The sequence below is a fragment of the Flavobacterium denitrificans DSM 15936 genome (genome assembly GCF_000425445.1).
GTDB classification, from domain to species: domain Bacteria; phylum Bacteroidota; class Bacteroidia; order Flavobacteriales; family Flavobacteriaceae; genus Flavobacterium; species Flavobacterium denitrificans.
Genome location: NZ_AUDL01000004.1, coordinates 576,713 through 692,055, shown reverse-complemented (window position 1 = coordinate 692,055; position 115,343 = coordinate 576,713). Strand labels below are relative to the sequence as shown.

Sequence of the window (115,343 nt, the reverse complement as noted above, 5' to 3'; positions counted from 1 at the left end):
CGTGTAAATTTTCAAACCATCTTTGTAGATATCATAGTCTGAACCGTCCGGCTTTTTGTTTTCAGCAACCCATTTTTTCATGTAATCACGAAGGTATTCTCTGAAATAAGTCGCCATTCCTTCACGGTGGCTCTCCAATTTGAATTTTAGTGTAATTGGCAAAGCTTGTAATCTTAACTTTTCAGCAGTTGAAATCATCTTTGCTTTTTCCATTTGCGAAAGCACCACATTACGACGATTCTTTACACCTTGCGGATTACGAACTGGATTGTATAATCCTGAGTTTTTAAACATTCCGACTAAAATAGCCGATTCGTCCATTGTCAAATCTTTTGGGTCTTTAGAGAAATAAGTCTGTGCAGCGGAACTCACCCCAACCGAATAATTCCCGAAATCATAGACATTACAATACATTGCTATAATTTCATTTTTGGTATATTGTCTTTCCAAACGAATAGCAATAATCCACTCTTTTATTTTTTGAACAATCCTGAAAGGAAGGAATTTAGATCCTTCGCCATGAAACAATTGTTTTGCAAGCTGTTGCGTTAACGTACTCGCTCCACCGTTTGTTCCCAAGGTAAAAATTGCTCTTAAAGTTCCACGTCCGTCAATTCCTGAGTGTTCATAAAAACGTGCATCTTCAGTTGCAACCAAGGCCTCAACCAAACTTTTTGGCAAATCTGAATATTTTAGTTGTGATCTATTAGTTTTGAAATATTTACCGATGACAACCCCATCAGAAGAAATAATTTCAGTAGCTAAATTCGAATCTGGATTTTCAAGATCTTCGAAAGAAGGCATTGAACCGAATAATCCCCAAGAGGCAAATAAAAAGAAGGCCAAAATACCCAGCAAACTGTAAGCAAAAATTCGCCAAAACTTCTTTTTATAGTAATTAATATCTTTAACGCTATTTGATTGATTGTTTTTCTTAGCTGCCATACTATTTCTAATCTTTTTGTTCTATTCTAAAACCTACGTCTGTAATACCTTCTAAAGCTTCAACACCAGGGATTTTACCTGATTCTCTAACAGCTTGTTTGATATGAACTTTGTATTTTCCTTTAAATTTCACATCTTCTTTATAATACAGCTTACTTTCTTTTATGTCTGTAAAACCGTTTCCTAATAAAGTTCCGTCTGGATTTGCCATTTGATATTCTAAGGTATCTACTTTTGTAAAACCACTTGGTGTTTCAATAGCAACAATCAAAAACAAATTATTGAAAGGGTAATTGTTGTTGTCTCTCAAATTTACAAATAAATTGTATTTTTTGGTCGAATCTAAAACCGGCAAATCAAAAGTAACAACGCTGTCTTTGTGCCAAGCGCGTCCAACCGATTTGTACTCGTCAAACACTCTTTTCTTATCACAAGAGAAAAGAAGTATTGCGGCCAGCAAAAGAATTCCGCTATTTTTTATTCTCATTTTTAGTAATAATTATTGGTTTTCTAGGCTCAGCAGATTTGTTATCACTTGAATTTTGTGGATTCGGATTATTTGATTTATTCGAATTCTTGTGCTTATTCTTATGATTTTGTTTATTTGGATTATTAGGTTTTCCCTGCTGATTTGGATTTGCATTCTGGTTGTTATTTCCTGCAGGTTTTATATTATTGTTTTTCTCCTGCTGTGGTTTTGCCGGAGTTGCAACGCCCGAGGCCTCAGCATTTTGCTTGCGTTTGCGGTTCGGTTTTTTCTTTCTTTTTGGTTGGTCAAAACGAGTTAAGCTCTCTTGACCCATTGCATTATTGAAGTCTTTTTCAGGCTCTGATGTTACTTCGATTGCAAAATCTTCTAAAGAAGAAACTTTGTTTTTCTGTTTATTCTCAGCAATAATTTCTTTTACCTGGTCAATTTTTAAAACATGCCAGTTCGCAAAATTGTTCGTGTATGCAAACCACATCAATCCTTTGAAAATATCCTGTTTTTGACAAACAGCATCTCCTTTTTCAGTAATTAATTTGGTATCGTAATCAGGAAAATCTTTTAAGGCATCCATGTACGTGTCTAGCTCATAATTCAAACAACATTTTAATTTACCGCATTGTCCTGCTAATTTCTGAGGATTTAATGACAACTGCTGATAACGCGCCGCAGAAGTGTTAACACTTCTAAAATCAGTCAACCAAGTCGAACAGCAAAGCTCACGCCCGCAAGAACCAACTCCTCCTAAACGAGCCGCTTCCTGACGGAAACCAACTTGTTTCATTTCGACTCTCGTACTGAATTCTTTAGCAAAATCCTTAATCAGCATTCTAAAATCGACACGATCATTTGCTGTGTAATAGAAAGTTGCTTTTGATCCATCACCTTGAAATTCGATATCCGAAATTTTCATTTCTAATTTATGCTGAATTGCCAATTCACGCGCACGAACCTTCATTGGCTCCTCGCGATCACGTGCTACAGACCAAATGTCGATATCTTTTTGAGATGCTTTTCTGTAAATTTTTGGAACATCATTACTTTCATGATTTACTCCTTTTTTCTTCATTTGAATTTTTACCAATTCGCCTGTAAGAGTCACAATTCCAATATCATGTCCTGGCGAAGCAACAGTTGCTACAATGTCGCCAATACTTAAAGTCAATTTCTCAGAATTTCTAAAAAATTCCTTACGACCGTTTTTAAAACGAACCTCAACACAATCAAAAATCGCCTCTCCATTAGACGGACTCATGTTTGAAAGCCAGTCAAAAACCGTCAATTTATTGCAGCTATCGGTGCCGCAAGTCCCATTATTTTTACAACCCTTTGGTGCGCCACCATCTGAGGTTGAACAACTTGTACATGCCATAATATATATGTAGTGCCATTAAACATGGCTTAAGTTCATAAACGTTTAATCGGTAAAGATAGTATTTTTTTTATTTTGCTCTATATGGATTAAAACTAATGGTTTGTTAAATAAAAAAAGATGTTTACTATCCCGAAATAATTCTGAATGGAAAACAAAATTTGTTAAGTTTACTTGTACAAAACCATTAATCAAACCCAAAAACGAAACTTAACCAATCATGAACACTGAAACAGTACTAGACCACCAAAAAGATGAGTCGAATTATTTTAATGATTTTAATTTTTCCAAATTCAAAAAGATTCTTTTGCCTTTGGCATTTATTGCCCTCCTTTTTATTATCAAGCAATTTATCACAAACCATTTCAACACTTCAAAATTAGGAGGTCCTGGATTACTTGGGATGTTTGAACCTTTTACTGAACTTCCATTTTGGGTAAAGACCGTAAATTTGCTTTTTGACATCTTGATTACGTTCACAATACTCTGCTGGGAAGCTATCTATTTAAAAAAATACGACAAGATTAAATTTATTGTTTTGCTTGCTCTACCATCAATTGGGATAGATACTGTTATTGCCTATTCAGATCTTTATGAATCTGTCCTCAAGAGCCCTTTTTTCTTACCCTTTATAATTTTGAGTTATTTTCATTGCTATGTTTTGTATGGAGCATTAAGAGGCAAAATTCTCTTCGGTGAAAAAATAAATTTTATGGGATTTTTAATCGGAATGATTGGTTTAGTTAGCATAAATCAGCTCTATCAAAAAGTGGGAAGTGTTGTATTCTTGTCTAGCGATTTTCTGGCTCCTCTTTATTCATACGGAATGATACTTACACGAGTTTTTGTTCCGCTCTCTTTTTTCTATTTTTTATTTCTGGCAGATGCTGGGCTTTCTTTCAAAAACTTTAAAAGAATGCCTTCTGCGATTTTATTGACAAAGAAAAAATTTACTATTCATTTTATATTTTTATTTACTAGCCTACTTTCAGTATATATCTATTCCACAGAATACTTTTCACCATCTTCATTTGAATTTATGCCTTCGAGCGCCCAAAGTATTATTGGTAATCTTTATAATCTTTTCCGTACTATCACTCAAATTACATTTGCATATTTATTATTTTCTCAACTATTGCTTTTACAATTGACAGCACTACGAAGAAGACCTTTATGGATCTATCTCTTAAGTTTTGCTCCAGTAATTAATCTATTTACGTTATTGTTTTATTTTCGAAAAAGAACTCCTTTAACTGATTCTGAATTTTTAGAGATAGAAGATATCGAGCAACAGAACAGATCTTATCTCCAGATATTTATTTTATTGCTGTCAAGTGCTTATGCAATTAAAAGGTTTATTGAATTAGGCCTTAGTCGTGAAAACTTAATTTATGTGATTGCAATATTTGCAGCACTTTATATTTTAATATTATATGTCAGAATTGGGATTCGAATTGTTTTAGCATTATTGGGTTTTATCGCGTTATTCACTTTATATCTAGATTTGACTAACGGTCTCTATTATACTTGCTTAATAACTTATGCGGCTATCGGTTTATACAATCTTCATATTGCCTTATTTTGGACAGCCGAAGAATGGAACGAAATTGAAGAAAATAGCATACCCTAAAACACTCAAAATGTTTAAATACGAAAAGAGTCGTCGCGTAAAAAAACGAGACGGCTCTTTTATTTTATATGAATAATGAACTTCTAAGTTTCTTTCACCGTAATAATCTTAACCGGACAAGCTTTTGCGGCCAATTCACAGCTTTCTACAATTACATGATTTGGGGATTTAAGTGTAAAAAATCCTTTTGCATTCTGCGAATGAAGCAATACTGATTTTCCGTCTTTTTTTGACATCTGAAAATGTGCCGGATCCATTTCGACACAATAATTACAGCCAATGCATTTGTCTCTTTGTAAAGTAATAATAACCATTATGCATCAACAATTTTATACAACTTATCCGACATTCTGATTCTAAAAGGCAGTTTGAAGGTACAATCGTCTCCTTTGGTTGCTTTTTCTGCCGAAAGATCGTTTACAAACATTTCGTCGATAATCATTTCCTGAGCGCCTGTACTTGGTCCGGTAACTAAGATTTTATCTCCAATTTTAATATCGTAAGCTTCAATTTTGAATTGTCCAATTTCGGCTTTTGGGAAATAATGCGTTCCTTTTCCAACATAAACCTTTTTCTGCGTTGCTGCTGAGCCCGGAATATCACTCCATTCACCTAGTTCTTGTCCCAAATAATATCCAGACCAGAAACCACGATTGTAAACTGTCTTTAAAGCCTCCATCCAAACTGCGGTTTTCTCTTTTGAGAAAGTTCCCTCGTAGTATGCATCAATTGCTTGACGATACGTTTTTATAACCGTTGCCACATATTCCGGCGCACGGCCTCGTCCTTCGATTTTTAATACCTGAATTCCGGAATCAATTACCTGATCTAAGAAATCAAGCGTACACAAATCCTTCGGCGACATCATGTATTCGTTATCCAATTCGATTTCGAAACCTGTTTCCTGATCGATTACGGTATATTTTTTTCGACAGTTTTGTTTGCAAGCACCACGATTTGCAGATGAATTATGCGAATGCAAACTCAAATAACATTTTCCTGAAACTGCCATACATAAAGCTCCGTGGCCAAAAATTTCTATCTCTACTAAATTTCCGTTTGGCCCTTTGATCTGTTCTTTTTCAATTTGTTCTGTGATTTTCTTTACTTGACGTAAACTCAACTCGCGACTTAAAACCATTGTATCTGCAAATAAACTGTAGAATTTAATGGTTTCGATATTAGTCACATTCAATTGAGTCGAAATATGAACTTCCATTCCAATCGATCTTGCCATTGCAATTACGGCTTGATCTGATGCAATTACTGCTGTAATATTTGCTTCTTTGGCTTTGGTCAATAATGTTTTCACAACCGATAAATCGTGATCATAAATAATCGTATTTAATGTAAGATAGCTGCGAACATTTTTGGCTTCGCATCGATTGGCAATTTCTTTTAAATCTTCGATAGTAAAATTTACCGTTGAACGTGCACGCATGTTAAGTTGTTCAACTCCAAAATATACGGAATCTGCACCATTATCTAGCGCAGCCTGAAGTGATTCAAAATCTCCGGCTGGAGACATGAGTTCGATTTTGTTTGTAATAGTCATTTTTGATTCTATTATTTCGATGAAATGTTTTTTAATCAGTCATCTAACAATTGACAAAAATAATATGGGGTAGATCTGATTCCTATGATTTATATCATAGTTTTTATTTTAAAAGTTATTCGCAGATGTATTAATAATCTTTGTAGATATCCGTTGCGTCCCTGCGGTTGAAACCGCAGGCTATGTTCTTCTTTGCATATGTTTTGTCAAATATAGCCCGTGGTTTCAACCACGGGAAACATATCGTTGTCAACATTCCTTGCGTCCCTGCGGTTGAAACCGCAGACTATGTTCTTCTTTGCGTATATTTTTCAAATATAGCCCGTGGTTTTAACCACGGGGAACGTATTGTAAAGTCCAGCAAATCATTTATTTCCCAATCCATGTAGCTTTACAAATCCATCAAATTCATCTTGTCCATTTTTCGCAAGATGATGTTCCTTTTGATTTTTAATGTAATTGTAAACAACATTTAACTGAGATTCGCTGACAGAAAAAGCGCCAAAGCCTGTCTGCCACGCAAATTTTTCAAGGATAAATTCCCCTCTATTCATAAAATGAGAAGAACTTCCTTTTATTTGCTTTACAATGTCTGTAATAGTTTTTTGCGGATTTTGTAAAAATAAAACATGCACATGATCTGGCATTCCATTAATGATTCTAACGGAACATCCAAGTTCAGTTAGGTCTTGCCAAATGAAATCGTACAAATTTTTCTCAATTGAATAATCAATTAATTCCTTACGATTTTTGGTTGCCCAAATAGCATGAATCCATAATTTGGTAAATGATTGTGACATAAATAAATTAGCATAAAAATTTATGCTAATTTATAATTTTATACAATTTATCTGACAAACGAATACGAAAAGGAACCTCAAAAGTAACTTTATCACCAACTTTAGCAGATTGAGTTTCTGCTCCATTAACAATGATCTTATCCAAAACCAATTCCTGATCTCCTGTTGTTGGACCCGAAATAAGGATTTTATCACCAACGTTTAATTCATGATTTTCAACAGTAAATTGTCCAACTTGTGCTTTTACATAGTAATGTTCCGCTTTTCCAAGGAGTACTTTTTTTACTTTTATTTTCTGACGGATATCAGCCTGTTTTTGTGCAGTTGCCAAAGCAGTTTCTGGCAAGTCGCCCGAATGTTTGAATTTTAGATTCTCCGATTTTCCTTTTCTAAACACTTTGTTTCCAACTTGTTTTCCGGTTCTTAAACGAACTTGGTCAACTAGAGGCATGTGGATGATTTCTAAACATTCTGTAGAACAACAGTTTTCCATTGCCGCTTTACATTCATCACATTGAATGAACAATAAATGGCATCCGTCATTTTCGCAGTTTGTGTGATTATCGCAAGGTTTTCCACATTGATGGCATTGCGAAACAATATCATCTGTAATTCTTTCCCCTAGACGATTATCAAATACGAAGTTTTTACCAATGAATTTACTTTCTAAACCTTCTTCTTTCAATTGTTTAGCGTAATTAATAATACCACCTTCTAATTGATAAACGTTTTTAAAGCCTTGGTGTTTGAAATAAGCACTCGCTTTCTCGCAACGAATACCTCCAGTACAATACATTACCAGATTTTTATCGTCTTTGTGATCTTTAAGTTGCTCATTGATAATAGGAAGGCTTTCTCTAAATGTCTCAACATCTGGAGTTATAGCTCCTTTAAAATGCCCAACTTCACTTTCATAGTGATTTCTAAAATCAACAACAATCGTATTTGGATCATCAAGAATCTCGTTGAATTCTTTGGCTTTCAAGTGAACGCCTATATTGGTTACATCAAAAGTATCATCATTTAAACCGTCGGCAACGATTTTGTGACGCACTTTGATAGTTAATTTTAAAAAGGAATGGTCATCATGCTCTACAGCTTCATTCAAACGAATGCCTTTCATGAAATCATAAACTTCAAGAGTTGCTCTAAAAGCCTCCAAATTTTCTTCAGGAATACTCATTTGCGCATTTATTCCTTCAGAAGCAACATAAATTCGGCCTAATGCATCTAAGGCATTCCAGGCAATAAATAAATCGTTACGAAATTTTTGTGGATCTTGAATTTTGGCATACGCATAGAAAGACAACGTTAGTCGTTGTTGTCCTGCATCATCAATCATGATGGCTCTTTCTTCTGCGCTCAAAGTGTTATACAGTTGCATGCTATAAACAGTTTTAAGTTTAAGAATATATGTTATTTTAGATTTTTCTGAAAATCTGCTGCAAAAATAGGGTTTATTTTGAGATTAAAAATCCTATTGCCCTAATTATCTGATTTTTTTAACATCTTTTAAAAATCCAAACAATCAGCACCAACATTTTCAAATAAAATCAGGATTTATTCTCTGCTTCAGAAGCACGAGCAACCAAGTCATCAACTGAAACAGAACGGCTTATGTGGCCCATAAAAGATTCCAAATTCTCTGCTCTTAGACTATCACGAACCTCTGAACGTGCTTCAGCTATTTTGAGCACAATATTTTTGGCATCTAAATCAAAAAATAAGTTTTTTAAGAAACGTGTTCCAGCAATATCAACGCGAGGAGACGAATTAAGATCTAATATTACCGTTTTTAATGAATGTGGTTCGCTATATATTTTCTCCCAGATTTTTTCTTTGATATATTCGGCATTAAAATAAAATATTGACGATTCAATCCTCACGATCAATATGTTTTCAATTTTTTCGTTATCCGGATGTCTTTCTAAATCGGTATAAAGTTTTGTCCCTGGGACTCTGCCTAAAAAAGCTACATTCGGCTTTGAGGCCGCTTTCAGCAAAAGCAACAAAGTAAACATTGCGGCCAGCAATACACCTGTCAAAATTCCCCAAATAAGTACTCCTAACAGTGCAATCATTGCTACGATGAATTCCTGCTTGTCTCTTTTGTAGAGGTATTTTATCTCTTTAAAATCAACAAGACCTCGAATAGCCACCAAAACTATTGAGGCCAAAATTACAGTTGGCAGGTTTTGGAGATATCCTGTTAAAAACAAAAGGCAGATTGCAATTGTAGCCGAACAAAATAAAAGAGATATTGGACTTTTTGCGCCAGCAGTATCATTTACCGCCGATTGTGATAATCCGCCAGCAACAGGATAACCTTGTCCAAAAGCGACGGCCGCATTTGCAATTCCAAGGGCTAAAAGTTCTTGGCGCGGATCAATAACATATCCATTTTTTTGTGCCAATGTTCTTCCGGCAGAAACACTTTCAATATAAGACAATAAAAAACAGGCCATGGCAAGAAGCAAAACTCCATCAACATCCCGAATCATTATAGACGGCATATGAAATTCTGGAAGCCCTGTCGGAATAGTACCAACTGTTTTAAAACCACTATTTTTTAATGATGTTGTCGAAACAAGTACAATAGACAAAACAACAATTAAAATTGCAACTGGTCGGCCGGGTGCTAATTTCTCACCAATGATTAATAATATTATAGCAAAAATACCAAAAATCAAAACGGCACTATTAAGATCTGGAATTTGCCGAAATAGAACAGTAATACGCTCCAGGAAATTGTCGCCCCCGCCCACTACTCCAAATAATTTAGGCAACTGGGTCATACCAATCGTTATGGCAGCACCAGCTTTGAATCCAACCAAAACCGTTTCGCTAATAAAATTTATAATGCCACTCAATCTTAAAATGTAGGCAATGATAGCCATTACGGCAAAAACTAATGCTGTAAGCGAAGCAATTTCAGACCATCGTTGTACATCGCCGTTAGCCATTGTCGCAATTGTGGTTCCAATCAATAAGGAAATTGCCGATGTTGGCCCAATAGCAAGCTGTTTGCTAGTTCCTAAAAAAGCATAAAATATTCCTCCTAGAAGATAGCCATAAATACCAAATTGTGGTGGTAATCCAGCTAGTGTCGCATAAGCTAATGAAACCGGAATTCCATATGCGGCAAGTGTTACTCCTGCTACAAAATCATTTTTAAGATTTTTTGATTTATATTCCTTAACCCAACCCTTAATGGGCAAAAGTTTCGAAGTCATCATTCAAAATGATAATTAAGAATTAATCTTTTTCTGCTAATAAGGCTTTTTTAACCTCGTTAAGTTCTGCAATTTTATCTTCACTTACTTTTGGATACTCTAAATCCATTTCATCTAGAGCGTGAATAATGGCAGATGCAATTGCAATTCGAGCATAGTATTTATTATCGGCAGGAATGACATACCACGGCGATTTTTTGGTTGATGTATTTTTAATCAACTCTTCATAAGCAAACATATAATCATCCCAATAACCTCTTTCTTTAGCATCTGACGCGCTGAATTTCCAATTTTTATCTGGATTGTCAACACGTTCAATGAATCTGTTTTTTTGCTCTTCTTTTGAAACATTTAGAAAAAACTTAATTACAATTGTTCCGTTTCTGTTTAAGTATCTTTCAAAATTCCGAATATCTTCAAAACGGTTCTCCCAAATATTTTCTTTTATCAATTTTTCTGGAATTTTTTGCCCTTTCAATATCTGCTCGTGCACACGAACCACTAAAACTTCTTCATAGTACGAACGGTTAAAAATTCCTATTCGACCTCTTTCTGGCAAATGTTTTTGGCAACGCCATAAATAATCATGATCTAGATCCTCAGAACTTGGGGCTTTGAAAGAAGATACTTGACAGCCTTGAGGATTTATTCCAGACATTACATGCTTGATTGCGCCATCTTTTCCTGCAGCATCCATTGCCTGAAAAATAACCAAAACCGACCATTTATCTTGTGCATAAAGGGTTTCCTGCATAGCAGCCAATGCTTTTACGCCCATTTTCAAAGTGTCTTTTATGGCAGATTTTTTTTCATCGCCAAAATAATTCGTTGGCTTATCTTTTAGTGTAAAATCTTTATCATCTCCAACACAAAATTGCTCTGAAAACTTCTTGGCACGATGTAGCAATTCTTTCTTACTTAATGTTTTTAAATTTTCGGGAACGGCATCTACATTGTCCTGATTTTTTTTATTTTTTTTTGACATAACTACAAATATTTAAGATTTTGAATTTTGAGCACAAAACGATATTCTTACAAAAAGTGCTTTTTAACGACAATTTACGTCTTTTTATCGGTTTTTTAGATTCTGGATATCAATTAAATATAAATTTAAAAAAAAATCAAAATGAAAATAATATTTAAAATTTTAATTAAAAAAATGTTAACTTAGCTTAGGATTTATTTGGTTTTTAATTAGTTGAGTTTTAATAGAATTTCAAAAAATTTCAAAAAAATGAACAAATTTTACTTCCCATCGATTTTCTTACTTTTTTTATTGCTATCCTGCAAAAAAGAAGCCCCGCCACAACCCAAGCCTTTAGAAATTTCCGTAACTACCGTATTACAGCAGGACGTTAAAATTGAATCTGAATACACGGGACAAACTTTTGGTCAATCAGACATTCAAATTAATCCTCGAGTCGATGGCGTTATTGAAAGCGTAAATTTTAAAGAAGGAAGTTTTGTCACAAAAGGGCAACTCCTATACACAATTGATCCTTTACCCTATAAAGCAAAACTTAATCAAGCCGAAGGAAATGCTGCCGAATCACAGGCACTTTTATCAAAAACCAAATCCGATCTTGATATGATAACTCCTCTGGCAAAAATGAATGCTGTCAGCCAGAGAGAACTCGTTTCGGCCAAATCAGCATACACTGCTTCTATTGCTCAAATCAAAGCATCTGATGCCTCTGTACAAAACGCAAAAATTGAATTAGGCTACTGCCGAATTGTAGCGCCAATTTCCGGATTAATCGGAATCTCTAAAGTGAGAGTTGGCGATTATGTGCGTCCTGGCGCTGTTTCAATTTTGAATACCATTTCTGATTTAGGAGATGTGAGAGTTCGTTTTACAATGAGCGAGCAAGAGTTTTTGCGTCTTTATAGAGAATTCAAAAAATCAGACTCACCTTTAAAAGGTTCTGGAGCATCTGTTACTTTGAAATTGTCTGATGGTTCAACTTATCCTCAAACAGGAACTGTAAGCTTCAGCGACCGACAAATAGATCCTGCAACTGGAGCTATAACATTTGAAGCCGCGTTCCCAAATCCAGATAAATTGCTTCGTCCGGGACAATACGCAAAAATCGCACTTCTTACAGACATCCGAAAAGATGCTATTGTAATTCCACAACGCGCTGTTATAGAAGTGCAAGGAATTTATCAAGTGTACGTATTAGGGAATGATAATAAAGTCCAAATGCAAATTGTAAAACCTGGCCCTGCCATTAAAAATGGATATATTATCGAAGAAGGTTTAAAACCTGGCGACAAGATAGCCATGGGGGGTACTTCATTATTGAAAAACGGAAGCATTATAACACCAAAAATTGTTCAATGGCAATTAGGTGAGACTGAATCTGCAGCTATTAAATAATAATCTATATACATAGTATTATGGGAGAATTTTTCGTTCGAAGACCAATCGTTGCTATTGTAATCAGTATTATTATTGTAATACTTGGATTACTGGCTTTACAAAAAACGCCTATTTCACAATATCCAGATATTAATCCTCCTGTAGTAAAAATTACCACATCATTTACAGGAGCAAATGCCCTGAATGTTGAACAAGCCGTTGCTACTCCTATTGAGCAAAAAGTAAATGGTGTTGAAAACATGTTGTACATGAAATCTATCAACACTTCTGATGGAGCTTGTACCATTGAGGTAACTTTTGATGTTGGAACCAATTTGGATAATGCTAATATGCTTACCCAAAATAGGCAAAACCAATCGGCTCCTTTTATGCCTTCGAGTGTAAAACAACAAGGTGTGGTAGTAAAAAAATCATTATCATTCCCGATGATGTTATTTACTGTAACATCAACAAATCCGAAATATGATGCCAAATTTCTGAACAATTATGCGAGTATAAACATCGTTGATCAATTGGCACGTATTAAAGGAGTTGGGGAAGTTACCCTTTTTGGAGGAAGTGACTACTCAATGCGTATTTGGTTAAAAGCTGACATGATGAGCAAACTTGGCGTTACGGTAGAGGATGTCAAAAATGCACTGAATTCGCAAAACATGATTAGTCCGGGAGGAAAATTTGGAGCAGAACCGGCACCAGCAAACACCGAATTCACTTATGGTGTAACCCTTCAAGACCGATTAGTTACAGAAAAAGAATTTGGAAATATAGTCGTTCGAAGCAAACAAGACGGAGCTCAAGTTTTAATGGGTGATATTGCCCGAATTGAACTTGGGACAGAAAACTATAGTTCAACAGCACGTAGAAACAGTTCACCAAGTGCCGTTGTTGCTTTGTATCAAATGCCTGGAAGTAATGCTCTTGATGTAGCTGAAACAGCAAAAAGCACAATGAAGCAATTATCTGAAAAATTTCCAAATGATATTGTTTATCAAGAATCTTTAGATACAACTTTGGCAATCACCGCCGGGGTCGACGATATCGTTCATACTCTTTTTGAGGCAATTATATTAGTAATTTTGGTGGTTTTCATTTTCCTTCAAAACTGGCGCGCGACCTTAATTCCTTTAATAACTGTTCCAGTTTCGCTTATCGGAACTATTGCGGTTTTTCCAATGTTAGGATTCTCTATCAATACCCTTTCACTTCTTGGATTAGTATTAGCAATTGGTATTGTGGTCGATGATGCGATTGTGGTTGTTGAAGCCGTTATTCATCATATAGAACATGGAAAAACTCCGAAGGAAGCCACCGTTCAGGCGATGCGTGAGGTATCTGGCCCTGTAATCGCCATTGCATTAATTTTATGTGCCGTATTTATTCCTGTTGCAATGACGCCCGGAATCACAGGTCGTTTTTATCAACAGTTTGCCATAACCATTGCCGTCTCGGTCGCCTTCTCGGCATTTAGCGCATTATCTTTAAGTCCCGCGCTCTGCGCCATGTTGCTAAAACCCACTAAACCTCTTGATGAGCAAACAGGCTGGCTCGCAAAATTCTTTTCAGGATTTAATAGAATCTTTGAAAAAGTAACCGGAAAATACATCAATGGAGCAACATTTTTTGCAAAAAAAGCAATACGAATCATTGTACTGCTTGCAGTCATATTGGCCGCTACAGCTTTCTTAGGAAAGAAAATCCCATTAGGATTTATTCCTGAAGAAGATCAAGGATATGTACTGGTAAACATTGCATTGCCACCGGCATCATCATTACAGCGTACAGATGAAATTTCGAAAAAGGTCGATAGCTTCTTAAAAGAAGAAAAGTCTATTTTATCTTATACAACGATAAACGGATTTAGTATGCTTACCAATTCTTATCAACCAAATAATGCATTCATTTTCATCTCTTTAAAACCTTGGGAAGATCGAGAAGAAACGGCAAAACAATTTGTAGATCGATTCAACAAAAAACTCGCTACACAAATTACAACAGCGACTGCCTTTTCTTTTGGCCCACCAGCGATTCAAGGTTTAGGAGCCTCTGCTGGTTTCAGCTTAATGCTACAAGACAGAGGAGGAAATACACCACAATATTTGGCCGAACAAACTCAAGCCTTTATTGCTGCCGCACAACAGCGCCCAGAAATAAAACGAATTTATACCACTTTCAATGCTGGTACACCGCAGATAAAATTAGAAATTGATAACGATAAAGCGATGAAATTGGGTATTCCAGTTTCTAAAGTTACCGAAGCGTTAGGAGCTTTCCTTGGTGGAAGTTATGTAAATGACTTCAACCGTTTTGGACGTCAATATAAAGTTTATCTTCAAGGTGAAGCCGTTGATCGTGTGAGACCTGAAGACTTGAACCTCATTTATGTAAAAAATAATACAGGTGATATGTTACCGGTTTCAACTTTGGTTACAGCTACAAAAGTTACGGGTCCTGACTTTACGAATCGTCTAAATTTATTTAGATCTGCTGAGATTGGTGGAAGTCCGAATGATGGCTATAGTAGTGCACAAGCCCTAACTGCTCTCGAAGAAGTTGCCAAACAGACTTTGCCTGCTGATATGAGTTTTGATTACATCAACTTATCTTATCAGGAAAAACATTCGCCTGGAGGAAGTTCCGTTTTCATAATGGCATTAGTGTTTGTATTCTTGATTTTGGCCGCACAGTACGAAAGTTGGAAACTGCCTTTTAGTGTATTGCTTGGAGCTCCTTTCGCCGTTTTTGGTGCGTTTTTAGGATTGCTTCTGGCAAGATTTGGAAGTGATGCTTATGTGAATAATGTATTTGCACAAATCGGACTTGTACTACTCATTGGGCTAGTCGCCAAAAATGCGATTCTTATTGTGGAATTTGCCAAAGAAGAATACGAAAAAGGCAAACCACTATATGAATCAGCAATGGTTGCGGCAAGACTTCGTTTCCGACCAATTTTGATGACCGCATTTGCGTTTATTCTTGGAGTTGTTCCGTTATTGACTGCTACCGGTGCCGGTTCTCAAGCTCGTATTGTAATGGGAATGGCAGTATTCAGCGGTATGTTAATTGCCACTATTTTAGGTGTATTAATTGTACCAGGTCTATTTGTAATGATTGAAAACATCGGAAAAAAGAAAGATGACGCAATCGTATCTGAAGGAAATAATGTGGAATCAAATACTGCAGACCATGATTAAGAGACATAAAATACTCGTCGTTATATTTATCCTCGTACTATTTCCTGTGGGTTGTATGGTGGGGCCAAAATATAGCAGACCAGAACAGCAAAAGTCTGATTCTTATAAAAATGAAAGAAACTTAGACAGCTTGGCATCGGTAACCAATTTAAAATGGTTTGATTTATTTAATGATGATGTTTTAAAAGACCTCATTAAAAAAGGATTGGAAAACAACTACGATCTAAAAATCGCAGTTTCGAGAATCGATCAACTTCGTGCCGAATTGGGTTATGCCAAAGCGGACTTGTTTCCAACTTTTCAATATGGAGCAACGATAAATAGTAACGAGAAAAACTTCACTCCTTCAAATGCTGGAGCAAGCATGTCTTGGGAGCTTGATTTTTGGGGGAAATATCGTCATGAAAACAATGCTGTTCAAGCCGAACTTTTAGCTACTGAAGAAGCGCGTAAAGTTGTACTTTCAGAAATTGTAACCAATATTGCTGTTGCTTATTTTCAAATGCGAAATCTAGACCAACAGCTGGAAATTACAAAGTCAACACTTGAAACCAGAGAGAAATACTATGAAATCATAAACCAAAGATTTAAAAATGGTTATATTTCTGAAGTTGACAAAGTACAAATCGAACAACAAGTTGCAATTGCCGAAGCTGCTATTCCAAACATTCAGCGACAAATTACATTTCAAGAAAATGCAATTGCTTTGCTAACTGGTCAGCTTCCTACTGAAATTCCAAGAGGAAAAAGCAATACCGAATTGCAGATTGTCAGCGAAATTCCGTTATCACTTCCTTCAGCTTTGTTAGAAAACAGACCGGACGTGAAAGCTGCCGAATTAAGATATAAAGCAGCAAATGAAAGAATTGGCGTTGCTCAAGCTATGCGTTTTCCATCATTGAATTTAGCAGCAATTGCTGGATTTGCAAGTGCAGATTTAAGCAATTTATTTTTGGGAAGTTCGTATGCACAAAATGCATCAGCAGGAATTGCTGGTCCAATATTCGCCTTTGGAAAAAACAAAAGAAGAGTTGAAATCAACAGACAACAAGCAGAGCAATTCAAATTCATTTATCAAAAAACCTATATCGGAGCCGTTTCTGAAGTAGAACAATCGATTCAAAACATCAGAACCTATAAAGAAGAATGGAAAGCCCGTGACAGACAAGTTAAAGCTGCCTTGATAAACTTTAATCTTTCCCGCGAAAGATATGACAGCGGTTATGTTTCGTACTTAGAAGTTTTAGATGTTGAAACCAACTTGTTTAACGCGCAATTAAGCCTTGCTCAATTATCTGAAAGACAATTAAGCTCAATGGTTGAATTGTATAAAGCACTTGGAGGGGGATGGAATTTATAAGTCTCTAAGTTGCTGAGATTCTAAGATTCTGAGTTTTTTACTAAACACATAAAACAACAAAAAGCACTATTTTCATAGTGCTTTTTGTTTTAAATCTTTATACTGCGAATCTTTGTTTCTTAAAAAAAACTTAGACTCTCAGCATCTTAGAATCTTAGCATCTTCAAAAATTAACAAAACTCGTTAAACGCGTCTTGCAAATTCTCAGCGATCATTTCAGCTGGGCGTCCTTCAATGTGGTGACGCTCTAACATGTGAACCAATTCTCCGTTTTTGAACAAAGCCATAGATGGCGATGATGGAGGAAAAGGAAACATATGTTGTCTCGCAGCATCAACAGCTTCTTTATCAACACCTGCAAAAACAGTGATTAAATGATCTGGTTTTTTAGCATTATCTAAACTCATTTTTGCTCCTGGACGTGCATTTCTTGCAGCGCACCCGCAAACAGAGTTTACAACAACTAAAGTGGTACCTTCAGCTTTGATAGCATTTTCTACAGCTTCAGCACTATGTAAATCTTGAAAACCTGCAGAAGTTAATTCAGCTTCCATTGGTTTTACCATTTCTTGTGGATACATATTCTTGTCTTTTAAATTTTACTTTTAAGTTGCAAAGTTACAAAGTTTACTCGCAACTCCTTAATTTCAAGTATAAAGTTTTGTTATAGTTCGATTGATTTAGTCGAAAGTTGAAAAGTCATAAACTTGAAAGTCTAAATTCTGTCTGTTTTTATTTAAAAACGACTCTAAATAAAGCTTTTATAAACAGTACTTTCGGGCATTTCATAATCACTCGAAGATCTTCAAACAGATTCGTTTCTTCATCTAAAAACTTAAAAATGAGCTTCGTATTTCCTTTTTTGAACAATGAAGAAAAAATAGAACTTCCCAATTCATTATTGCGATAGAGAATATCCAAAAGCAATAAATCATAAAACCAAAAACGGTTTTTTTTATGAAAATCCTTCATTTTCAGATTTTCGTTTTGAAGAAACTCAACCAATTTTGTAGATTTTTTATCCGAATTTTTAAAAGTATAACCCGTACTCGCTTTTGTCCAACCGCCGGCAGTACCAATGCTTAAAACTCTTTTGGTATTTTTTTTCCAAAAAGGATAACAAGTCATCGGGATACTTCCCTGCTCTTTTTCGATTATTTCGAATTGATTTACTCCGAGTTTTTCCAAATAAATTTGAATTTCATTTTCATATTCTTCTTTCTGAAGTAATTTTTCTGAAAACAACGTATATTCGACCAAAGCTTCGATTTTAGAAATTGGCAAAACATACATAAATCTTGTATTGCCTTTTTGTTCAACCGAAAAATCCATGAAAGTTACTTTTTCAGGATTAAAAACTTCTTTTTCTGTTTTTACAAACCAGCCCACAAAATGCTGTTGCAAAACAGGATATTTCGTTTGTCCTTCGGCGAAAGCCTTAGTATAAATGCTGTTGAATAAATAATCGCAGGTATATCTGTTTTCTTCTGTTCCAACAAAGACATGGGTTTCTAGTTCGTTGATATCCGTTACTTTTTCATTCAAAAAAGTAATATTTGACTGATTTGAAATCGTCTCGAAAACGAAATTATAGAAATCTAAACCATTGATTTTATTGTATGAATACGGTTTAAGATCTAAATCACGTTTGAAATTTTCATTGGCAAACAAAGCCAAATCCCATTTTTTGGAGATAATCGAATTCCAAATGGATTCTTCTTTTTCCCAGAAACACCAAGTTCTATCATTTGTTTTCTTAGCATCTTTATCAAGCAATAATATTGATTTATCTGAGAATTTGCCAGACAAAACCATTTTATAAACGGTCATCAAAGATGCCAGTCCAGTTCCGGTAAAAATGTAATCGAAATGTTTGATTTGCGAAGAATTCATTCTCAAAAATAAGGAATTTTATTTTTCCAGTTTTCCTAAAAGAATTTTAAAATCATTTGGACTCAAATAGATATTATATTGAAAAATGATTTCGTTTTTCTCATTCAAAACACACAAAGTCGGATATGCAATCTGATTATTTATTGTTCCGAGTTGCAAAGCCAGTTCATGAACGCCGACATTATTTCCTGAAGGCTGAAATTTAAAAACGTGATTATTAAACGAAATATCTCGTTTTTCCTCGGCATTAAAATCAATGAAATAGAAATCGGAGTTTAGTTTTTCGATAATTTCCTGATTTTTGAATGTGGTCGCTTTCATTCTTTGGCAAAACTGACACCAATCGGTATGAATAAAAACAATTATTTTTCGTTTTTGAATTTGCTGTAAGCTGTCAATTTCTTCAAAAGAATAGCTTTTCAGCTGACAAAAACCTGTCGCTGAAATTCCGAAGAAGAAGATTAATAGAAAAAGCTTTTTCATTTTATTTTGTTTGAACTAAACTGGACTGAAGTCCAGCCCTACAACATAAATCGAGCCTCTGGCTCTTTAAGTTCCAACGGAACGAACTATTTTGTAGGGCTGGACTTCAGTCCAGTTTAATTATGAATTACATTATTTCATTTACTTCAAAGTATATCGCAATCCCAAAAATCCACGAATAGTTTGGTTTTGCCCATAAACATAAGTCGTATCAAAAGTCAAACCATAAGGATTATCGGGCGTTACCAAAACTTTTCCGGCCGAATCGTATTGCACATTTTTATCAAAAGGATCATTTGTTCTCGAAATCAAAAACGGATTCTTTTGCATTGGCGTAAAATTCAGCAAATTTTTGATTCCGCCATAAAGCTCAAAATTTTTCCAGCCTGTAAAGGTAAACTGAATATTCTGAATACTGTACCAAGGCGAATTTGGACTTCGCGGATCGGTTTCGCTCAGCAAAGGCAATTTCATCGGACTGTAAACATTTCCTGTATAATCAAGTAGTAAATTCAAAGGTTGTATTTTGTATGAAATGCTCCAAGTTGCTGTAAAATTTTCCGTTAAAAAAGGTCTTTCAGAAACTCCGTTTTGAACATTTTTATTATCTAAAACCGTTGCCCCGACAATAAATTTTAATCCCGACGGAAAGTTAAGATCAACATTCGTGCTTATTCCCTGACTCAAAGCATACCCGTCGATATTATCGTAAATAATCTTGTTTGGATCACTTTCGTAGTCAGAAATGATTTTATTGCTAAAACGGGTATAAAAAGCGGTTGTTTCGATGCCCATAAACGTTCCGTTGCCAAAATTAATTTTCTGAATATAATTCAAATTCACATTTACAGATTGTTCCGGTTTCAAATCATTCGCAATCACAACATCTCTTGAACCTGTTAGTGCGGCGTGATCTTCGGTAAATAAATTCACCACTCTAAAACCTGTTCCCGCATTTAAACGGAAAATCGTGTTTTCATTGGCTTTGAATCGATACGCGAATCTTGGTGTAAAAATAGAACCGTGAATAGAATTATAATCATATCGCATTCCCACCAAAACTTGGCTTTTTGGCGAAAATGTAATTTCATCCTGAACAAAAATTCCCGGAAGCCAAGTACTTTCCGCTTCTTTGGTTGCTGTTGTGTTATCATCATAATACGAATATCGGCTTGCAATTCCGGCCAATAAATCATTTCTTCCGATTTTTTTATCCCAAGTCAATTGCAAAAAACCAATTTTCTGATTCGCGATATACGAAGTCGTGCCGTAACGGCTATCCTGATAATGAACGTTTCCAGAAAACGAAAGCATCAATTTTTCTTCAAATGGCAATTGATAACTTCCTATTAATTCGGCTCTTTTGGTGTAAATACTTTCTCCGTAAATTTCATCGCCTCCACGGAATTTCTTTTCCCAACGCACATCTCCGCCCCAGCGATCTTCATACATTCCGCGCACCGCAACTGTAAAAAGTCGATTGTTATTTCGCAGAAAACTCCATTTATTAAAAACCGAAATTCGGTCGGAAAGCGTCACATCCGTAAAATTGTCTTTGTCTTTGTCGACAACCTGATTGTAATTGAAATAATTCAGTCCCAAAAGCGCATTAGCTTTTTTTCCGACATTAAACTTCATTCCGAGATCAAGATTGTTTTCGAAATAAGTCGTCGTAAAATAATCCGCAGAAAACATTGGAGCGTTTGTTGGATTTTTGGTAATAATATTGATTAAACCGCCAACCGCTTCACTTCCGTAAAGAGACGAAGCCGGGCCTTTTACAATTTCAATTCTTTCGACCAAAGAATTCGGAATTCCGGATAAACCATAAACCGTCGAAAGACTGCTCACAATTGGCATTCCGTCAATCAAAACTAAAGTATAAGGTCCTTCCAAACCATTTATATGAATATCGCCCGTGTTGCAGACACCGCAATTCAACTGTGGCCGAACGCCATTTACATTTTGAAGCGCATCGTAAATACTTGGTGTCGGATTTTTTTTGAAAAAAACCGGCGAATAAACCTCAACTGGAACAGCACTTTCTAATCGTTTTACGGGTTTTAAAGTTCCCGAAACTACAACTTCGTCAAGTTCATTTTGATCTTCGTTCAATTCAAAATCAAGATTTAGGTTTTGATTTTCTAAAACCGAAATTTTCTGATTTATCGTTTTGAATCCAGTCGAGCTCACATGTATTTTATAATTTCCTTTGGGAACATTTTCTAATTTATAAAATCCAACTGAATCGGTTTGTGTTTTAAAGTTTGTATTTAATAAACTGATATTAATTTCCTGTCCAGGAGGAATTAGTCCGTCAATTTTTCCCGAGATATTTTGTGAATAAAGGCGTGTAGCAGAAATTATTAATATTGTCAAAAATAAATATTTCATTCTTATAAAATTAAATTTAGACAAAACTAAAAATTAAATTTGACAAATATTGTTTCTAGTTGCAATAATTTTAAACGGATTGGATTCAATGTGTTAGATTTTTGTTTTTATCACACAAAACAAAGTCGCAAAGTTGTTTTTATTAAATGCTTGATTATTTAATCTCGCAAAGACGCAGAGACGCAAAGTTGTTTTTTCTAAGCCATATAAGTCATGTAAGATAATTTAAGCCTAGTTTTAAATGAACTTACATGACTTATATGGTTTAATTCACTTTGCGTTTTAGCGACTTTGCGAGAGATTTTCAGTGCATTGCTAAAAATCTTCATCAATAAAATCTTTATTAATAACCGCTCCGGCGAAAGATCCTGTTGAAACCGCAATAGCCACAGATCGCATTTGAGTCGTGCAATCTCCGCTGGCATAAATTCCTGGAACATTTGTTTTTTGCATAGCATCGACTTTTAACAAACCTTGTTCGTTTATATCACAGCCCAAATCCGCTGGCAACGAACAATGTTGTTCAAATGGAGGTCTTGCGTAAATGGCTTTCACTTCAACTTTTTCCTGATTTTTGAAAACGATATTCGAAACATATCCATCATTGTGTTCAAACGAATCTATTTCATCTTCAAAAATTGAAATGCCTTTTTTCTTCAGAATTTGAGTTTGTTCCAAAGTCAAAGTCGATTTTCCATTCGTGCATAATCGAAGGTCTTTTGTCCAGTTTGAGATTAGTTTTGCGTATTCAAAAGCCATTTCGCCATTGGCAATAATCGCTGTTTTTTCGTTTTTGACTTCATAACCATGACAATACGGACAATGTAAAACCGAAATTCCCCAGCAATCTGCAAAACCTTTTATTTCTGGAAGCAAATCTTTAACGCCACTTGCAAACAAGATTTTTCTGGAATTGAAAACTTCCCCAGATTCAGTTGAAACTTCAAATCCATTTTCTTTTTTAATCGCTTTTATAGCAAGTCCGTTATAAAAATGAACTGTTTTATAAAGATCAACCTGTAATTTGGCTTTCGCAGAAATAACAGCAGGCTTTTCACCATCTTGCGTAATGAAATTATGTGAATACGGTGTTTGTCTGTTGCAAGGCAAACCACTGTCGATAACCAAAACCTGACGCAGTGAACGCCCTAAACTCATAGAAGCTGAAAGTCCGCTGTAGCTTCCGCCAATGATAATCACATCAAAATTTTTCTGATTCATAATGCTATTTTTAATGATTTTGTTTTTTGTGCAATTTATAATTTAGCAAATGACCAACGATCATTCCGAATCCTCCGAAATAAATCAAGTCTAAATGAATTTCAAAAAATATTTCACTCGAAATACTGACCCAAATCAAACTCATCGAAACAACCAAAATGGAAGACACCAAAAGAGAGGATTTTTTTATAATTTTGATAATCGCAAATAAACCAAAAGAAGCAAAAATCAAATCGATAACTGGGTTATGAATTAGACCCAAAGGGAGAATCGTCAGGATTGGAAAAATCAAACAATGAACGAGGCAAAATGCCGCGCTTGAAATCCCTAAAATATCGTAAAAAGATGTCGTTATTTTCTTCATTTTATTTTAAATTTGCTTAATGCAATTTTGTTGCAAATATACATGATTTTACACAATCGCAACAATGTTGCGATAATTTTTTTTAAAACAAAAAATGAAAGCTACACGTAACACTACAGCAAAGACAGCCGTTTTAGAGGTTTTTGAAAAATCTAAAACCGCACTATCGCACACCGAAATCCAGAAGCAATTGAATGATATATGTGATCGTGTCACCATTTATAGAATTCTAGACAGGTTATTAAACGATGATATTATTCACAAAATTTCGAACCAAGACGGAACAGTAAAATATGCAAAATGTAATCATTCTCATCAACGAGTTCACATTCATAATCACGCACATTTTAGCTGTGAAAATTGCCATGAAATTACATGCCTAGAAAATGTAAAGCCGAGTTACATTATGCCACATAATTATAAAGTAAAAGAGATCAATTTTACATTGTCGGGCTTATGCCCGAAATGTTTAAATTCTAACATTTAAGTTTTAGGCTTGTCTAAAAATATTGTTTAGCAAACATAATTTTTACATATATTTGTGAAAACAATACTTTTACAATGACCAAATCTTTAGAAGAAGTAAACCAATCCGTTGCTACGGAGCATAAAAAAACAGGATTCAGGAAAATACTCGCGTTTTTAGGTCCAGCGTATTTAGTGAGCGTTGGCTACATGGATCCAGGTAACTGGGCAACAGATATTGCTGGCGGAAGTCAGTTTGGCTATACGCTTGTATGGGTTTTATTAATGAGCAATTTAATGGCTTTGCTTTTGCAGAGCTTAAGCGCACGCCTTGGAATTGTCACACAACGTGACCTCGCACAAGCTTCTCGCGAAACCTATTCAAAATACATCAACTACATTTTATACTTTTTAGCAGAAATTGCCATCGCTGCTTGTGATTTGGCAGAAGTTCTCGGAATGGCAATCGGGATTAATCTTTTATTCGGAATTCCGTTGCTTGAAGGCGTTTTGATTACTGTTTTAGATACTTTTATCTTGCTTTTCCTGATTAATAAAGGAATTCGAAAAATGGAAGCCTTTATTATTGCTTTGGTTGCCATAATTGGATTTTCTTTTATTTTTGAAATGATCTTCGCCGAGCCTGAAATCCACAAAATCATTGGCGGTCTTGTCCCTTCAATTCCAAATTCGGCCGCTTTGTATATTGCAATTGGAATTATTGGCGCAACAGTAATGCCACACAATTTGTATTTACATTCTTCTTTAGTACAAACCAGAAAATTCGATCGAACTCCGGCCGGAATTAAACAAGCCTTAAAATACAACCTCATCGATTCGACAATTGCTTTGAATTTAGCTTTTTTCGTTAATGCCGCAATTTTAATTCTTGCAGCTGCAACATTTCATAAAAATGGAATGTTTGAAGTTGCTGAAATTCAGGACGCGCATCAATTTCTTGAACCTTTGCTAGGAACAAAATGGGCACCAATATTATTTGCTGTCGCTTTAATTGCCGCTGGACAGAGCTCGACCGTTACTGGGACTTTAGCAGGGCAAATTGTTATGGAAGGTTATTTGCATTTGCGCATTCAACCGTGGGTTCGCCGAATTATTACGCGCTTAATTGCCATTGTTCCCGCTTTAATCGTAATTTATATTTATGGCGAAAGTGTAACAGGCAAATTATTGATTTTAAGCCAAGTTATTCTGAGCCTGCAATTGGGATTTGCTATTATTCCGTTAATTCATTTTGTGAGTGATAAATCAAAAATGAATGGTTTTCATATTTCTAAAACCACTCAGGTTGTTTCTTGGATTATTGCTTCAATCATTGTTTCATTAAATGCAAAATTAGTTTACGACGAAATCACTTCATGGCTTGAAAACTCAAATAACCCAACAGTACTTTGGTTTACTGTGATTCCTCTTGCTTTTGCATTTGCGGGATTATTGCTATATATTGTTTTCAAACCTTTTATTGCAAAAGCCAAATCTAAAGCCATAAATCATTCGCCACATAATCTAAAACTTAAATTCACACCACGAGAAAGCCAGAGTATCAAAAACATAGCAGTTTCTGTAGATTTCTCAAAAGCTGATGAAGCCGCTTTAAACAAAGCCTTTGAATTGGGAGGTATTGACACTGAATATACACTCATTCACATTGTAGAAACCGTTGGTGCATTAATGTATGGAGTTCACGTTCATGATCATGAAACTACGATTGACGAGAAATTATTACTGAAATATAAAGAAATGCTTTCAGAAAAAGGCTTCAAAATAAAAACAGAACTTGGTTTTGGAAAACCAAACAAAGTAATTCCGAAAATCATTAACGAAGGCAATTTTGACATCTTGGTAATGGGAACCCACGGCCACACTGGACTAAAAGATATCCTTTTCGGCACGACCGTAGACAAATTGAGACATAAAATTTCAATACCTTTGTTGATTGTTAAATAAAAAGATGCTGAGACTCTAAGATACTAAGGTTTTTAATTAAGCCTCAAAAGAAAAACTTAGAACCTCAGCAACTTAGAATCTTAGAACCTTAAAAGAAATGACCTTTTCAGAAGAAAATTACCTAAAATCGATCTATCACCTAACTGCTGCTTTAGAAACTGAAGTGAGCACTAATGCTATTGCTGAAATCATGGAAACGAAAGCTTCCTCGGTTACTGATATGCTTAAAAAACTGGCAGAAAAAGATTTGGTGAATTATAAAAAATATCAAGGAGTTTCTTTGACTGAAAATGGAAAATTGGCTGCAAAAATGATTGTGAGAAAACACCGTTTATGGGAGGTGTTTTTGGTTGAAAAACTTAATTTCAGCTGGGATGAGGTTCATGATATTGCAGAACAATTAGAACACATCAAATCGGAACAATTGATTAATCGTTTGGATGATTTTCTAGGAAATCCGACTGAAGATCCGCATGGCGATCCGATTCCAGATGCTAACGGCCGAATAATTAAGATTGAAAAACAGCTTTTGTCTGAGTTATCAGAAAATCAAACCGGAGTATGTGTAGGCGTAAAAGATACTTCATCCGAATTCTTGAAATATCTGGACAAACAAGGAATTGCTCTAGGTTCTAAAATTGAGTTTATTTCTAAAGAATCTTTTGATTTATCAGTAAAAATTAAGGTGAATGAAAGAGAATTATCTATTTCGAATAAAATTGCTTCCAATTTGTTTGTGAAGCTGGTTTAAGAGAATTATTACGCAAAGTTGCGCAAAGTAGTTTCACAGAGACACGCGAAGATCTATTCTTTTGTCAGGCTGAGCGAAGTCGAAGCCTCCGCTTGCTGAATCACTCTGTAAGGGCTTCGACTTCGCTCAGCCTGACAAATATTGCTTTATTACTTACAGAATCCCTTTCTCGATTATTTTCTTTTGTCAATTAGCTTCACAACTGTCTTGCTATTTGTCATCATTAAATAGCCTACGAGTGCTTTTAGAAAATAAAATATCAACCAAGAAGCTCCTGAATAATCTCTAAACAATTCTTTCTGCTTTAAAAACTCATAAATCGTTGAACATAGTTTGGGAATAGCTTCAACAAAAGCAAGAGCCCCAATAACAATTACTGCAATAGAAAGAACATTATTGTACGGAAAATTTATGTCTATCCTGTTCTCTGTAAAATTTTTATCTAGCCTTAATACATTAACTATCCATTCGGTTTTAAACAAAAAAACACCTACTATTAAAAGATAAAAAATAAGCGTTCCAAATGTTATAAGCCAAACTGCTATTAAATTTCCCCAATCCAATTGATCATGAATAAAAGAAAAAGATGAAGCAAATTGTGGAACAACATATATACTATTTATCAAAAGCCATAAACCAATTCCTTTAATAATAATTCTCCAGAAAGTCTTAATTTCCATATAGTCTATTTAAGCGACAAGATTAAACAATCCCTTTCTCAATCATTTCCAACATAACCGGAGAAGCATTTTTAAACGTTGGTGGCTGTTCTATAATACTTCCTGCGTTCTTTTTATTGACTTTAAATGTAACATCATCATTAGTTGTAAATAAAAGTGCTGTCAAGAAAGGTTTTTTGATGTGTGACCCCAAAATCAGCAAAGCTTCATCTAAAGTGTGAATGCTCTCGAGTTCTTCAGTTTTATATCTAAAAGTAAGCGAAATAGAGAATGTATTATCTTCATTGAGAACCAATCGGAAATACACGTTTTTAAGTTCTGTATCTCCCATTGTTTTGGCCAAAGTAAGTTTTGCGAAAGTTCCGCTTTGGATGCTTTCTGTAACTCGTTCACAAAAAAGGGCAAATATTGGTTCGTACATTTTTTTTAAAGGTGCTAAGGTTCTGAGATGCTATCCCGATAGCTATCGTGACTAAGTTTTTTTTAGATACTAAGACACTAAGATTCTAAGTTTCTTTGCGAAGCTCTTAAAATTTTAGTGCCTTTTGTGGTATGATTTTATTTCCCTGTAAATTCAGCTTTACGTTTTTCTAAGAATGCTGTGGTGCCTTCTTTAAAATCTTGCGTTCCGAAACATTTTCCGAATGATTTTATTTCGACATCAAAACCATTTTTGCCGTCAGTATAATTTGCATTTATTGCTTTTATCGCTTTTGCAATAGCAAACGGCGCATTTTTAATGATTTTGTGAGCGATTACCGTTGTAAATGACAAAAGTTCTGCTTGTGGCACTACGTGATTTACTAAACCGTATTGTTTTCCTTCTTCTGCAGAAATCATTGCTGCGGTCATAATCATTTCCATTGCTCGTCCTTTTCCAACTAATTGCGGCAAACGTTGTGTTCCTCCATAACCCGGAATCAATCCTAAAGTAACTTCTGGAAGTCCCATTTTTGCATTGTCTGATGCTACTCTAAAATGACAAGCCATTGCCAATTCTAATCCGCCTCCTAATGCAAATCCGTTGACTGCAGCAATAACAGGTTTTTTAAGCCCCTCGATTAAATCAAAAAGTGATTCTTGTCCTTCAGCGGCCAATTGCGCTCCTTCAACAATAGTATAATTTGCAAATTCAGAAATATCAGCTCCAGCAACAAAGGCTTTTTCTCCGCTTCCCGTTAAAATTATAGCGCGAACCTCTTCATTCTTGCTTAATAATTTGATCGCTTTACTCAAATCGCTTATTGTTTCCTTGTTTAAGGCATTCAATTTTGCAGGTCTATTAATCGTAATGGTTGCAACGCTCTCCTCTATTGCAATTAAAATATTTTCGTAGTTCATGACGCTGATTTTATGAATTTGTAATTGGTAATGAAACTCTAAATGTAGTTCCCTTTCCGTATGTTGACTCAAAGGTAATTGTTCCTTTGTAATTTTCGATAATGTTTTTGATAATTCCGAGTCCAAGTCCCATACCACTGGTTTTAGTAGTAAACTTTGGTTCAAAAATTCGGCCAATATCTTGTTTCTGGATTCCAATTCCGTTGTCTTTTACCGCGATTTCAACATTGTTGTTTCGTCTTTTTACCGTAACAACAATGGATTTTTGAAACTGACTTTCCGGAATAGCCTGAGTGGCATTTTTAACCAAATTGGTAATCACACGGATTAATTGCGTTCGATCCATTTTGGAAATGATTTCTTCTTCTTCTTTTTCGAAAGAAATATAATCTTCGTTGAAAATGTCCAAAGCCAATTCGACTACCTCAACCACATTTAAGGTTTCATTTTGCTGTGCCGGCATGGAAGCAAAATTCGAAAACGCTGAAGCAACCGCGGTCATGGTATCAATTTGCTGAATTAAAGTTTCCGAATAATCATTCATTTTCTGTTTTACATCTGGAGCAGAAGGATCAAACTTTCTCTGAAAACTCTGAACCGTCAAACGCATCGGCGTTAGCGGATTTTTAATTTCGTGTGCTACTTGTTTTGCCATTTCGCGCCAAGCTTCTTCACGTTCGCTTTGCGCTAATTTAATGGCACTCGTTTCGAGTTTATCTACCATTCCGTTGTACGCTTTGATCAAAAAGTTGACTTCTTTGCTGTTTGCTTCTAACACAATTTTCTCGTTTTTCTGATCCAGATTGGTTTCTTCTAAACGATCTGAAATTGTTTTTAGCGATTTTGTAATATAAGTTGAAAGAAAATACGCCAATCCAAAAGCTACAATAAGCATAAAAGAATATACTTGGCTTAAACGAATCAAGAACGTATTCAGCTCATTATCGTAGTAACCATCATCTTCTAAATACGGAAGATTCAGGATTCCGAGTGGTTTGAATTTTTCGTCTTTAATTAAACTATATGAAGAACGGTTTTTGACTCCATCAATCGTTTTAATATCTACAAATCGTTTTTCTATAGAGGAACGAACCAATTTCAAAATATATTCCGGAATTGGCGGCGGCGCTTTATCAACAGCAAAGGATTCTTTTGAAGATTTCAACAATTTACCGTCAATACTGTAAATATTGATTTCGATTTTATGAATTTGTGCTAACTCGTGAATTTTATCTTTAAAAATTAAATCTAAATTCTGAGTTTTTAGTGGATATGTGGTCGTCGCCAGAACGTAATTGATATGTTCTTTTACCGCATTTTCTTTTCGTTCTAAACGTTCTTGATGATATTCCTTCGCTTCCGTTTTAAACTGAATAATTGAAATTGAAGCCAATAAAAAAGATGCTACAACAATCAATACAATCATCGACAGGAAAATCCTGGTACGAAGGGAAAGCATTGTCATTTTGAAGTTGTTAAACATTTGTTTTATTTGTTTCAGGTTTCAAGTTTCAAGTTTAGTTACGTTGCGTTTGGCAACTTGAAACTTGAAACCTGAAACTAAAAAAACTATTTTCTCTCTCTAATTCTTTTATAAAAACGGAATCCCAGCATAATTAAAACCGAGAATAATATAATTCCGATTACGCCGAAAATCCAGTTGATGGCACTTTTTAAAACTACTAAAAATACAACGGCAAACAAAATAATCGTGGCGCCTTCATTCCATAAACGCATGAAATTATTGGAATATTTTACCTCATCATTTTGCAATTGTTTGAAAATTTGATGGCATTTTCCGTGATATAAATATAAAAGGAAAACGAAACATAATTTTACGTGCATCCATGATTGTGTAAGCCAAATATGACCTGCATCTGTAAAAAACAGCATCCAAAAAGCAAAAACACTTGCCAAAACCGCCGAAGGCCATGTAATAATGTACCACAAACGGTAGGCCATTATTTTGTATTGCGCCTGCAAAATCTCTTTTTCTGGCGAAGATTTTTCACTGGCTTCAATTTGGTAAACAAACAAACGCACAATATAAAACAAACCCGCAAACCAAGTGATCACAAAAATAAGATGCAGTGATTTTAAATAATTATAATATTCCATAAAGTCTATTGTCTTTACTCTTGCTTCTAAAGTCTTTGTTCTTTATTCTTTATTCTTTATTCTTTACTCTTTCTTCTATTTTCTATTTTCTATTTAGCCCAATCATTAATCCAGTTAGAAACCGTCTGGCACCATTCATCATCATCATTCAAACATGGAATTGCCAAGAATTCTTCTCCTCCATTGGCTTCAAAATCTTCTTTGGCACGCATTGCGATTTCTTCCAAAGTTTCTAAACAATCTGAAACGAAAGCTGGAGTTACAACTGCCAATTTTTTAATTCCTCTTGCTGGCATGTTATCAATTTCAACATCTGTATAAGGTTCTAACCATTTATCACCCGCTAAACGAGATTGGAAAGTCAAACTGTATTTGTCTTCTGGAAGCCCTAATAATTTAATGACTTGTTTTGTTGTTTCGTAACATTGGTGACGGTAACAAAATTCGTGCGCTGGAGATGGCGTGTTACAACATGAACCATCAATTTTACAATGTGATTTTGTTACATCCGTTTTGCGAATGTGACGTTCTGGAATTCCATGATACGAAAACAATAAATGGTCATATTCAAATCCAACCAAGTGTTTTTTGATAGAATCGGCTAAGTTTTTGATGTAATCTGGTTTGTTATAAAATGCCGGAACATCAGTAAATTTCATGTGAGGAAATTTCTTCTTGCGAATTTCTTCGGCTTTAACCAAAATAGTCAAAGTCGATGCCATTGCATATTGCGGATATAAAGGAAAAAGCATTACATCTGTAACTCCTTTATCGTTTAATTCCTGAAGTCCTTTTTCGATTGTCATAGTTCCGTAGCGCATCGCTAATGAAACTGGAACATTTACTAAAGGCTGTACTTTTTTCTGCATTCTTTCTGAAAGAACCACTAATGGAGACCCTTCTTCCCACCAGATTTTCGAATAAGCATGTGCCGATTCTTCTGGTCTTTTTCTTAAAATAATTCCGCGAACCAATAATGCTCTCAATAAATACGGAACGTCGATCACGTATTTATCCATTAAAAATTCATCTAAATAGGGTTTTACATCTTTTGGTGTTGGACTGTCTGGTGATCCTAAGTTTACTAATAATACGCCTTTCATTATGTTTTTTGCTTTAAGCTTTTATTTGTTTTAAAAAATTTCGGCAAAAGTATTTAAGGATACTTTATCGAAATATGATATTTATTACTTTTTAATTATTGTTTAATATTTAAAATTGATTTATTAGATCTTTCCATTCAGAAATTCCGTTCTTATAAATTCAATAGACTGTTTATAATAATCATTATTATTCCAATCGCTAATTTCAATGTGAATTTCACGATTATATAAACAGATTACTTCGCACTCAGGTTCTAATTGGATAGCAAACAGAATATCTCCATCATTATAAGTTGCGTAACTATCTTCAAGCTGACCTATGTTTCCATACTTTATTGTCCTATAGTATTTTAAATATTTGAATACATCTGGCAATTCCTCTTTAATTACATTATAAAGGTCTTTGCCAAATCGATTATAACGTACCAAAACTTCTTCAAATTTTTCTTCTATATAATCCTTATGATCTCCTAATATTCCAATTTCCATTATTTTAATAAAACTTGAAATTAAACATTCGCATTAATCGACATTAAATATTTTTTGGGTGTTGTTCCAAATTTCTTTTTGAACGCCGCGATAAAATGACTTCCTGTGCTATAGCCAATTTTCAATCCCACTTCGTTTACGTTATAAGAACCGCTGTCTAAAAGTTTTCTTGCGAAATCCATTTTATAATCGAAAAGGAAACCGTAAACTGTGTCACCGTAAATTTGTTTGAAGCCCATTTTGAGTTTTTTCAAATTCAAACCAATTTCATCTGCCAATTCTTGCAATCCTGGCGGTTCGGCCATATTCGCTATTACAATTTCTTTTGCTTTTCTGATTTTCAAAACATTATCTTCGTCAATCAAAAACGGACATTGTTCTGCATTTGGGTCTTCTGTTCTATTGAAGTACAAACTCAGCAATTCGTATCCTTTTCCTTTATAATAAAGGTTTTTGATCGATGGATGAAGATTGTAATGAAACAACTGACTAAGTACAATTGCCATCGACGGGCTAATATTTCCTTCGTTATAATACTTTTTATCCTTATTATCAGGACTTAAAAAAGTAATATAATTGGCTTCGGCAGAAAATAAGGCGTGAAATTTCTTGATCGAAACAATTACTGAAATCACCCAAGAGTTTGGAGCTAATTCTAAATTCAACGGTAATTCTTTCTGAGGATTGTATAAAAGCAATGATTTTTCTTCTTTCAGCTCTAAAGCATAAGTGCCTTGATTGAACAAGAATTTTGCATTCCCCTTTATCCCGAAGTGAAACTGTATCAGACCAGTACCTACAATTTCATGTTGCGCAAAAAATGGCTCGGTGCCGTCATTCTGAAAACGGATCAGCGTAAAGTCATCTTCAATTTTTATAATTTCTTGAGAACCCATAGCGATATTTTTTTGAAACGAAAATCAAAACAAAGTTCAAATGTTATTTAGAACGACTCTAAACTAATCACTTCAAATGAGTTGATTTTGCTACAAAAGTAGTCCTTTTTACTCAAAAACACCTATTTAGGTTCAAAAAAACATACAGCGACATAAAAAGTACTTTTAGCGTTATTTTTATCGATGGTATAGTAATAATTTTGTTGCACTTTTATGAAAGTGAATTTATGGAAAACAATAACGTACCGAAACATCTTTATTTTTACTCAGTTGGTCTGAGTTATAAAAAAGCTGATGCTGAGGTCAGAGGTCAATTTAGTTTGGATGCAGTTGCGAAGACGCGCCTGTTGGAACAAGCTAAAAACGAAGGAATAGAAAGTTTACTAGTAACTTCAACCTGCAACAGAACCGAAATTTATGGTTTTGCAGAACACCCATTTCAATTAATAAAACTAATCTGCGATAACAGCAATGGTTCTGTTGATGCTTTTCAAAGAGTTGGCTTCGTTTACAAAAATCAAGAAGCAATCAATCACTTATTTCGTGTAGGAACTGGTTTAGATAGCCAGATCTTAGGTGATTTCGAAATTATATCTCAAATCAAAACTTCTTTCATTCACTCTAAATCTTTAGGTTTAGCGAATGCTTTCATGGAAAGATTGGTGAATGCGGTTATCCAAGCAAGCAAAAGAATTAAGAACGAAACTGAGATTAGCTCTGGCGCTACTTCGGTTTCTTTTGCATCGGTACAATACATTTTGAAGAATGTAGAAGACATCAGCAATAAAAACATTTTGCTTTTCGGAACTGGAAAAATCGGAAGAAATACGTGCGAGAATTTAGTAAAACATACTAAAAACGAGCATATCACTTTAATCAACCGTACTAAAGATAAAGCTGAGAAATTGGCTGGAAAACTAAATTTGATTGTTAAAGATTATTCTGAATTGCATTTAGAACTTCAAAAAGCCGATGTTGTGGTTGTAGCAACAGGTGCTCAAAATCCAACGGTTGACAAAGCGATTTTAAATCTAAAAAAACCTTTATTGATTTTGGATTTGTCGATTCCGAAAAACGTTCATGAAAATGTTGAGGAATTAGAAGGCGTAACGTTGATTCACATGGATTATTTGTCTCAATTGACAGATGAAACTTTGGAAAACAGAAAATTACACATTCCAGCTGCAGAAGCGATCATCGAAGAAATCAAAGAAGAATTTGTGACTTGGATGAAAGGCAGAAAATTTGCTCCAACAATTAATGCTTTAAAAGAAAAATTAAACGCTATTAAAGCTTCAGAACTAGATTTTCAAAGCAAAAAAATTGCCGATTTTAATGAAGAGCAAGCTGAAATAATCAGCAACCGAATCATTCAAAAAATCACTACTCATTTTGCAAATCATTTAAAAGACGACGATACCATGGTCGATGAAAGCATTGAATGGATCGAGAAAGTCTTCAAAATAAAAGCATCTTAAATAAATTTTTAAACCATATAAGTCATATAAGTTCATTTAACAAACTGCTGTTTTACCCAAACTGCTTAAATTTACTTATATGACTTATATGGTAAAATTCAATAAAATGGCTGAAAAAACAATCAGAATTGGAACGCGTGACAGCGAATTAGCACTTTGGCAAGCACATACTGTCGAGAAAAAACTAAACGATTTAGGTTATAAAACTTCAATTGTTGCCGTTAAATCTCAAGGCGATATTATTCTGGACAAACCGCTTTATGAACTTGGCATTACGGGAATCTTCACCAAAACTTTAGACATTGCCATGATTAATGGCGATATTGATATTGCCGTACATTCTATGAAAGATGTTCCGACAGCTTTGCCAAAAGGTATCGTCCAAGGTGCTGTTTTACCAAGAGCAAATGTTTTAGATATTTTAGTCCACAAAGGAAATCCTGATTTTGCAAATCCAAGCACCATTGCAACCGGAAGTCTGCGTCGCCAGGCACAATGGTTCAACAAATATCCAAATCATACTGTGGTTGATTTACGCGGAAACGTAAATACGCGTATGCAGAAGTTACAAGATAATGATTGGGACGGAGCTGTTTTTGCAGCTGCAGGTCTAGAGCGCATCAACTTAAAACCCGAAAATTATATCAATTTAGATTGGATGATTCCAGCGCCGGCTCAAGGAGCAATGTTGGTTGTTGCAATGGAAAACGACAATTATACTTTGGATGCACTTTCTCAATTAAATGATATCGAAACTGAAATTTGTACCTACATCGAACGTCAGTTTTTAAGAACGCTTGAAGGCGGATGTACTGCGCCAATCGGAGCTTTGGTTACGTATAACGAAGACGAAGACACTCTGCATTTTCAAGGCGTTTTACTTTCTATTGACGGAAAACAAAAACTGGAAGTCAACAAAACGGTTGATATTTCAGAATGGAAGAAATTAGGTTTCAATTCTGCTCAGGAGATTTTGAATAATGGAGGAACGGAATTAATGCAGAAAATTAAAGAATCTCTAAAGAAATAATGGCAAACTCTGTTCAAATACTATCCACTAAAATATTATCTCCTCTTCATAAGCAAGAACTAATGAAATATGGCGTTGAATTAATTGAAGCTGATTTCATTAAAACCGAAAACAAACCTTTCGAATTAAAAGACCTTAACGAAAGTCTGATTTTTACAAGTCAGAATGCTGTTCACAGTGTTTTATCAAATCCAAAATCAGAAGAACTGAAAAAGAAAAACGTGTACTGCGTTGGCCTTAAAACCAAAAGTCTTTTAGAAGAAAACGGTTTTAATGTTGTGGCTTACACAGGTTATGCTTCTGATTTAGCTGAAATTATCACTTTGATTTATAGAAATGAAAGCTATACTTTCTTTAGTGGAAATTTAAGAAGAGATACTTTGCCAGAAGCTTTGAAAGAAAACGGAATTAAATTCAACGAAATTCAAGTTTACGAAACTACGCTTCAGCCACAAAAAATAAAAGCAAATCCCGAAGCGATTTTGTTTTTTAGTCCGTCCGGAGTTAAAAGTTATCTGAAACATAATACCATCAATAAACAAATCTGTTTCTGCATTGGTGATACGACCGCAGAAGCTTTATCAAAAATTACAAAGAATATCATCGTCGCAGATCAGCCTACAATCGAGGACGTAATCGAAGATGTAATTCACGAATATAAATAATGTTCACGACGTCCTGCAAGGTTTTCAAAACCTTGTAGGTTTAAATATAAATCAACAAACAATACCTACAAGGTTTCGAAAACCTTGCAGGAAAAACAAATACGAAATGTTAAAAAACGACTTATTCTTAAAAGCATTAAAAGGAGAAACTGTTCAACGTCCGCCTGTGTGGATGATGCGTCAGGCTGGAAGATATTTACCAGAATTCAGAGAACTTCGTGATAAATATGATTTCTTTACGCGTTGCGAAACTCCAGAATTAGCTGCTGAAATCACAGTACAGCCAATTCGCAGAATTGCTCCTGATGCTGCCATTTTATTCTCAGATATTTTAGTTGTGCCACGCGCAATGGGAATTCATGTAGAATTGAAAGACAATTTGGGTCCGATTATTCCAGATCCAATCCGTACAATGGAACACGTAAATCAAGTTTATGTTCCAGATGTAAATGAAACATTAGGCTACGTTTTTGACGCGGTAAAATTGACCAAAGAAATGTTGAATGATGAAGTTCCATTAATTGGTTTCGCTGGTTCGCCTTGGACAATTTTCTGCTATGCTGTTGAAGGAAAAGGTTCTAAAAGTTTTGATACTGCAAAAGGATTCTGTTTTTCAAACCCAGTTGCGGCACATACTTTATTGCAAAAAATTACCGATACGACTATTTTATACTTAAAAGAAAAAGTGAAATCGGGTGTAAATGCCGTTCAGATTTTTGATTCTTGGGGAGGAATGCTTTCTCCAGTTGATTATCAGGAATTTTCATGGAAATACATCAACCAGATTGTTGACGCTTTAGCAGATATTACTCCCGTTATTGTTTTCGGAAAAGGATGTTGGTTTGCTCTTGGCGAAATGGGTAAAAGTAAAGCTTCAGGTATTGGAGTAGATTGGACTTGTTCTGCAAGAAATGCACGTTATTTATCTGGAGGACAAAAAACATTACAAGGAAATTTCGATCCATCAAGATTGCTTTCTCCAATTCCGACAATCAAGAAAATGGTTCACGAAATGATCGACGAGTTCGGAAAAGATAAATATATCGTAAATTTAGGTCACGGAATTTTACCAAATATCCCTGTAGATCACGCAAAAGCGTTTATTGATGCGGTGAAGGAATACGGGAATTAGTATTTAGTCTCGATTTTGATTTCCTGCAAGGTTTTCAAAACCTTGTAGGTTTAAAAGTTGTTTTTATATTTACAGTAAAAACTTACAGTAAATTAAAAATGAAATTTGAAGTATTGGAAAAAGATTGCTACTATCATATTTATAATAGGGGAATTAACGGAATAACTATTTTTGAAAATGAAGCAAACAAACTTTATTTTTTAAAGCAATTAGCGAAGTATTTAGAGAAGAAAATTTCCATTTTTGCTTATTGCCTAATGAACAATCACTTTCATTTGGTTATTCGCTTGGACATTGAAGAAAAGGAAGTTACACAAGCATTTTCAAACTTATTTAATTCTTATGCTAAGGCATTTAATAAGCAAACCAATAGAACTGGAAGTTTATTCGAAAAACATTTTAAAAGAATAAGGTTAAAAGACGAAAATTATTTGAGACATCTGATTGTGTATGTTCATTTAAATCCTAAACATCATTTTAATTTAGACTTTACAAATTTTAGATTTTCGTCTTATCAATCTTTTTTATCAAATAAAGTAACAAAAATAGAACGAAATGAGGTTTTACATCTCTTTGGAGATTATGAAAACTTTACCTTTTGCCATAATCAAAAGAATGAGTTTTTAAACGAAACTTACACTTTTGAATAATTTAAATTTGTCCTGCAAGGTTTTCAAAACCTTGTAGGTTTACAATTTATTTAAAAATAAAACGTATAAATAGAAGAATACCTACAAGGTTTTGGAAACCTTGCAGGAGAGTCAAAGAAATGCTAAATAAAGGACTTAGAGACGAAGAAAAAATAAGAATTGATAACGTTCTGAAAACGTTACGAACTCTTGTTTATGTTCCTTATCCTTTGAACAATCTTGAAAAAGAAAATATTGAAAATCAGCTAAAGGAAATTGGGCTGAACCTCGAAATTTTATCCAGCCAAACAAATGAAGATTTAATAGTATTATTAATGCAACTTCATTTTGATTGGGAACATTTAGAGCAATTCGGAGATATTTTAATCGAATTCTCTAAAGAAGAAAATTATAATTTTACTGATAAAGCTTTAGCTATTTATCAATATATTCAACAGGAAAGCAAAGTTTTTTCGTTTGGAATTAATACTAAAATCTCTTCTTTAAAAAACAAATAGCAATGAGTTTTACAGATTGGAAAACAGACCGAATCGAAGATATTCTTTCTGAAGAGTTTTATAAACTCATTGACAAGAATAGAAATCACATTTCGCAAACTTTTCCGGTAACGCTCGTCAACTCTGATTCGCTGAAAAAAGCAAAAGATTTTATCTCATTTGCGATTGACAAAGAGAAAAACAAAGAAGGATATTATTTCTACGCAAGAGATTTAAAAACCAATAGTTTAATTGGTTACTTATGCATCAAAAGCATCGATTTCCGTATTTCGAAATGCGAATTGGGTTATTTTATTGACGAAGATTTCCAAGGAAAAGGAATAACATCAAAAATGGTTTCAGATACACTTGATTTCTGTTTCAATGAATTACTAATGAATAAGGTTTTTATCTGTACATCAGAAATCAATTTGGCAAGTCAACGAATTGCATTAAAACATAATTTTAAACAAGAAGGAATTTTAAGAGACGAATTTAGAAATGGCGACGGTCAATTGCAAAACACTGTTTATTTCGGACTTCTTAAATCAGAATACAATCAACATGAAAGATAAATTTTACGCATACATACAAAATTTACAAGACCAAATCTGCGCTGGATTAGAAGCCGTTGACGGAACGACAAAATTCCGTGAAGACTTATGGAAACGTCCGGAAGGCGGTGGGGGAAGAACACGCGTTATTGAAAACGGAAATGTTTTCGAAAAAGGCGGTGTCAATATTTCAGCCGTTCATGGAAAATTGCCGGAAACGATGCAAAAAATGTTTAATGTTGGTGAAGCCGATTTCTTCGCTTGCGGATTAAGTTTGGTTTTACATCCAAAAAATCCAATGACACCAACGGTTCATGCCAATTGGCGTTATTTTGAAATGTATGACGAATCTGGAAAAGTGATCGAACAATGGTTTGGTGGCGGACAGGATTTAACGCCTTATTATTTGTTTGAAGAAGATGCAAAACACTTTCATCAAACATGTAAAACCGCTTGCGATAAACACAATCCTGAGTTTTATCCAAAATACAAAAAACAATGCGATTCATATTTCTGGAATGCACATAGAAACGAAGCTCGAGGAATTGGCGGTTTATTTTTTGATTATTGCAAAGCAAATGAAGCAATGTCAATGGAAAATTGGTATAACTTTGTAACTGAGGTTGGTAATAGTTTCCTTGAAGCTTATGTTCCGATTGTGGAAAGAAGAAAAAATTTAGAATATACGCCTGAAAACAGAAACTGGCAAGAAATCCGTCGTGGCCGTTATGTTGAATTTAATTTGGTTCATGATAAAGGCACATTATTCGGTTTAAAAACGAATGGAAGAATTGAAAGTATTTTAATGAGTTTGCCTCCACATGTGCAATGGGTTTATGATCATCATGCAGAAGCCGGAAGCGAAGAAGAAAAATTGGTAAATGTGTTAGAAAATCCGGTTGATTGGGTTTAAAGTTTTATTGGAAATTCACATTTTGGAATAATTATGTCGCTCCGCTGGAGCTTTCGAACAATGTCACATAATTATTTCTATAAATATTTTGCTCCGCTGGAGCTTTTTCAAGAAATATAAAATAATCTAAAGCAGTCCCAGAGGGACGAAATATTTATAGCAAAATATAAATAGTACGATATAAAGCCCCAGCGGGGCGAAATATTGATTCACAAACAAAAAATAGGCATTTATCCTACAAAATTAATTTATTGATTAGATTTACTTCTCAATAATTTTAATTAAAATATGGCAAACACCTATTCGCAATTATATATTCATATTGTTTTCGCAGTTAAAGGCAGAGAAAATTTAATTTCCAAAAACTGGAAAGATGAGATTTATAAATACATCACTGGGATTGTAACTAATAAAGGACAAAAGCTAATTGCAATTAACGGAATGCCAGATCACATTCATATATTAATTGGTTTAAAACCTGACAAATCCATTTCAGATTTAGTTAGAGATATTAAAGCAAATTCATCTAAATTTATAAATGCCAAAAGGTGGATTAATGGAAAATTTGAATGGCAAAATGGATTTGGAGCTTTTACATATGGTCATTCTCAATTAACAAATATTATTAAATATATTGAAAATCAAGAAGAACATCATAAAACAAGAACATTCAAAGATGAGTATATAGAATTTTTGAAGTTATTTAATATTGGTTTCAAAAATGAATATCTTTTTGATGAGATTTGATTGCCTAGAGAATATCGCTCCGCTGGAGCTCAAATTCTGAACTCGATAAAATAATACTATAAATATAATGCTCCGCTGGAGCTTTTGTATGAAACAAATTAATTTTCTATAGATATTTTGCTCCGCTGGAGCTTTCAAACAAATCCCAGAAAGACGCAATATTTATAGAACTTTTTAAATGTATTTCATTCAACCTCGTAGAGGTGACATATTATATACATAACCAAAATTATTTGAATAAAATCAATGAAATTTAAACTGATTTACATAGCGTTTTTTACAAGTGTTTTTGGGGGGTTCGCCCAAAACGACACTTTGCAGAACCCTTATTTTAAATCATATAATGACAAAATCACCGCAAGCGTTTATTATTTAGACACTTCAAATAGTTTTGAGATCGCTTCAGATAATACAGATCCGAAAATATATGTCAATCTTATTCCGAATAGAAGAGAACAAATTGGTTTTAGTTTGAATTATAAAATCATTGACATTACTATTGGTTTCGCTCCAAAATTCCTTGGCGGAAACAAAGGAGATTCTCATTCTAAAAACTTTAATTTCAATACCCGTTTTTATTATAAAAAATGGATGCAGTCTTTCACTTTCATAAATCAAAAAGGCTTTTATATTAGCGAAGATAATTTTACCGCTCAACTGCCACAGATGCGGACTACAAAAATTGGCGGATCGACATCGTACATTTTTAATGATAAATTCTCTTTTAAAACACTAGTTAACCAAAACGAATGGCAAACTAAAAGTTCCGGAAGTTTTATTCCAACTTTTTCTTTTTATTACACGAATATAGACTTTAACACACCCGATTCATCTCCTGGTGACATTTATGTATTTACTTTAATGCCTTCTTATTTTTATAATTTTGTAATTAGTGATCGTGTATTAATTGGAGCAGGAATTGGCTTAGGAGCAGGAATGAATGATATTGACGGCGACACCTCAGCGTTATATCAAGCTGATTTAAATTTAAAATTAGCCTATAATAAAGATCGTTTTTTCGGTTTTGCCACACTAAATACGGTAAGTTTTGCGCAAGATGACAAAGTTGATCCAAGATTGAATGACAATATAGCAACCGTAAAACTTTCAATAGGTTATCGATTTGATCCGCCTAAAAAAGTAAAAGAAGTTTATGATGATGTAAATAAAAAAATAGGCCTTTAAAACATTTAAAAAAATAAACCAGCCCCAATAACAGACTCAAACTAACGGAATATTTATAAATAATAAATTTAATTATTATGGAAAATAGGAATGAAGCACAGTTGAAAAAAATGCATTCGGGAAAAGGATTTATTGCCGCTTTGGATCAAAGTGGCGGCAGTACGCCAAAAGCTTTGGCTCAATACGGCGTTACTGAAAACAGTTATTCAAACGAAGAAGAGATGTACACGCTTGTTCATGAAATGCGAACAAGAATCATCAAAAGTCCAGCGTTTGACAGTAATTATATTTTGGGCGCTATTTTGTTTGAAAACACAATGGACCGCAAAATCGACGGACAATGGACGGCCGATTATTTGTGGGAAAAGAAAAATATCGTTCCGTTTTTGAAAGTCGACAAAGGTCTTGCTGATCTTTCAAATGGAGTTCAAATCATGAAACCGATTTCAAATCTAGATGATTTGCTAGATCGTGCTGTGGCGCGAAATATCTTTGGAACAAAAATGCGTTCGGTAATTAAAGAAGCAAATGCGAAAGGAATTCAGGAAGTTGTTAAACAACAATTTGAAGTTGGTTTACAGATTTTTCAAAAAGGATTAATTCCGATTATTGAACCAGAAGTTGATATTAACAGCGCAGACAAAGCAAAATCAGAAGAAATTCTGAAAGAGGAAATTAAGAAACAGCTGAATTTATTAGATAAAGATGTAAAAGTAATGCTGAAGCTTTCGATTCCAACTGTAAATGATTTTTATAGCGATTTAATGACGGATCCACATGTTGTGCGCGTTGTGGCATTATCTGGTGGCTATTCTCGAGAAGAAGCAAATGATAAACTGTCACAAAATCACGGATTGATTGCCAGTTTCTCCAGAGCATTATCGGAAGGGCTTTCAGCAGGACAATCAGATACAGATTTTAATTCTGAGTTAAGCAGCACAATTAAAGAGATTTACAAAGCCTCAATTACATAAATAAGTCAAAAGATTAAAGTCGTAAAGTCAAAAGTCTTTAAATCAATCAATAAAAATTTAAAAATAAGATTGTAGAAAAATCTAAAATCTGTCCCGAAGCTTCGGGACTAAAATCTAAAATTCAATTAAAATGTTCCCATTACAAAGAAACCGTCGTTTAAGAACCAATGAATCAATTCGATCTTTAGTTCGTGAAACAAGCTTAAGTCCACAGGATTTTATGCTTCCAATGTTTGTTGCTGAAGGAAAAGATATAAAATCAGCTATCCCTTCAATGCCTGGAATTTATCGTCATTCGTTAGATAACACTATCAAAGAAGTAAAAGAAGCTTGGGATTTAGGAATCAAAGCGGTAAATATTTATGTGAAAGTAAGCGATAATTTAAAAGATAATAAAGGTACCGAAGCCTGGAATAAAGATGGTTTGATGCAACAAACGATCCGCGCCATAAAAAATGCGGTTCCGGAAATGATTGTAATGCCGGATGTGGCTCTTGATCCGTATTCAATTTATGGCCATGACGGAATTATCGAAAATGGCCAATTAATTAACGACGCAACTGTAGACGCTTTAACACGAATGAGTTTAAGTCACGCTGAAGCCGGAGCCGATTTTGTAGCGCCAAGCGACATGATGGACGGAAGAGTTTTAGCAATCAGAAAAGCATTGGAAGAAAATGGTCACCATAACGTGGGGATAATGAGCTATAGCGCCAAGTATGCTTCCGCTTTTTATGGTCCATTCCGCGATGCGTTAGATTCTGCTCCGGTAGATTCTCAAAATATCCCAAAAGACAAGAAAACATATCAGATGGATTATGCCAACAGAATTGAAGGAATTCGCGAAGCTTTATTGGACGTTGAAGAAGGCGCAGACATTGTAATGGTAAAACCAGGAATGGCTTATCTAGACATTGTTCGTGAAGTAAAAAATGCTGTTCATGTGCCAGTTGCGGTTTATCAAGTATCTGGTGAGTACGCAATGGTAAAGGCCGCAGCAGAAAAAGGATGGCTCGATCATGACAAAATTATGATAGAGCAACTTTATTGCATTAAGCGCGCAGGTGCTAGTATTATCTCTACTTATTTTGCAAAAGAAGCTTCAGTAATTTTAAATAGATAAGATGAAAAAAGCACTATTCTTAGCGACTGTTTTAGCCTTAGTTTCATGCAAAAAAGAAAGCCAAGAACCTTTTGGAAAATCAACACAAAGTACCGAATCAGTTTCTGAAGGAGAATCGGCGAAAGCCAAAACACCTGAAGATTTGGGAAAAGAAATTTTTGAAGGAAAAGGAAATTGTGCTTCTTGCCATCAGGTGGGGGAAAAAGTAATTGGGCCAAGTATTCAAGAAATCGCAAAAATCTACAAAGATAAAAAAGGCGACATTCCAACCTTCTTAAAAGGAAATGCTGAACCAATCGTTGATCCGAGTCAGTTTGCAGTAATGAAAACGAATTTCGCGATAACGCAGGCAATGTCTGATGAAGAATTAAAAGCAATTGAAAGTTATATTTATAGCAATTTGAAATAAACAAAACCTTTCAAAACAAAAAAACGGCGCTGCAATCAGCGCCGTTTTTATATTGATCAAATTGAAGATTACCAGATTTTAACTCTCTTTTCTGGTTCAACATACATTGCATCACCTTTTTTGATTCCAAAAGCTTGGTAGAAAGAATCTAAGTTTTGGATTGGCACAACTGCTCTGTACATTCCTGGAGAGTGAGGATCCGTTTTAACTTGGCTTTTAATTGCTTCATCTCTAGCTTTTGTTCTCCAAACTGTTGCCCAAGAAATAAAGAAACGTTGCTCTGGAGTAAATCCGTCGATTAAACCTGGATTTCCATGAGATTTCAAGTATAATTGCAAACCGTCGTAAGCAGCATTCGTTCCTCCTAAATCACCAATATTTTCACCTAAAGTAAATTTACCATCAACGTGAATTCCTGGCAATGGCTCTAAAGCGCTGTATTGATCAGCTAATTTACCTCCAAGTTCAGTAAATTGTTTTAAATCATCAGCTGTCCACCAGTCAACTAAGTTTCCGTCAGCATTGTAACGAGCACCAGAATCATCAAATCCGTGAGATATTTCGTGACCAATTACAGCTCCGATTCCACCATAATTTACAGCTTCGTCAGCTTGGTAATTGTAGAAAGGTGGTTGCAAAATCGCTGCTGGGAAAACAATCTCATTGTAAGATGGGTTGAAATAAGCATTAACCGTCTGCGGAGACATTCCCCATCTTGTTTTATCTACAGGCTTTGAAAGATCAGCAAGATTGTCAGCATAAGCCCATTTTGAAATATTTTTCATATTGTCAAAATAAGTTCCACCTTCATTAACGTTTTTAATCACTAAAGCTGAATAATCTTTCCATTTGTCAGGATATCCAATTTTAACGGTTAATTTTCTTAATTTTTCAATTGCTTTCGCTTTAGTTTCTTTTGACATCCAAGGCAAAGCATTGATTCTGTTTTCATAAGCAAGCATTACATTCGAAATCATATCTTTTGCTTTCGCTTTTGCTTCAGCTGGGAATAATTTCTCTACGTAAAGTTTACCTAAAGCTTCTCCAGTTACTCCATTGATAACTTGCAAAGCAACCTCTTCACGCGGACGTTGTTTCAAAGCTCCAGTTAATGTTTTTCCATAAAAATCAAAGTTTGCATTTTCGATTTCTGTAGTCAAACTTGAAGCAGCTCTGTTTAAAAGAGACCATTTCAAATACTCTTTCCAAGCTTCTACTTTTTTCTCTGTAAAAGTTTTTTCAAGAGCGATCATGTAACGAGGCTGTGCTACGTTTACAGTATCTAATTTTGTCATTCCAATTCCTGCGAAATATTTTTCCCACTGAATTGAAGGTGTATTCTTTTTCAAATCAGCAACAGCTGTTGGATTGTATTGTTTTCTTCTATCTCTTCTTTCAACACGATCCAATCTTGGCGAAGACATTTCTACCTCTAAAGCTAAAATTTGTTTTGCACTTTCTTTTGCTTTTGCAGGAGATTCACCAATGAATTGCATCATACGAGCAACGTGAAGTTCATATTTTTCACGTTTTTCTTTTGAATCTTTATCTTCTGAATTGTAATAATCTTTATCAGATAATCCAAGAGTTCCAGGGCTTAACGTTACAGCGTTTTTGTTACTGTTTTTAGCATCTGCTCCAACATAAACTCCAAAAAATCCTGAACCACCTACAAGCTGCATTTCAGTCATGTAAGCTTGAAGATCAGCAACATTTTTAATAGCATCGATTTTCTTCAAATAAGGCTGAAGTTGTGTAACTCCTCTTTTATTTCTTCCAACCGTATCCATGATCGTGTTGAATAAAGCAATTGCTTTACCTTGATCTGTGTTTGATTTATACTTCGGATCTTTCGAAGCCTCTTTTAAGATCGCAAGTGAATTCTCGTCTGTTTTTTGACGTAATTCATTAAAACTTCCCCAAGCGTTTCTATCGCTAGGAATTTCAGTCCTGTCTAACCAAGCTCCGTTTACATAACGAAAGAAGTCCTGACCTGGACTTACTTTTGTGTCCATATTAGCAACATTGATACCTGGTTCTTTTGGTTTTGCACTCTGAGCTTGAACTGCAGTTAATGAAAACATTGCAGAAACTACACAAAACACTGGTTTAGTAAGCTTTTTAATCATTATAATTTATTGTTTTAGTATATATACAAACATATTGTTATTATTTTGAATGTTATGTTAAATTCATCAAATAATTAACAGACTATTTTTGAAGGCATCCTTTTGAACGGCTTCAGTTAAACATTTGTCTACACAACTATCATTTTGTTACAAAAATGTTTGACAAATATTTCCAACCGAAAAAACAGATTTCAATTAGAGTTTTCATTCTGTTAAAAAGCCGTTATAATTAAAACTTTAAAATGCTCTTTTTGTATTTTTGCGCCAAATTATATTTATGAAATCGCTTTTGTATAAATACCGCAAATTCTTTATCGTTTTAATTGTATTTTCGGTTGTCACCATATCGTTATTTTATTCGGCTTTAAAACCACAAAAAACACTTCCGATTTATAATCCTGCTGATGTCAATCCAGAATTAGTCGATAGTACGATTCAATACAAAAGCAAATACCACACAATTGCCGATTTTTCGTTTGTAAACCAAAACGGAGATACTATTACCCAGAAAAATTACGAGGGAAAAATTTACGTTGCAGATTTCTTCTTCACAACGTGCGGGTCTATTTGTCCGAAAATGTCAACCAACCTTGTTGACGTTCAAAAAGCTGTTTTAAACAATCCAAAGGTAATGTTACTTTCTCACACTGTTTTTCCTGAAGTCGACAGTGTATCTGTTTTAAAGGCTTATGCCATAAAATATGGTGTTGTTGACAGCAAATGGAATTTGGTTACCGGCGATAAAAAAGAAATTTACACTATGGCTAGAAAATCGTATCTAGCGGTGAAATTGGGTCGCCCAGATCAGCTTTATGATATGGTTCATACAGAGAATTTTGTTTTGGTAGATCAAAAACGACGTGTTCGTGGATTTTATGATGGAACAAACAAAGAAGAAATCAAACGTCTTTTAGAAGACATTGATTTCTTGTCAAAAGAGTAAAATCCCTTATTTTTAGAAAGATTTAGCATAATCAAGAGTGTTAAATGCCTTGAAATAAAGAATAATTGCCTACTTTTGCAATCTAAATTCAATCTAAATAAGCTTGCAAAATACAATTCACACTCTGAAAAAAGGCGAAAAAGCCATTATCAAAGATTTTGATATCGATCTTGTTCCTCTAAAATTATTAGAAATGGGTTGTTTGCCTGGCAGCTTGGTCGAATTAATTCAAATTGCTCCTTTTGGAGATCCTCTTTATTTAGACATAAACGGTTCGCATGTCGCGATTCGTATTGAAACTGCTCGTGAAATTGAAGTTGAACTTATCCAAAACAATTTGTAATGAGCGTTCAAAATATTAATGTTGCCCTTATCGGGAATCCAAATACCGGAAAAACTTCCGTTTTTAATCAGCTTACAGGTTTAAATCAACAGGTTGGGAATTATCCCGGAATTACGGTTGAGAAAAAAATGGGTTTTTGCAAACTTCCCCATAACATCAAAGCCAATATTCTGGATTTGCCTGGAACGTATAGCTTGAACGCTAGTTCAATGGACGAAAGTGTTGTAATTGAACTTTTGCTGAACAAAAACGACAAATTATATCCAGATGTTGCGGTTGTTGTGACTGATGTTGAAAATCTGAAAAGAAATTTACTGATTTACACGCAAATAAAAGACCTTCAAATTCCAACGATTTTAGTGATTAACATGTCGGATCGTATGGAACGCAAAGGAATTTCGCTTGATATTCCGCTTTTGGAAGAAAAACTAAAAACTAAAATTGCTTTAGTCAGTTCAAGAAAAGGATTAGGAATTGAAGAATTAAAAGAATTAATTGTTTCTTATAAAACTATTCCGCACGAACCTTGTTTAAACGCTTCAGTAATTGACGAAGAATATTTCAAAAAACTGCAACATGCTTTTCCGAATCAATTGTTGTATAAATTGTGGCTTGTAATTACGCAAGATGTCAATTTTTCTAATTTAGACCGAAATGAAATCCGAAGTACTTTCACAAAATCACATTCTGAATTAAAACGTTTACAGCAAAAAGAAACCATCAAACGCTATCAATTTATAAATGATGTTCTAAAAGAAGGCTTAAAAGTTGACGCCTCGATGGCGAAAGACATTCGCGCAAAACTAGATCGCGTATTAACGCATAAAGTTTGGGGTTATGCTATTTTCTTTGCCATTTTATTTTTGATTTTTCAATCGATTTTCAGTTGGTCAACCATTCCAATGGATTTTATCGACAGCACATTTGCTTCATTAAGCGCTTGGACAGCTGCCGAATTACCGAGCGGTATATTGACCGATTTACTTTCTCAGGGAATTATTCCGGGAATTGGCGGCGTCATTATCTTTATTCCGCAAATTGCCTTTTTGTTTCTGTTTATTTCCATTTTGGAAGAAAGCGGTTATATGAGCCGAGTTGTTTTTCTGATGGATAAAATCATGCGTAAATTTGGTCTTTCAGGCAAAAGCGTTGTGCCTTTAATTTCGGGAACGGCGTGTGCCATTCCGGCAATTATGGCAACTCGAAATATTGAAAACTGGAAAGAACGCCTTATTACGATCTTGGTAACGCCATTCACGACTTGTTCAGCGAGATTACCTGTTTATGCAATCATCATTTCGTTAGTCATTCCGAGCACACGAGTTTTTGGAATACTGAATCTTCAAGGATTAACGCTGATGTTTCTATATGTTTTAGGCTTTGGAACAGCTATTTTATCAGCTTATATTTTAAATAAAGTTTTAAAATTAGAGTCAAAAACGTATTTCGTAGTCGAAATGCCGAGTTATAAAATGCCTCTTTTCAAAAATGTCGGAATCAATGTTGTCGAAAAAACCAAAGCCTTTATTGTTGGAGCTGGTAAAATCATCTTGGCAATATCTGTTATTTTATGGTTCTTAGCTTCTTATGGCCCAGGAAAAGATTTCAACGAAGCTGAGACTATCGTTAAAGAAAGATTTGCTGATAAAACATTGACTGAAATTCAGTTTGAAAATGAAGTAGCTTCTCAAAAATTAGAGAACTCATATATCGGGTTAATGGGAAGAGCAATCGAGCCGGCAATTGAGCCATTAGGTTACGACTGGAAAATCGGAATCGCATTAATCAGCTCATTTGCAGCACGTGAAGTTTTTGTTGGTACACTTGCTACCATTTACAGCGTTGGCGATACCGATAACGAATCGACTATAAAAAGCAAAATGCAAGCTGAAATCCGACCTGAAACCGGACAAAAAGTATTCAACTTTGCAACCGGAGTTTCCTTATTGCTCTTTTATGCCTTTGCAATGCAATGCGCCAGTACATTAGCAATTACCAAAAAAGAAACCAATTCTTGGAAATGGCCAGCGATGCAACTAGTACTTATGAGCGGACTTGCCTATTTTACTGCTTTAATCGCTTATCAATTATTAAAATAAAAAGTCATGATTCAAGAAATTATAGCTTTTGCCATATTAGGAATCGCAGTTGGATTTCTAGTGAAGAAATTCTTCTGGAAATCTAAAAAGAAAAAAGATTGTGGTGACGGGAATTGTGGTTGCAGTTAAATCAAAAATAAAAAGTCTTTTATTGTTATTTTAAAAGCTTAAAAAGGTTTTAGCAATCGCTGTTTTTAGATAATTTTATCGAATTAAATCCAGCGAAAATGACAAAATATGAAAGAGAAGAAATTATAAGAGACAATAGAGTTGCCAGATTATTATGGTTTGCACTAGGTTTTTTATGCGCGTTTGCCATAATGTGTCTTTTAAAATAAAAAAACAGCTTCAAGGGAATCTTGAAGGTGTTTTTTTTAATCTTTTTTGAAAATCTACTTCACTCCTTCCCATTCTGCATAAAACTGCGCAAGAAAATATTCCATAAAATGATGTCTTTCAGAAGCAATTTGTTTTCCTCTTTCTGTATTCATTTTATCTTTCAAAAGCAAAAGCTTCTCATAAAAATGATTTATGGTTGGCGCATTGTTCTTTTTGTATTCTTCTTTCGTCATGTTTGTAACGGGAGCGATTTCCGGATCATACAAGGCTCTGTTTTTAAATCCGCCGTAATTAAATGCTCTTGCAACACCAATTGCGCCTATTGCATCCAAACGATCTGCGTCTTGAACAATATCCAACTCAACGGATGAGAATTTTTTTTCGAAATTTCCGCCTTTATAAGAGATATTTTCAATGATATCGACAACATGTTGAATAATCTCCTCAGAAACATTTTCGGCTTCTAAAAACGCTCTCGCTGTTTTTGGACCAATACTTTCATCTCCATTATGAAATTTACTATCGGCAATATCATGAAGCAAAGCTCCTAATTGTACAATCTCAAGATTACAATTGGTATCTTTTGCAATCAAAAGCGCATTTTTGTAAACCCGTTCAATATGAAACCAATCGTGGCCCCCTTCGGCGTTGTTCAATTTCTCTTTTACAAAAGTGATTGTTTTATGAATTAATTCAGAAGTATTCATAGTGGCATTTTTAACATTAAGTGAGCAATTTTGTTAGCTCAAGGATTTAGCTGATTAAAAAAATTTGACAGATAAAGATTTATGTTTTATAAAAAATGTTGATTGCCAAAAAGCTGGTAAAGCCATGACAATCAACATAAAAGTATTTAAAATTTTTAAACGCAACCTTGTTGCGATTTAAAATTTAAACTATATTTTTTTGAATTTATAATCGCGCTGGTTCAACCCATTTGAAAATGTGAGATTCTTTTGGAATCACAATTCTTTCTGAGATTTTAGCCATACGAGCCGGTAATTTCATTAAATAATCACGAGCTTTTTCAGCTTCGTCAGTTAAATTAGAAATTTTGTCAATTTCCCATTTATTCATCAATTTCTGCATGATATCAACATAATCATTAGCCGTATAAACTCCGATACGTTGTGCTGAATCTGAAAATTGCTCAAAAGCAGAACTGATTTTTTGACCTGATTCTCTCAAAAAGTGAGCTGGCATAACGATTTTCTGCTTCATCATATATTGAAAAGCCAACATCATTTCACTTGGATCAACTTGAAAAATTCTCGTTACAAATTCGCTGTATGCATGGTGGTGACGCATTTCGTCTCCCGCAATCATCTTACACATTTTAGACAACTTGTTATCGCCAAATTTCTTTGCAATTTGTGAAACCCTATTGTGCGAAACATAAGTTGCTAATTCCTGAAAACTAGTATATACAAAGTTTTTGTATGGGTCAGTTCCAGTTCCAATATCAAAACCGTCGTTGATCAAATGCTGTGTAGTCATTTCGATTTCACGCATGTTCACACGACCAGACAAATACAAGTATTTATTTAGAAGATCTCCGTGGCGGTTTTCTTCACCAGTCCATTGCCTGATCCATTTTGACCAGCCATTTCCGCCGTTCTCCACCTGATCTACACCTTCTACATCCATTAACCAAGATTCATATGTAGGCAAAGCTTCTTCAGTGATCGTGTCACCAACAAGCGTAACCCAAAAATCGTATGGAAGTTCTTTCGCAATTTCACGCAACTCTTTTACCTCCTCAAAGAAATTTTCTCCTTCAGAATTAGGCAAAAAGTCTGACGGCTGCCAAATTTTTTCCACTGGAATTAAATACTGTTCAACGAAGCTATCCACGTTTTTTTCCAAAAACTGCATTACTTCTAATCTAATGTTTTTTATAGACATTACTTATTTTTGATTTGGGATTTAAGTTTCCGCATTTTCGCTGAAAAACAAAAATCTATTTATACTCGTTTACTCCTTCTACAACTGCCTTTTCAGTCAAAGCCATTAATTCGGCAAAATCATAATCTTTTACAGCCATTGCTTTGTGAGCGGTAAAAGTGAGATGATTTCCTAAACCAACAGGAAACATTCCGTAACGGACCATTTTCCAAGAATTGTTGATGCTAACCGGAACAACATATGCTGATGGCGCATATTTGCATAAGATTTTTAAACCGCTTTGCGCAAATTCTTTTGGTTTTCCTGTTTTGCTGCGTGTTCCCTCTGGAAAAATCACTGCAGATCTGGTGTTTTTTTCAATATATTCAGACAAGCCTTTGATTACAGGAATCGCTTGTTTAGGGTCTTTTCGGTCAATAAGCACTGATCCGCCGTATTTCAAATTGAAAGAAACACTTGGGATTCCGCTTCCTAACTCTTTCTTACTTACAAATTTACAATGAAAACGTCTAAAGTACCAAATCATTGTCACGATATCGTACATACTTTGATGATTGGCTACAAAAATAATCGGAGCTCCCTTCGGAATATCCTCTACACCTGTCACTTTATACGTTGTTCCAACAAGATTTGTGCATCTTAAAAGGCAAAAGTTCAAATAATCAACACTTTTTTTGTGTGCCTGATATCCAAAAACATTTAAGCAAATCCATTGTATTGGGTGAAAAACCACCAAACACAAACCAAAACATAAGTAGTAAATAACAGAGATTGGGTACGAAATTATCTTTTGCATGCCTGAAAAATTAATTGCCAAAAGTAGTAAATATATTTTTAGCCTTATAAAAATTGAAAACAATAACTGTTTTTCTCGTTTAATTGTACCTTTGCCATAAAATTTGCAAATTTTTTCTGAACTAAATGAGCTTTACTTACCCTAAAAACGAACGCTTAAAAAGCAAAACAACGATTGGATTACTGTTTTCTGAAGGAAAATCGGTCTCAAAATATCCGCTTCGTTTGGTTTATCGTCAAGCGGAAGAAAATTCAGAAGAAAAAATCAAGCTTGGTGTATCAGTTTCAAAGAAATATTTCAAGAAAGCAGTTGACCGAAACTATTTCAAAAGAGTTTTGAGAGAAACGTATCGCTTGAACAAACATTTGCTTTTAGAAAATCTGAACCAACCCTATTCAATCATGTTTTTTTATCAGACTAAAGACAAATTATCGTATCAGGAAATCAGTGAAAAGACGATTCAATTGTTTGAGAAATTCCTGCAACAAGTCAACAAAACTTCGGATTCTGAAAATAAAACAGAATTGTAAATTTCAAAACGTAAGATTATTAATCAACTTAGACAAAAAAATCGTAGTTTTAGCTCTAAATTGAAATTTTATGCGATATATTTTCTTTTTTCTCTTTGCCATTTTGACCTTTTCCAGCTGTGAAAAACAAACTACAAAAGCTGATGTTGTTTATGATTCTGCAATAACGCTTGCAAAAGTATCATCTCCGAGCCAATCTGCTTCCGGCGAAATTATTATTCCCGAAAAGATTATCAAACAAGCTAGTCTTAAATTTGAAACTAATGATTTAGAAGCTACTTTTGATCAAATTAACGCGGCGATTATAGCAAATAAAGGAAATGTTCAAAATGATTATCAGGAAAAGAGCAATAACCGAATAAGCAGGACTCTAAATGTTCGTGTTCCGAGTGAGAAATTTGATTCCTTCTTGGGAGCGATATCGAAAGGAGTATCTTATTTTGATGAGAAAAATATCTCTTCAGATAATGTTACGGAACAATATATTGACTTAAATTCTAGACTGAGTACAAAACGTAAACTAGAAAAACGTTACTTAGAAATATTACAAAAAGCCACTAAAATAAGTGAGATTTTAGAAATCGAAAAACAGATTTCAACGATTCGTGAAGAAATTGAAGCCAAAGAAAGTCAGCTAAAATATTTAGAAAGCCGCGTTTCAGAAAGCACTATTAGTATTGAATTTTATAAAACAATAGCCCAAAAAGAGAATGTCAAAGTATCATATGGATCCAAAATCCTAACAGCGATTAAAACCGGATTTTTTAGTTTATCCGATTTTTTACTTTCTATTGTGAGTGTTTGGCCATTTCTTATCCTTTTTGGCGCAATTGTATATTTTATTAGAAGAAGATTTAAAAGAAGAAAAAAAGCATAAATCATGTATCCTTATTTAAAAAAGAAGTTCGTTATACCAGCCGTTGCAGCAGGATTTTTGTTTGTTGGAACTAGTTTCAAAGAAGATTTTTTTGAAATTGCCAAACAAATCGAAATCTTCACAACTTTATTCAAAGCCGTAAATACAAATTATGTTGACGAAACCAATCCAGGTGATTTGATGGATAAAGCCATCAAAAGCATGCTTGGAAGTTTGGATCCCTACACTGTTTACTTCAATGAGCAAGATGTTGTTAATTTTAAAATCAACAATACAGGTGAATATACAGGGATTGGTGCTTTGATCGCAAGAAAAAAAGATCGCTTAATTGTTCGTGAACCTTACAAAGGTTATCCAGCCGATAAAGCCGGACTTAAAGCCGGCGACGAAATTATTCAGATTGGTGATGTTTTGATTGCCGATTATAAAGATGACGCTTCACAATTAATGAAGGGAACTAAAAACACCAAAATCCAAATCAAATACCTTCGTCAAGGAAAAACCAATACAACCGAATTGATTTTGGATGAAGTTGATATTAAATCGGTTCCTTTTTATGGAAAAATAGATGATAAAACGGGTTATATTGTTCTTTCACACTTTAGCAGAAAAGCTTCAGCTGAAGTTAAAGACGCTCTAGAAAAGTTAAAAACTGACGGAGCGACTCAAATTGTATTGGATTTAAGAGGAAACCCAGGCGGGCTTTTAAATGAAGCCATCGACATCTGCAATTTGTTTGTTCCTAAAAATGAAGTGATTGTGACGACAAAATCAAGAATCGAAAAACACAACAACACCTACAAAACAACCAAAGAACCTGTCGATACTCAAATACCATTGGCTATTTTAGTAAATGGACGAAGTGCATCAGCCTCTGAAATTGTTTCTGGCGCTTTGCAGGATCTAGACCGTGCGGTTATTTTAGGAAGCAGAAGTTTCGGAAAAGGCTTAGTGCAACGCTCAGTTGATCTTACTTACGGAACACAATTGAAAGTTACTATTTCACGCTATTACACTCCTTCTGGACGTTGTATCCAGGCACTTGATTATGCGCATAAAGACAAAAACGGAGTTGCTCAAAAAACTGATGCTAAAAACTATAATGCTTTTAAAACCAGAAAAGGAAGAACGGTTTATGATGGCGGAGGCGTTTTGCCAGATATTGAATTAGACGAAACCAAAATGAGCCCGATTACAACGGCTTTACTAAAAAACGATGGCATTTTTGATTACGCAACAAGCTATTACTACAAGAATCCAAATCTTGGTGATAAAATTCCGGTAATTACAGATGCTGATTACACGAGTTTTAAGCAATATCTGAAAACCAATAAAATCAGTTTTGATACTGAAACTGAAGTTGCACTGAGAAATACTTTGACTGCAGCCAAAAATGAAAAAATCGAAGAAACAATTGCGCCAGAATACCAGCAATTATTAGTTGCTTTAGAAAAAAGCGAAACTACTTTGCTGGATAAAAACCAAAAAGAAATCAGAGGCTTAATTCAGGAAGAGCTTATCAAAAGATACCAATATCAAGAAGGTTTATATCAATTTTATTTAAAAAATAATTCAGAAATTAAAAAAGCGGTGAGCGTTTTAAATAATCAAACTGAGTACAAAACGATTTTAAAAATGTAAAAATGAAATGAAACTTTGTTTAGCCCTATTTCTGTTTATTATTTACAATTTATCGGCACAGCAAAAACCTATCGAAACCATTTATTTTGAGTTTGACAAATATGATCTTACTCCTCTACAAACCGAAGTTGTAACTAATTTTATTAAAAGTATTGATACATCAAAAGTTGAATCAATACAAATTTATGGATACTGCGATGATCGTGGTAATGACGAGTATAATTTTAGATTATCGAGCAATCGTGCCAATACGATTCAGAACTTATTGATAACTTCAGGATTTAACCAAAGCAAGATTGTTATTCTAGAAGGAAAAGGGCGAATTGTTCTACGTCCCGATACTATTGAAAACCTGCACGAAACGCGGTCACGGAATCGGCGGGTTGATTTGATTGTAGTAAAAAAGAATAGTTTTGGGAAAGGAGTTTATACTTCTTTTAAAGACAATCTAAAAGTGGGCGACAAAATATATTTAGAAAATATTCTGTTTGATATTGGAAGTTCAAAATTAACCTCATCGTCACAAAAAGAACTCGACAAAATCGCCGAAACACTCTTAAAGCAAAGAAACCTGCAATTCGAAATAAGAGGTCATGTTTGCTGTACGCCCGACATATACAGCGACGGAATTGACAAAGTTACCAAGGAAAGAAGACTTTCTTGGAACCGAGCCAAAACGGTTTTCAATTATTTAAGCTCTAAAAAAGTTTCAAAAAACAGAATGACCTATCAAGGATGTGGCAATAAATATCCCCTAGGAAAAGGCGATAAATACGACCGAAGAGTGGAATTTTTGATTACTAAGATCTGATTGTTTTTTGTTTTAAACATATCAATACACAAAGCATTTACTTAAAGTAATACTTCAAAAAAAACTGTTATTAAATTGTTTTAAAGATAATTACAAAAAAAATTAAAACCGAAATCACATTAACGCACCTTGTTTGCATTAATGTTTTTTACCCACGAATCATCTCAATATGCTCAATATCATCTTCTAAATACATTTCACTAGTTTGGACAAAACCGTGACTTTCGTAGAACTTTTTTAAATACAATTGCGCACCAATTGTGATTTTATCTTTTCCGAAATTAGACTTTATTTCAGCAATGGCTTTTCGCATTAAATCGTGTCCTAATTTTTTATCTCTATAATTAGCATCAACAATCACTCTTCCGATAGAAGCATTATCAAAACTGATTCCGGCTTCGAATAAACGAGAATAAGCGACAATTTTGCCATCAAGTTCGCCCATAAGGTGCAACGCTTTTTTATCTTTCCCATCGAGATCCAAATAAACGCAATTTTGCTCCACTACAAAGATCTCACTTCTTAATTTAAGCAAATCATATAGCTCGTTAACCGTTAATGCCTCAAAAGGCTTTATTTTCCATTTTAGTTCCATTCTGATAAAATTTTGCCACAAAGGCACAAAGTCGCAAAGTTAGCTTTATATTTTTTGCTAATAATATTGATTTCAATAAAAAGCCCGATTACAAATTTTGAATCGGGCAATTTACTTTATAGAAATTCTAGTTTTAACCTTTCAAACTGTCAGGAAAACTTTTTTACTTTGTTACTCTGCAACTTTGTAACTCTTTAAAAACTATTTCTTCTTCGAAATAATTTCCATGCTTTTATATTCAACACCGTTTTTCATATCATACATTTCAAACTTTCTAGTTGTTGGATCAACTATAGTATAAACTTCACGATAAGGCGTTTTTTTCCCCTTTACTGGATCTACAGTTTCTCCTTTTAATTCGATTGTTTTTGAGCTTTCGTCATATTTACCATAACCCACCATCATGCCAGTTCCCATATTGTCAATAAAGGTATTCGTAAATTCTTTAGTGGCATTATTATATGCTAACGTTCCTTTTCCTTCAAAAGGAGCTCCCATAATAGTACCTTTATAATCAGTTTCTTGATAACGCCCATCGAAAAGCATTTTTACGGTTGCTATTGAAGTTGCTTTTTCTGGTTTACCGTTTGGCTCATACCAAAAAGTCATGTCGCAAGTCCACGTTCCAACTTCTTCAGCCATTATTTTATGTGGCTCGCCCGGAGTAGCATATGCCTGCCAAGCCTTTGTTGCAGTTGCAGAATCTACAGGTGCTTCAGCTTCGGCAACTGGTTCTTCGGTTTTAATACTATCTATATCTTTTGCTTCAACAGTTTCGGTTTTGACTTCTTTTTTACAAGAAATAAAACTCAACAACAATACTACTAATATTCCGGTTGCATTTTTCATAAGTATTTGTTTTTACGTTTGTTACAAACAAATTTAAGAAAAATGTTTGAAGTTTCTTGTTTTTGGTTTCAAGTTTCAGGTTTCAAGTTTCAGGTTTCAAGTTTCATGTTCTATGACCGCAACTTAAAACTTGAAATAAAAATTTTTACTTCTTATCAATCTTAACTGATTTTATAATCGCCTCAAGATCAAGCATCAAATCACGTTCTTGATTTGAAGGCGAATAACAAAAACCTTCGATCACTAAAATTCGGCTGTACTCCTCATCGATAATTGCGTAGTTAATAAAGGGCCCTGCCATAAAATCATTTTTCATTTCCCAGCTACCTTTTGTTTCGTATGTTTTTTTTCCATACAAATTTGTGATAGAAAAATAAGGTGCATAAGCTTCACCTGTAATCATTCGAGTTTTGGGTTCTCTGCCTTTGATATATTCTCCAACAGAATCTCTCATTTTAACAATATCTGCCACTACATTTGATTTTTTAAATGAGCTAATTGGAATCTGATAAATAAGCAAACTAGTATTCCCGCTTATAATATTCTTTTTCAGCCAAATAAAATTCTTTTTATGCAATACGTATTCATATCCAACCGGAATTTGAAGTTCGGCATGAAATTTATTTTTGATGACAGCTTGATTCATCAGTGCTTTGCTGTTATCCTGCTGAATTTTATCAATCTCGGCATCGTGAATGATTTTAATCATTTGAGCCGAATTAAGTTCGATGCTACAAATGATATCATCGACAGATTTTCCGTAAATGCGAAAAGTATTGTGTGGAAGTTTTTTACTACGAATGATTTCGAATTTATCTGTCGTTGCTTTTTTCACGACAATAATGCTTCTGCTGTCTGTCACAAAACCTTCTAACAAACGTGCAGGATATTGATTGATTGTAAAAAGAGGCTCTTCTTGAGTAAGTCCCCACACGGGAGAAGCAAATTTATTTCTGATTGTATCACCAACTTCTCCGTACCATAATTGATCGTCAATGATAACAGAAATCGTATTGGTTTTTCCGGATACAGGCTGAGATTGCTTTTCGTTTTTTAAACACGAAATCAGCAAAAAAGGTACTATTAGAAATAAAAAAAGGGTTTTATTCATTTTTTTAATTTATGAAATAAAACCCAAATTTAGATGATTTTTTTATTATCCGTTTATTTTAAGTTTCATTCCGGGTTTAATATCTCCATCTTTAATGCCATTCCATTTTTTAATATCTGAAATCGTAACACCAGGATATTTTTTAGAAATGCTATAAAGTGAATCTCCTTTTTTAACGTAATAATCTTCGCTGATTTTCTTAGAAACTGAACCTTTTTTGAATGAATCTACAGAAGCATTTGAAGCTATAGCAGTATTCGTATTTGCCGTTTCTTCAATTGCAGGAACTTCTTTAGAAATTACTAAAGTTTTTCCTAAACCAATATTGTTTGAAGTTATACCATTAAGTTCTTTTAACTCTGCAATAGTCATACCGAATTTCTTAGCGATATTGCCTAAATTATCACCAGCCACTACAACATACTCCTGAGGAAGTGCTGTTTTTTCTTTATCATCTGCGGCTGCGATAGCTTCTTCAGATTTTTTCTCTACAGCAGGAATTGCTTTTGCATCTTTAGAAATTTTAGAAACATCAACATCAGATTTGATTTTTAACTTTCTTCCTAATGCAACATTATTTGATTTTAAACCATTCCATTTCTTTAAATCGACTAGATTAACATCGTATTTCTCTGCAATTGCGCCAAGGTTATCTCCTTTCTGAACTTCATAAAATTGAAAATTCGAGTTCATTTTCTCTGGTTGCAATTTTGCTTTTGGCGCGACTTTCATCGCTAATTTTGCAGGTATTGTATGTCTTGTAGATTGATAATCAACGTAAGCATAAATTTGTTTTTCATTAGAAACAAAAGTTGCTATTTTATCTTTTGGAAGACGCAAGCAATGTTGTTCTCCTTGATAATACGGCACAACATTTAATTTATACGAAGGATTTAAAAGCTGGATTTGAGATTGAGGCATATCAAGCAAATCGGCGATTTGTTTGAAAGTCATCTCTTTTTTAATATTTATAGTATCCGTTTCAAAGTTTTTGACAACGGCTCTTTCTGGATTGATTCCGTGTTCTTTGTGATATTCAAAAAGATACATTGTTGCTAAAAAAGCAGGAACGTACCCTTGAGTTTCTTTTGGAAGATAATTGCGGATGTCCCAATATTTAGTCAAGCCACCAGAACGGCGAATTGCTTTGGTAACATTTCCAGGACCCGAATTATACGATGCTAAAACAAGTTCCCAATCACCAAAAACCTCAAACATTTTGGTCATGTATTCACTTGCTGCTGCTGTGGCTTTCATGGGATCACTGCGCTCATCAACATACGAATCGATTTTTAGGGCGTATTGTTTTCCTGTTCCGTACATGAACTGCCAAAGTCCTGTAGCGCCCATTTTAGAAACTGCTTTAGGATTTAAAGCAGATTCTACAACGGCTAAATATTTGATTTCTAAAGGAACATTGTTTTTTGCAAATGATTCCTCGAAAATTGGGAAATAATATTCTGATAAAGCCATTAATCGAGAAAACGATTTTTTACGATTCTTAAGAAATGACTTTATTATATTTTCTAATCCTTGATTGTATTCAATGTTAAAAGGTGATTTTTCATTCATTGCCTGTAAACGCTGTTTTAGCAATTCGGTCGGCAATTCTTCATCAACAGTAACATCTGAATTTATGGTTTGAATATCTTTTGATAGATCATCATAAATATCAAGACTTGTCAATTCCTTCATCCAAAGGCTGTCTGCTTTCGCAGCCATCTCATTTTTCTTGAAAGTGCTTTTAACTGAATCTAGATATGATAATTTTGCTTCAGGCTTAATTTCAACTTCAGAAGATGCACTTTGTTGTGCAAACATTGTCATTGAAAAAAGTGCTGAGGCCAGTATTGATATTTTCCTTACAATCATATAACATTTTTTTAAAATCTTATAAATCAAATATTTATAAGACATGTATTTTTGCAAAACTAAAAAGTTTAGTGTTTAAAAATACGTAAAAAAATGTTAATTGTGATATTTTAGTCTAAAATAGCAGCAATTCCAGGTAAAACTTTGCCCTCAAGCATCTCTAGCATAGCTCCTCCTCCTGTTGAAACGTAGCTCATTTTGTCTTCAAGACCAAATTGTTTTACCGCAGCAACTGAATCTCCACCTCCTACTAATGAAAATGCACCATTTTTAGTTGATTCAGCAATAAAATCACCTAAAGCAATAGTTCCTTTTGAGAAAGTTTCCATTTCAAAAACTCCTAATGGACCATTCCATAAAATTGTTTTTGAATCTAAAATTACTTTTTTGAAGTTCTCTAAAGATTTTGGACCAGCGTCAAGACCTTGCCATCCGTCAGGAATTGCAGTAACGTCAACAACTTGAGTATTTGCGCTGTTTGAGAAATCATCTGCAGCAACTACATCAACTGGAATGTGAACTTGTACACCTTTTTCTTTAGCCGCTTTTAAAATATCTAAAGCCAATTGCAATTTATCATCTTCGCAGATAGACTCACCGATTTTTCCGCCTTGTGCTTTGATGAAAGTAAAAGTCATACCTCCACCAATAATCATATGATCTACTTTATCTAAGATATTTTCGATAACTGTAATTTTTGAAGAAACTTTAGAACCTCCAAGAACTGCTGTAACAGGTTTTTCACTGTTTTTCAATACTTTATTTAAGCTGTCGATTTCTTTAGCCAATAATGTTCCGAAACATTTGTCATTTGGAAAAAATTGAGCAATAATTGTAGTCGAAGCGTGTGCTCTGTGAGCTGTTCCAAAAGCATCGTTTACATAAATATCTCCAAGTGAAGCCAATTCTTTAGCAAAAGCAACATCTCCAGCTTCTTCTTCAGCATGAAAACGTAAATTTTCCAATAATAAAACTTCTCCTGGTTTTAAAGCTGCCGCTGCATTTTGAGCCACTTCCCCAACACAGTTTTCAGCAAATTTTACTTGAACTCCTAAAATTTCAGAAGCTGTTTTTAAAATATGTTTTAATGAATATTTTTCTTCAGCACCTTTTGGTCTTCCTAAGTGCGACATCAAAATCACGCTTCCACCTTGTGCTAAAATAGCATCAATTGTAGGTTTAGCCGCTTCAATACGTGTTGCATCGGTTACATTGAAATTTTCATCTAAAGGGACATTAAAATCAACACGAATAATGGCTTTTTTATTTTTAAAATCGAAATCGTTTAAAGTTTTCATTTTTATTATTTTTTAGGTTTTTTTTCGAAAGAACAACAAATATAGAACTTTTACAGTACTAATAAATTCGGATAAACCAAAAAATCGATAATTAAAAGAACGAAAACGTTATAATTTCACAAATAAATTGGTTTATTAAATATTAAACACAATTTTAAATACAAATTTCACATCTTCTTAAACATAAAAAAACCTTTCCTGTCTTGCAGACCGACAGAAAAGGCAAAAAATGAAACGAAAAATTTCTACTTTATTAACCTTTTAAAATTTTAAGTTTTTAAAAATATTAGTTTTTGCTATCCTAACAGGTTTCCAAAACCTGTTAGGTATTAATGTAAAGTCTTTTAAAGAAAAAAAATACTAGAAAATTGAGGTCTATTGTAAATTAAATTATAAATATTAAAAGATCGTAAAATACCTAACAGGTTTTGGAAACCTGTTAGGGTATAAAATTAAAATCAGTTACTGTTTTTACTATTTATTTTTGGAGAAAACAGATTGATAAATTCTTTCGAACGGGAAACATAATAGTTTCAAATTCGTTCGCTTCTTCTATATTCTTGGAAACCAAATAATTTCCTTCCACAATTCCGAAATAAGTCAATAAAGGCGAATAAAATGTAATTCCTATTTTATGTTTTGATGAATCAGTACGGTCAGTATTAATAATATCCAGTTGATAATTGATAAATGGAAAATAGTTGTTTCCGAGAACGTCTGTCACACGATGAAAGTTTCCTTTTAGCTGATCAACGTAACCGCTTGCTGCGATTCCCGTTAAAAAATGCAATTTTTCTGCTTTTTCATTTTCGGCCAATAATTCACGAAAAGTATTTTTTGGATTTGTTTCCGAATTGAATTGCTGGCTCTGCATTTGATATTCTTTGAAAGTATCTTCAAAAACATATTTATCCCACAGAAAAGTCGAAGAACTGTCAATTACAATTCGGTACGCCAATTTTATTTTTTTGATTTCCATTTTCCAAATTTTAAAACTTCAACGGCACTTCAATAACAAGCAAAATCGCGTTTTCAGACAAAGCTTCCCATTCGATGGTTGAAATTCTTTTCATTCCTAAGCCATCTTTAGCTTCCAATAATCTATTTTCAATTTCAAAAGCTCCGTTTATAACAAAAACAAAAACACCATTTTCGGCATTTTTCAAGGTATAAAAGCCTTCCTTTCTTCCATCGTAAATTCCGACAAAACCGAGTGCTTTCTCGATTTCAAATAAGACATTTAACTTATTGTGCGCCGTGATGTCAAACTTATACTGTTGGAAATAATTCTTGAAATACTGTGGGCCCATTTGAAAATCAATTTCAAGATAACTCACGTTTTCCTCGTAGTATGGATTGAAGATTTCGACTTCCAAATCATCATCGGCCGCAATAACCCGAATTTGATCAACGCGTAAAAACTCCTCATTTCCAATAGTATCCTTGTATTCAATACCGCCAAATAAAGGCAAAATGATCACATTTGAATTTGAACTTATAAATCTAGTAATACGTTGTTGGGGAGCGAGTATTACCTCGTTTAAAATTTTCAAAGATCCAAAGCCTTTTCGGGATATATCTTGGTAACGTTCAAAATTAAAAGTTGCGTAACGATTGTGCTTCGCCGAATTGAAAACACCTCGCGCATCTGACTTATAAATTTGAGCTGGAATTTGCGTTATCATTTTTATTCGTTTTAAAAACTATCCCGCGACGTTTATCGTGTGCGTTAAAACAAAACCTTCACTTACACTCCCAGTTATAGTTGACATTTCTTTTGCAGCAGAATCCGAAAACACATTATCAGATGCATTATAGGTGTAACCAGTCAATCCTTTTGTATAGCCATTTGCTGTTGATGCGTTTACTAAGGCAACCGCACTGTTTGAACCTTCGGGAAAAGCAATTTGAGTTACCAACAAAGATGTTCCGCCGGCGTTATAAATATGTACGTGAATATGAGTTGCTCGACCAGAATACCAACCTGGAAAAATAGAGGTAAATGTTACCAATCCGTTTTCGTCTGTGGTTTGTCTTCCTCTTAAAAAGTGAACCGAAGTATAATTTACAGACTGCATTGAAGTTCCACCGTATTCAGAATAATATCCGTCTTTGTCGCAATGCCAAATATCTACAATGGCATTTTTTAAAGCTGCACAACTTGCATTTGTATTCTTGATCGTGATTTTGATTGTAAAGGCAACGCCAGTTCGATCCATTGTAATATTAGATTTTACTAATGACGAAGGCGTAATAGTTGGAAATGGTCCAGCAGTTTCAGATGGAGTTACTGAACAATCACTTGAAGATGAACCAGAACCAGAAGATGAACCAGAACCAGTTGAAGAATCAGAATCATCATCTTTACTGCATGAGTTAATGATTGGAATTGCCAAAGATGAAATTCCCATTAAACCCAAACCTCTTAAAAACTCTTTTCTTTTCATTGCTTTTTAGTTTTAAATGTTATACCAATGGAATGATTAACAGTTATTTTCGAGTAAAATTATTCGAAATTAAAGCGTTGGAAAAAGTTTGAGGTAAACGATAAAATTTATGAGGTAAACAAGGAAAATTTTATTATTTGTAGTAAAAATAAGTCGGTAACATTTTCCTTATTTCTTGTCTAAAAGTGCAAAAAAAGCTTCTTCATAACTGGTGCTGATAGGTATTTCGGCAGTGTCTATAAAAATTACTTTGTTTCTGATTTTTTCCACTTTAGAAATCGGAATGATAAAAGATCGATGAACTCTGATAAATTCTGTTTCTGGCAATTTTTGAAGCATCGCTTTTAGCGTCATTCTAGCCACAACAGTTTTTTGATTTTGAATATGAATTTTAACGTAATCATCTAAACCTTCGATATACAAAATATCCGAAAACAAGATTTTTATCAAACTGTAATCGGCGCGGATAAAAAGATATTGTTGTTCAATGTTTTGATTCTGCTGTTTCCATTGCGAAAAAGCTTTTTCGGCGGCTTGCTGAAAACGAGAAAGAGAAATGGGTTTTAAAAGATAATCGGTTGCGCTCAAAGTAAAACCTTCAACAGCAAATTCAGAATAAGCGGTTGTAAAAATCACCATGGTTTTGTTTGGAAGCTTTTTGTAAAAATCCAAACCAGAAATCGACGGCATATTGATATCCAAAAACAATAAATCAACAGGATATTTCTTAAGGTATTTAAATGCTTCATCAGATTTCGTAAAGACTTTTTCCAGTTCAATGTAATCAATTGTGTCACATAAACTCTGGAGAATTTCTAATGCTAATGGTTCATCATCTAATGCGATTGCTTTTATCATCCTATTTTTATAGATAAATTTACAACGTATTTTTCAGGAGTATCTTCAATTTTGAGCTGATGCTTGTTTGGATAAACCAATTTTAATCTTTCAATTGTATTCTGAAGTCCGATTCCAGATTCAGATTGAACGGAGAAAGTCTTTTTATTAGAAACAAATAAGATCAGCTGTTCTTCGATTATATCAATACGAATACAAATTTCAGAAGTTTGATCTGGATTTACACCATATTTGAATGCATTTTCGATGAACGAAATTAGAATAAGTGGTGTAATTTGTTTTCCAAATGTATTTCCGATAACCTTATAGTCAACAATAACGGTATTTCCTAAACGCGTTTTTTGAAGCGAAATATAATTGTTGATGTAATTTATTTCTTTAGTCAAATCAATTACTTCATCATTTGAATTGGTCATGATGTAGCGCATTAATTCAGAAAGTTGTACGACTGCATCAGGCGTTTTATCATCTTTTTTCAAAGCCAAGGCATAAATGCTGTTCAAAGTATTGAACAAGAAATGCGGATTGATTTGTGCTTTCAAGAAAGCCAGTTCCGATTTTACTTTTTCTTTCTCGACGCTCTGCAATCTTCCACTAATAGCAAAAAGAAGACTTGAAATTACTCCTATCAAATAAACCAAAGCGGTATGTCCGTATTGCGTTGGCGGACCACTTACTAAATCAAAAGGTTCTTCTTTTAAAAAAGAAGGAGGCGGAGGAAATTGTTCTGGAAATATTCCAGGATTGTGTTCAAAATGCTCCGGTGGATTTCTGAAATCTAAAAAGTTACGGTTTGGATGATCTAAAGTCGTTGAGATCCAAAGAAAAAATAAAAGAAATGCAATAATGATTAAATAATAAACAAACTTTTTTTCGGAAAAGTAAAACGTTGGAATTAAATAATAATAGTTAAAATAGAAAAAGCAAAGCAGCGTAAAATAGATAAAAAAGTAAATACGATCATGCGGATTTGTATATAAATGGGGCAATGAAAAAATCGTATTTGTCGATGTGAAGGCATACGGCAAAAATAGAAAAGCGAGGCACAAAACGATGTGTTTTGCATAAAGTGAAAATTTTGCTTTCATAAATCAAATTTGATTTACCGCTTTGACAATGCAAATCGATACAATTCAAATTTAATGTTATTGTGAGTTTATTTCAAATTATTGCGGTAAAAACACATAATGTTGCGACTCGCTTTATAAAAATGGCTTATTCGGCCTTAAAATGGTTTTGTTTTTAATCGTGAACTGGACTCTGCGTACAAGGACAATTACTGATTGACTGCAAGAAATCAAAACCTATAGTTACTACGTGGGTACCTGTATTGTAATTTCCTAAATCGTTGAACATAACTTGGTATGAATATCCGAAGTAAAATCTAGACTTCATGAAACCAGCCATTGGTCCTACAGATAAAGGCTTCGGAAATTGGTCATTTAACATACGATAAGAAACCCCAATCCAATAATAATCTTCGTAACGATTGTAGCGTCTGTATTTGAAGTTGAAATCGGTTGTAGAACGTTTATCACTTGCAAAATACTGGTAGAAAACAGATGGTTCATATTCTATTCGTTTATTTTCTCCGTCGTTAAAAATATATCCCGTATACACTTGATAATTCGAAAGCAGATTTGGCTCTACTCCGCGGTATTTGTCTACATTTTTCTTTAAAACGTTATTTGCATTGAAACTCAAATAGAAATTTTTATTACGATATAAGGCACTAATATCAAAGTTGTTGTTTGCTGTATAACGGTTGTCTGTCACCGATGGATCAAGAATTGGGTGCTCAATAGTATTATTGAACTCATCAATATCAATTCTGAAACTGTTGAAGTTATACGAAATACCAAAAGACAAATATTGCTTAGAATAGTAATCTAAAATCAAGTGATGCGCAAACGAAACTTTTGCACCAGTTTGTCTTGTATATCCATTTTTATCATTGTAAAGTGAGATTCCCACACCAGAACGATCTAAGATTCTAAAATCTGCATACAAAGATTGGTTTTCAGGCGCATCTTTGATTCCGACCCATTGGGTCAAACCATTGGCTCTAATTCTAAGGTTATCTCCAATACCGGCATATGCAGGCGAAAGTACAAACGGGTTATCAGCTAAATACTGGGTAAACACTGGTAGGTTTAACTCTTGGCTGTAACTTGTTGTTACAGCCATGAGTACTAAGGATAAAATAAACTTTTTCATTGTAATAAATTTTTTAGATAACATCATAGGGGCAATTATTTTGTTATCTGTATAAAGTGAAATGTCCAACAAACTCTCTTGCATCTTTCTCGTCATTTAGTTTAAGAACATACCAGTAATCACCAGAAGGCAATTCCTCACCATTGTATCTTCCATCCCATTTTTGACCATAGTGATATTTAGCAATTACACGACCGTATCTGTCGAAGATTGAGAATTCAAGGTTGTTGTAAATATTTGTACAACCAGGTCCCCAAGTATCGTAAACACCATCTCCGTTAGGAGTAAAGTAATTATCTAAACAAACATCAATGTATGTCATTGGTACTGTAATTGTTGCAGTACATCCGTTTTGATCTCTTACTACTATTACATAATCACCAGATTTGTAGATTTTGAACTTAGTAGAAGAGCTGAACGGTTCTCCATTGAAACTGTATTCATATGCTGGAGCTCCACCAGTTGCAGTTACTGAAATTACGTTCATTTCAGGTTTTCCTGCACTTAAAGCAATTGCTAATGGTTGAACAGCTTTGATTTCAAAACTTACAGTTGGAACTTCACAACCGTTAGTGTGTCTAGCCGTTACATAGTGATTACCTGGTGCAACATTTGTAAAGATGTTGCTTGGTTGATAAGCACCTGTTCCGTCAAGTTGGTAATCAATATCAGCTGGGTTTGTGTTACTTGCATCAACAGTTATTGTAACTCTATTAGCAGCATGATTATCCACACAGTCATAGTTTATTTCAGCTTTTGGATCAAGAACAACTGGCAATGGCATGTTGATCTCAACAAAATTCATACATCCAGCAGCGTCTTTAAAGTATACTATATGTGTACCTCCACTCAAATTAGTAAAGTCAAATATTGTTTGACCTGCTGCACCAGCAGTAAATGGTCCTTTTTCAACATCAAGACTTACACTGTAAGGAGCCGTACCACCTTTAATTTCAACGCTGAATGCACCATCTTTATCGCCAGCACAAGCTTCAGGAATCATAGAGTTTGGAACTTCAGATCCTCTTAATAATTCTGGCTGCGTGATTGTGAAAGTATATACTTCATTACATCCATTTGCATCGATTGCCGTTACGGTATACTCACCCACTGCTAAGTTCTCAAATACATTTTTAGTATCATATTGATCTGAGTCTGGAGAAATAGAGTATTTGTATGCTCCTGTTCCACCAGTTGCAGTGATTACCATTTTACCATTGCTTTCGCCAAAACAACTAACGTTTGTTTGAGCAAAATTTACTGCAAATGGCGTTTGTGGTTCAGTTATCTCAAACGCAACGCTTACCGTGCTGCAATCCCCGCTTTGTACGCTTACTCTGTAGAAACCTACTGGCAAGTCTAAGAACTGACCTGTATTTTGAGCAGGACGAACTACGTTTGTACCAGTAGTTCCGCTGTACAATGTGTACATATAATTTCCAAGACCACCTTTTGCTTCAGCAATTAAAATTGCAGTTGCATCACCTTTACATCTTACTATCGCACTAGATACATCTAAATCAACAGATAAAGGAATAATTGGTTTAACAGAAATTCCATTTGTTACAAATCCAGTACATCCATTAGCATCTCTAATGATATAGCTGTACTCTCCAGGAGCAACATTAAATGTTACTGTAGAAGTAAATGTTCCTAAAACTGTAGCACCATCTATACTATAAGTATAAGGAGCTCTTCCTCCAGTTGCGCTCAATGTAAGCTGCGCTTGTGTAGTACAAGTTTGTATTTTAGATTGGATCAAGGTTCCTTCAACAATAGTAGGCTCGCTGATCACAATTTGAGCTGATGTCGCAGAACAACTGAATCCATCTGTAACCGTTACTGTATAAGTTCCTGCGCCTAATCCTGTAAATACTGGACTTGGTTGTGGACCTGCAACACTCATTGGGTTATCAGAAAGTGTATTCAATGTATATAGGTAATTGCTTCCTTGACCTCCTGTTGGAAGTGCCACTGTAATTACAGCGCTCTTATCTCCGTAGCAAGACAACATTGTTGCGCTTGGCGTTGCATTAAACACTATTGGAGCTGGATTAACAAGAACAGCAGTTGTTGTTGCAATACATCCTTTACCATCTTTAACATTGATTGTATATGTACCAGCAGTTAAACCAGTAAATACATTTTCAGTTGAGTATGTTTTGCTTACTGGACCAACTAATTCATATTGATAATTAGTATCCCATCCTCCAGAAGCTGCAACTGAAATAGTTCCATCATTATTACCAGAAACGCAAGTAATTGGTGTTTGAACTTTATTTATTGCTAATTGCTCTATAGGTTGTTTAATATTAAATACCGTTGTTACTGTACATTCTGGGCTGTTTATCAATTTAGCCGTTACTGTGTACTGACCTGCCAATAATCCTGAAATTCTAACTGGACCTGCAGTTGTTGAACTTCCTGAACTTGGTACTGGACCCGTAATCGTATATGTAAACGCACCAGCTTCATTTCCTGGGTTCAATAAAGTATCAACAAATAATAAGTCAACACTTCCGTCAGCAGCTCCGTAACAAACTTCTCCGTTTACTGGAGTTGCTTTGATTACAAAAGTATTTGCGTCATTTACATAGTGGTAGTCCTTAATTGTACAACCTGTTGTTGGATTAAATACTGTGATTTGGTAGTTTCCAATTGCTAATCCAGCGAATAATCCCGTTGGACTTGTCTGATTGAAAACAGTTCCATCAATACCTGTAAGCGTGTACACTAAAGCTGTTGGAGTTCCTCCAGTTGTAGCAACAGAGACCTGAATTGTTTGATTGCTTACACATGTAATAGGCGCAGTCACATTTACATTTACATCATTCATGGTGATGAAAGATCCAATAACAATTGGAGCTGTAGAAGATCCTACGCAACCATTGCTGTCGAATACTCTTACTGAGTAAGTTCCACCTGCGAGATCCGTTTCGTTATAAACATTAGAGTTGCTGTTTTGAACAACTGTTCCGTTTTTAGTAAACTCATAAAGAACATAAGGAGCCGTACCACCGGTCACAGAATTAACCGTGATGCTCGCAAAGTTTGTAGTGTTTGTACCTGCCGTACATCCGAAAGGTGTAACAGTTGGCGCATTAACCACAATTGGTGTTGGCTGTATGATTCTTGTATCTGCTTGCGCATTACATCCTCTTCCTGAAGTTACTCTTACTGTATAATCACCTGGCAGAAGATTATCGAAAATGTTTTCTTCTTGAGGCCCTACACTTACTGGAACACCACCGATAGTAGTTCCTGTTAAAGTATAAGTATAAACTGGGTTGTCATTAACACCTGGAGCATTTGGCGCCAAGTGAACAATGATACGTCCATCTGATCCTCCATTACAATTAACATCTGTTTTCTCTAAATTCAAGCCTGTAATAAGAGTCGCTGCTTTCATTTCAACAGTAACAATGTCTTTACAGCCTGTTGTTAAATCTTCAACAGTAATTGTATGGATACCTGCTGGCATATTATTGAATGTTGCAGTTGTTCCAGCAATTACTGGAATGTATGCACCTGAAGTATATCTATAATTTCCAGATCCTCCAGTAGTCGTAGCTACAATTCTTCCATCAATGAAATCACAACTTGGCAATTTCTGAACATCTAATTGTAAATCAAGAGCACCGCTAATTACTACAGCACCTGTTACAGTAGTTGTACATCCGTTCGCATCTCTAACAGTGATATCATAAGATCCAGAAGAATTAACACTGAATGTATTATTTGGTTGGAATCCTCTACCAATGCTGTACTCGAATGGACCAACTCCTGAAGTTACTGTAACTGTGAAATCATATGTTCCAGTTGCACTAGGACATTGACTTGCAACATTTGCAGTAATACCGCTTGGAAGTGGAGCCGTTGAAATATTTTGTGTTTGTACTAAAGTTGTACATCCGTTGAAATCTTTCACATAAACATCCCATGCTAAAACAGTTCCGTTATTAGTATCAACAACTATTTTGTTGTCAGTACTATAAACTGTTGGAGCGGCAGCTAAATGTGCAACAGCAGCATAACTATAAGGAAGTGTACCTCCAGCAGCAGCTACTGTAATAGTTGCGTTTTTATTATTACAATTAATGTCAGTTGTAGTCATTGTAAAACTCAATGGAGCAGTTGGCTGATCTACAAGGAAGTTAGAAACATTGTCTGTACAACCTGATGTACGATCCGTAACTGTAAATGTATAATTTGCTGCCGTTAATCCAGTATAAGTCACAACATCACCTGTTTGAGTGAAAGTTCCGTTATTTGGAGACAATGCAAATGTATAATCAGCAGGAGCAATATAATTACTGATTGTAAACGCGATTGAACCCGTTGTACCACCATTACATAATACATTACTCAATAATTGAGCTTCAACATTGATTTCGCTTGCTTTTTTAACTTCAATTGAATTTAAAGTACTACAGCCACCATTATCCGTAACTTTTATTACATAAGTTCCAGGCAATAGATTCGCAAAACTTCCTGTCGTGTTTGAAGTTGCTGCTGCTGCTGGCTCAACAATAGCATAATTGTATGGCGCAACACCTCCAACAACATTACTAACCGTAACCGTAGCAATACCTCCTACTGTATTACAGTAAATTGGCGAAGCTGAAAGATCAAATTTCGTTGGTGGAGTGTAAGGATCAACAACTGCTGTTCCTGAAACTCTACAACCATTAGCATCTACTACAACATAATTAATCGATCCTGCAGTATTCATAGTATGCACTGGTGAAGACTCAAATGTCTGACCATTATCATAACTATAGCTGTATGGTAGAGTACCTCCAGTCGCCGTAAGCGTAACTGATGCATCTTTTGCATTATTTGAAGTATCACATCCAAATGGAGTTACCACATTAGTTGCTGTTAAAGCAGTTGGTTGGCCAACAACCACATTTGCCGCTGTCGAACATCCTTTTGCATCCATTACAGCAATTGAATATGTTCCTGCTGCTAAACCTGTGAAAATATTAACAGAAGTAAAAGCTCCCGTATTAAGTCTATATGTATATGGTGCAACTCCGTTAATACCAGTAACTGTAATACTTCCGTTTGATTCTGTTTCACAAAGTGCATCTGCAACAACAGTTGTAAATGCTGGAACAGTAAGTGGAGTTACTACCACTGGAACAGAAATTGTTTGACAAGTTGAAGCATCTTGTACTCTGAAAGTATAAGTTCCAGGGGTACTAGTTACAAATGGCAACGCAGTAACTGGGTTAAAAGTTCCGCTATTATTAAGATCATATTCAAAAGCATAAGTTCCTGCACCTGTACCTTGCGTTGCTGTCAATGTAATTGTTGCATCGTTTGTTGTACAGTTTAGATCCTTTGTAAGAGTAGCTTGTATCAACAATTCTTGTCTCAATACATAAGTCTCTTTTGCCACACAACCGTTACCATCTTTTATAAAGAATTCATAAGTTCCTGGTGCATTTAATGTAAAGTTAGGACTAGCTTGATAACCGTTTCCTATACTGTACATTGGTGGAGTTGGGATTGATAAATCTGTCGTTCCAGTAATTGTAATTGGAACTGGTCCACCAGTGTAGCAATACACATTAGCATTAGCATTAATTGTTGGCGCTGCATGTTTAGTAAGCGTAACAAGAATTTTATCTGAACAAGTTAGGTTTCCATCTTGAACATATACTTCCCAATCATTTGAACCTAAATCATCATAAGCTAAAACAGTACTATTGCTAGTTGTATAGTCTGAAGCTAGTGGCGTTACTCCACTCTTAACAAATGCATATTTATAAGCAGGAGTTCCTCCTGTTGCTTGAACGGTAACTATAGAACCTAAGTAACAGTTTGCAATAGTTTGAGAAACTAAATCAAGATCTAGAACAGCTGGCTCTGCAACAGTTATTGTCGCTGTCGCTGTACATCCTGTAACCTCATCTGTGATTACAATATTTTGTGCAACTCCTGCTGTTAATCCGGTAACATTAATAACTGGATTAGTTTGTGCAGTCATTGCAGTTCCTCCGTTAATTGAATAACTGTATGTTCCTGTAAAGTTTCCTACTGTAAACTTAACTGCTCCATCATTACCTCCGTTACAAGTAACATTTTTAACCAATGCACTTGCAACAGTAATTACTTCAGCAGGCTTAACTGTATATTCTGCTTGGAAGGTACATCCTTTGTTGTCTGTCACTTCAAATACATACGGAAGTGCGTTTGGCAATAATCCAGTAAAGATTCCGCTTGATGCACCAGTTGTATTACCTGAACCTGTTGGCGATATGATAGCATACGTCAATGGCGCTTCTCCTCCTGTGACAGTCAACGTAACTGTACTTTCTCTTCTAGCCGCAGGTTCACAGAACACTAATGTTCCTAAAGCTGTCATCGCTGTTGGTGGCGTAAGAGCCGGAACGTTTACAGGTGTTAAAGTTGTAATACATCCGTTTGCATCTTTCACGCTTACATTTACCAATCCTGATGAAGTAGTACTAAATGTATTGTCATCAGAGTAGTTTAATCCACCGTCAAAACTATATTGATATGACGGAGTTCCTCCAGAAGTAACTGTAACCGTTACTTCTGCAGCATTTGCATTATTTCCAGTACCACAAGTCAATCCTTGTGTCAAAGTTGCTGATGCAACTAAAGCATCTGGTTGATCTACTGTTACTGGTATTATTAATTCACAATTTTTAGCATCTTTAACTGTAACTTCATAATCGTTTCCAGCTACTAAATCTGTGAATATATTTGAAGTTCCGAACGCTTTCACGATTACTCCACCTTTCTCTAATTGATATTGTAAAGGAATGATTCCTGAAGTTGCAGTAACTTCAATTCTTCCGTTGTTTCCTCCAATACACGTTACATCAATTGGTGTAGCTGATGCTACAGGCGATACTGCCGGCGTTACAATTATTGTATTAGAGAATCCTTCACATCCTTGTGAATCCACAACTCTAAACTTATATGTTCCAGCTGCATAAGTAGCAGGAAGTGCAACATAAGTACCGCTATTGTCTATTTCAACTTCGTAAGTAGAATATACTCCTGTACCACCTTCAGGCGTCAATTTGATATCAGCCGCCAAAGTACATGTAAGATCCTGTAGAAGCTCTGCCAACAAGGTAACTTGAGGTTTAACTTCGAAACTTACAATATTAGATTCGCAACTATTACCGTCAACAACGCTGAAAGTATAAATGCCCGGAGCCGTAATATCGTAAGTAGTTCCTGTAATATCAGAACCATTTACTCTATAAACTCCCGTACCTATATTAACGGTAGCTAAAGCAGCTAAATCAATTGTAACTGCAGTGCCTACAAAACATATTGGTGTCGGCGTTCCCATAGTTGGTGGTGCATCTTTAACAATTGTAATATCAAGTGGTGCCGCAATTACACAATTACGAGCATCTTTAACCCAAACTTCCCACGTCGTTGAAGTTAACGGATTCAAAGTTACTTCACTATCACTAGTATAAGTCCCTCCTGATCCAGTACCAGCAACTACAAATGAGTATTGGTAAGGAGCTGTTCCACCAGAAGCGATAACACTTACGGTTGCGTCTGAATTACAATTTGCATGAAGATTTAAGTCTGGCGCTAATGTTAATGCAGTAGGCTCTGAAACAACCATAGTTGCTGAACTTGTACATTGCGTTACATCATCTATAACTTGTAGCACATAATTACCTGCCACTAAATCTGTCGCAGTAACAACATTCCCTACTTTCGTAAGCGTACCTGAACCCGTCGTAAAGGCTGCAGTATATGTATGTGTACCATTATTTGCTACTGTAAATTTCACAGCACCATCATTACCACCAATACAAGAAACATTTGTGATTAAATCACTTGAAACCGTAATATTTACTACAGGATCAACTTTAAATGAATCTCTGAAAGTACAACCATTTGCATCCGTTACTTGGAATACATATGGCTCTGCACTTGGATCTAAATTTGCAAATGTTGCAGAAGTTTGTTTTACAACAGCAATAGGAGATAAAATCTCGTATTGTAGTGGATGACCTGCGTCAAAAACACCACCTGTTACAGAATTAATTGTAACTGTGCTTTTTTGATTTGCTAACGGTAAGCAATAAATCGGTGTTCCAGTGATATTCATCGCTGTTGGAGGATTTAATGCTGGAATTGGCACAACTGGCAAGGTAGTATCACAACCATTACCGTCTCTAACAATTGCTGTTACAGGAGCCGCAACACTAGTAATGTATTTATTATCACTACTAAAGTTTGTTCCTCCATCAAAACTATATTGGTATGGTGTAGTTCCTCCAGAAGTTACAGTAACCGTAACCTCTGCGTTTACAGTTTCATTATCAGGTCCACAAGTCAATCCATTTGTCAACACAGCTGATGCCACTAATGGATCAGGAATTGTTATTGTTGCGTTCTCTGTAGCAAAACATAGTTTTGCATCTCTTACTCTAACCACATAATCACTTCCATCTGCTAATCCTTTAAATACGTTAGATGCTTGGTAAGCTACAATAGGAGCTCCCGCTTTTTCTAATTGATATTCATAAGGACCCACTCCAGAAGTTACATCAACGGTAATTGTACCGTCTGAACCACCCGGACACGTAATATTTGTTTCTGCTACTGTAAATACTACAGTTGGAATAGGATCTAACGTAAATGGCGTAGTCACTTCACAAGTAGTCGTATTTCCACTATCTATAGCTTTAAAAATATAATTTCCAGTAGCGTTAGTCTGAAGTACATTATCTGGTAATAAAGTAACACCATCTGCTTGAAGTGTTGGAGTCATTGTTGTCCAACTCGTTCCTCCATTAGTAGAATACTGATAAGAATAACCTGGACCAAATCCACCAGAAGCTGTTAGTGTAATTAATGCTTTTGAAGAATTAATATCGGTTGCAGAACAATCAAGATCTTTTGTTAAATCAACCTCTAGTTTTAATATTGGTTTAACTTCATAATCTATGGTTGCTGTACATCCTTTGCCGTCTTTAATAAATAAATGGTAAATTCCTGCCGCGTTAAATGTAAATTCTGGCGAATCCTGATATACACTTCCATTAATACTATATGTTGCATCTCCTACAATTGCAGGATCAACAGTACCATCAATTGTTATTTTGAATGGAGTACCATCATAACAAATTGGATCAATAGGATTAATTGTTGGAATTTCATATTTATAAACAGTAACTGGTACTGTAACAATACAATTAAATGCATCTTTAGCGTAAACATCATAGACAATTCCAGCTACACTTCCAGCTTTATTGAATGTATTAACAGTATCCCACGCTACATCTGTTGCATCAGGAGCAGTTGAACCTCCATCTAATATCATATATTTATAAGGTCCTGTCCCGTCTTTTGCTTGAGCGGAAATTGTTCCCGGATTATTACAGTCTGCAATTGATGTAGCAGAAGCAGTAAGGTCTAGTTTAATAGCCGATTCTTCAATAGTAAAGTTTTTAGAAACTACTGAACAACCTGCAAAAGGTCCTGCAGTTTCTTCAACTAATAAATAGTATGTTCCTGCAGTTAAAGGTCCTACTGTAATATCACTTGTCGTTGCACCAGCGGCTATGTTAGGAATGCTAGTTGGCGCAATTATCTCGATATTAGTGAATGCTTGACGAATTGAATATCTTACATCAACAGAAGCTCCCGGAGCAGGTGTAGTAGGATAACCATTTTTAATAGCAAATTTAAGAGTTCCATTACCCGCACCTATACAAGTAATGTTACTTGCGGTGTCACCAACTACTTCTACTAAAGATTGTGTTGGGATTGGTGGCGCAGCTTGGAAATAATAACATCCTGTACTAACAGAGTATACAACAAATGTATATGACACACCTGGTGTTAATCCTGGATAAATACATTCTCTTGGAGATGTTTCAGCCATCCATCCACCTGTTCCCGCTGAAACAAATGGAGGTGTAGCAGCACCTCTATAAATATTGAAGTAGAATGGTCCTCCACCAGCATAAGTACTCTCAATTTTAATTGTGGCAGATCCATTAGTAGGACCACAAGTAGCTGCTGTATTAACAGTAATACCCACTTTGTCAAGAGGTGCGGCAATCAATACCTCTCTTATAAATTCAGAACATCCATTTTGATCAACAACTCTAATTTGATAAAAACCAAAATCTACTACCTCAAATACTACTGAAGTACCAGGAATACCATGCGCTTCTCCAACATATCCATTAACACCTGTAACATAATAGTCGTAAGGTCCAGTACCTCCAGAAACAGATTGTATAATAATCTCTCCTTTTGAAACTCCTCCTGTTGAGCTATCACAATGCATATCGTTTTTAGTTGAAACAACAACTAGCTTGTCCGGCTGTTTAATTTCAATATCTTCTTTATAAGAACAACCTTTAGCATCTGTAATTTTTACAGTATAATTACCTGCTGGCAAACCAGAAGTTTGAGTACCAAAATCTTTCGGTATATCATTATTAAACACATTGATAACAAATGGTGCAAGACCTTTTGTTTTATCAATAGTGATAACCAATGATCCTGATTGATCACCGTTACAGCTAATTTTTGGTCCTTCAACCATTGTAAAATGAGGATCAACAGGGATTGTAATTCTTACTGGTACAATCGTCGTAGCAGTACATCTGCTTGCTATTGGCAAAGTACTTGTATCTGTTACTGTAAATATAAAATCTGCGGCGTCACTTGTCGTGAATACGTTTCCAGAGAAACTTCCCGTTGCACCCGCAGGTACACTTGTATAAGCGTAAGCGAAAGAACCACTTCCACCACCAACTGTTAAGGTGATTTGAGATGCCACATAACCTGTTGCACCACAAGTAATATTTTTATCTAGTTTAGCTGAAATTGTTAATTGATCACGAACAATAACTGGTGCTGTAGTTTGAGCTGTACAACCATTTGCATCTTTTACCCAAACATTATAACTACCAGCTGCAGTAACTGTAAATGTGTTAGCTGCCTGATATGTTTTATTATCAAGACTATATTGTAAGGTCCCTGTTCCTGTACCAGAAGCAGTAATAGTGTAAGTACCATTTCCTAAACATTGACCAACAGCAGTTGCTGTAACTGTTGGAACGTCATCCTTTTTAATTGATACATCAAGCTTCACTTGACAACCATTGGCATCTACAACATATACATCCCAATCTGCAACAGCAGGGTCTAGGTTTTCGCTGGCTGTATTTGTTAAAGCTCCTATTCCTGCACCATCGTGAACAAATGAATATTTGTAAGGAAGCGTACCACCTAAAGCCTGAACAGTAACTTTTGATGTTCCTACTGCACAATTTGCATTTACATTAAGGAAAGTTGCTGTTAACGGATTTAAAGGCTCATCAATTGTTACAGTGTTATTTGCTGTACAACCTGTTGTTAGATCGATAACCGAAACGGTATATGCTCCTTTACCTAAATCAGTTAAAGTAATTACGTCTCCTGATTGGCTTAATGTATAAGTCAATGCAGCTGGAACAGTAGATACCGCAACCGTATAATTCGTTGTTGCGCTAAATCCTGAAATCGTATATTTCGCAATTCCTGTTTTACCACCATTACATTTTACGTCACTTAATTTACTAGGCGTAACAACGATTGGCGTTACTGGATTAACTCTTACTGTTTCAGTATCAAAACATCCATTTTCATCTACAACTTTAAAGCTGTAAGTAATATTTGGATCCAGATTAGCAAATATACCATCAGTATTAGTAGTCACATAAGCTGCTGGAGCAGTAATTGAATAAACTAAATTTCCAACACCTGTTCCCGCTGTTGTCGTAACTGTAACAGTACTTTTAGGAGATGTACAAGTAACCGCACTTGCAATAGCGCTTGCAATAACTGGCGGATTTAATTTATTAATCGTAATTGTATTACTGAAAACACATAAGTTTTTATCACGAACATAGAATGTAACCGTTTGATCTGTTCCATTATCGTTAACTGTCAATGTTTTTACTGGTCCATAAGATGTACCGTTAAAGCTGTATTCATATGGTGCAGTTCCACTTCCTGGAAGAGGAGCATTAATTGTTACCGTAGTTGACTGTTTAGCATTTGTTGTTGGATTACATGAGAAAGGAGCTGCAGAAGCAGTTGTAGTTAAAACTCCTGGCTCTAAAATCGTAACATCAATTTGAGCTGGACAATTTCTGCCATCTCTTGCATAGAACGTATGTAATCCTGGTGTTAAACCTGTAAAAGTATCTGCAGTTGAAAAAGGACCTGTTGCAGAAGCGCTAAATGTATAGTTGCTTCCTGAACCACCATTTCCTTTTAATTTCACAGAACCATTATTTGCTCCTAAACAAGTTATGTTAACCTGCGTTGCCACTGTAACAGTTGGATTTGTAATAGCATTTACTGGTATAGAAACTTCTACTTTACAAGCAGGGCTGTTCGAATCTGTAATTTCAAATTTATATGTTCCCGCTGTTGCTGCATTTGCGTAAACAAACTGCGTTCCTGTTACCGTTTGAACTCCTCCGTATGTTCCAGTACCTGGATCTACTCTATAAGTGTAACTTGATCTTCCACCTGAAATATCAACTGTAATTGACGCATTTGGTGTTGGCGAACAGTCTAAACCTTTAGTTACTTTTGGAACTGCTGTCAATTGTGGATAAACCGTAATTGGAGTTGCAGAAGCAGTACAATTATTAGCATCTTTTACCCAAACTGTATAATTTCCTGCAGATACATTGAAAACATTGTTTGTTGAGAATGATCCGTTTTCACCATTTATTCCATAAAGTAATGTTCCTTTTCCGCCTAAACCAGTAGCTGTAATCGTAAAGTTGCTTCCTGTTCCTGTACATTGGTTGTCTAAAACTGCTGTAACTGTTGGAACTTGATCTGCTTTAATCTCTACTGTAACAAAATCAGTACATCCGTTTACATCTTTCACATAAACATCCCAAAACATTTTTGTACCATTAGCAGTATCTACTGTCAATGAAGCTCCTCCGTTGATCACAGTAGGTGCTGTAGCATTTCTTTCAACCACAGCATAAGTGTAGTTCGGCGTTCCGCCTGCTCCAACTGCTGTAATTACTGAAGTGAAGACTTTACAAGTGATGTTCGCTGCAGTTGCTGTAACATCTACAGCTAGTGCTGGCTCGCCAATTACAATTGTTTCATCTTTGTAGCATCCTGTAGTAAGATCTGTAACCCTTACTGTATAAGTTCCAGCTGCAACATTTGCTAGAACAAGCACATTTGCATTAGTTGCTGATTTTGTTAACGTTCCTGTTCCTAATGAACCCGCTGTTAAAGTAAATGAATAGTTTCCTACTGCTGAAACGCTAGAAATTGTATAAGTACCGTTTCCTGTTGAAGTTCCTTTACATTTTGCATCATTGCCTTTATTTCCAGTAACAACAATTGGCGTTACATCATCAATTTTATATGTTTTTGTGTCAAAACATCCGTTTGCATCGGTCACTCTGAAAGTATAAGTTCCTGGAGTTAATCCGTTAAATACATTGCTTGTTTGTTTTCCTCTGATTAAAACAGAAGGTACAATAGTTTCATATTGTAACGTTCCAACGCCATTGCTTACTGAAACTGTAACATTTGTAGATGTTGCAGTACAAGTAATAGCATTGTTTGAGAATGTAATGTTAGACGGTGGGTTCAATCTTCTTAAGATTGTTGAACCGTTTTCGATACATCCATTTGCATCCTTAACAGAATACGTAATAGTCTGATCTGAAGTCCCGTTGTCGTTTACAGTCAATAATCTAGTTGCTCCATAACCGCCTCCGTTGAAACTGTACTCGTAAGGCGCTGTTCCACCAGTCGGAATATTGATCTCTACAGATCCTGCTACTTTTGTATTTGTTGTACTACAAGTGAATGGCGTAGTAGTATCTGAAATAACCAAAGGATCTGGCTCTTGTATAGTTACAATAATGCTTCCTACACAACCTTTGCTGTCTTTTACATAGAATGTATGAGCTCCTCCGCTTAAACCTGTGAATAATGAAGTTGATACATAAGTAGTTCCATTATCACTATATTGATAATTTTGACCTCCTGTTAATGAACCACCAGATCCAACTAATTGAACTGAGCCATTTGCTGCTCCATTACAAGAAACATTCTTTTGGGATCCAATAGCTAAACTTGGATTTGTTTTAGGAAGTATTGTAGTAGTCGTTACAAACGTACAACCGTTCGCATCAGTAACTCTAATTAAGAAAGTTCCAGCTGTTGAAGTTGTGTAAACATTTGTCGCCATTCCAGTATAAGAAGTTCCTCCGTTTGTTGAAACTGCATAGGTATATGCACTTCTTCCTCCGTTTGGCGTAACTGTAATTGTTGCGTCTGGACTAGTTAGCGAACAATCTAATTCTTTAACAACAGTTGTTGCAGTTAATTGTGGATAAACCATAATTGGTATTGCCGAAGCCGTACATCCGTTTGCATCCTTAACCCAAACTGTATATGGTGTTGCTCTAGCACTAACATCAAAGAAGTTGTCTGGTCCAAATGCTCCTGTTTGTCCATTGATTCCATAAGTCAAAGGAGTCTTCAAGTTCGTTCCATGTGCTGTCGCTGTGATTCTGAATGTGCTTCCTGAACCTGTACATTGATTGTCTAAAGTAGCTGTAACTGTTGGTACCGCATCTGCTTTGATTTCAACTGTAATAAAATCTGTACAGCCGTTTGCATCTTTTACATAAACATCCCAGAACATTTTTGTACCATTGGCAGTATCTACCGTCAATGAAGCGCCTCCAGCAATCACTGTTGGTGCTGTTGCATTTCTCTCAACCACGGCATAAGTGTAGTTCGGCGTTCCGCCTGCTCCTACTGCTGTAATTACAGATGTAAATTTGCTACAAGTGATGTTAGCTGCTGTTGCAGTCACATCAATTGCACTATTTGGCTGTGTTAGAGTTACTGTGTAAGTAGCCTGACATTTTGTTGTTCTGTCTGTAGCTGTAATAGTATAAGAACCAACAGGTAAAGCTGAACTAACTGAAATAGTAGTGTTAGAAGCTCCATCTATATTATTAGCACTTTGAATAGTAGTACCTGAACCATTTTTGATAATATAATCGAATTTACTTTTTACGCCAGTAACTGTAAATCGAATTGTTCCTGTACCTCCAAAACATTTAATAGTAGAAACAACCGAACCACCAGCTACTATGTCTGGTACCCCTTTAACTGTATACGATTTAGTAAATGAACAACCTGTTTTAATATCAGTAGCCTGGAAAATATAAGCACCAGGAGTTAATCCCTTAAATTCTCCATCAGAATTTATTGCTGTATTATATCCCGCTGGACCAGAAATAATTTGGAAACGAATAGGCGCTGCAACACCACCTTTAACCGCGGCAATATTAACATGGCCACCAGGAGGAGTTGTAGAACAATCGTAACCATTATCTGTAATAGTAATGTCTGTAATTTGCTCTAACCCTTCAATATTAATTGATAATGGTCCAATTTGGCAATTATTTTTGTCTCTAATATAAGCCGTAACTGTACCAGCAACTAATGTTGGGTACGTATAAGTATTAGTAGTTGTAAAGTTTGAAGTTCCGTTAAAACTATATTGGTAATCACCAGATCCTCCTGCTGCAGTTACTGTAACTACCGCTGAAACTGTTCCAGTAGGACCACATGTAATTTCAGTTGCTTTAATAGTTCCTTGAACTACTGTTGGCTCTGTTAAAGTAATTGAGCCTGGTGTAGATTTACATCCCTTGTTGTCCATCACCTGGAACGGATAAGCAATTCCTGCTTTTAAACCTGTATATTTAACTGTACTTGTAAAACCACTATTATTGAAACTATAAGAATAACCACCTGAACCACCTGAACCTGAAAGAGTTACCTCTCCATTTGAACCACCATTACATGATACTTGAACCGGTGTTGCATTAGCAGTAGGATTGCTAATCGCATCAATAGTAGCGGAAACTTCTACTTTACAAGAAGTCGGGCTATTAGCATCTGAAATTTCAAAATAGTAGGTACCTGATGCCGGTGCTGCATAATTAAATGTAGTTCCTGTAACAGCAATACTTCCGCTATATGTTCCTGATGCTCCCAGTTTGTATTTATATGTAAATGGAGCGGTACCGCCTTCGATATCAACTTTAATAGTCGCACCTGTTGTATTACAATCTAATGTTTTTGTTACTTCTGGCTTACCTTTTAATTCGGCTGCAACAATAATATCTTTTACAGTAGCAGTACAATTATTACTATCTGTAACCACTACAGTATGATTTCCTACCCCTACATTCGTAAAAGTATTATTTGTTACTGCAGCCTGGCCATCTAAACTATATGTCAAAGTTCCAGTACCAGATGCCGTAATAACAATAGTTGCTTTATTAGCATCAAAACATAAATCTGACGCACCCAAACTTGCCGTAGGAGGTGTTGCATCATTAACAACTACTGCTGTAGAAACTCCTGATGGACATCCTTTTAAATCTTTAGCAATAACAGTGTAAGTTCCCGTTCTAACACCAGTAAATACCGGTCCATGTGGAAAATCTACAATTATTGCATTTCCTGGTCCTAATAATGAATAAGTATAAGGTCCTGTTCCGCCCTCTGCTTCAGCAGTAATTGTAGCTAAAGAAGTACATGTTGGTTGTGTGGTTACAGTTGCCTTAACAGTTACTGCTGTAGGAGTACCAACTGTTTTATTAAATGATTTAAAACAAGTTCCTGCTACGTCACTTTGAACAACCACAGAATAATTTCCTGCAATCAATTTATCAATAATAACTGGAGATGTCGTTGAACTTTCTAAATTTCCTCCATTGATAGAATAGTAGAAACTTCCGTTAAAATTTTGAGCTGTAATGGTTATAGAACCTGTATCTCCACCGTTACAGTCAACATCTTTGATTACTGGTTCTAAAACTGTAAATGCTTTATCTGTGCCAACATCAAAACTAATTTCTTTCTCTTGTAAACATGTTTTTGGCAATTGATAAACTGAAATATCATCAATTAACAAATCATTTCCTCCATACACTGTACTTCCTGAGCGAACAACAAATGTCAGGTTTGTATTTGGTCCTGGATTCAAAGAGATTGTTGGAATTTCAATCCATTTTGTTCTGTTTGGATCATATGGATCCTCAGCTATTTTTCCGGTGTTAGCTTCAGCAACAACTACACCAGCAGGATTCACCAATTGAAATTTAACAATTGGAGCACCACCAGGTTGACCAAGATTTAATAAATTGGCAACAGCCAAATCTACTTTTACCGGCTGGTTTGGAATAACGTCCGCAATTGGTTTACTATAAAGTACACCATCAAGACCCGCAGCGCCACCAATATTTACTAATAAATATCTTCCATCGGCAACTGTACCATTTGATGTATGGTCTTTAAATGGATACCATGCAGTATCAGCTCTCCAGAAGAAACTTGCAACAGAATATTGATTATCTTCAACAGATCTTGTTGGGTTAGGACAAGTATGAATAGTTGGATGTTGATCATTAAAACAATAAGCCGCTGCAATACCAGGACTTGTTGTTGGAGGACCATTTCCAAAATCTTCTTTTAATAAAACACTATAGGTACTAACGTCTTCTAATTTATATTTAATCGTAACTTTATGACTGCCCGATAATACATTATCAAAAACATTATTAGTTATTGGTGTATTTGCAACTCCATCTAAATAATATTCATAAGAATAATTTCCGTTTGAAGGATTGTTAACTGTTACTGTAGTTTTTCCTGTACCATTACAGTTATAAACTACATCAAGCGGATCAATTGAAGGATCTGCTGGTTTTGGATCTAAAATTACATCATAAGGTAATTGATATTTACAACCTTCATCATCTCTAACTATAAGTATATAAGTACCAGGTGTAACATCTTCCCATGCTTCATCTTGCCATTGTGTAGGATCGCCACCATGAAAATTATATTTATAAGGCGCTTTACCGCCTGTTACATTAGTAATTCTTAATTTTCCACCTGTTCCAGAAAGTGTACATCCTGCTATTTCAGCAACACCACCAAAAGCTTTTAAGGTGTTTGTTGATGGTAAAATTGTAATGGGTTGGGCAGGATCAGAACACCACACAGTACTATCTGACAACTTATATCGAACAACTACTTGATAAGTTCCAGCGCTTGCGTTTAAAAGTGTAGGAATTGAACCGAATGTAGCACCATTGTCAAAACTATATTCTACTGTATATCCATGAGCATCACTCACGTTGACATTAATCTGTGCTTTATCATCAGCACAAACAATTTTAGTAGCAGCAACCGTATAATCTGGTTTAGGATTAGCTGGAACTGTAAATTTGTATGTAGTCTCACACGTTTTAGAATCACGTACTAATATCGTGTACTCTTTTGCTGTAGGCGTTGAAAGAATTATTGAATTAGGGTCTGTATTATCATTTACTCCTGTAGGCTGCGCTGTTGTTGAACCGTCAACAAAAAATGAATAAGTTCCACTACCACCACCAGATGCTGTAATTCTATATAATCCTTCTTCACAAGTAGTAAGAGACTTTATTACGGAAGATGTAACAGTTATTTGTGAAGCAGGATTAGGTATGTCTCTCGTTAGAGAATAAAAACAATCAATACTGTTATCTGCTTTTCTAGTGAAAACTTCAATTACATATGATTTTCCTGGAGTTAAATTTTCAAAAGCATATTTACGATCTGTAAATGGTCCTACTTCCTCAACTTTAACACCATTTTCATAACGTGTAAAATAATATCCTGTAAATCCAGCGGTAGCACTAACTTGAATTCTTCCCTTGTCACCATAACAAAGTGGGTTTTCATCTGGATTTTCAATTTCTGCCTCAAAAGCATCATTAGTGATTATGATTTGTGGCGTTTTATAAATACAGGTTGGATTTACATTTTTAAGTCTGTAATTCACAACATAGTTACCTGCTTCTGTAATGCTAAAAACGTTATCGTCTCCCCAAGCAGTAGTTGTAGAGGTAGCTGGTGCAAGCAAAACATGTGTCAGACTAAATTCATATCCTGTAAGTTTATCTACAGTAATGCTTCCTGGAGTGGTACATAAAATGTTTTTATGTTTTTCTTCGATTGCAACATCACTTTTATAAACATTAAAATAGTAGCGGTTCACACAGCCTCCTGAACTAATCGTTACTCTATAATAACCAGCCTCACTAGCTGTAAATAGAGAACCATTTGCTCCTGCTGAAACCCAAGTACAACTTGCTCTCTCATCAGCACATAGCTCAGATAACTCTGAAACTGGAGGACGTACACAGCTTGTTTTTTCCCAGACTATATCATTTGCTAATGGAAGTTCTAAATTAAAAAGTCTAGAATCATTGGCACCGCAAAGGAATATTTTTGGCAATGGTTTTCCATCAATATCACAAGGGGCGATATTACCATTTGAATCTTTATTATCTGCATACTTAATAATTGGATTGATTTTTACTCCACCTCCATCTGTTACAGTAATAATTTGCTCAAAATCAGGACAACCTGGCTTCGTACTATATACATAATACGTGTCTGCTTTTGTGATTTTAAGTTTTTGATTTGTTCCTAAAACTGGATTATAATTTGAGCTTGTTGACCATTTATAAGTAGTGTAGCCTCCGGCTGCAGAAAGTTCCATTTCAGACAAACAAATTTCTGCATTTCTATTTTTACATGCATCCAATCCAACCAAAAAATTGGTAGATTGTGGTGAAATATTACAACCTGTAATTGAAGCATAACTCATATCTTCAAACAAAGTTTCATTACCACCACCACCTGCAGCTGGATTACCGCGATAACTTGAGTAAGCAGTGTTTTTAATTACGTTATTACAAGCATCTGTCAATGAAGCACAATCGTCTACCACTTTAACTTTAAAACGAATCTTCTCCCAAGATGTATCGCCCTTTTCTACTAATTCTTTAGGCACATTAAATGTTAAAACCCTAGTTGTCGGATTATAAGTAACATATTGATTACCTGCCGCTGTAGTAGGCTTTGTCATTCCTGTAGGCAATACTAAAATATCTGAAGGAAAATTAAAATTGGTATTAACAGGCAACTGATCCGTAATTGTAAATTCGGTTGCACTATCATTTCCTTCATTTTTAAATTGTAAAGTATATCGTAATTCCTGGCTTAGAGTAACATTTTGATTGGCCATATCATTTTCGTCAGCATCATGCACCGCTTTAGTCAGTACAATCTTTGGCGCAATAACATCTACTGAAAACGCAGTAAAATAATAAATATAAACATCTTGGTTAGTTCCCAGTGTTATATTGGCAGAACTTTGATTATTTGTAATAACGTTCCAACTAGGATCAAGATCAATAACCCCAGCATCGAATCCAAGTGTATTGCTACTGTTTGGCTCTCTGGCCGTAAAAGCTGTATTTAAACTGTTTATCGTACTGTTAAAGAAATTATCACTTCCGTTAACCAACGGTCTGATAGTAGGCGTTATTTTTTTTCCGTTTATAGAAAGATAATCTCCTCTGTAACCTCTATCGCCTTCAAGAGCTGCAAAAGCAAATCGTGCATTAACAGTACCTTTAGGAGGTGTTGTAAAACCTGTAACCGTTGTAGTAAGTGGAGCCTGATTACTTGCAAGTGCTTTAAAACCATTAAATGTAGAGATTGATTTTGTTACCAAATTAGCATCTTCATATACAATAAAAAGAGACCATCCTGCAGAAAGACCTGTTTCACCATTTGTTTGTTCTACACCCTCTGTCGCGATTACGTTAGCAACAGTATATTTACCATTAGGGCTTGTAGCATTTAATAAATTTGTAACTTCTGCAAAACAAGCATAAGCTTGCGTTTTATCAGGATTTATTCCATTTGTAGGATCTGGAATATCATGTATTAAGGTTCCAACAATATCCTGATAAGCACCACCAGGGATTTTGAACTTTACCTTGTTGATATCTTTTCTTTTGGCAACCTCGGCAGCCGTCATATTTTTTGTCTTTAAAATACCTGACCAATATAATGCTGCATAGGCTACTTTGTAACATGGATCTCCAGGAGCATTTGAATTTGGAACAGTTAAGGTCGCACTACTTGAACTGAAGATCGGATCAGTGTTATTAGAAACAGGATCAACATTGATATAGTACATATCAAAATTACCATTGTAATCAGTACCAGTGTATGCAGTATTTGGACTTACGCTATAAGTACCGTCAGATTTCTTAGTACCTCTATTAAGAATATTATTCCCAATAGTAAGAATATCTCCTCTAAGTTGTTTATTATACACTCTAACAAAGTCTTTACTTTGCGCCGCATTTTGAGAAAATACTATATCTGCTTGTAAAAACAACAGAAGCAAAATTGCAATTTTTAGAATAGTAGGTTTTTTCATGGTATTTAATTTTGTGGCTTTTTAATCTCTAAGGGGCATTAGCGATTATTTTTTGCCGCTTTAAATTATTTATTTTTAACGAGCACCTTAAAAAAAATAAGGTGCTTAACTTATTTATCTCTTTATTAATTCTCCACTTTTACGATGGCCATTTTGCCGTTGTAAGGCTTATTTCCTTTTGCTTCTAATGCTTTAGTCGCTTCTTGTAAACCTTCATATTTCTCGTAATAGATATAATATTTGCTTGTAGCTATATTATAGAAGAAATTAATGTCTGAGCGTCCTGCTGCTACTGCTTTTGTAAGGAACTCATCTCTCTTCTCAACACTGCTATGAACGGCAACAATCATGTAATATCCACTTTCAGAATTTTTGATGTTCTTGATGATCTGCATATTTGACTGGTCTTCACCAAAATCAAAATCACTTGCTGTTAAAGGCGTACTGCTAATTTTAGTAGTTTCCTTGATACGTTTAAGAGCTGCTAGATCTTGGTTATATCTTCCTTGATCATTTTCATAAGCTGCACGCTTAATTCTACGTTTTTTCTCGATTTCAGTTTCAGCTTTGATACGCTCTAAATTGGCTAATAATGCTGCACTGTCAGTTTCCATTTTTAACTGAGCTGCTTTCAACTGATTTATCTTTTCTAGATAAGCTTTGTTTAAAGCATCATTTTTATTCGGAACCTTTTTAAGTCTTTCGTTATACAAATTCGTCAACTTAGCAATCTCGTCTTTTTGAAGTCTGTTTGCTTCGGCAATATTTGCTTTCAAAGCTTCTAACTGACTATTTTCTGCCGCTACACTTTTGAATGGTTTTGGTTCTCTATAAATTCCTTTTTCACTTAAATCATTTTCCTCTCTCAAGTCATTCAAATCTTTTTGTTTGTTGGCAACTGTTGCATTAAACTGAGCCAATAAATCACTTTGATTTTTGCTTGAAGCTTCTAATGATTCTGTTAAATTATCTATTGCTTTTGCTGCTTCATCTTTCTGAGCTGCCGCTGCTAATGCTGCTGCCTCTGCATCCGCTTTTGCTTTTGCATCTGCCGCTAATTTTGCTTGGCGTGCTTCTTCTTCGATTCTAGCTTTCTCCTCAGCTGCTTGTTTCGCTTGTAATGCTTCTGCGTCTGCTTTTGCTTTTGCGTCTGCTGCTAATTTTACTTGGAGTGCTTCTGCATCGGCTTTAGCTTTTGCGTCAGCTGCTAGTTTCAATTTTAATGCCTCTGCGTCGGCTTTTGCTTTTGCATCTGCCGCTAATTTCGCTTGATGAGCTTCTTCTTCAATTCTGGCTTTCTCCTCAGCTGCTTGTTTCGCTTGTAACGCTTCTGCATCGGCTTTTGCTTTCGCTTCTGCAGCAAGTCTTAATTTTAAAGCTTCTGCATCTGCCTTAGCTTTCGCATCAGCTGCTAATTTTGCTTGACGTGCTTCTTCATCAGCTTTTGCTTTTGCCTCAGCCGCTTGTTTTGCTTGTAATGCCTCTGCGTCGGCTTTCGCTTTTGCTTCAGCAGCAAGTTTCGCTTGAAGTGCCTCTGCATCTGCCTTAGCTTTTGCGTCTGCTGCTAATTTCGCTTGACGTGCTTCTTCATCAGCTTTTGCTTTAGCTTCAGCTGCTTGTTTTGCTTGTAAAGCCTCTGCGTCAGCTTTCGCTTTTGCTTCAGCAGCAAGTTTCGCTTGACGGGCCTCTTCTGCTTCTTTCAATTGTTTTGCTTCGGCATCCGCTTTTGCTTTTGCAGTTGCTTCGGCATCGGCTTTAACTTTAGCATCTGCAAGTAATTTAGCTTGTAACGCCTCCATATCAGCTTTAGCTTTAGCATCAGCTGCAAGTTTTGCTTGAAGTGCTTCTGCATCAGCTTTTGCTTTTGCTTCTGCGGCTAATTTTGCTTGACGAGCTTCTTCCTCCACTCTAGCTTTTTCTTCAGCTGCTTGTTTTGCTTTAAGAGCTTCTGCATCAGCTTTAGCTTTAGCATCAGCAACAAGTTTCGCTTGAAGTGCTTCAGCATCTGCTTTTGCTTTCGCTTCTGCAGCTAACTGTGCTTGACGAGCTTCTTCATCTGCTTTTGCTTTTGCTTCGGCAGCTTGTTTCGCTTTAAGAGCTTCAGCATCAGCTTTTGCTTTTGTTTCAGCCGCTAATTTTGCTTGACGTGCTTCTTCTGCTTCTTTTAATTGTTTTGCTTCGGCATCGGCTTTCGCTTTAGCAGTTGCTTCGGCATCGGCTTTAACCCTTGCATCAGCAATCAATTTTGCTTGTAAAGCTTCCATATCTGCCTTAGCTTTTGCTTCAGCAGCTAATTTTGCTTGAAGAGCTTCTGCGTCAGCCTTAGCCTTCGCGTCAGCAGCTAATTTTGCTTGTAAAGCTTCTGCATCGGCTTTTGCTTTTGCGTCGGCTGCTAATTTTGCTTGTTTTGCTTCTTCTTCAGCTTTTGCTTTGTCAGCAGCTTGTTTTATTTTTAATGCTTCAGCATCTGCTTTCGCTTTTGCTTCTGCAGCAATTAATGCTTGTCTTGCTTCAGCATCGGCTTTTGCTTTTGCTTCCGCGGCTAATTTTTCTTTTTGTGCCGCTTCTGCAGCTTGTTTCGCTTTAAGATCCGCCGCAGCTTTTGCTCTATTTGCCGCATCGATCGCTGCTTTTGTTTTAGCTTCTGCTGCTGCTTTTGCCTTCGCTTCAGCGGCTAACCTTGCTTGATATGCATCTGAATCAGCTTTTGCTTTTGCATCTGCTGCTAAGATCGATTGTAAGTCTGCTGCTTCTGCCTTCGCTTTTGCATCGGCTTTTCTCTTCGCTTCTGCTGCGTCCGCTTTTGCTTTTGCATCAGCGGCTAACTTAATTTTTAATGCTTCTGCATCAGCCTTAGCTTTATCTGCCGCCAATTGTGCAGGTGTTTTTTGTGGTGCATCAGTTGTTTTAGCTTTTGCCGCCTCTGCATCAGCTTTTGCTTTTGCATCTGCCGCTAATTTTAATTTCATTGCTTCTGCATCAGCTTTTGCCTTATCAGCAGCTAATTGTGCAGGTGTTTTTGCTGCAATTGCTGCTGGCTTGTTAGCGGCAGCTTGTGCTCTTGCGGCAGCGGCAGCGTCTACACGTGCTTTATTATCAGCAGCCAATTGTACTCGGCGAGCTTCTGCATCAGCTCTAGCTTTATCTGCTGCTAATTGAGCTTGTGTTTTTTGCGTTGCGGCAACTGCTCTATTTGCTGTTGCAGTTTGTGCTCTTGTTGCAGCCGCGGCGTCAGCTTTTGCTTTTGCTTCGGCAGCCAATTTAAGTTTCAATGCTTCAGCATCTGCCTTAGCTTTATTATCTGCTTCTAATTTTGCTTTTGTTGCTGCTTCAGCATCTGCTTTTGCTTTTTCAGCAGCTGCAAGTCTCGCTTGTTTTGCTTCTGCATCAGCGATTGCTTTTGCTTCTGCGGCTAATCTTGCTTTTTCAGCACCATCTACCCTTGTAACAGGAGCAGTCGATGCAGTTTTTTTAGCCATAACAGGTTTTGGTTTTGAAGGATCAATAAGCGAACCTTCATCATCATCGCCATAATAGTAGTTTTTACTTTTGAACTTATATGCAATTGCAAACTCATGAGAACCTCCCAAATTTGTAAAATTGCCAAAACCTCTTTCGTAATTATATTCGATAGCAATGCTTGGTGAAATATTGACACCTAAACCTGCTGAAACTCCATATAAAGTATTGTATCCTGCCTGTGCCCAAACTCCTTGCGGAATTGCAATCATAGCAAGTCCAGATAAAACGGTTTTATCTTGTTTGATTTCTGTTTTAATAATTCCCGAAAATTTGCTTCTATCAAAAAATCCGTAGCTATCTAAATAACCTGTGTACATAGCATGCAATTCTATTGCTCTTTCTGGATCATCTTTAACCATTCCAGATCCAAAATTGTACAGAATCAAGTTGTTGATCGATAAACCAAAATCAAGAAATGCTGTACCGTAGTTAATTCCTGGATTTACTGTAAGCAAAGTATTTGACTGAATATTGTCAATAGGAAGATTTGGATCATTTGAAACAATTTTACCTTTGTTTAAACCACTTTGGTATGCACCAACGTTAAGACCAAATGTCAAATTGCTGTCCTCTTGCAAAACGATATTATGAGCAAAGTTGGCTACTCCTCCAAAAACAGTAAAAACACCATAATTTTGTTGAAATAATCCGAAAGCAAAAGCTTCATTCTCTCTGAAACGACCAGAATAACCAAATAAATACGTATTTGGCGCATCATCAAATGAAACCCATTGTCTTTTGTTATAAAAGCTTACATACGGATTTGATTCGCGCACAAAGCTGAAAGTCGGGTTGATTATATATCTATTGAACTTTAAAGAATTTCTGATAGGCAACGAAAACGAAACAACTCCATCCTCAGATTGTGTATCTTGAGAATAGAGTACATTTGAAAAACCGTAAAATAAAGTTATGAATAGTAGGATTTTCTTCATTTTATTTTATCAGAGTTATTGATCCTTTTTTTTCACCTGTCCCTGATTGAATGACATAGTAATATACTGGATTTACATTTTTAATATCAATTGATCCAGACGGGGGCCAGTCGCCTTGATAGTTGACAACATCAAGAACCATGTCTCCGTTTGAACTAATTATTTTAACACTAGTTTCAGGGTTTTTATATTCACTCGGAATATCCCATACGTCATACGGATAACTGCTCAAGCTTATAATATTCGCAATTTTTTCTACAGAAGTTACTGGATTACTATCATAGCTTACTGCAAAAGGCAATTCTTGCTCCACAACACATCCTGTTGCCTGACTTACTTTTACTTTATAATTTCCACGCGCTGCAACCAAATAGGTATTAGTATTTGCTCCTGCAATTACATTGTTTCCAAGATACCACTGGAAAGTTGGGTTAACTGCATTTGTAGTCACCGTAACACTTAATGTTTCGTCTGGGGAAATAACGTTGGTTGCTGGGACATTTAATGATGCTGTAAAGCCATTTCCTTTAAGATCTATTGTTCCTGTTGATTTACATCCTCCAAAATCAACATCTACCGTATAAACAGCTGATTCGTTTGTAGAATAACTACGGCTTGTAGCTCCAGTGATTACAGTTCCATTTTTTTTCCAAACGTAACTATTTCCAGCAGTTGCAGTCAAAACAGTTCCTGATCCGCTTGAGCAAAATGGATTTCCTAAGCTTGAATCGATAGTAACAGCAGTACCTGAAGCAGATGAACTAACGGTAACTCGGTTTGAACTAAAATTCTCGTCATTACATCCTCCGTAATCAATTTGTGCATAATAAACACCAGGGGCGTTTACTAATAACGTTTTACCGCTTTGTCCTGCAATTGCAACATCATCTTTAAACCATTTGTATTTAAGATTTGGGTAGTTTGCTGGTGAAGAAGGAACATCAGTTGGAGTTGGATTATAAATTTCCAAACTCAAGCTTCCGCCTGTACAAATTGTGGCTGTCGACAATTTATTATTAATAAAAAATGTCTCGACGTAAGTTCTGTAGTAAATAGGGAAAGACGTTACACCTTGTGAGTTTTTAAAGCTCAAACTAGTTTTACCAGTACTACTTTTTATGCGCATGCTATAAACATCAGATCCCTTCAAATTAGTTGGAACCGCAAATTTTATAGTCTGTTGTTGTAATGCCGGATTGTCTGTAAATGAAATTTTGGTAGTAGCGGTTGGAGTTGTGAAACTTCCTAAATCGTCTGAAAGCTCTACTTCAAAAGTAGTTCCAGCAGGAAAATCAACGTAGCTAAAAGTTGCGTTATATTCATTAAAAGGCTTGCCATCAACAATAAGCCCAGCACAAATTCTTGGATAACCAAGCTGCTGAGGCACTATTGTTTGGGCATAGCTATTTGTTTTAGTACATAAAAAAATACTAAAAAAAAGAATAAATCGGATTACAGATAGCGTAGTTTTCTGAATCATATAGTTCTTGTTCTTGCTAAGTCTATATTTTCAAAAAACAAAATATCAATGAATGTTTCAGAAAAATCATATTTATAGTTCTCAATAATGTCCTTCGCAAGAACAGAATAAGAAGCAGTAATTGATGAATTTTCTTTGCACTCAGAAGTAGTTTGCTGATCATTCGCTTCACTAGCTATAGCAAAGCTATCCTTGGGGATGGATAGCTCTACTGCTAACTGATTAGAATTATCTAATTTGCTGATAACTGTTTTATCAGCCGTTTCTGTTTTTTGGTTATTACATGCCAATGCAATGCCAGTAGTATCAGAAGTATTTCCTGATTTACTTTGTGCTTTTAAAACTGCAATAGGCGAAACCAAAAATATAATATAAATAAAATATTTTTTTATAGATGGGGCCATTATGTTCTGATCTTTATTTGGTCACGAGACTGACATAAATTGTGTCTGGGGACTTTATTAATAAAATTTACGCTCTGAAATAAAAATCTAAACTTATCTATTTTCCGCTAGACGCTGTAATTTTTCCTAATTGTAATCTGAAATCTGGTTTCTTAGGATTGTAAATATCAATGAAAGTTTCTTTGTTGTCACTTTGTGACATCACGTTAAAGAACACTGGGTTTCCATACCAACTCTCTAAATCTTCATTGTTTGTATTGTACTCTGTAAAGATGTTTCCATTACATAAGTTAAAGTACATTTCCTCAAATTTGATTTTTTTAAGATTAACTTCATTGATTTCCGTTTTACTGTCCAATAGAACGGCCGGGTTGAATCCAGAGATTACACTACGCTTCATTTCAAGAGCTGCAGTCTCAGCAACATAAATTGCCTCTTTTACTAAACCTGCTTGAATATCAGCTTTGATATTATCACTGTCATTCAACATTGTCATGTTTGTTGCAACAACAAGGGTTGTTTTTTTAGTAAAATCTGTTTCGCTTTTCTTTTCGAATGATTTTACCTCCATACAACGAGATCCATCTTTGTTACTTGATAAATAAGATGATCTAACTGCCAATGAGTTAAATAAACGGCATTGAACACCTTGAGTAAATTTATAATCGTCGTTGATTGATTTGTAAGAAACTAATTTAGTAGCATTTACATCACCTCCGAAGAAAGCAAATGAATCACCACCAGAGTAGCTTACCATAATGTTATCTAAAACAGTTTTAGCGCCAACACCTGCAATAGTTAAACCATTGAAAGTATCTAAACCTTTAACTTTTTTTCCTGCAAATTCGATTCTAACAAATCTCAAAATACCTGAATTCCCGTTTACATTATCACCTCCATAAGTAGTAAGTGTTGGGTCAAGATCCATGTTGTAAGAACCAACGTTTCCAAATTTATTGATTGGAGCGTCACCAAGAAGTACAACACCACCCCAATCTCCAGCTTTTTTCTGGCTACGGTTTGAAGTAAATACGATTGGATCAGTTTCTAAACCGTCAGCAATAATTTGTGCACCTTTTGTAACTACCAATGTTCCTTTTGTTTCGAAATCACCAATAATTAAAGTTCCTGGTTCGATTGTTAATACTGCGTTGTTTGTAACATAAACGTTGCCTTGTAAAACATACACATTCTTCTTCAGCAATTTAGTGTTAACAGAAATGTTTCCTGCTAAAATTTGATTTGCTTCTCCATACTCTACTTTGTTAGGCTTAAATTCGGTCCAGTTATTCAACCAATTGTTGTAGCCCATAATTCCTTTCTCTTGCTGAGCACTCATACTAGTAACTGTCAAAAGAACGCAGATCATTTGAGTAATTTTTTTCATGATAAGGGGGTATTAGGGTTAATAATAAATTTGGGTATGCGTAAATGAAAAAACTCATCTCGATTTTTTCTGAAATATCAGAACACATCGAGAACGAGTTATTTTTTATCCTTCTTTTAAAATGTTTTTCGAAAATCTAAATCATCTACGAAAACAAGCCAAAAGAGGTTTTAAAAATATATTATTTATTACATTTCATTCAAATCGTTGAACTCGTGTAATGATTTCAATGTGCTTTCGTAAAATAAAATTGCCGCAATCAAGTTTCCTTTATCTGAATAAGGCATCATCTTTCTTTGGAAATCAACAGTTGTATCTAAGAAAGTTGTAGTACCTACTGCTTGATTGTCTAATACTTTTTTGTGTTCGCTATCGTCTGGAATACCTAAGTCGGCCATAGTAACACCTGGTTTTGTAACCAAAGCAATGTAAGGAAGGGTTTTCACTAAAACTTTAATACGCTCGATGTATAATTCCAAAAGTTCTCCTTTTTGCATACCGCTCAATTCTTTTTGATCATGGTATTTTCTGATAAGAGCTGTTGTACTAATAATACTTCTTGGAGCATTTTTTGCCTGTGCTGAAACAGCCGCAGTTGTCAAGAAAAAAAGTGTACTTAATAAAATAATTTTCCCTTTCATAGATTCTATTTATAATTGGTTGTTGATGAAAACAAAAATATATAAATTAACTTAAATCGCAACTTTATTGATTTGTTTTTTCAAAAAAAAAACTTAAAAAAACCTTAAAAACCAGTCGTATGTCGAGAAAATGTGCGTTTTAACGAGGGTTTTGTTAAATTTGTTAAAATCAAAACCGTAAGATAATAGCTATAAAAATCCTTGAATTATTATCCTTAAATAACTAAAATAAAGTTACGTTTATCGTTTTTGACAAAAAAATATTAACAAAAAAGTCTTCATATCTGCTCGCGTGAAGTAATTTATTAACAAAAATAAGTTGACACCTTATCGCGTTTAAAAAAAAAAACACTCTCAAAATAAAGATCCAAATTCAACTCATAATCTTTTAATCTAAAATTTTTGACTACATCATTTTCTTATATCTTTGCTTCATGCAATTTTCTCAAATTTTAGGTCAAGATTATATCAAAAGTCACTTGATAAAAAGTGCATCATCAGGACGAATTCCACATGCACAATTATTTATTGGGCCAGAAGGAAGCGGAACCTTGTCTACTGCAATTGCTTATGCCCAATATATTTTATGCAATAACACAGGCAATGAAAACGAAAATGGAAATGATTCTTGTAATTTAAAATTCCAAAACATCTCGCATCCTGATTTGCATTTTATTTACCCAACAGTTACAACTGAAGATGTCAAAACCAAACCAAAAAGTTTAGACTTTATTCAAGATTGGCGAACATTTATTCAGGAAATGCCTTACGGAGGTTTGTTTGACTGGTACAAAATTTTAGGCGTTCAAAACAAACAGGGTGAAATTAGAGTCGAAGATGCGCAGGAAGTTTTAAAATCACTTTCGTTAAAATCCTATGAAGGCGGTTATAAAATCATGATTATTTGGATGGCCGATAAAATGAATATCGCCGCATCCAACAAATTATTGAAACTTCTAGAAGAGCCTTCGGATAAAACTATTTTTATTCTGATTTCTGAAAACGAAGAAGATATTATTCAAACCATACGATCTCGTTGTCAGGTAATTCACTTTAACGGACTTCCTGAAAAAGTAATTGCCGATGCATTAGTTGCACGAGAAAATGTAGATCCAAATTTGGCAAAAAAAATCGCGCATCAGGCTCAGGGAAATTTCAACAAAGCAATGCATTTAGTGAAAGAAGATGATTCTGAATACCCATTTGAACAATGGTTTGTGAATTGGGTACGCGCCGCTTTTAGAGCAAAAGGAAATGCGGCCGCCATTCAGGACTTGATTTCCTGGAGTGAAGAAATTGCAGGTCTTGGTCGCGAAAGTCAAAAAAAATTCATTCAATTCTGTATAGAAATGTTTCGTCAGGCATTATTGCTGAATTACCAAACCCCAAGTTTAGTTTATATCGAGCCAAAAGTTGACAAGTTCAAACTCGAAAATTTTGCGCCTTTTGTAAACGGAAATAACATTCATGAAATTTTTAAAGAACTTTCAGATGCGATGTATCACATTGAAAGAAACGGAAATGCAAAAATAATTTTAACCGATTTATCAATCAAACTTACTCGTTTAATTCATAAAAAATAGTTTCAAAATGAATAATGTTGCCTCTATCTTAATTTTGGCGTTTTTGGCCATAACGTTTTTACAATCAGCATACGAAAAGATATTTTATTGGAAAGATAATGTCGAATGGCTAAAAGGTCATTTTGCCAATACACCACTAAAAAATCAAGTACCTCTTGCCTTATTGCATCTTTTAATTTTAGAACTTATTTCTGGGATTTTATCCGTTGTTGGTGCCATTCAGCTATTATTAAATAGTGGCAGAGAATTTGGTTTTTACGGTGCAATTTTTTCTTGCATCAGTCTGTTAATGATGCTTTTTGGACAAAGATTAGCTAAAGATTATGATGGTGCAAGAACCATTGTGATCTATTTTATCCCAGCCGTAATGGCAGTTTACTGGCTGAATTAAAAATCAGCCTTATTTAAAAATAAGCCACTAATCATTTTAATCTGTGATCCCGATAGCTATCGGGAGTGGCAAAAACAAATTTATTATTAAAAAAATGAATGCAAAACACCCTTCAGAATCCATAACTATTTTAACAGATTTAGTTTTACCGAGCGAAACAAATCCTTTAAACAATCTTTTTGGCGGTGAATTATTAGCCCGAATGGATCGCGCTGCAAGTATTGCAGCCCGCAGACATTCACGCCGAATTGTAGTGACTGCTTCTGTAAATCACGTTGCTTTTAACAGAGCCATTTCATTAGGAAGTGTCGTTACAGTCGAAGCAAAAGTTTCAAGATCTTTCAAAAGTTCAATGGAAGTTTTTATTGACGTTTGGGTAGAAGACCGCGAGTCTGGAAGCAGAACAAAAGCGAATGAAGCAATTTACACTTTTGTCGCTGTTGATGACACTGGAAGACCGGTAGAAGTTCCAGCAATTATTCCAGAAACGGAACTTGAAATTCAGCGTTTTGATGCTGCCTTGCGTCGTAAACAGTTGAGTTTAGTGCTTGCAGGAAAAATGAAGCCTTCTGATGCAACAGAACTAAAGGCATTATTTATAGAGTAAAATTGTAGCAATTTGTAACAATTTGTGACAACCAAACTCCAAAAAAAAGAAGTAGTTTTGCAATTTACAAGTCAGATAAATAATAATAAGAAAGTTATTTCTTACTTTTGGTTTACGCTTTAAATGCAAAAAAATAACAATTAAGATAATTTAAAAAGATATGAGTTCAGACAAAGAAGCCAAATTAAAAGCGTTACAACTAACGCTTGATAAACTTGACAAAACCTACGGAAAAGGAACCGTAATGAAAATGGGCGACAGAGCCATTGTGGAGGTAGAAACGATTTCTTCTGGCTCACTTGGTGTTGATTTGGCTCTTGGAGTAAATGGATATCCAAAAGGAAGAATTATTGAAATTTACGGACCAGAATCTTCGGGTAAAACCACTTTAACTTTACATGCAATTGCCGAAGCTCAAAAAGCAGGCGGAATTGCCGCTTTTATAGATGCTGAGCACGCTTTCGATAGAAATTATGCTGAAAAATTAGGCGTTGATATCGAAAACTTAATCATTTCTCAACCAGATAATGGAGAACAGGCTTTAGAAATCGCCGAAAACTTGATTCGTTCTGGAGCTATCGATATCGTAGTAATTGACTCGGTTGCTGCTTTGACTCCAAAAAGTGAAATTGAAGGCGAAATGGGAGATTCAAAAATGGGTCTTCACGCACGTTTGATGTCTCAAGCTTTAAGAAAATTAACTGGAACAATCAGCAAAACAAACTGTACTGTTTTCTTTATCAACCAGCTGAGAGAGAAAATCGGTGTAATGTTTGGAAATCCTGAAACTACCACGGGAGGTAATGCCTTAAAATTCTATGCTTCAGTACGTTTAGATATTCGTCGTTCTGCTCAAATTAAAGACGGAGAAAACGTAATTGGAAACAGAACTAAAGTTAAAATCGTTAAAAACAAAGTTGCTCCACCTTTTAAAACTGCTGAATTCGACATTATGTACGGAGAAGGTGTTTCAAAAACGGGAGAAATTCTTGACTTAGCGGTTGAATTTGATATTGTTAAAAAAGCAGGATCTTGGTTTAGCTATGGTGATACTAAATTAGGCCAAGGACGTGATGCTGTTAAAGCTTTGATTAAAGACAATCCTGAATTAGCAGATGAATTAGAAGCTAAAATCAAAGAACATATGAAAGAATTAGCTAACGCTTAAATATTTAAAAATCTGTAGGTTACAGAATAAAAAATAGCAGAACCCGACAAGATTAAATTTTGTCGGGTTTTTTATTTGAAAAAAATCAAAAAAAGACGCAACCATTTTACAACAATAACATCTTAATAATAGATATAATATCTAAAAGACATTGCCATAAGTGTCCTTTAGCGAATTTCTAGAATGAATTTGGTTGATTTGTTTTAAATAAAAATCCGTTGGTTTGTTTGGTGCTGACGGGTTTTTATTCTTTTTTTTAAAAAAAATTCTCTGTTCGCGCAACCTTTTTAATTTTTAGCTCTCTATTATATTATGAAGCTAACCTGAGTTTTAACCAAACTCTATATTATCAATCCTTAATGTTTTTAATTATGAAAGAGAAAATAGAAGTGTTGTACAATAAAAACCGAAGAAAAACCAAATTGAAATTTAAAAAAGTATTACGATTTATTTCTGAAAAAATCATTCACAGATAAGATTTTGAATAAAAATAAGGGGTTATTTTAGTTCAAAAGAAAACCCGACATCCTGGAGCTTAAGGATTGTCGGGTTCTGTTTTTATTTTTTAGAGTCTTTTTCCTGAAAATCAATTAATCCATTATAAATCAATTGACGTACTTGATCGCGAAGTTCTTTTCGATGATCACCCGTAAGCCCATTTGTTTCAACAAAAGAAAGAATTTTTGCTCTCATTTTTCCAGGACTTCCACTTAAAAAAGTATAAGAGAAACGTTCTTTGTTATCAGGAAAAACAATCGGAACAATTGGTATTTGATGCTCAATCGCTAAACGGAAAGCACCATCCTTAAACTCATCCAGCAAAATACTTTCGTCATCTGGAACACCTCCTTCAGGGAAAATACAAATACTAAGTCCTTGATTAAGCCTATTTTGTGCTCTTTTGAAAACTTCATTTTTACTCTTTGAAGAATTTCGATCTACAAGAATACAAGTTCTTTTATAAAAAAATCCAAAAAGCGGAATCTTAACTAATTCTTTCTTCCCTACAAAAACAAAAGGATTTCTAATAATCGCCAACATTAACATAATATCAGTCATTGACGTATGATTGGCGACAATCATATAGCTTTTATGTCTGATAAGCTTTTGTTCGCGTTTTACTTTGTAGTAAAAACCCATCCCGAAAAGGATAAATTTAGCCCAAATGCGGGCCATTTTAAAAAAATAAGGGTATCCACGCTCTGATATGATAGAAATGAGCAAAAAAGGCAACATAATCAATATCGGAATGGCCATTAAAACATAAAACCAAATGCGCCAAAGAATCCAAAAAGCAATTTTAAATATTTTCATAACTTCAAAAGTAAGAAAACCGAAATGAATTTTAAACAAGAATTTGTCTCACCAAATTATTTAACCGCAAAGCACACAAAGATTTTACGCCAGGTTCGCAAAGTTTATAGTCACAGATAAAATGATTAAATAGATTTAAAATCTGTGGAAATCCTTGTAATCTGTGGCTGTATCTTTTAATTCATTTAAAGAACATGCTGTAAAAAATCTTTGCGTGTTTTGCGTAAAATCTTCACGTGCTTTGCGGTTAGAAAAAACATCACGACATTTGCAATTCAGAAAAAATTGAGAATGGCAAAAATACTTACTGGTGTTCAGAGTACAGGAACCCCGCATTTAGGAAATTTATTGGGAGCAATTATCCCTGCAATTGAGTTATCAAACAATCCTGCTAATGAATCTTATTTGTTTATTGCTGATTTGCATTCAATTACACAAATCAAAGACGGCAAAACATTAAGAGAAAATACCTATAGCACAGCGGCCGCTTGGCTTGCATGTGGCCTGAACCCAGATAAAGTTACTTTTTACAGACAATCTGATGTAACACAAACTGCCGAATTGACTTGGTATTTAAGCTGTTTTTTTCCTTACCAAAGATTGACTTTGGCACACTCCTTCAAAGACAAATCAGATCGTCTAGATGATGTCAATGCCGGGCTTTTCACTTATCCGATGTTGATGGCTGCCGATATTTTATTGTATGATGCTGAATTTGTTCCTGTTGGAAAAGATCAGTTACAACATCTAGAAATCACTAGAGATGTTGCTTCACGTTTTAACCACCAAATGGGAGAAACTTTTGTGCTTCCCGAAGCAAAAATTCAAGAAAATATCATGCTAATTCCTGGAACAAATGGGGGTAAAATGAGCAAGTCTGCGAATAATATTATCAATATTTTCTTGGATGACAAAGCATTGCGTAAGCAAGTTATGAGTATTGAAACAGATAGTACTCCACTCGAAGATCCTAAAAATCCCGATACTTGCAACGCATTTGCAATTTATTCTTTATTAGCAAATGAAACGCAAATTGCCGAAATGCGTGCGAATTACTTAGGAGGCAACTACGGTTATGGACATGCAAAACAAGCTCTTTTTGAATTAATTACCGAAAAATTCAAAACAGAAAGAGAAAAATACAATTATTACATAAATAATCTTGAAGAAGTGGACTCCTTATTGAAAAAAGGAGCTTCAAAAGCTTCAATAGTAGCAGATGGTGTTTTATCTAAAGTTCGCAACATTCTTGGATTTGAAAAATAAAAATCAAATAAAAAGCCTAGTAAAATTAATTTATTAGGCTTTTTCTCATTCTAAACAGCTTCAAACATCTTGCCCGGCAAAGGTCTTATTAAACCTTTAAGCTCCATGTTTAAAAGAATTCCTGATATTTTAAAAATCGGGAAATTACACTCTAATGCTATAATATCTAATAATTCTTTTCCACTTTTAATCAAGAAGTTATAAATAATTTCTTCATCAGGAGCAAGTTCAACAAAAAGCTGTCGTTGGATAGATTTCGGCTTGCTTTCAAGATCCCAATTCAATCCATATATCAAATCTGCGGCACTAGTTAACATATTAGCCTTTTGAGTTTTAATGAGGTTATTGCAACCCTGACTGTATCTATCCGTAACACGTCCAGGAACTGCAAAAACTTCCCGATTATAATCGTTTGCTAAATTTGCCGTTATTAGCGAACCTCCTTTATCAGCAGATTCTATTACAATTGTGGCTTCAGTCATACCGGCAACAATTCGATTTCTGCGCACAAATTTCTCTTTATCAGGATTTGAAGAACTCCAAAATTCAGTTATGAATCCACCTTTTTCTTCCATTTTTGAGATATACCTTTTGTGCGTTTTTGGATAAATCTGATTTAATCCGTGCGCCAAAACACCAATGGTTTGAAGATTATTTTCCAACGCTAATTGATGTGCCACAATATCAACACCATAAGCAAAACCACTGACTATAACAGGATCAAGCGGTACAAGATCTTCAATAAGTTTTCTGCAAAAATCAATGCCATACGAAGTTATTTGCCTCGTTCCCACAATACTGATCATTTTTTTGTTTTTTAAATCAATATTTCCCGAAGTAAAAATCAAAACTGGCGAATCGATACAATGTTTCAAACGTTCCGGATAGTTTTCATCCTGAAAATAACAAGCATTAATTTGATCGGCATGAATAAATTCAAGCTCTCGACCGGCTTTTTCAAAAACAGTTTTGTCTTTCAAATTTTTAAGCAATACAGAACCAACCCCATCAATTCCCGCTATTTGAACTGTTTTTGTTTTAAAAACAGCTTCAGCGCTTCCGCAATGTGTTAAGAGTTTTTTTGCCATAATATCACCTACTCCCTCCACTTTGAGTAAGGCTAACAAGTAAAATAATTCCTGGTCTGACATTTCTGAAAAATATTATGTAAAATAGAATCGAAAACTAAAATAATTTTAAACTGCAAATATGAGTAAAATAAAGTAATTTCTTAATAAATTTAAAAATTTAACTAATTGCAACTCCTACAAAAAAAAACTATTTAATAATAAACATCTGAAAACTAATTGTCTATAAAAAAAGCTTAATTGTTAATAAAAATTGTGAATAAAATTTTGATAACTATATTCGTTCCATAACTTTGTTACTATGAAAATCGAAACTTACATAGGACAGTTATTGTATCGTTATCAGTGTGTAACGGTTCCAGGCTTTGGTGCATTTTTAACAGAAACACAATCGGCGCAGTTGAATGAAAAAACCAATTCGTTCTATCCGCCAAAAAAATTAATTTCTTTCAACAGTCATTTAAAAAATAATGACGGGTTGCTAGCTAATCATATAGCAAATGCTGAAAAAACATCATATGGTTTTGCTGTAAGCGCTATTGGTTTTGAAGTTATGAGCTGGAAAAAAACACTTGAAGAAGACGGGACTATTAGTTTAAAAAACATTGGTGAAATTCGTTTGAATTCGGAAAAAAATATGGTCTTCACTCCAAACGATCAAACGAATTATCTAGCAAGTTCTTTCGGATTAAGTCCGTTTATTTCACCAATTGTGAAGAAAGAAATTTTTGAACGAAAACTGGAAGAAATATCTGAAAGAGAAACGATTGCGCTTCATGAAGATGAAGAGTCAAGATCATCAAATCACTTGTTAAAATATGCAGCTATTTTCATTTTAGGACTTGGAATTACCGGAAGCATTGGATATCCTTTATATCAAAATCAAATAGATTCTCAAACATTAGTTGTAGAAACTGCAGTTCAGAAAAAAGTAGAAAATAAAATTCAAGAAGCTACATTCTTTATCCAAAATCCTTTGCCTGCCGTTACCCTTTCTGTTGATTCTGCAAAAGTTGAATCTCCAGAAACAAAACTAATGCCTTACCATATCATGGCAGGCGCATTTAGAAGTGAGGCAAATGCTAAAAAAGCTTATAACCAATTGATCAAAGATGGTTATAAAGCGCGTATGCTAGGCGAAAATAAACATGGTTTATTTCCCGTTTTATACGGAAGCTATGCAACTATGTCTGAAGCGACAAAAGCTCAAAAAGAAATTCAAAAAGGCGAAAATCCAGATGCCTGGATATTAGTCGAAAACTTATAAAATTCTAAAAAATCCTATTCGAACTGAATAGGATTTTTTTTTGTCTTATTCTGTTATTTAATTAACTTACAAGTTACGTTTTAAAACTTTTGTAAGTATAAATTCGTTTTTTAAAATTTTATAAAAAATGAGAAAAACATTCAAAATACTAACCTTACTGCTTCTAATGCTCAACGCGAAAACAATTTTTGCACAACAAATACTTATCGATCAAAGAAAACAGGATCTTCTAGTTAAAGATAATGAAATCGAAAATGAAAAAACATTGGCAGAAATGTATAAAAAGCTTGACGCTAAAATTGTGGAATTAAAAAGAAATCTAAATGCTCTTGAGGAGAAAAAGAAAAATCTTGTTAAATCTGAAAGCAATTTGAATTCTACTAAGAATAAAGTTACCAAGCTGGAAATTGAAAATCAAAAACTGGAAAATAAAATTACCACTACTTCAATATCCGAAGAAGAAATAGCAAAACAGAGGCTAAAAACAAAAGAAAACGAGGTGAATATTCAAAAACTAAAATTAACGCAAATAACGCAGCAAAAAGAGCTTGAAAAAGTGATATCAACGTTATAAACAAAAAGGCTATTCAAAATAGAATAGCCTTTTTGTTTATTGTGAAATAATTTTGGCATCTTGAAAAAGTATTTTTTTACCACCCTGGTATATCGTAAATCGCGCCGGGGGTGAATTTTCTTCGCCCAAAATAATAATGGCACATTCGTAAGTATACTTGTCGTTTGTAAATTCATATTGATGATTGCCACCAATGCCTTCTACAATAAGTTTTCCGTTGTAAAGAATCAAATCAGGCTTTTCACTCATCTTTTTTCCAGCTGCCCATGATGCAAAACGATAATTGCTTTTACTGAGATCATCAATTCTGATGGTAAATTTCTCTGTTTCCAAAATACATATTGGCGTCTTGAAATAGGCAATACTTGCATCTAAATCTTTTTTCTGTGCAGCAATAAGTTCTTTTCTAAAATCAATTTCGAATTTCGATAAATAATTCACCGCCGTCAAGCGTCCGTCTATATCTAACCAAATACTTCCCTTATCAAGCATCACACCACGCAAACCCATATCATGCCAGTTTTTTGAAGGATTAGATTTTATGATTTCTTCTTTAAAACTAGTGTCAAACACTTCGTCGTACCGCTTTATAAAATCGGCTTTGTCAATTATATCTGGTATCGGGTTTTCTCTGTTTAGAGGGTACACAACCAGATCTGCTAATGTTTCTTTTTTATTGTCTTTTATGTTTTCAATAAATCGCTTTGCAAATAGCTGGGACTCTGAACTAACCTCTTGAGCAGCTATATAATTGCCGATAAAAACCAATAGAATTAAAAATAAATAGCTTCTTTTCATCTTAAAATATTTTTGATTAAAAACTAACTATCACAAAAACAATCAAATATAATCAAATTAAATTAAGTCCATTTCTATGTTTAAAGCCACCATTATTTTGTTTATCGTGGAACAATTCAAGCGATACAAACAAGAATTCTTTATATTTTTAAATTTCTATTTTACATAATGTTTAACATGAGATTGTGTAATAAAAAACTAATTAATACTCGCTTTGAACATTTTAAGCTCATCCCAAGTAAATTCATCACCATATTTTTCTTTCAAAGGCGCTAGCGATTCTTCTTGGTAAAATTCAAAAGCATCCCGAAGCGCCAGGATTTTATCGTCAGGAAGTACTTCTGAAATTTCAATTTTCTTGGCTTGGATCAGTTTTATCAAATGCGTTTCAACAGTTTGTTTCGTGATTTTTCTAATTCGTGCAATATCCTCAATTGAGTTTCTCTCCAACCACAGTTCGTGCGTTTCTTCAACAGTTGTCTTTTTGGATCCTTTTTCGGCCGTTTTATCCACTTTTTTAGAAGAGTAACGTATTTGGGGCTCTTCGACCTGAAACATGTCTGTATTGGTCATTTTAAACTCATCTCTAATTCTCGAAATTTTATCTGTTTTATAATTTTTAATGGCTGGAGATGTCAAGCTTTCTTTGCTGATTGTTTCACGGGAAACGACAATTTCCATAAGCAATTTGGCTTTCATTAAGCGCAAAACTGCCTTGGTTTGCAAATCGTCCAAAACAGATAATTCTTCATAAAACTCTTTTACTTTTTTAAATTTCTGAATTTCAGCCATCTTACTTAAAAGATCCGTGACCAATTTATCCATTGGCTTAAAAAAATAATCATAGGCCGCTTCTACCCTTTCCTTAACAAAAATTAAATCGACTGTCTGATTGCTAAAAATTTTATTCAGTTGTAGAATGAATTTCTGCGAAGGATCTACCAAGCCTTCAATCGAATCCAAGCATTTATGCGCCCAAACCGAATGTTTTGATTTTTCAGAACTTGTAGCATTTTCATTGTAACTAAATCTATGATTTCGCCATTCTTGAGCCAAATCTGTCCAATTAAAACTGTTAATCAAATAGTTATGAATAAAATTTTTGGTTTCAAAATGAAGCGAATTTTTTAAATCATCTTCAGTCGCTTTGTTCAAAGCATAATCCATGACATCTTGATCGTTCGAAAGTCCGTTCATTTGCATCGAAGAAAGCAAAACAAGCCCATTTAAGGACGTTAAACGAGAAAGTGCTACATACGCTTGCCCAGGCAAAAAAACTTGCGATACGTCGAGCGCAGCTTTCTCAAAAGTCAAACCTTGGCTTTTATGCACCGTGATTGCCCATGCCAATTTGATTGGATAATGCGCAAATGTGCCTAAAACTTCTTCTTCGATCTCTTTTGTCAGTTCATTTACTTTATATCGAATATTTTTCCACTCGTATTTTTCGACTTCAATGGTTTTATTTTCTTCAGGAAAGTGAACGAAAATTTCTTCAGCAGAAAGCGATTTTATTACACCCATTTTTCCGTTGAAATATCTTTTTTCAAAAGATAAATCGTTCTTTACGAACATTACTTGAGCACCAACTTTGAACTTTAAATTTTCTTCAACTGGGAAAATTTTTTCTGGAAAATCACCAACTACAAAAGGCTGAAAACTGAATTCATTTCCGGGCAAATCACTGATTGCTTGCTCATTGATCGTATCTGCTTTGGCATTATGAGTCGTAAGCGTAATATACCCTGGATTCATTTTTAAATCGAAATCAGGTTTCACATATTGGTTCAAAACTTGAATATCTTCTTTGGAAATTTGATTGTTTCGAAGGTTATTCAAAACCGAAATAAAAACATCATCGCTTTGGCGATAAATCTTAGATAATTCAATATACAAAGGCGGATTTTGCTGAATTACATGCGAATGAAAAAAAAATTTTCCCTTATAATAATTCCGCAAAGTTCTCCATTCTTCATCCCGAATTACTGGCGGAAGCTGCAACAAATCACCAATAAAAAGCACTTGAACACCTCCAAAAGCACGTGTATTTCTGCGAACTGTCTGCATCATAAAGTCGATAGCGTCCAGCAAATCAGCACGAAGCATACTGACTTCATCAATAATCAGCAGCTCCATATTTCGGATTACATTTCGCTTCACATTGTTCATTTTGAAATGTCGTCGAAGCGATTCTTTGTTTTCAAATTTCACAGTTTCGGTAAACTGAGAACTCTCTTCATAAGTGGGAAGAAAAGCCGAAAATGGCAACTGAAACATCGAGTGAATCGTAACACCGCCAGCATTAAGCGCCGCAATACCTGTGGGCGCCACAACCACAGTGTTTTTGTGTGTTGTAGCAATAATTTCACGCAAAAGAGTCGTCTTTCCCGTACCGGCTTTTCCAGTAAGAAAAATAGATTTTTGCGTCTGATTTATGAATTGTAAAGTGTAAGCAGCAGCTTCTGAAACGTTTTGCATTAGGCAGGTATTAAACGCCAAAAATATCGCATTTTTATAAAAGAAAAAAACCCAAATCAGCAACTGATTTAGGTTTTCATAGTTTAGTTAGTTTTGGAAGTCTTATTTTTTAGCCTCTTCTTTAGCTGCTGGTTTTTCTTCAGCTTTTGGAGATGCTTTGTATTTGTCATTCAAAGCTTTAACAATTTCTTTTGTAATGTCATACTTGTCTTCAGCATATAATACAGTCGCTGCATCACCAGTGCCATAGATGTACGCATAACCGTTTTTCTTACCGTAATCTTTGATGAATTTTTTAACTCCACTGATTAAAGAGTCCATTTCTACACCACTTTCTTGCTGTAATTGCTGTGATAAAGCTTGTTGAGCATAACCTAATTGTTGCTCTCTTTTTTGCAATTCAGCTCCTCTTTGTTGTGCCCATTGCTGGCCATTTGCCTGTGCTTGGCTTTGAAAATTAGCAGCGTCTTGTTTAAAACGAGTAATTTCAGCTTGTAGTTGTCTTCCTTTTTCCTCTGCCTGAGCTTTGTATTTAGCTTCAAGGTCTTTCGCTTCAGTGTATTCTTTCATTAAAACTGAAGTATCTACGTAAGCTGTTTTTACTTCCTTAACTTCCGCTGTTTTATTACAAGAAACAGCCAAAATTGAAAGCCCGATAATTACTAATGCTTTTTTCATTTCTAAATTTCTATTTTTTTTATTGGTATGAAAGACAAAAATATAAAAAAATAAATAGCATCAACATAAACTTTACAAAATGCTAAAATTTTATGATATTAGTTTTCTTTATTGAACTTTTTAATGTTATAAAATATCATTATTAAAAACGGCTTTCGCAGTGTCGAGTAGTGAAACCTTTTAAAAAAAAGAGACACAAACCCTCGTTTTACCTTAAAAAGCCCTGCAAACACGCCAATTTTACGTTTCCAACACTTTTCAGCGCTAAAATAAGCTTCCGATTGGCTTTTGAAGTTATGTTGAAATGAAATTTTATTTAAAGCGGAATTTTTTAAAAAAAATCCATTTTTATCTTTTTCTCTTTCATTTGAAATTTGATACAAAACTGCATGTTTCAATTTTAGAATTTCCTTCCAGTTTTTGAAAAGAATTTTTTGGAATTTTTTAAAAATTTAAAATTTCATAAAATGAAGCAAAAATTCACAAAAAATGCCACAAAAATATGGCATTGATTTTCTTTATGAAGTCAAAAAATACTATAAAATATCACTATTAAAAATGGCTTTCATAGCTTGCTTTATAGCGATTTTCTAAAAAAAGACAACAGAAACCCTGCTTTGAACTGAAAACGGCTCTAAAACGGCTTTATTTTGCGTTTTACTTGTTTTTTAGGACATAAATGTGCGATGAATACTCTTTTGTACTTGACGCTTTCAAATTTGATTTTAATCCAACGAAAAAAGCCATGATAAAATTCATTTTTCCCGTTTTATATTTTTCAGACAAAAGACTCACGTAAAAAGAATCAAATTTCATTGGAAGCACTTTTTCTAATTTCATATCGACTTTTTCAAAAAGCATTTTAATGGCTTTTTTCGAAAAATGCCAAAAGTGAATTGGCACATCAAAAGCGGCCCAAAATTCTCCGTAATGTTTTGCGTCGAATGATTTGAAATTTGGAACAGCAACAATTAATGTTCCAGTTGGCTTCAATAATCGCTTCAATTCCTCAATTTGATTTTCCAAATTTGGAACGTGTTCTAAAACGTGCCACATCGTAATTACGTCAAAAGAATTATTTTCAAGCTCGCTGATTTCTTCAACAAATGAAATTCCTTTTTGCTTTGCAATATTTTTTGCTCGGTCGCTCGGTTCAATTCCAATTACATTCCAACCGTCATTTTTTGCCGTCAACAAAAAATCTCCAGTTCCGGCTCCAATGTCTAAAATTTTTCCTTTTTGAGATTGTTCCGAATTAATTAAATTCAGTTTATTTTTTAAAGCGATACTTTTTACAAAATGATATGCTTTTTCAAAAACAGAACGTTTGTTATCTGTATGCGAAATATAATCTTCGCTTTCGTAGTATCTTCCTAAATTTTCTAAATCGGGTTGTGGAGATGTAATCAACATATCAAGATCTTCATCGTGATACAAATCGAAAATTTCTTTTGAAACAGAATGGTCTTTTACAGTTAGAAAATGTTTTTTGTTTAAAACGTCCATTTTTTAATTAATAGTTATTTAATAGAATTCGGGTTTGAATTTATGTAGAAGTTGAATCAAAATTCATCTAAACATTTATTTTTTATTTTTTCAATCAAACCGCAAAAAGATGGACTACTGTCCATCTCTACGATTATCAATTTTTTAATTTCAAAATTCCAACGCTCTACTTTTAAAAAAGTTTCACGTGGAACAATTTATTTTTGTTTCAGGTCTTTTTTGTTTCAGGTTTCAAGTTTCACGTGGAACAAAAAACAAATAAAAACAAAATTTCAGATTCCACAAAAACGTGAAACCTGAAACTTGAAACCTTTTTTTATCTTCCCATATAAATCAACAACACCGAAATATCACTTGGTGATACGCCGCTGATTCTTGAAGCTTGAGAAATTGTCACAGGACGAATTTTGCTCAATTTTTGTTTTGCTTCAATCGACATTGATTTAATTTTATTGTAGTCAAAATTCTCTGGAATTTTTACTTCTTCTAAACGATTTAGTTTATCAGCGTTATTTCTTTCCTTTTCGATGTAGCCAGAATATTTTACTTGAATTACAGCTTGCTCAACAATTTCTTCATCAAGATTATTTTCTTTGATATACGAATCTACTTTTTCGAATTTCAACATATCCTCCAATTCAATCTGCGGACGAGAAAAAACTTTAAACATTTTATCTCCTTGCGAAATTGGTGCCGATTCTTTTTCAACTAAAATCGGATTTGTCTCTGCAACGGTCACACTCGTTTCTTTAAAGAAAGCAACCATCTTTTCAGACTCATTCAATTTGTGCTCCATTCTTCGCATTCTTGCTTCAGAAGCCAAACCAATTTCGTATGACATTGGCGTCAATCTGAAATCGGCATTATCTTGTCGCAACAATGTTCTATATTCTGCTCTTGATGTAAACATACGATATGGTTCTTCTGTTCCTTTCGTAATCAAGTCGTCAATCAAAACTCCAATATACGCTTCATCACGTTTTAAAATTAACGGCGCTTTTTCGTGCACTTTTAAATGCGCATTTATTCCGGCCATCAAACCTTGCGAAGCTGCTTCTTCATATCCAGTTGTTCCGTTGATCTGTCCCGCAAAATATAATCCTTCGACTAACTTCGTTTCCAAAGTATGCTTCAATTGAGTTGGCGGAAAATAATCATATTCGATCGCGTAACCCGGACGAAGAAATTTTACATTTTCGAAACCGACAACTGTACGCAAAGCTTTAAATTGAATATCCTCTGGAAGCGAAGTTGAAAATCCGTTTACATACACTTCACAAGTTTTCCAACCTTCCGGTTCAACAAAAAGTTGGTGACGCTCTTTATCTGCAAAACGATTAATTTTATCTTCTATCGAAGGGCAGTATCTCGGACCTAAACTTTTTATTCTTCCGTTGAACATTGGCGAACGATCAAAACCAGATCTCAAAATATCATGAACATCCAAACTTGTATACGTCATGTGACAAGATCTTTGATGCGTTAACGGAACCGTTAAATCCGAATAAGAAAACTTATCCGGTTTTGCATCTCCTTTTTCTTCATTCATTTTCGAATAATCCAAAGAACGACCATCAACTCGTGGTGGCGTTCCCGTTTTCATTCTTCCGGCTTCGAAACCCGCATTCACCAAATCTTCGGTAATTCCGGTTGCAGCACTTTCGCCTGCTCTTCCTCCACCGAATTGTTTTTCTCCGATATGAATCAATCCATTCAAAAAAGTTCCATTTGTCAACACAACCGATTTGGAACGAATCTCAACTCCAAGCGAAGTTCTAATTCCTTTTATCTTTCCGTTCTCGATAATCAGACCTTTCACCATTTCTTGGTAAAAATCTAAATTTGGAGTTCCCTCCAACATCAACCTCCATTCTTCAGCAAAACGCATTCGATCACTTTGAACTCTTGGCGACCACATCGCAGGTCCTTTCGATTTGTTCAGCATCTTGAACTGAATAGCAGTTCGATCTGAAACAATTCCGGAGTAACCACCAAGCGCATCAATCTCACGAACAATTTGTCCTTTTGCAATTCCTCCCATCGCAGGGTTGCAAGACATCTGGGCAATGTTCTGCAAACTCATAGTAACCAATAAAGTTTTGGATCCTAAATTTGCGGCCGCTGCCGCGGCTTCAGATCCTGCATGACCAGCACCAACTACAATAACATCGTATTCTTCTAAAAACATTTTGTTTTATTATTCTCTGGAAACCGTTTAAGGCAGTTCACAGAATTAACTTTATTTTTCTTTTGTTCCACGTGGAACTGTTTTTTGTTTCAGGTTTCAGATTTCACGTTTCAAATCAAACTTAAAAGTTCCACGTGGAACACATACAACTTCTTCTAAAACAAAAACTAAATACTAGATGTTTCACGTGAAACATTTTAATACTACTTTTTCTTCAGAATTAAATCTCACGTGTTCCACGTGAAACAACTTACTAAACTAAAATCTATTTATCATGTTCCACGTGAAACACTTTTTATAAAACAATTTCAAAAAAGAAACGTTTCACGTGGAACAATCTCTAATTAACAGTTTCAATAATCAAAACTTCAAACCTGAAACAATAACAACTTGAAACAAATTCACTACTGTTCCACGTGAAACATCGCAATCTTTTCATCTTCTTTTAAACGCATAAGTTCTGCATCCGCATCACTTTTATCTTTATATCCACAATAGTGTAATATACCGTGAGCAAGAACACGTTTCAATTCTTCTTCAAAAGAAACATTAAAATCTTTTGCGTTGT

88 protein-coding genes (2 of these 88 running past the window's edge) are annotated in these 115,343 nt (G+C 34.9%); 35 read left to right on the top strand and 53 right to left on the bottom strand.

Features of this window, described 5'->3' with window-relative positions; all coding sequences use genetic code 11:
* The 3 genes in view from H600_RS0103090 to H600_RS0103080 are tightly spaced (at most 7 nt apart) and all read right to left on the bottom strand, a layout consistent with a single transcriptional unit that may run on beyond the window.
* Window positions 1–945, bottom strand: partial view of a penicillin-binding protein 1A gene (locus H600_RS0103090; protein ID WP_026727419.1) — the 5' end (the start) only. The gene continues 1,362 nt to the left of window position 1, outside the view; only the first 945 of its 2,307 coding nucleotides appear in the window; the start codon lies at window positions 943–945; the stop codon falls past the left edge of the window.
* Between the two features lie 7 nt (window positions 946–952).
* On the bottom strand, window positions 953–1,432 hold the full coding sequence (locus H600_RS0103085; protein WP_026727418.1) for a gliding motility lipoprotein GldH: 480 nt from the start codon (window positions 1,430–1,432) through the stop codon (window positions 953–955).
* Complete coding sequence (locus H600_RS0103080) at window positions 1,416–2,804, bottom strand: PSP1 domain-containing protein (RefSeq protein ID WP_026727417.1); 1,389 nt, start codon at window positions 2,802–2,804, stop codon at window positions 1,416–1,418. The genes H600_RS0103085 and H600_RS0103080 overlap by 17 nt, the downstream gene beginning before the upstream one ends.
* Window positions 2,805–3,117: 313 nt before the next feature.
* On the opposite strand from H600_RS0103080, the gene H600_RS0103075 reads away from it, so the two are divergent.
* On the top strand, window positions 3,118–4,434 hold the full coding sequence (locus tag H600_RS0103075) for a hypothetical protein (protein ID WP_157509866.1): 1,317 nt from the start codon (window positions 3,118–3,120) through the stop codon (window positions 4,432–4,434).
* 83 nt (window positions 4,435–4,517) lie between these two features.
* On the opposite strand, the gene H600_RS0103070 is transcribed toward H600_RS0103075, so the two are convergent.
* The 6 genes from H600_RS0103070 to H600_RS0103045 form a co-directional block, all read right to left on the bottom strand.
* A complete protein-coding gene (locus H600_RS0103070) occupies window positions 4,518–4,748 on the bottom strand; it encodes a ferredoxin (RefSeq protein ID WP_026727415.1) in 231 nt (76 codons plus the stop codon).
* Window positions 4,748–5,989 carry a peptidase U32 family protein gene (locus H600_RS0103065; protein WP_026727414.1) on the bottom strand — a complete coding sequence of 414 codons (1,242 nt, stop codon included), beginning with the start codon at window positions 5,987–5,989 and terminating at the stop codon, window positions 4,748–4,750. Before H600_RS0103065 ends, H600_RS0103070 begins: the two co-directional genes overlap by 1 nt.
* A 365-nt stretch (window positions 5,990–6,354) precedes the next feature.
* On the bottom strand, window positions 6,355–6,789 hold the full coding sequence (tnpA, locus tag H600_RS0103060) for an IS200/IS605 family transposase (protein ID WP_026727413.1): 435 nt from the start codon (window positions 6,787–6,789) through the stop codon (window positions 6,355–6,357).
* 25 nt (window positions 6,790–6,814) lie between these two features.
* Entirely contained in the window at window positions 6,815–8,173 is a 1,359-nt protein-coding gene (gene trhO, locus H600_RS0103055) for an oxygen-dependent tRNA uridine(34) hydroxylase TrhO (RefSeq protein ID WP_026727412.1), read from the bottom strand.
* 169 nt (window positions 8,174–8,342) lie between these two features.
* Window positions 8,343–10,025, bottom strand: coding sequence for a SulP family inorganic anion transporter (locus tag H600_RS21780; protein ID WP_084157336.1), 1,683 nt, complete (start codon window positions 10,023–10,025; stop codon window positions 8,343–8,345).
* Between the two features lie 19 nt (window positions 10,026–10,044).
* Complete coding sequence (locus H600_RS0103045; RefSeq protein WP_026727411.1) at window positions 10,045–11,007, bottom strand: polyphosphate kinase 2 family protein; 963 nt, start codon at window positions 11,005–11,007, stop codon at window positions 10,045–10,047.
* Window positions 11,008–11,256: 249 nt separating this feature from the next.
* Here H600_RS0103045 and H600_RS0103035 point away from each other — a divergent pair, with 249 nt between their 5' ends.
* Genes H600_RS0103035 through H600_RS0103025 form a run of 3 tightly spaced genes read left to right on the top strand, consistent with a single transcriptional unit; the run spans window position 11,257 to window position 16,956 of the window.
* Entirely contained in the window at window positions 11,257–12,402 is a 1,146-nt protein-coding gene (locus tag H600_RS0103035) for an efflux RND transporter periplasmic adaptor subunit (RefSeq protein WP_026727410.1), read from the top strand.
* A gap of 20 nt (window positions 12,403–12,422) precedes the next feature.
* The gene (locus tag H600_RS0103030) at window positions 12,423–15,596 is read left to right on the top strand and encodes an efflux RND transporter permease subunit (protein WP_026727409.1); all 3,174 of its coding nucleotides are present in this window, start codon (window positions 12,423–12,425) and stop codon (window positions 15,594–15,596) included.
* Window positions 15,589–16,956 (top strand): efflux transporter outer membrane subunit, encoded by a 1,368-nt coding sequence (locus tag H600_RS0103025; protein ID WP_026727408.1) that lies wholly within the window; start codon window positions 15,589–15,591, stop codon window positions 16,954–16,956. Before H600_RS0103030 ends, H600_RS0103025 begins: the two co-directional genes overlap by 8 nt.
* A 170-nt stretch (window positions 16,957–17,126) precedes the next feature.
* Here the strand turns inward: H600_RS0103025 and H600_RS0103020 are convergent, their stop codons facing one another.
* The 6 genes from H600_RS0103020 to H600_RS0102995 form a co-directional block, all read right to left on the bottom strand.
* Window positions 17,127–17,537, bottom strand: a complete 411-nt coding sequence (locus H600_RS0103020) for a BrxA/BrxB family bacilliredoxin (RefSeq protein WP_026727407.1) — start codon at window positions 17,535–17,537, stop codon at window positions 17,127–17,129.
* Between the two features lie 151 nt (window positions 17,538–17,688).
* Window positions 17,689–18,849, bottom strand: a complete 1,161-nt coding sequence (locus H600_RS0103015) for a lycopene cyclase family protein (RefSeq protein WP_035108268.1) — start codon at window positions 18,847–18,849, stop codon at window positions 17,689–17,691.
* 18 nt (window positions 18,850–18,867) lie between these two features.
* Window positions 18,868–19,332, bottom strand: coding sequence for a thioredoxin family protein (locus H600_RS0103010; RefSeq protein ID WP_026727405.1), 465 nt, complete (start codon window positions 19,330–19,332; stop codon window positions 18,868–18,870).
* Window positions 19,333–19,473: 141 nt separating this feature from the next.
* Window positions 19,474–21,726: a TonB-dependent receptor gene (locus H600_RS0103005; protein WP_026727404.1), complete on the bottom strand. Its 2,253-nt coding sequence runs from the start codon at window positions 21,724–21,726 to the stop codon at window positions 19,474–19,476.
* A 315-nt stretch (window positions 21,727–22,041) separates the two neighbouring features.
* Complete coding sequence (locus H600_RS0103000; RefSeq protein WP_026727403.1) at window positions 22,042–22,947, bottom strand: NAD(P)/FAD-dependent oxidoreductase; 906 nt, start codon at window positions 22,945–22,947, stop codon at window positions 22,042–22,044.
* A 10-nt stretch (window positions 22,948–22,957) separates the two neighbouring features.
* On the bottom strand, window positions 22,958–23,311 hold the full coding sequence (locus H600_RS0102995; protein WP_026727402.1) for a MerC domain-containing protein: 354 nt from the start codon (window positions 23,309–23,311) through the stop codon (window positions 22,958–22,960).
* 94 nt (window positions 23,312–23,405) lie between these two features.
* On the opposite strand from H600_RS0102995, the gene H600_RS0102990 reads away from it, so the two are divergent.
* The 3 genes from H600_RS0102990 (at window position 23,406) to H600_RS0102980 (ending at window position 26,492) form a co-directional block, all read left to right on the top strand.
* Window positions 23,406–23,798, top strand: a complete 393-nt coding sequence (locus tag H600_RS0102990; protein WP_026727401.1) for a Fur family transcriptional regulator — start codon at window positions 23,406–23,408, stop codon at window positions 23,796–23,798.
* A gap of 74 nt (window positions 23,799–23,872) precedes the next feature.
* A complete protein-coding gene (locus tag H600_RS0102985) occupies window positions 23,873–25,741 on the top strand; it encodes an Nramp family divalent metal transporter (protein ID WP_026727400.1) in 1,869 nt (622 codons plus the stop codon).
* 97 nt (window positions 25,742–25,838) lie between these two features.
* The gene (locus tag H600_RS0102980; protein WP_026727399.1) at window positions 25,839–26,492 is read left to right on the top strand and encodes a metal-dependent transcriptional regulator; all 654 of its coding nucleotides are present in this window, start codon (window positions 25,839–25,841) and stop codon (window positions 26,490–26,492) included.
* A 173-nt stretch (window positions 26,493–26,665) separates the two neighbouring features.
* Here H600_RS0102980 and H600_RS0102975 read toward each other — a convergent pair whose 3' ends face one another.
* From H600_RS0102975 to H600_RS0102940, 8 genes are all read right to left on the bottom strand, one after another.
* Window positions 26,666–27,172: a hypothetical protein gene (locus H600_RS0102975; protein ID WP_026727398.1), complete on the bottom strand. Its 507-nt coding sequence runs from the start codon at window positions 27,170–27,172 to the stop codon at window positions 26,666–26,668.
* 22 nt (window positions 27,173–27,194) lie between these two features.
* Window positions 27,195–27,593, bottom strand: a complete 399-nt coding sequence (locus tag H600_RS0102970; protein WP_026727397.1) for a hypothetical protein — start codon at window positions 27,591–27,593, stop codon at window positions 27,195–27,197.
* Between the two features lie 137 nt (window positions 27,594–27,730).
* Window positions 27,731–28,513 carry an enoyl-CoA hydratase/isomerase family protein gene (locus H600_RS0102965; RefSeq protein ID WP_026727396.1) on the bottom strand — a complete coding sequence of 261 codons (783 nt, stop codon included), beginning with the start codon at window positions 28,511–28,513 and terminating at the stop codon, window positions 27,731–27,733.
* Between the two features lie 10 nt (window positions 28,514–28,523).
* Window positions 28,524–29,939 (bottom strand): sensor histidine kinase, encoded by a 1,416-nt coding sequence (locus H600_RS0102960; protein ID WP_084157335.1) that lies wholly within the window; start codon window positions 29,937–29,939, stop codon window positions 28,524–28,526.
* A 143-nt stretch (window positions 29,940–30,082) separates the two neighbouring features.
* Complete coding sequence (locus H600_RS0102955) at window positions 30,083–30,631, bottom strand: CopD family protein (protein WP_026727394.1); 549 nt, start codon at window positions 30,629–30,631, stop codon at window positions 30,083–30,085.
* Window positions 30,632–30,720: 89 nt separating this feature from the next.
* Window positions 30,721–31,734: a ferrochelatase gene (gene hemH, locus H600_RS0102950; RefSeq protein WP_026727393.1), complete on the bottom strand. Its 1,014-nt coding sequence runs from the start codon at window positions 31,732–31,734 to the stop codon at window positions 30,721–30,723.
* A gap of 123 nt (window positions 31,735–31,857) precedes the next feature.
* The gene (locus H600_RS0102945; protein ID WP_026727392.1) at window positions 31,858–32,223 is read right to left on the bottom strand and encodes a hypothetical protein; all 366 of its coding nucleotides are present in this window, start codon (window positions 32,221–32,223) and stop codon (window positions 31,858–31,860) included.
* A gap of 20 nt (window positions 32,224–32,243) precedes the next feature.
* Window positions 32,244–33,119, bottom strand: coding sequence for an AraC family transcriptional regulator (locus H600_RS0102940; RefSeq protein ID WP_026727391.1), 876 nt, complete (start codon window positions 33,117–33,119; stop codon window positions 32,244–32,246).
* Between the two features lie 227 nt (window positions 33,120–33,346).
* On the opposite strand from H600_RS0102940, the gene hemA reads away from it, so the two are divergent.
* From hemA to H600_RS0102875, 13 genes are all read left to right on the top strand, one after another.
* Window positions 33,347–34,597 (top strand): glutamyl-tRNA reductase, encoded by a 1,251-nt coding sequence (hemA, locus tag H600_RS0102935; protein WP_026727390.1) that lies wholly within the window; start codon window positions 33,347–33,349, stop codon window positions 34,595–34,597.
* A gap of 106 nt (window positions 34,598–34,703) precedes the next feature.
* A complete protein-coding gene (hemC, locus tag H600_RS0102930) occupies window positions 34,704–35,627 on the top strand; it encodes a hydroxymethylbilane synthase (protein ID WP_026727389.1) in 924 nt (307 codons plus the stop codon).
* On the top strand, window positions 35,627–36,292 hold the full coding sequence (locus tag H600_RS0102925; RefSeq protein ID WP_026727388.1) for a uroporphyrinogen-III synthase: 666 nt from the start codon (window positions 35,627–35,629) through the stop codon (window positions 36,290–36,292). The genes hemC and H600_RS0102925 overlap by 1 nt, the downstream gene beginning before the upstream one ends.
* Window positions 36,293–36,398: 106 nt before the next feature.
* Window positions 36,399–37,424: a uroporphyrinogen decarboxylase gene (hemE, locus tag H600_RS0102920; RefSeq protein ID WP_026727387.1), complete on the top strand. Its 1,026-nt coding sequence runs from the start codon at window positions 36,399–36,401 to the stop codon at window positions 37,422–37,424.
* A 98-nt stretch (window positions 37,425–37,522) separates the two neighbouring features.
* Entirely contained in the window at window positions 37,523–38,074 is a 552-nt protein-coding gene (locus tag H600_RS0102915; protein ID WP_026727386.1) for a transposase, read from the top strand.
* A gap of 119 nt (window positions 38,075–38,193) precedes the next feature.
* Window positions 38,194–38,571, top strand: coding sequence for a hypothetical protein (locus H600_RS0102910; RefSeq protein ID WP_026727385.1), 378 nt, complete (start codon window positions 38,194–38,196; stop codon window positions 38,569–38,571).
* A gap of 2 nt (window positions 38,572–38,573) precedes the next feature.
* Window positions 38,574–39,125, top strand: a complete 552-nt coding sequence (locus tag H600_RS0102905; protein WP_026727384.1) for a GNAT family N-acetyltransferase — start codon at window positions 38,574–38,576, stop codon at window positions 39,123–39,125.
* A complete protein-coding gene (gene hemF / locus H600_RS0102900) occupies window positions 39,115–40,017 on the top strand; it encodes an oxygen-dependent coproporphyrinogen oxidase (RefSeq protein ID WP_026727383.1) in 903 nt (300 codons plus the stop codon). Before H600_RS0102905 ends, hemF begins: the two co-directional genes overlap by 11 nt.
* Before the next feature lie 288 nt (window positions 40,018–40,305).
* Window positions 40,306–40,764: an IS200/IS605 family transposase gene (gene tnpA, locus H600_RS0102895; protein WP_026727382.1), complete on the top strand. Its 459-nt coding sequence runs from the start codon at window positions 40,306–40,308 to the stop codon at window positions 40,762–40,764.
* Window positions 40,765–41,010: 246 nt separating this feature from the next.
* Window positions 41,011–41,949, top strand: coding sequence for a DUF4421 family protein (locus tag H600_RS0102890; protein ID WP_026727381.1), 939 nt, complete (start codon window positions 41,011–41,013; stop codon window positions 41,947–41,949).
* 77 nt (window positions 41,950–42,026) lie between these two features.
* Window positions 42,027–42,923 carry a fructose bisphosphate aldolase gene (locus tag H600_RS0102885; RefSeq protein WP_026727380.1) on the top strand — a complete coding sequence of 299 codons (897 nt, stop codon included), beginning with the start codon at window positions 42,027–42,029 and terminating at the stop codon, window positions 42,921–42,923.
* Window positions 42,924–43,053: 130 nt separating this feature from the next.
* Entirely contained in the window at window positions 43,054–44,046 is a 993-nt protein-coding gene (hemB, locus tag H600_RS0102880) for a porphobilinogen synthase (protein ID WP_026727379.1), read from the top strand.
* A gap of 1 nt (window position 44,047) precedes the next feature.
* Window positions 44,048–44,455 (top strand): c-type cytochrome, encoded by a 408-nt coding sequence (locus tag H600_RS0102875; protein WP_026727378.1) that lies wholly within the window; start codon window positions 44,048–44,050, stop codon window positions 44,453–44,455.
* A 68-nt stretch (window positions 44,456–44,523) separates the two neighbouring features.
* On the opposite strand, the gene H600_RS0102870 is transcribed toward H600_RS0102875, so the two are convergent.
* Window positions 44,524–46,584, bottom strand: coding sequence for a M13 family metallopeptidase (locus H600_RS0102870; protein WP_026727377.1), 2,061 nt, complete (start codon window positions 46,582–46,584; stop codon window positions 44,524–44,526).
* A 277-nt stretch (window positions 46,585–46,861) separates the two neighbouring features.
* Between H600_RS0102870 and H600_RS0102865 the strand changes: the two genes are divergently transcribed.
* The 4 genes from H600_RS0102865 to H600_RS22670 all read left to right on the top strand — a co-directional run bounded on the left by H600_RS0102865 (window position 46,862) and on the right by H600_RS22670 (window position 50,098).
* Window positions 46,862–47,527: an SCO family protein gene (locus H600_RS0102865; RefSeq protein ID WP_026727376.1), complete on the top strand. Its 666-nt coding sequence runs from the start codon at window positions 46,862–46,864 to the stop codon at window positions 47,525–47,527.
* A 103-nt stretch (window positions 47,528–47,630) separates the two neighbouring features.
* Window positions 47,631–47,870 carry a FeoA family protein gene (locus H600_RS0102860; protein WP_026727375.1) on the top strand — a complete coding sequence of 80 codons (240 nt, stop codon included), beginning with the start codon at window positions 47,631–47,633 and terminating at the stop codon, window positions 47,868–47,870.
* Window positions 47,870–49,969 carry a ferrous iron transport protein B gene (gene feoB, locus H600_RS0102855; RefSeq protein ID WP_026727374.1) on the top strand — a complete coding sequence of 700 codons (2,100 nt, stop codon included), beginning with the start codon at window positions 47,870–47,872 and terminating at the stop codon, window positions 49,967–49,969. Before H600_RS0102860 ends, feoB begins: the two co-directional genes overlap by 1 nt.
* A gap of 6 nt (window positions 49,970–49,975) precedes the next feature.
* Window positions 49,976–50,098 carry a FeoB-associated Cys-rich membrane protein gene (locus H600_RS22670; protein WP_084157333.1) on the top strand — a complete coding sequence of 41 codons (123 nt, stop codon included), beginning with the start codon at window positions 49,976–49,978 and terminating at the stop codon, window positions 50,096–50,098.
* A 263-nt stretch (window positions 50,099–50,361) separates the two neighbouring features.
* On the opposite strand, the gene H600_RS0102850 is transcribed toward H600_RS22670, so the two are convergent.
* The 3 genes from H600_RS0102850 to H600_RS0102840 form a co-directional block, all read right to left on the bottom strand.
* The gene (locus H600_RS0102850) at window positions 50,362–51,015 is read right to left on the bottom strand and encodes an HD domain-containing protein (RefSeq protein ID WP_026727373.1); all 654 of its coding nucleotides are present in this window, start codon (window positions 51,013–51,015) and stop codon (window positions 50,362–50,364) included.
* A gap of 205 nt (window positions 51,016–51,220) precedes the next feature.
* Window positions 51,221–52,213: an acyl-ACP desaturase gene (locus H600_RS0102845; protein WP_026727372.1), complete on the bottom strand. Its 993-nt coding sequence runs from the start codon at window positions 52,211–52,213 to the stop codon at window positions 51,221–51,223.
* A 55-nt stretch (window positions 52,214–52,268) separates the two neighbouring features.
* Window positions 52,269–53,009 carry a lysophospholipid acyltransferase family protein gene (locus H600_RS0102840; protein WP_026727371.1) on the bottom strand — a complete coding sequence of 247 codons (741 nt, stop codon included), beginning with the start codon at window positions 53,007–53,009 and terminating at the stop codon, window positions 52,269–52,271.
* A 125-nt stretch (window positions 53,010–53,134) separates the two neighbouring features.
* Here H600_RS0102840 and rnpA point away from each other — a divergent pair, with 125 nt between their 5' ends.
* The 4 genes from rnpA (at window position 53,135) to H600_RS0102820 (ending at window position 56,868) form a co-directional block, all read left to right on the top strand.
* Window positions 53,135–53,539: a ribonuclease P protein component gene (gene rnpA, locus H600_RS0102835; protein ID WP_026727370.1), complete on the top strand. Its 405-nt coding sequence runs from the start codon at window positions 53,135–53,137 to the stop codon at window positions 53,537–53,539.
* Between the two features lie 70 nt (window positions 53,540–53,609).
* Window positions 53,610–54,416 carry a DUF4349 domain-containing protein gene (locus tag H600_RS0102830; protein ID WP_026727369.1) on the top strand — a complete coding sequence of 269 codons (807 nt, stop codon included), beginning with the start codon at window positions 53,610–53,612 and terminating at the stop codon, window positions 54,414–54,416.
* Between the two features lie 3 nt (window positions 54,417–54,419).
* Entirely contained in the window at window positions 54,420–56,057 is a 1,638-nt protein-coding gene (locus H600_RS0102825) for a S41 family peptidase (RefSeq protein ID WP_026727368.1), read from the top strand.
* A gap of 7 nt (window positions 56,058–56,064) precedes the next feature.
* On the top strand, window positions 56,065–56,868 hold the full coding sequence (locus tag H600_RS0102820) for an OmpA family protein (protein WP_026727367.1): 804 nt from the start codon (window positions 56,065–56,067) through the stop codon (window positions 56,866–56,868).
* A 148-nt stretch (window positions 56,869–57,016) separates the two neighbouring features.
* Here the strand turns inward: H600_RS0102820 and H600_RS0102815 are convergent, their stop codons facing one another.
* The 17 genes from H600_RS0102815 to H600_RS0102730 all read right to left on the bottom strand — a co-directional run bounded on the left by H600_RS0102815 (window position 57,017) and on the right by H600_RS0102730 (window position 97,869).
* A complete protein-coding gene (locus H600_RS0102815) occupies window positions 57,017–57,463 on the bottom strand; it encodes a GNAT family N-acetyltransferase (protein ID WP_026727366.1) in 447 nt (148 codons plus the stop codon).
* A 201-nt stretch (window positions 57,464–57,664) separates the two neighbouring features.
* Window positions 57,665–58,312, bottom strand: coding sequence for a DUF1579 domain-containing protein (locus tag H600_RS0102810; protein ID WP_026727365.1), 648 nt, complete (start codon window positions 58,310–58,312; stop codon window positions 57,665–57,667).
* A 145-nt stretch (window positions 58,313–58,457) separates the two neighbouring features.
* Window positions 58,458–59,423 (bottom strand): DUF4837 family protein, encoded by a 966-nt coding sequence (locus H600_RS0102800; protein WP_026727364.1) that lies wholly within the window; start codon window positions 59,421–59,423, stop codon window positions 58,458–58,460.
* 45 nt (window positions 59,424–59,468) lie between these two features.
* The gene (locus H600_RS0102795) at window positions 59,469–61,295 is read right to left on the bottom strand and encodes a LysM peptidoglycan-binding domain-containing protein (RefSeq protein WP_026727363.1); all 1,827 of its coding nucleotides are present in this window, start codon (window positions 61,293–61,295) and stop codon (window positions 59,469–59,471) included.
* 110 nt (window positions 61,296–61,405) lie between these two features.
* Window positions 61,406–62,593, bottom strand: a complete 1,188-nt coding sequence (locus H600_RS0102790; RefSeq protein WP_026727362.1) for a phosphoglycerate kinase — start codon at window positions 62,591–62,593, stop codon at window positions 61,406–61,408.
* Between the two features lie 478 nt (window positions 62,594–63,071).
* Window positions 63,072–63,572 (bottom strand): hypothetical protein, encoded by a 501-nt coding sequence (locus H600_RS21775; RefSeq protein WP_051234348.1) that lies wholly within the window; start codon window positions 63,570–63,572, stop codon window positions 63,072–63,074.
* A gap of 10 nt (window positions 63,573–63,582) precedes the next feature.
* Entirely contained in the window at window positions 63,583–64,278 is a 696-nt protein-coding gene (locus H600_RS0102780; RefSeq protein WP_026727361.1) for a pirin family protein, read from the bottom strand.
* Window positions 64,279–64,296: 18 nt separating this feature from the next.
* Window positions 64,297–65,040, bottom strand: coding sequence for a dioxygenase family protein (locus tag H600_RS0102775; RefSeq protein ID WP_026727360.1), 744 nt, complete (start codon window positions 65,038–65,040; stop codon window positions 64,297–64,299).
* A 168-nt stretch (window positions 65,041–65,208) separates the two neighbouring features.
* Complete coding sequence (locus tag H600_RS0102770) at window positions 65,209–65,898, bottom strand: LytR/AlgR family response regulator transcription factor (protein WP_026727359.1); 690 nt, start codon at window positions 65,896–65,898, stop codon at window positions 65,209–65,211.
* Window positions 65,895–66,986 carry a sensor histidine kinase gene (locus tag H600_RS0102765; RefSeq protein ID WP_026727358.1) on the bottom strand — a complete coding sequence of 364 codons (1,092 nt, stop codon included), beginning with the start codon at window positions 66,984–66,986 and terminating at the stop codon, window positions 65,895–65,897. Before H600_RS0102765 ends, H600_RS0102770 begins: the two co-directional genes overlap by 4 nt.
* A gap of 154 nt (window positions 66,987–67,140) precedes the next feature.
* Window positions 67,141–68,115 carry a PorP/SprF family type IX secretion system membrane protein gene (locus H600_RS0102760; protein ID WP_026727357.1) on the bottom strand — a complete coding sequence of 325 codons (975 nt, stop codon included), beginning with the start codon at window positions 68,113–68,115 and terminating at the stop codon, window positions 67,141–67,143.
* A gap of 43 nt (window positions 68,116–68,158) precedes the next feature.
* On the bottom strand, window positions 68,159–89,500 hold the full coding sequence (locus tag H600_RS0102755) for a T9SS type B sorting domain-containing protein (RefSeq protein WP_026727356.1): 21,342 nt from the start codon (window positions 89,498–89,500) through the stop codon (window positions 68,159–68,161).
* Between the two features lie 125 nt (window positions 89,501–89,625).
* The gene (locus H600_RS0102750) at window positions 89,626–93,957 is read right to left on the bottom strand and encodes a PorP/SprF family type IX secretion system membrane protein (protein ID WP_026727355.1); all 4,332 of its coding nucleotides are present in this window, start codon (window positions 93,955–93,957) and stop codon (window positions 89,626–89,628) included.
* A gap of 1 nt (window position 93,958) precedes the next feature.
* Window positions 93,959–95,437, bottom strand: a complete 1,479-nt coding sequence (gene sprC / locus H600_RS0102745; protein ID WP_026727354.1) for a gliding motility protein SprC — start codon at window positions 95,435–95,437, stop codon at window positions 93,959–93,961.
* Window positions 95,434–95,841, bottom strand: coding sequence for a hypothetical protein (locus H600_RS0102740; RefSeq protein WP_026727353.1), 408 nt, complete (start codon window positions 95,839–95,841; stop codon window positions 95,434–95,436). Before H600_RS0102740 ends, sprC begins: the two co-directional genes overlap by 4 nt.
* A 97-nt stretch (window positions 95,842–95,938) precedes the next feature.
* Window positions 95,939–97,228 carry a hypothetical protein gene (locus H600_RS0102735; protein WP_026727352.1) on the bottom strand — a complete coding sequence of 430 codons (1,290 nt, stop codon included), beginning with the start codon at window positions 97,226–97,228 and terminating at the stop codon, window positions 95,939–95,941.
* Between the two features lie 188 nt (window positions 97,229–97,416).
* Entirely contained in the window at window positions 97,417–97,869 is a 453-nt protein-coding gene (locus H600_RS0102730; RefSeq protein WP_026727351.1) for a hypothetical protein, read from the bottom strand.
* A gap of 434 nt (window positions 97,870–98,303) precedes the next feature.
* Here H600_RS0102730 and H600_RS0102725 point away from each other — a divergent pair, with 434 nt between their 5' ends.
* From H600_RS0102725 to recA, 4 genes are all read left to right on the top strand, one after another.
* Window positions 98,304–99,452 (top strand): DNA polymerase III subunit, encoded by a 1,149-nt coding sequence (locus tag H600_RS0102725; RefSeq protein ID WP_026727350.1) that lies wholly within the window; start codon window positions 98,304–98,306, stop codon window positions 99,450–99,452.
* A gap of 7 nt (window positions 99,453–99,459) precedes the next feature.
* Window positions 99,460–99,843: a hypothetical protein gene (locus H600_RS0102720; protein WP_026727349.1), complete on the top strand. Its 384-nt coding sequence runs from the start codon at window positions 99,460–99,462 to the stop codon at window positions 99,841–99,843.
* Between the two features lie 94 nt (window positions 99,844–99,937).
* A complete protein-coding gene (locus tag H600_RS0102715; protein WP_026727348.1) occupies window positions 99,938–100,450 on the top strand; it encodes an acyl-CoA thioesterase in 513 nt (170 codons plus the stop codon).
* A 160-nt stretch (window positions 100,451–100,610) separates the two neighbouring features.
* Complete coding sequence (recA, locus tag H600_RS0102710; RefSeq protein ID WP_026727347.1) at window positions 100,611–101,618, top strand: recombinase RecA; 1,008 nt, start codon at window positions 100,611–100,613, stop codon at window positions 101,616–101,618.
* Between the two features lie 558 nt (window positions 101,619–102,176).
* On the opposite strand, the gene H600_RS0102700 is transcribed toward recA, so the two are convergent.
* Window positions 102,177–102,932: a lysophospholipid acyltransferase family protein gene (locus tag H600_RS0102700; protein ID WP_026727346.1), complete on the bottom strand. Its 756-nt coding sequence runs from the start codon at window positions 102,930–102,932 to the stop codon at window positions 102,177–102,179.
* A gap of 291 nt (window positions 102,933–103,223) precedes the next feature.
* Here H600_RS0102700 and trpS point away from each other — a divergent pair, with 291 nt between their 5' ends.
* Window positions 103,224–104,198 (top strand): tryptophan--tRNA ligase, encoded by a 975-nt coding sequence (trpS, locus tag H600_RS0102695; protein ID WP_026727345.1) that lies wholly within the window; start codon window positions 103,224–103,226, stop codon window positions 104,196–104,198.
* Between the two features lie 50 nt (window positions 104,199–104,248).
* On the opposite strand, the gene dprA is transcribed toward trpS, so the two are convergent.
* Complete coding sequence (gene dprA, locus H600_RS0102690; protein WP_026727344.1) at window positions 104,249–105,349, bottom strand: DNA-processing protein DprA; 1,101 nt, start codon at window positions 105,347–105,349, stop codon at window positions 104,249–104,251.
* 238 nt (window positions 105,350–105,587) lie between these two features.
* Here dprA and H600_RS0102685 point away from each other — a divergent pair, with 238 nt between their 5' ends.
* Window positions 105,588–106,553, top strand: coding sequence for an HU domain-containing protein (locus H600_RS0102685; protein ID WP_026727343.1), 966 nt, complete (start codon window positions 105,588–105,590; stop codon window positions 106,551–106,553).
* Window positions 106,554–106,680: 127 nt separating this feature from the next.
* Window positions 106,681–107,127, top strand: a complete 447-nt coding sequence (locus tag H600_RS0102680) for a hypothetical protein (protein WP_026727342.1) — start codon at window positions 106,681–106,683, stop codon at window positions 107,125–107,127.
* A gap of 36 nt (window positions 107,128–107,163) precedes the next feature.
* Here the strand turns inward: H600_RS0102680 and H600_RS0102675 are convergent, their stop codons facing one another.
* The 7 genes from H600_RS0102675 to ybeY form a co-directional block, all read right to left on the bottom strand.
* The gene (locus H600_RS0102675; protein WP_026727341.1) at window positions 107,164–107,925 is read right to left on the bottom strand and encodes a hypothetical protein; all 762 of its coding nucleotides are present in this window, start codon (window positions 107,923–107,925) and stop codon (window positions 107,164–107,166) included.
* Between the two features lie 198 nt (window positions 107,926–108,123).
* Window positions 108,124–110,403, bottom strand: a complete 2,280-nt coding sequence (locus H600_RS0102670) for a helix-turn-helix domain-containing protein (protein WP_026727340.1) — start codon at window positions 110,401–110,403, stop codon at window positions 108,124–108,126.
* A gap of 102 nt (window positions 110,404–110,505) precedes the next feature.
* Window positions 110,506–111,081, bottom strand: coding sequence for an OmpH/Skp family outer membrane protein (locus tag H600_RS0102665; protein WP_026727339.1), 576 nt, complete (start codon window positions 111,079–111,081; stop codon window positions 110,506–110,508).
* A gap of 98 nt (window positions 111,082–111,179) precedes the next feature.
* Window positions 111,180–111,479 carry a hypothetical protein gene (locus H600_RS0102660; protein ID WP_026727338.1) on the bottom strand — a complete coding sequence of 100 codons (300 nt, stop codon included), beginning with the start codon at window positions 111,477–111,479 and terminating at the stop codon, window positions 111,180–111,182.
* Between the two features lie 259 nt (window positions 111,480–111,738).
* The gene (locus H600_RS0102655; protein WP_026727337.1) at window positions 111,739–112,587 is read right to left on the bottom strand and encodes a class I SAM-dependent methyltransferase; all 849 of its coding nucleotides are present in this window, start codon (window positions 112,585–112,587) and stop codon (window positions 111,739–111,741) included.
* Between the two features lie 316 nt (window positions 112,588–112,903).
* Window positions 112,904–114,775 carry a tRNA uridine-5-carboxymethylaminomethyl(34) synthesis enzyme MnmG gene (gene mnmG, locus H600_RS0102645; protein WP_026727335.1) on the bottom strand — a complete coding sequence of 624 codons (1,872 nt, stop codon included), beginning with the start codon at window positions 114,773–114,775 and terminating at the stop codon, window positions 112,904–112,906.
* A gap of 404 nt (window positions 114,776–115,179) precedes the next feature.
* Window positions 115,180–115,343, bottom strand: partial view of an rRNA maturation RNase YbeY gene (ybeY, locus tag H600_RS0102640; protein ID WP_026727334.1) — the 3' end only. It continues 256 nt past the right edge of the window; 164 of the gene's 420 nt are visible here — the last part of the coding sequence; its start codon lies beyond the right edge, outside the window; the stop codon is at window positions 115,180–115,182.

Bases quoted from the DNA above. Each gene is read 5' to 3' on its own strand.
- H600_RS0103085 (WP_026727418.1), bottom strand. From the start codon at position 1,432: ATGAGAATAAAAAATAGCGGAATTCTTTTGCTGGCCGCAATACTTCTT.
- H600_RS0103080 (WP_026727417.1), bottom strand. From the start codon at position 2,804: ATGGCATGTACAAGTTGTTCAACCTCAGATGGTGGCGCACCAAAGGGT.
- H600_RS0103070 (WP_026727415.1), bottom strand. From the start codon at position 4,748: ATGGTTATTATTACTTTACAAAGAGACAAATGCATTGGCTGTAATTAT.
- H600_RS0103065 (WP_026727414.1), bottom strand. From the start codon at position 5,989: ATGACTATTACAAACAAAATCGAACTCATGTCTCCAGCCGGAGATTTT.
- tnpA (WP_026727413.1), bottom strand. From the start codon at position 6,789: ATGTCACAATCATTTACCAAATTATGGATTCATGCTATTTGGGCAACC.
- trhO (WP_026727412.1), bottom strand. From the start codon at position 8,173: ATGCAACTGTATAACACTTTGAGCGCAGAAGAAAGAGCCATCATGATT.
- H600_RS21780 (WP_084157336.1), bottom strand. From the start codon at position 10,025: ATGATGACTTCGAAACTTTTGCCCATTAAGGGTTGGGTTAAGGAATAT.
- H600_RS0103045 (WP_026727411.1), bottom strand. From the start codon at position 11,007: ATGTCAAAAAAAAATAAAAAAAATCAGGACAATGTAGATGCCGTTCCC.
- H600_RS0103035 (WP_026727410.1), top strand. From the start codon at position 11,257: ATGAACAAATTTTACTTCCCATCGATTTTCTTACTTTTTTTATTGCTA.
- H600_RS0103030 (WP_026727409.1), top strand. From the start codon at position 12,423: ATGGGAGAATTTTTCGTTCGAAGACCAATCGTTGCTATTGTAATCAGT.
- H600_RS0103025 (WP_026727408.1), top strand. From the start codon at position 15,589: ATGATTAAGAGACATAAAATACTCGTCGTTATATTTATCCTCGTACTA.
- H600_RS0103020 (WP_026727407.1), bottom strand. From the start codon at position 17,537: ATGTATCCACAAGAAATGGTAAAACCAATGGAAGCTGAATTAACTTCT.
- H600_RS0103015 (WP_035108268.1), bottom strand. From the start codon at position 18,849: ATGAATTCTTCGCAAATCAAACATTTCGATTACATTTTTACCGGAACT.
- H600_RS0103010 (WP_026727405.1), bottom strand. From the start codon at position 19,332: ATGAAAAAGCTTTTTCTATTAATCTTCTTCTTCGGAATTTCAGCGACA.
- H600_RS0103005 (WP_026727404.1), bottom strand. From the start codon at position 21,726: ATGAAATATTTATTTTTGACAATATTAATAATTTCTGCTACACGCCTT.
- H600_RS0103000 (WP_026727403.1), bottom strand. From the start codon at position 22,947: ATGAATCAGAAAAATTTTGATGTGATTATCATTGGCGGAAGCTACAGC.
- H600_RS0102995 (WP_026727402.1), bottom strand. From the start codon at position 23,311: ATGAAGAAAATAACGACATCTTTTTACGATATTTTAGGGATTTCAAGC.
- H600_RS0102990 (WP_026727401.1), top strand. From the start codon at position 23,406: ATGAAAGCTACACGTAACACTACAGCAAAGACAGCCGTTTTAGAGGTT.
- H600_RS0102985 (WP_026727400.1), top strand. From the start codon at position 23,873: ATGACCAAATCTTTAGAAGAAGTAAACCAATCCGTTGCTACGGAGCAT.
- H600_RS0102980 (WP_026727399.1), top strand. From the start codon at position 25,839: ATGACCTTTTCAGAAGAAAATTACCTAAAATCGATCTATCACCTAACT.
- H600_RS0102975 (WP_026727398.1), bottom strand. From the start codon at position 27,172: ATGGAAATTAAGACTTTCTGGAGAATTATTATTAAAGGAATTGGTTTA.
- H600_RS0102970 (WP_026727397.1), bottom strand. From the start codon at position 27,593: ATGTACGAACCAATATTTGCCCTTTTTTGTGAACGAGTTACAGAAAGC.
- H600_RS0102965 (WP_026727396.1), bottom strand. From the start codon at position 28,513: ATGAACTACGAAAATATTTTAATTGCAATAGAGGAGAGCGTTGCAACC.
- H600_RS0102960 (WP_084157335.1), bottom strand. From the start codon at position 29,939: ATGATTGTATTGATTGTTGTAGCATCTTTTTTATTGGCTTCAATTTCA.
- H600_RS0102955 (WP_026727394.1), bottom strand. From the start codon at position 30,631: ATGGAATATTATAATTATTTAAAATCACTGCATCTTATTTTTGTGATC.
- hemH (WP_026727393.1), bottom strand. From the start codon at position 31,734: ATGAAAGGCGTATTATTAGTAAACTTAGGATCACCAGACAGTCCAACA.
- H600_RS0102945 (WP_026727392.1), bottom strand. From the start codon at position 32,223: ATGGAAATTGGAATATTAGGAGATCATAAGGATTATATAGAAGAAAAA.
- H600_RS0102940 (WP_026727391.1), bottom strand. From the start codon at position 33,119: ATGGGTTCTCAAGAAATTATAAAAATTGAAGATGACTTTACGCTGATC.
- hemA (WP_026727390.1), top strand. From the start codon at position 33,347: ATGGAAAACAATAACGTACCGAAACATCTTTATTTTTACTCAGTTGGT.
- hemC (WP_026727389.1), top strand. From the start codon at position 34,704: ATGGCTGAAAAAACAATCAGAATTGGAACGCGTGACAGCGAATTAGCA.
- H600_RS0102925 (WP_026727388.1), top strand. From the start codon at position 35,627: ATGGCAAACTCTGTTCAAATACTATCCACTAAAATATTATCTCCTCTT.
- hemE (WP_026727387.1), top strand. From the start codon at position 36,399: ATGTTAAAAAACGACTTATTCTTAAAAGCATTAAAAGGAGAAACTGTT.
- H600_RS0102915 (WP_026727386.1), top strand. From the start codon at position 37,523: ATGAAATTTGAAGTATTGGAAAAAGATTGCTACTATCATATTTATAAT.
- H600_RS0102910 (WP_026727385.1), top strand. From the start codon at position 38,194: ATGCTAAATAAAGGACTTAGAGACGAAGAAAAAATAAGAATTGATAAC.
- H600_RS0102905 (WP_026727384.1), top strand. From the start codon at position 38,574: ATGAGTTTTACAGATTGGAAAACAGACCGAATCGAAGATATTCTTTCT.
- hemF (WP_026727383.1), top strand. From the start codon at position 39,115: ATGAAAGATAAATTTTACGCATACATACAAAATTTACAAGACCAAATC.
- tnpA (WP_026727382.1), top strand. From the start codon at position 40,306: ATGGCAAACACCTATTCGCAATTATATATTCATATTGTTTTCGCAGTT.
- H600_RS0102890 (WP_026727381.1), top strand. From the start codon at position 41,011: ATGAAATTTAAACTGATTTACATAGCGTTTTTTACAAGTGTTTTTGGG.
- H600_RS0102885 (WP_026727380.1), top strand. From the start codon at position 42,027: ATGGAAAATAGGAATGAAGCACAGTTGAAAAAAATGCATTCGGGAAAA.
- hemB (WP_026727379.1), top strand. From the start codon at position 43,054: ATGTTCCCATTACAAAGAAACCGTCGTTTAAGAACCAATGAATCAATT.
- H600_RS0102875 (WP_026727378.1), top strand. From the start codon at position 44,048: ATGAAAAAAGCACTATTCTTAGCGACTGTTTTAGCCTTAGTTTCATGC.
- H600_RS0102870 (WP_026727377.1), bottom strand. From the start codon at position 46,584: ATGATTAAAAAGCTTACTAAACCAGTGTTTTGTGTAGTTTCTGCAATG.
- H600_RS0102865 (WP_026727376.1), top strand. From the start codon at position 46,862: ATGAAATCGCTTTTGTATAAATACCGCAAATTCTTTATCGTTTTAATT.
- feoB (WP_026727374.1), top strand. From the start codon at position 47,870: ATGAGCGTTCAAAATATTAATGTTGCCCTTATCGGGAATCCAAATACC.
- H600_RS22670 (WP_084157333.1), top strand. From the start codon at position 49,976: ATGATTCAAGAAATTATAGCTTTTGCCATATTAGGAATCGCAGTTGGA.
- H600_RS0102850 (WP_026727373.1), bottom strand. From the start codon at position 51,015: ATGAATACTTCTGAATTAATTCATAAAACAATCACTTTTGTAAAAGAG.
- H600_RS0102845 (WP_026727372.1), bottom strand. From the start codon at position 52,213: ATGTCTATAAAAAACATTAGATTAGAAGTAATGCAGTTTTTGGAAAAA.
- H600_RS0102840 (WP_026727371.1), bottom strand. From the start codon at position 53,009: ATGCAAAAGATAATTTCGTACCCAATCTCTGTTATTTACTACTTATGT.
- rnpA (WP_026727370.1), top strand. From the start codon at position 53,135: ATGAGCTTTACTTACCCTAAAAACGAACGCTTAAAAAGCAAAACAACG.
- H600_RS0102830 (WP_026727369.1), top strand. From the start codon at position 53,610: ATGCGATATATTTTCTTTTTTCTCTTTGCCATTTTGACCTTTTCCAGC.
- H600_RS0102825 (WP_026727368.1), top strand. From the start codon at position 54,420: ATGTATCCTTATTTAAAAAAGAAGTTCGTTATACCAGCCGTTGCAGCA.
- H600_RS0102820 (WP_026727367.1), top strand. From the start codon at position 56,065: ATGAAACTTTGTTTAGCCCTATTTCTGTTTATTATTTACAATTTATCG.
- H600_RS0102815 (WP_026727366.1), bottom strand. From the start codon at position 57,463: ATGGAACTAAAATGGAAAATAAAGCCTTTTGAGGCATTAACGGTTAAC.
- H600_RS0102810 (WP_026727365.1), bottom strand. From the start codon at position 58,312: ATGAAAAATGCAACCGGAATATTAGTAGTATTGTTGTTGAGTTTTATT.
- H600_RS0102800 (WP_026727364.1), bottom strand. From the start codon at position 59,423: ATGAATAAAACCCTTTTTTTATTTCTAATAGTACCTTTTTTGCTGATT.
- H600_RS0102795 (WP_026727363.1), bottom strand. From the start codon at position 61,295: ATGATTGTAAGGAAAATATCAATACTGGCCTCAGCACTTTTTTCAATG.
- H600_RS0102790 (WP_026727362.1), bottom strand. From the start codon at position 62,593: ATGAAAACTTTAAACGATTTCGATTTTAAAAATAAAAAAGCCATTATT.
- H600_RS21775 (WP_051234348.1), bottom strand. From the start codon at position 63,572: ATGGAAATCAAAAAAATAAAATTGGCGTACCGAATTGTAATTGACAGT.
- H600_RS0102780 (WP_026727361.1), bottom strand. From the start codon at position 64,278: ATGATAACGCAAATTCCAGCTCAAATTTATAAGTCAGATGCGCGAGGT.
- H600_RS0102775 (WP_026727360.1), bottom strand. From the start codon at position 65,040: ATGAAAAGAAAAGAGTTTTTAAGAGGTTTGGGTTTAATGGGAATTTCA.
- H600_RS0102770 (WP_026727359.1), bottom strand. From the start codon at position 65,898: ATGATAAAAGCAATCGCATTAGATGATGAACCATTAGCATTAGAAATT.
- H600_RS0102765 (WP_026727358.1), bottom strand. From the start codon at position 66,986: ATGAAAGCAAAATTTTCACTTTATGCAAAACACATCGTTTTGTGCCTC.
- H600_RS0102760 (WP_026727357.1), bottom strand. From the start codon at position 68,115: ATGAAAAAGTTTATTTTATCCTTAGTACTCATGGCTGTAACAACAAGT.
- H600_RS0102755 (WP_026727356.1), bottom strand. From the start codon at position 89,500: ATGAAAAAACCTACTATTCTAAAAATTGCAATTTTGCTTCTGTTGTTT.
- H600_RS0102750 (WP_026727355.1), bottom strand. From the start codon at position 93,957: ATGAAGAAAATCCTACTATTCATAACTTTATTTTACGGTTTTTCAAAT.
- sprC (WP_026727354.1), bottom strand. From the start codon at position 95,437: ATGATTCAGAAAACTACGCTATCTGTAATCCGATTTATTCTTTTTTTT.
- H600_RS0102740 (WP_026727353.1), bottom strand. From the start codon at position 95,841: ATGGCCCCATCTATAAAAAAATATTTTATTTATATTATATTTTTGGTT.
- H600_RS0102735 (WP_026727352.1), bottom strand. From the start codon at position 97,228: ATGAAAAAAATTACTCAAATGATCTGCGTTCTTTTGACAGTTACTAGT.
- H600_RS0102730 (WP_026727351.1), bottom strand. From the start codon at position 97,869: ATGAAAGGGAAAATTATTTTATTAAGTACACTTTTTTTCTTGACAACT.
- H600_RS0102725 (WP_026727350.1), top strand. From the start codon at position 98,304: ATGCAATTTTCTCAAATTTTAGGTCAAGATTATATCAAAAGTCACTTG.
- H600_RS0102720 (WP_026727349.1), top strand. From the start codon at position 99,460: ATGAATAATGTTGCCTCTATCTTAATTTTGGCGTTTTTGGCCATAACG.
- H600_RS0102715 (WP_026727348.1), top strand. From the start codon at position 99,938: ATGAATGCAAAACACCCTTCAGAATCCATAACTATTTTAACAGATTTA.
- recA (WP_026727347.1), top strand. From the start codon at position 100,611: ATGAGTTCAGACAAAGAAGCCAAATTAAAAGCGTTACAACTAACGCTT.
- H600_RS0102700 (WP_026727346.1), bottom strand. From the start codon at position 102,932: ATGAAAATATTTAAAATTGCTTTTTGGATTCTTTGGCGCATTTGGTTT.
- trpS (WP_026727345.1), top strand. From the start codon at position 103,224: ATGGCAAAAATACTTACTGGTGTTCAGAGTACAGGAACCCCGCATTTA.
- dprA (WP_026727344.1), bottom strand. From the start codon at position 105,349: ATGTCAGACCAGGAATTATTTTACTTGTTAGCCTTACTCAAAGTGGAG.
- H600_RS0102685 (WP_026727343.1), top strand. From the start codon at position 105,588: ATGAAAATCGAAACTTACATAGGACAGTTATTGTATCGTTATCAGTGT.
- H600_RS0102680 (WP_026727342.1), top strand. From the start codon at position 106,681: ATGAGAAAAACATTCAAAATACTAACCTTACTGCTTCTAATGCTCAAC.
- H600_RS0102675 (WP_026727341.1), bottom strand. From the start codon at position 107,925: ATGAAAAGAAGCTATTTATTTTTAATTCTATTGGTTTTTATCGGCAAT.
- H600_RS0102670 (WP_026727340.1), bottom strand. From the start codon at position 110,403: ATGCAAAACGTTTCAGAAGCTGCTGCTTACACTTTACAATTCATAAAT.
- H600_RS0102665 (WP_026727339.1), bottom strand. From the start codon at position 111,081: ATGAAAAAAGCATTAGTAATTATCGGGCTTTCAATTTTGGCTGTTTCT.
- H600_RS0102655 (WP_026727337.1), bottom strand. From the start codon at position 112,587: ATGGACGTTTTAAACAAAAAACATTTTCTAACTGTAAAAGACCATTCT.
- mnmG (WP_026727335.1), bottom strand. From the start codon at position 114,775: ATGTTTTTAGAAGAATACGATGTTATTGTAGTTGGTGCTGGTCATGCA.